The organism is uncultured Roseobacter sp. (assembly GCF_947499265.1).
In the GTDB taxonomy this organism is placed as follows: Bacteria; Pseudomonadota; Alphaproteobacteria; order Rhodobacterales; family Rhodobacteraceae; genus Roseobacter.
The window spans coordinates 454,830-567,601 of record NZ_CANMNK010000003.1; the positions used below are offsets into that span (position 1 = coordinate 454,830).

The 112,772-nt window shown below is 59.9% G+C and carries 108 protein-coding genes (1 of these 108 only partly in view); 45 read left to right on the forward strand and 63 right to left on the reverse strand.

What is annotated here, in order from left to right:
- Window positions 1-25: 25 nt before the first annotated feature.
- Genes Q1A63_RS10225 through Q1A63_RS10240 form a run of 4 tightly spaced genes read right to left on the reverse strand, consistent with a single transcriptional unit; the run spans window position 26 to window position 2,014 of the window.
- Window positions 26-217, reverse strand: coding sequence for a twin-arginine translocation pathway signal protein (locus Q1A63_RS10225; protein ID WP_298970722.1), 192 nt, complete (start codon window positions 215-217; stop codon window positions 26-28).
- Window positions 218-270: 53 nt separating this feature from the next.
- Window positions 271-879 (reverse strand): molecular chaperone TorD family protein, encoded by a 609-nt coding sequence (locus Q1A63_RS10230; RefSeq protein WP_298970721.1) that lies wholly within the window; start codon window positions 877-879, stop codon window positions 271-273.
- Complete coding sequence (locus tag Q1A63_RS10235) at window positions 876-1,478, reverse strand: DUF3306 domain-containing protein (RefSeq protein WP_298970720.1); 603 nt, start codon at window positions 1,476-1,478, stop codon at window positions 876-878. The genes Q1A63_RS10230 and Q1A63_RS10235 overlap by 4 nt, the downstream gene beginning before the upstream one ends.
- On the reverse strand, window positions 1,475-2,014 hold the full coding sequence (locus tag Q1A63_RS10240) for a DUF3305 domain-containing protein (RefSeq protein ID WP_299631429.1): 540 nt from the start codon (window positions 2,012-2,014) through the stop codon (window positions 1,475-1,477). The genes Q1A63_RS10235 and Q1A63_RS10240 overlap by 4 nt, the downstream gene beginning before the upstream one ends.
- 355 nt (window positions 2,015-2,369) lie before the next feature.
- On the opposite strand from Q1A63_RS10240, the gene Q1A63_RS10245 reads away from it, so the two are divergent.
- Entirely contained in the window at window positions 2,370-4,325 is a 1,956-nt protein-coding gene (locus tag Q1A63_RS10245) for a 4Fe-4S binding protein (RefSeq protein WP_299631431.1), read from the forward strand.
- On the opposite strand, the gene Q1A63_RS10250 is transcribed toward Q1A63_RS10245, so the two are convergent.
- Window positions 4,319-5,050 carry a cytochrome c gene (locus tag Q1A63_RS10250; RefSeq protein ID WP_299631433.1) on the reverse strand — a complete coding sequence of 244 codons (732 nt, stop codon included), beginning with the start codon at window positions 5,048-5,050 and terminating at the stop codon, window positions 4,319-4,321. The two genes, Q1A63_RS10245 and Q1A63_RS10250, sit on opposite strands and share 7 nt — an antisense overlap.
- Before the next feature lie 107 nt (window positions 5,051-5,157).
- Here Q1A63_RS10250 and Q1A63_RS10255 point away from each other — a divergent pair, with 107 nt between their 5' ends.
- From Q1A63_RS10255 to Q1A63_RS10270, 4 genes are read left to right on the forward strand one after another with little or no spacing between them, the layout of a single operon-like run.
- Window positions 5,158-5,358: a DUF6494 family protein gene (locus Q1A63_RS10255; protein ID WP_299631435.1), complete on the forward strand. Its 201-nt coding sequence runs from the start codon at window positions 5,158-5,160 to the stop codon at window positions 5,356-5,358.
- A 6-nt stretch (window positions 5,359-5,364) separates the two neighbouring features.
- Window positions 5,365-6,432, forward strand: coding sequence for an Mrp/NBP35 family ATP-binding protein (locus Q1A63_RS10260; protein ID WP_299631437.1), 1,068 nt, complete (start codon window positions 5,365-5,367; stop codon window positions 6,430-6,432).
- Window positions 6,429-7,133, forward strand: a complete 705-nt coding sequence (locus tag Q1A63_RS10265; protein WP_299631439.1) for a biotin/lipoate--protein ligase family protein — start codon at window positions 6,429-6,431, stop codon at window positions 7,131-7,133. The genes Q1A63_RS10260 and Q1A63_RS10265 overlap by 4 nt, the downstream gene beginning before the upstream one ends.
- A gap of 10 nt (window positions 7,134-7,143) precedes the next feature.
- Entirely contained in the window at window positions 7,144-7,638 is a 495-nt protein-coding gene (locus tag Q1A63_RS10270) for a DUF6505 family protein (RefSeq protein ID WP_299631441.1), read from the forward strand.
- Window positions 7,639-8,329: 691 nt separating this feature from the next.
- Here Q1A63_RS10270 and Q1A63_RS10275 read toward each other — a convergent pair.
- From Q1A63_RS10275 to Q1A63_RS10330, 12 genes are all read right to left on the reverse strand, one after another.
- Entirely contained in the window at window positions 8,330-9,136 is an 807-nt protein-coding gene (locus Q1A63_RS10275; RefSeq protein WP_298970709.1) for a substrate-binding domain-containing protein, read from the reverse strand.
- Window positions 9,133-9,849 carry an ATP-binding cassette domain-containing protein gene (locus tag Q1A63_RS10280; protein WP_298971575.1) on the reverse strand — a complete coding sequence of 239 codons (717 nt, stop codon included), beginning with the start codon at window positions 9,847-9,849 and terminating at the stop codon, window positions 9,133-9,135. The genes Q1A63_RS10275 and Q1A63_RS10280 overlap by 4 nt, the downstream gene beginning before the upstream one ends.
- Complete coding sequence (locus Q1A63_RS10285) at window positions 9,843-10,547, reverse strand: ABC transporter permease (RefSeq protein ID WP_298970708.1); 705 nt, start codon at window positions 10,545-10,547, stop codon at window positions 9,843-9,845. The genes Q1A63_RS10280 and Q1A63_RS10285 overlap by 7 nt, the downstream gene beginning before the upstream one ends.
- An 80-nt stretch (window positions 10,548-10,627) precedes the next feature.
- Complete coding sequence (locus tag Q1A63_RS10290) at window positions 10,628-12,607, reverse strand: thiamine pyrophosphate-binding protein (protein ID WP_299631444.1); 1,980 nt, start codon at window positions 12,605-12,607, stop codon at window positions 10,628-10,630.
- Window positions 12,600-12,881, reverse strand: coding sequence for a hypothetical protein (locus Q1A63_RS10295; protein WP_298970706.1), 282 nt, complete (start codon window positions 12,879-12,881; stop codon window positions 12,600-12,602). The genes Q1A63_RS10290 and Q1A63_RS10295 overlap by 8 nt, the downstream gene beginning before the upstream one ends.
- Complete coding sequence (locus Q1A63_RS10300; RefSeq protein WP_299631446.1) at window positions 12,881-13,642, reverse strand: hypothetical protein; 762 nt, start codon at window positions 13,640-13,642, stop codon at window positions 12,881-12,883. Before Q1A63_RS10300 ends, Q1A63_RS10295 begins: the two co-directional genes overlap by 1 nt.
- Complete coding sequence (locus tag Q1A63_RS10305; protein WP_298970704.1) at window positions 13,639-14,700, reverse strand: Rieske 2Fe-2S domain-containing protein; 1,062 nt, start codon at window positions 14,698-14,700, stop codon at window positions 13,639-13,641. Before Q1A63_RS10305 ends, Q1A63_RS10300 begins: the two co-directional genes overlap by 4 nt.
- Window positions 14,697-15,074 carry a hypothetical protein gene (locus tag Q1A63_RS10310; protein WP_298970703.1) on the reverse strand — a complete coding sequence of 126 codons (378 nt, stop codon included), beginning with the start codon at window positions 15,072-15,074 and terminating at the stop codon, window positions 14,697-14,699. Before Q1A63_RS10310 ends, Q1A63_RS10305 begins: the two co-directional genes overlap by 4 nt.
- A complete protein-coding gene (locus tag Q1A63_RS10315; protein WP_299631449.1) occupies window positions 15,071-16,681 on the reverse strand; it encodes a glutamate synthase-related protein in 1,611 nt (536 codons plus the stop codon). Before Q1A63_RS10315 ends, Q1A63_RS10310 begins: the two co-directional genes overlap by 4 nt.
- A gap of 227 nt (window positions 16,682-16,908) precedes the next feature.
- Entirely contained in the window at window positions 16,909-18,423 is a 1,515-nt protein-coding gene (locus Q1A63_RS10320; RefSeq protein WP_298970701.1) for a tripartite tricarboxylate transporter permease, read from the reverse strand.
- A complete protein-coding gene (locus tag Q1A63_RS10325; RefSeq protein WP_298970700.1) occupies window positions 18,420-18,911 on the reverse strand; it encodes a tripartite tricarboxylate transporter TctB family protein in 492 nt (163 codons plus the stop codon). The genes Q1A63_RS10320 and Q1A63_RS10325 overlap by 4 nt, the downstream gene beginning before the upstream one ends.
- 94 nt (window positions 18,912-19,005) lie before the next feature.
- Complete coding sequence (locus Q1A63_RS10330) at window positions 19,006-19,980, reverse strand: tripartite tricarboxylate transporter substrate binding protein (RefSeq protein WP_298970699.1); 975 nt, start codon at window positions 19,978-19,980, stop codon at window positions 19,006-19,008.
- A gap of 149 nt (window positions 19,981-20,129) precedes the next feature.
- Between Q1A63_RS10330 and Q1A63_RS10335 the strand changes: the two genes are divergently transcribed.
- Window positions 20,130-21,038 (forward strand): LysR family transcriptional regulator, encoded by a 909-nt coding sequence (locus tag Q1A63_RS10335; protein WP_298970697.1) that lies wholly within the window; start codon window positions 20,130-20,132, stop codon window positions 21,036-21,038.
- Window positions 21,035-21,778, forward strand: a complete 744-nt coding sequence (locus Q1A63_RS10340) for a sulfite exporter TauE/SafE family protein (protein ID WP_298970695.1) — start codon at window positions 21,035-21,037, stop codon at window positions 21,776-21,778. Before Q1A63_RS10335 ends, Q1A63_RS10340 begins: the two co-directional genes overlap by 4 nt.
- Before the next feature lie 26 nt (window positions 21,779-21,804).
- Here Q1A63_RS10340 and Q1A63_RS10345 read toward each other — a convergent pair whose 3' ends face one another.
- The 6 genes from Q1A63_RS10345 to Q1A63_RS10370 are packed head-to-tail and all read right to left on the reverse strand — an operon-like array spanning window position 21,805 to window position 26,591.
- Window positions 21,805-22,473, reverse strand: a complete 669-nt coding sequence (locus tag Q1A63_RS10345; RefSeq protein WP_298970694.1) for a fumarate hydratase C-terminal domain-containing protein — start codon at window positions 22,471-22,473, stop codon at window positions 21,805-21,807.
- Entirely contained in the window at window positions 22,470-23,426 is a 957-nt protein-coding gene (locus tag Q1A63_RS10350) for a fumarate hydratase (protein ID WP_298970693.1), read from the reverse strand. Before Q1A63_RS10350 ends, Q1A63_RS10345 begins: the two co-directional genes overlap by 4 nt.
- Window positions 23,423-25,180, reverse strand: a complete 1,758-nt coding sequence (locus Q1A63_RS10355; protein ID WP_298970691.1) for an FAD-binding protein — start codon at window positions 25,178-25,180, stop codon at window positions 23,423-23,425. The genes Q1A63_RS10350 and Q1A63_RS10355 overlap by 4 nt, the downstream gene beginning before the upstream one ends.
- Window positions 25,181-25,182: 2 nt before the next feature.
- Window positions 25,183-25,521 carry a succinate dehydrogenase, cytochrome b556 subunit gene (sdhC, locus tag Q1A63_RS10360; protein ID WP_298970689.1) on the reverse strand — a complete coding sequence of 113 codons (339 nt, stop codon included), beginning with the start codon at window positions 25,519-25,521 and terminating at the stop codon, window positions 25,183-25,185.
- Complete coding sequence (locus Q1A63_RS10365) at window positions 25,518-25,859, reverse strand: succinate dehydrogenase (protein WP_298970688.1); 342 nt, start codon at window positions 25,857-25,859, stop codon at window positions 25,518-25,520. Before Q1A63_RS10365 ends, sdhC begins: the two co-directional genes overlap by 4 nt.
- 3 nt (window positions 25,860-25,862) lie before the next feature.
- On the reverse strand, window positions 25,863-26,591 hold the full coding sequence (locus Q1A63_RS10370) for a 2Fe-2S iron-sulfur cluster-binding protein (protein ID WP_299631454.1): 729 nt from the start codon (window positions 26,589-26,591) through the stop codon (window positions 25,863-25,865).
- A 124-nt stretch (window positions 26,592-26,715) separates the two neighbouring features.
- Between Q1A63_RS10370 and Q1A63_RS10375 the strand changes: the two genes are divergently transcribed.
- Window positions 26,716-27,504 (forward strand): nitroreductase family protein, encoded by a 789-nt coding sequence (locus tag Q1A63_RS10375; protein ID WP_298970685.1) that lies wholly within the window; start codon window positions 26,716-26,718, stop codon window positions 27,502-27,504.
- A gap of 5 nt (window positions 27,505-27,509) precedes the next feature.
- Here the strand turns inward: Q1A63_RS10375 and Q1A63_RS10380 are convergent, their stop codons facing one another.
- Window positions 27,510-28,826 carry an aspartate aminotransferase family protein gene (locus tag Q1A63_RS10380; RefSeq protein WP_298970683.1) on the reverse strand — a complete coding sequence of 439 codons (1,317 nt, stop codon included), beginning with the start codon at window positions 28,824-28,826 and terminating at the stop codon, window positions 27,510-27,512.
- A gap of 505 nt (window positions 28,827-29,331) precedes the next feature.
- Between Q1A63_RS10380 and Q1A63_RS10385 the strand changes: the two genes are divergently transcribed.
- The 6 genes from Q1A63_RS10385 to arsJ all read left to right on the forward strand — a co-directional run bounded on the left by Q1A63_RS10385 (window position 29,332) and on the right by arsJ (window position 36,663).
- A complete protein-coding gene (locus Q1A63_RS10385; RefSeq protein WP_298970681.1) occupies window positions 29,332-30,300 on the forward strand; it encodes a TAXI family TRAP transporter solute-binding subunit in 969 nt (322 codons plus the stop codon).
- A gap of 111 nt (window positions 30,301-30,411) precedes the next feature.
- The gene (locus tag Q1A63_RS10390) at window positions 30,412-33,024 is read left to right on the forward strand and encodes a TRAP transporter permease (RefSeq protein WP_298970679.1); all 2,613 of its coding nucleotides are present in this window, start codon (window positions 30,412-30,414) and stop codon (window positions 33,022-33,024) included.
- A complete protein-coding gene (locus Q1A63_RS10395; RefSeq protein ID WP_298970678.1) occupies window positions 33,021-33,452 on the forward strand; it encodes a universal stress protein in 432 nt (143 codons plus the stop codon). The genes Q1A63_RS10390 and Q1A63_RS10395 overlap by 4 nt, the downstream gene beginning before the upstream one ends.
- Window positions 33,453-33,548: 96 nt before the next feature.
- Window positions 33,549-34,394: a helix-turn-helix domain-containing protein gene (locus Q1A63_RS10400; RefSeq protein ID WP_298970676.1), complete on the forward strand. Its 846-nt coding sequence runs from the start codon at window positions 33,549-33,551 to the stop codon at window positions 34,392-34,394.
- Window positions 34,394-35,392 carry an ArsJ-associated glyceraldehyde-3-phosphate dehydrogenase gene (locus Q1A63_RS10405; RefSeq protein ID WP_298970675.1) on the forward strand — a complete coding sequence of 333 codons (999 nt, stop codon included), beginning with the start codon at window positions 34,394-34,396 and terminating at the stop codon, window positions 35,390-35,392. Before Q1A63_RS10400 ends, Q1A63_RS10405 begins: the two co-directional genes overlap by 1 nt.
- Window positions 35,393-35,394: 2 nt before the next feature.
- Window positions 35,395-36,663, forward strand: a complete 1,269-nt coding sequence (gene arsJ, locus Q1A63_RS10410; RefSeq protein ID WP_299631549.1) for an organoarsenical effux MFS transporter ArsJ — start codon at window positions 35,395-35,397, stop codon at window positions 36,661-36,663.
- On the opposite strand, the gene Q1A63_RS10415 is transcribed toward arsJ, so the two are convergent.
- Complete coding sequence (locus Q1A63_RS10415) at window positions 36,660-37,328, reverse strand: DNA-3-methyladenine glycosylase I (protein WP_298970674.1); 669 nt, start codon at window positions 37,326-37,328, stop codon at window positions 36,660-36,662. The two genes, arsJ and Q1A63_RS10415, sit on opposite strands and share 4 nt — an antisense overlap.
- A 160-nt stretch (window positions 37,329-37,488) precedes the next feature.
- On the opposite strand from Q1A63_RS10415, the gene modA reads away from it, so the two are divergent.
- From modA to modC, 3 genes are read left to right on the forward strand one after another with little or no spacing between them, the layout of a single operon-like run.
- The gene (gene modA, locus Q1A63_RS10420) at window positions 37,489-38,358 is read left to right on the forward strand and encodes a molybdate ABC transporter substrate-binding protein (RefSeq protein ID WP_366524322.1); all 870 of its coding nucleotides are present in this window, start codon (window positions 37,489-37,491) and stop codon (window positions 38,356-38,358) included.
- A complete protein-coding gene (gene modB / locus Q1A63_RS10425) occupies window positions 38,355-39,050 on the forward strand; it encodes a molybdate ABC transporter permease subunit (RefSeq protein WP_298970672.1) in 696 nt (231 codons plus the stop codon). The genes modA and modB overlap by 4 nt, the downstream gene beginning before the upstream one ends.
- Complete coding sequence (gene modC, locus Q1A63_RS10430) at window positions 39,047-40,147, forward strand: molybdenum ABC transporter ATP-binding protein (protein WP_298970670.1); 1,101 nt, start codon at window positions 39,047-39,049, stop codon at window positions 40,145-40,147. The genes modB and modC overlap by 4 nt, the downstream gene beginning before the upstream one ends.
- 59 nt (window positions 40,148-40,206) lie before the next feature.
- On the opposite strand, the gene Q1A63_RS10435 is transcribed toward modC, so the two are convergent.
- The 3 genes from Q1A63_RS10435 to Q1A63_RS10445 form a co-directional block, all read right to left on the reverse strand.
- Window positions 40,207-40,806 (reverse strand): GNAT family N-acetyltransferase, encoded by a 600-nt coding sequence (locus tag Q1A63_RS10435; RefSeq protein WP_298970668.1) that lies wholly within the window; start codon window positions 40,804-40,806, stop codon window positions 40,207-40,209.
- Window positions 40,807-40,867: 61 nt separating this feature from the next.
- Window positions 40,868-41,041: a hypothetical protein gene (locus tag Q1A63_RS10440; RefSeq protein WP_298970666.1), complete on the reverse strand. Its 174-nt coding sequence runs from the start codon at window positions 41,039-41,041 to the stop codon at window positions 40,868-40,870.
- A gap of 36 nt (window positions 41,042-41,077) precedes the next feature.
- Window positions 41,078-42,022, reverse strand: coding sequence for a homocysteine S-methyltransferase family protein (locus tag Q1A63_RS10445; RefSeq protein WP_299631460.1), 945 nt, complete (start codon window positions 42,020-42,022; stop codon window positions 41,078-41,080).
- A 186-nt stretch (window positions 42,023-42,208) separates the two neighbouring features.
- Between Q1A63_RS10445 and Q1A63_RS10450 the strand changes: the two genes are divergently transcribed.
- Window positions 42,209-42,817: a TetR/AcrR family transcriptional regulator gene (locus Q1A63_RS10450; protein WP_298970662.1), complete on the forward strand. Its 609-nt coding sequence runs from the start codon at window positions 42,209-42,211 to the stop codon at window positions 42,815-42,817.
- Window positions 42,818-42,828: 11 nt separating this feature from the next.
- On the opposite strand, the gene rbsK is transcribed toward Q1A63_RS10450, so the two are convergent.
- From rbsK to ugpC, 4 genes are read right to left on the reverse strand one after another with little or no spacing between them, the layout of a single operon-like run.
- Window positions 42,829-43,737, reverse strand: coding sequence for a ribokinase (rbsK, locus tag Q1A63_RS10455; protein WP_299405656.1), 909 nt, complete (start codon window positions 43,735-43,737; stop codon window positions 42,829-42,831).
- 3 nt (window positions 43,738-43,740) lie between these two features.
- Entirely contained in the window at window positions 43,741-44,190 is a 450-nt protein-coding gene (locus tag Q1A63_RS10460; protein WP_298970658.1) for an RbsD/FucU domain-containing protein, read from the reverse strand.
- 16 nt (window positions 44,191-44,206) lie between these two features.
- On the reverse strand, window positions 44,207-45,028 hold the full coding sequence (locus Q1A63_RS10465) for a hypothetical protein (protein ID WP_298970656.1): 822 nt from the start codon (window positions 45,026-45,028) through the stop codon (window positions 44,207-44,209).
- A gap of 3 nt (window positions 45,029-45,031) precedes the next feature.
- On the reverse strand, window positions 45,032-46,078 hold the full coding sequence (ugpC, locus tag Q1A63_RS10470; protein WP_298970655.1) for a sn-glycerol-3-phosphate ABC transporter ATP-binding protein UgpC: 1,047 nt from the start codon (window positions 46,076-46,078) through the stop codon (window positions 45,032-45,034).
- Between the two features lie 219 nt (window positions 46,079-46,297).
- Between ugpC and Q1A63_RS10475 the strand changes: the two genes are divergently transcribed.
- From Q1A63_RS10475 to Q1A63_RS10485, 3 genes are all read left to right on the forward strand, one after another.
- On the forward strand, window positions 46,298-47,956 hold the full coding sequence (locus Q1A63_RS10475) for a substrate-binding domain-containing protein (protein ID WP_298970653.1): 1,659 nt from the start codon (window positions 46,298-46,300) through the stop codon (window positions 47,954-47,956).
- Between the two features lie 115 nt (window positions 47,957-48,071).
- Window positions 48,072-49,175 (forward strand): sugar ABC transporter permease, encoded by a 1,104-nt coding sequence (locus tag Q1A63_RS10480; RefSeq protein ID WP_298970652.1) that lies wholly within the window; start codon window positions 48,072-48,074, stop codon window positions 49,173-49,175.
- Window positions 49,172-50,086 (forward strand): carbohydrate ABC transporter permease, encoded by a 915-nt coding sequence (locus tag Q1A63_RS10485; RefSeq protein ID WP_298970650.1) that lies wholly within the window; start codon window positions 49,172-49,174, stop codon window positions 50,084-50,086. Before Q1A63_RS10480 ends, Q1A63_RS10485 begins: the two co-directional genes overlap by 4 nt.
- Here the strand turns inward: Q1A63_RS10485 and Q1A63_RS10490 are convergent.
- Genes Q1A63_RS10490 through Q1A63_RS10500 form a run of 3 tightly spaced genes read right to left on the reverse strand, consistent with a single transcriptional unit; the run spans window position 50,079 to window position 53,457 of the window.
- On the reverse strand, window positions 50,079-51,566 hold the full coding sequence (locus Q1A63_RS10490) for an FGGY-family carbohydrate kinase (protein ID WP_298970648.1): 1,488 nt from the start codon (window positions 51,564-51,566) through the stop codon (window positions 50,079-50,081). The two genes, Q1A63_RS10485 and Q1A63_RS10490, sit on opposite strands and share 8 nt — an antisense overlap.
- On the reverse strand, window positions 51,566-52,660 hold the full coding sequence (locus tag Q1A63_RS10495) for a M20/M25/M40 family metallo-hydrolase (RefSeq protein ID WP_298970646.1): 1,095 nt from the start codon (window positions 52,658-52,660) through the stop codon (window positions 51,566-51,568). Before Q1A63_RS10495 ends, Q1A63_RS10490 begins: the two co-directional genes overlap by 1 nt.
- Window positions 52,657-53,457 (reverse strand): BtpA/SgcQ family protein, encoded by an 801-nt coding sequence (locus Q1A63_RS10500; RefSeq protein WP_298970645.1) that lies wholly within the window; start codon window positions 53,455-53,457, stop codon window positions 52,657-52,659. Before Q1A63_RS10500 ends, Q1A63_RS10495 begins: the two co-directional genes overlap by 4 nt.
- 96 nt (window positions 53,458-53,553) lie before the next feature.
- Here Q1A63_RS10500 and Q1A63_RS10505 point away from each other — a divergent pair, with 96 nt between their 5' ends.
- Window positions 53,554-54,582, forward strand: a complete 1,029-nt coding sequence (locus Q1A63_RS10505) for an aldo/keto reductase (RefSeq protein WP_298970644.1) — start codon at window positions 53,554-53,556, stop codon at window positions 54,580-54,582.
- Window positions 54,579-55,421, forward strand: coding sequence for an amidohydrolase family protein (locus tag Q1A63_RS10510; protein WP_299631466.1), 843 nt, complete (start codon window positions 54,579-54,581; stop codon window positions 55,419-55,421). Before Q1A63_RS10505 ends, Q1A63_RS10510 begins: the two co-directional genes overlap by 4 nt.
- On the opposite strand, the gene Q1A63_RS10515 is transcribed toward Q1A63_RS10510, so the two are convergent.
- The 3 genes from Q1A63_RS10515 to Q1A63_RS10525 all read right to left on the reverse strand — a co-directional run bounded on the left by Q1A63_RS10515 (window position 55,406) and on the right by Q1A63_RS10525 (window position 60,761).
- Window positions 55,406-56,245: a PfkB family carbohydrate kinase gene (locus Q1A63_RS10515; protein ID WP_298970641.1), complete on the reverse strand. Its 840-nt coding sequence runs from the start codon at window positions 56,243-56,245 to the stop codon at window positions 55,406-55,408. The two genes, Q1A63_RS10510 and Q1A63_RS10515, sit on opposite strands and share 16 nt — an antisense overlap.
- Window positions 56,242-57,228, reverse strand: coding sequence for a sugar phosphate isomerase/epimerase family protein (locus Q1A63_RS10520; protein WP_298970639.1), 987 nt, complete (start codon window positions 57,226-57,228; stop codon window positions 56,242-56,244). The genes Q1A63_RS10515 and Q1A63_RS10520 overlap by 4 nt, the downstream gene beginning before the upstream one ends.
- An 80-nt stretch (window positions 57,229-57,308) precedes the next feature.
- On the reverse strand, window positions 57,309-60,761 hold the full coding sequence (locus Q1A63_RS10525) for an indolepyruvate ferredoxin oxidoreductase family protein (RefSeq protein ID WP_298970636.1): 3,453 nt from the start codon (window positions 60,759-60,761) through the stop codon (window positions 57,309-57,311).
- A 139-nt stretch (window positions 60,762-60,900) separates the two neighbouring features.
- On the opposite strand from Q1A63_RS10525, the gene Q1A63_RS10530 reads away from it, so the two are divergent.
- Window positions 60,901-61,362, forward strand: coding sequence for an Lrp/AsnC family transcriptional regulator (locus Q1A63_RS10530; RefSeq protein WP_298970634.1), 462 nt, complete (start codon window positions 60,901-60,903; stop codon window positions 61,360-61,362).
- A 104-nt stretch (window positions 61,363-61,466) separates the two neighbouring features.
- Here the strand turns inward: Q1A63_RS10530 and Q1A63_RS10535 are convergent, their stop codons facing one another.
- Entirely contained in the window at window positions 61,467-62,495 is a 1,029-nt protein-coding gene (locus Q1A63_RS10535) for an extracellular solute-binding protein (RefSeq protein ID WP_298970632.1), read from the reverse strand.
- Between the two features lie 82 nt (window positions 62,496-62,577).
- On the opposite strand from Q1A63_RS10535, the gene Q1A63_RS10540 reads away from it, so the two are divergent.
- The gene (locus Q1A63_RS10540; protein WP_298970631.1) at window positions 62,578-62,733 is read left to right on the forward strand and encodes a hypothetical protein; all 156 of its coding nucleotides are present in this window, start codon (window positions 62,578-62,580) and stop codon (window positions 62,731-62,733) included.
- A 46-nt stretch (window positions 62,734-62,779) separates the two neighbouring features.
- Here Q1A63_RS10540 and Q1A63_RS10545 read toward each other — a convergent pair whose 3' ends face one another.
- Window positions 62,780-63,559 carry a peptidoglycan-binding domain-containing protein gene (locus Q1A63_RS10545; RefSeq protein ID WP_298970630.1) on the reverse strand — a complete coding sequence of 260 codons (780 nt, stop codon included), beginning with the start codon at window positions 63,557-63,559 and terminating at the stop codon, window positions 62,780-62,782.
- Between the two features lie 94 nt (window positions 63,560-63,653).
- On the opposite strand from Q1A63_RS10545, the gene Q1A63_RS10550 reads away from it, so the two are divergent.
- Entirely contained in the window at window positions 63,654-64,058 is a 405-nt protein-coding gene (locus Q1A63_RS10550) for a hypothetical protein (protein ID WP_298970628.1), read from the forward strand.
- Between the two features lie 61 nt (window positions 64,059-64,119).
- On the opposite strand, the gene Q1A63_RS10555 is transcribed toward Q1A63_RS10550, so the two are convergent.
- The 5 genes from Q1A63_RS10555 to Q1A63_RS10575 all read right to left on the reverse strand — a co-directional run bounded on the left by Q1A63_RS10555 (window position 64,120) and on the right by Q1A63_RS10575 (window position 68,189).
- Window positions 64,120-64,461, reverse strand: a complete 342-nt coding sequence (locus Q1A63_RS10555) for a hypothetical protein (RefSeq protein ID WP_298970626.1) — start codon at window positions 64,459-64,461, stop codon at window positions 64,120-64,122.
- Window positions 64,462-64,463: 2 nt separating this feature from the next.
- Window positions 64,464-64,778 carry a hypothetical protein gene (locus tag Q1A63_RS10560; protein ID WP_298970625.1) on the reverse strand — a complete coding sequence of 105 codons (315 nt, stop codon included), beginning with the start codon at window positions 64,776-64,778 and terminating at the stop codon, window positions 64,464-64,466.
- A gap of 491 nt (window positions 64,779-65,269) precedes the next feature.
- Complete coding sequence (locus Q1A63_RS10565; protein WP_298970623.1) at window positions 65,270-66,049, reverse strand: ATP-binding cassette domain-containing protein; 780 nt, start codon at window positions 66,047-66,049, stop codon at window positions 65,270-65,272.
- On the reverse strand, window positions 66,049-67,161 hold the full coding sequence (locus tag Q1A63_RS10570; RefSeq protein WP_298970620.1) for an ABC transporter permease: 1,113 nt from the start codon (window positions 67,159-67,161) through the stop codon (window positions 66,049-66,051). The genes Q1A63_RS10565 and Q1A63_RS10570 overlap by 1 nt, the downstream gene beginning before the upstream one ends.
- 77 nt (window positions 67,162-67,238) lie before the next feature.
- Entirely contained in the window at window positions 67,239-68,189 is a 951-nt protein-coding gene (locus tag Q1A63_RS10575; RefSeq protein ID WP_298970618.1) for a sugar ABC transporter substrate-binding protein, read from the reverse strand.
- Window positions 68,190-68,374: 185 nt separating this feature from the next.
- On the opposite strand from Q1A63_RS10575, the gene Q1A63_RS10580 reads away from it, so the two are divergent.
- Window positions 68,375-69,373, forward strand: a complete 999-nt coding sequence (locus tag Q1A63_RS10580) for a LacI family DNA-binding transcriptional regulator (RefSeq protein WP_298970616.1) — start codon at window positions 68,375-68,377, stop codon at window positions 69,371-69,373.
- A gap of 6 nt (window positions 69,374-69,379) precedes the next feature.
- Here Q1A63_RS10580 and Q1A63_RS10585 read toward each other — a convergent pair whose 3' ends face one another.
- From Q1A63_RS10585 to Q1A63_RS10595, 3 genes are read right to left on the reverse strand one after another with little or no spacing between them, the layout of a single operon-like run.
- Window positions 69,380-70,534, reverse strand: coding sequence for a Gfo/Idh/MocA family oxidoreductase (locus tag Q1A63_RS10585; RefSeq protein ID WP_298970614.1), 1,155 nt, complete (start codon window positions 70,532-70,534; stop codon window positions 69,380-69,382).
- Window positions 70,535-70,546: 12 nt separating this feature from the next.
- Window positions 70,547-71,440: a TIM barrel protein gene (locus Q1A63_RS10590; protein ID WP_298970612.1), complete on the reverse strand. Its 894-nt coding sequence runs from the start codon at window positions 71,438-71,440 to the stop codon at window positions 70,547-70,549.
- Between the two features lie 28 nt (window positions 71,441-71,468).
- Entirely contained in the window at window positions 71,469-72,563 is a 1,095-nt protein-coding gene (locus Q1A63_RS10595) for a Gfo/Idh/MocA family oxidoreductase (protein ID WP_298970610.1), read from the reverse strand.
- 124 nt (window positions 72,564-72,687) lie between these two features.
- On the opposite strand from Q1A63_RS10595, the gene iolD reads away from it, so the two are divergent.
- Genes iolD through iolG form a run of 5 tightly spaced genes read left to right on the forward strand, consistent with a single transcriptional unit; the run spans window position 72,688 to window position 78,205 of the window.
- Window positions 72,688-74,556, forward strand: a complete 1,869-nt coding sequence (gene iolD, locus Q1A63_RS10600) for a 3D-(3,5/4)-trihydroxycyclohexane-1,2-dione acylhydrolase (decyclizing) (RefSeq protein WP_298970609.1) — start codon at window positions 72,688-72,690, stop codon at window positions 74,554-74,556.
- Window positions 74,556-75,533 (forward strand): 5-dehydro-2-deoxygluconokinase, encoded by a 978-nt coding sequence (gene iolC / locus Q1A63_RS10605; RefSeq protein WP_298970607.1) that lies wholly within the window; start codon window positions 74,556-74,558, stop codon window positions 75,531-75,533. Before iolD ends, iolC begins: the two co-directional genes overlap by 1 nt.
- Window positions 75,534-75,544: 11 nt before the next feature.
- Complete coding sequence (locus Q1A63_RS10610) at window positions 75,545-76,387, forward strand: 5-deoxy-glucuronate isomerase (RefSeq protein ID WP_298970606.1); 843 nt, start codon at window positions 75,545-75,547, stop codon at window positions 76,385-76,387.
- Window positions 76,384-77,214 (forward strand): class II fructose-bisphosphate aldolase, encoded by an 831-nt coding sequence (locus Q1A63_RS10615; RefSeq protein ID WP_298970604.1) that lies wholly within the window; start codon window positions 76,384-76,386, stop codon window positions 77,212-77,214. The genes Q1A63_RS10610 and Q1A63_RS10615 overlap by 4 nt, the downstream gene beginning before the upstream one ends.
- A 1-nt stretch (window position 77,215) precedes the next feature.
- Complete coding sequence (iolG, locus tag Q1A63_RS10620; protein WP_298970601.1) at window positions 77,216-78,205, forward strand: inositol 2-dehydrogenase; 990 nt, start codon at window positions 77,216-77,218, stop codon at window positions 78,203-78,205.
- On the opposite strand, the gene Q1A63_RS10625 is transcribed toward iolG, so the two are convergent.
- Entirely contained in the window at window positions 78,206-79,078 is an 873-nt protein-coding gene (locus tag Q1A63_RS10625) for a LysR substrate-binding domain-containing protein (protein WP_298970599.1), read from the reverse strand.
- Window positions 79,079-79,183: 105 nt separating this feature from the next.
- On the opposite strand from Q1A63_RS10625, the gene Q1A63_RS10630 reads away from it, so the two are divergent.
- The 5 genes from Q1A63_RS10630 to Q1A63_RS10650 are packed head-to-tail and all read left to right on the forward strand — an operon-like array spanning window position 79,184 to window position 83,993.
- Window positions 79,184-79,783, forward strand: coding sequence for an amino acid synthesis family protein (locus tag Q1A63_RS10630; protein WP_298970597.1), 600 nt, complete (start codon window positions 79,184-79,186; stop codon window positions 79,781-79,783).
- Window positions 79,755-80,555, forward strand: coding sequence for an alpha/beta hydrolase (locus Q1A63_RS10635; RefSeq protein ID WP_298970596.1), 801 nt, complete (start codon window positions 79,755-79,757; stop codon window positions 80,553-80,555). The genes Q1A63_RS10630 and Q1A63_RS10635 overlap by 29 nt, the downstream gene beginning before the upstream one ends.
- Window positions 80,552-81,457 carry a flavin reductase family protein gene (locus Q1A63_RS10640; protein ID WP_298970594.1) on the forward strand — a complete coding sequence of 302 codons (906 nt, stop codon included), beginning with the start codon at window positions 80,552-80,554 and terminating at the stop codon, window positions 81,455-81,457. Before Q1A63_RS10635 ends, Q1A63_RS10640 begins: the two co-directional genes overlap by 4 nt.
- A 4-nt stretch (window positions 81,458-81,461) precedes the next feature.
- Window positions 81,462-82,496, forward strand: coding sequence for an LLM class flavin-dependent oxidoreductase (locus Q1A63_RS10645; protein ID WP_298970592.1), 1,035 nt, complete (start codon window positions 81,462-81,464; stop codon window positions 82,494-82,496).
- A gap of 15 nt (window positions 82,497-82,511) precedes the next feature.
- Window positions 82,512-83,993 (forward strand): aldehyde dehydrogenase, encoded by a 1,482-nt coding sequence (locus Q1A63_RS10650; RefSeq protein ID WP_299631478.1) that lies wholly within the window; start codon window positions 82,512-82,514, stop codon window positions 83,991-83,993.
- A 69-nt stretch (window positions 83,994-84,062) separates the two neighbouring features.
- Here Q1A63_RS10650 and Q1A63_RS10655 read toward each other — a convergent pair whose 3' ends face one another.
- Both Q1A63_RS10655 and Q1A63_RS10660 read right to left on the reverse strand, forming a co-directional pair.
- Window positions 84,063-85,601 carry an ankyrin repeat domain-containing protein gene (locus Q1A63_RS10655; RefSeq protein ID WP_298970588.1) on the reverse strand — a complete coding sequence of 513 codons (1,539 nt, stop codon included), beginning with the start codon at window positions 85,599-85,601 and terminating at the stop codon, window positions 84,063-84,065.
- Window positions 85,602-85,793: 192 nt separating this feature from the next.
- The gene (locus Q1A63_RS10660; RefSeq protein WP_298970586.1) at window positions 85,794-87,218 is read right to left on the reverse strand and encodes a DUF2235 domain-containing protein; all 1,425 of its coding nucleotides are present in this window, start codon (window positions 87,216-87,218) and stop codon (window positions 85,794-85,796) included.
- A 420-nt stretch (window positions 87,219-87,638) separates the two neighbouring features.
- Here Q1A63_RS10660 and Q1A63_RS10665 point away from each other — a divergent pair, with 420 nt between their 5' ends.
- Window positions 87,639-90,200 carry a methyl-accepting chemotaxis protein gene (locus tag Q1A63_RS10665; protein ID WP_299631482.1) on the forward strand — a complete coding sequence of 854 codons (2,562 nt, stop codon included), beginning with the start codon at window positions 87,639-87,641 and terminating at the stop codon, window positions 90,198-90,200.
- Between the two features lie 236 nt (window positions 90,201-90,436).
- On the opposite strand, the gene Q1A63_RS10670 is transcribed toward Q1A63_RS10665, so the two are convergent.
- From Q1A63_RS10670 to Q1A63_RS10680, 3 genes are read right to left on the reverse strand one after another with little or no spacing between them, the layout of a single operon-like run.
- A complete protein-coding gene (locus Q1A63_RS10670; RefSeq protein ID WP_298970584.1) occupies window positions 90,437-91,486 on the reverse strand; it encodes a substrate-binding domain-containing protein in 1,050 nt (349 codons plus the stop codon).
- Between the two features lie 26 nt (window positions 91,487-91,512).
- Window positions 91,513-92,535: an ABC transporter permease gene (locus tag Q1A63_RS10675; protein WP_298970583.1), complete on the reverse strand. Its 1,023-nt coding sequence runs from the start codon at window positions 92,533-92,535 to the stop codon at window positions 91,513-91,515.
- Window positions 92,522-94,051, reverse strand: coding sequence for a sugar ABC transporter ATP-binding protein (locus tag Q1A63_RS10680; RefSeq protein WP_298970582.1), 1,530 nt, complete (start codon window positions 94,049-94,051; stop codon window positions 92,522-92,524). Before Q1A63_RS10680 ends, Q1A63_RS10675 begins: the two co-directional genes overlap by 14 nt.
- A gap of 142 nt (window positions 94,052-94,193) precedes the next feature.
- Here Q1A63_RS10680 and Q1A63_RS10685 point away from each other — a divergent pair, with 142 nt between their 5' ends.
- The 4 genes from Q1A63_RS10685 (at window position 94,194) to Q1A63_RS10700 (ending at window position 100,091) form a co-directional block, all read left to right on the forward strand.
- On the forward strand, window positions 94,194-95,228 hold the full coding sequence (locus Q1A63_RS10685; protein WP_298970581.1) for a LacI family DNA-binding transcriptional regulator: 1,035 nt from the start codon (window positions 94,194-94,196) through the stop codon (window positions 95,226-95,228).
- A 40-nt stretch (window positions 95,229-95,268) separates the two neighbouring features.
- Window positions 95,269-95,898, forward strand: a complete 630-nt coding sequence (locus Q1A63_RS10690; protein ID WP_298970580.1) for a LysE family translocator — start codon at window positions 95,269-95,271, stop codon at window positions 95,896-95,898.
- Between the two features lie 375 nt (window positions 95,899-96,273).
- Window positions 96,274-98,313, forward strand: a complete 2,040-nt coding sequence (locus tag Q1A63_RS10695; RefSeq protein ID WP_298970579.1) for a hypothetical protein — start codon at window positions 96,274-96,276, stop codon at window positions 98,311-98,313.
- 107 nt (window positions 98,314-98,420) lie between these two features.
- Window positions 98,421-100,091 carry a sulfatase-like hydrolase/transferase gene (locus tag Q1A63_RS10700; protein ID WP_298970577.1) on the forward strand — a complete coding sequence of 557 codons (1,671 nt, stop codon included), beginning with the start codon at window positions 98,421-98,423 and terminating at the stop codon, window positions 100,089-100,091.
- Window positions 100,092-100,158: 67 nt separating this feature from the next.
- Here Q1A63_RS10700 and Q1A63_RS10705 read toward each other — a convergent pair whose 3' ends face one another.
- The 6 genes from Q1A63_RS10705 to Q1A63_RS10730 form a co-directional block, all read right to left on the reverse strand.
- Window positions 100,159-100,356 carry a DUF2783 domain-containing protein gene (locus Q1A63_RS10705; RefSeq protein ID WP_298970576.1) on the reverse strand — a complete coding sequence of 66 codons (198 nt, stop codon included), beginning with the start codon at window positions 100,354-100,356 and terminating at the stop codon, window positions 100,159-100,161.
- Window positions 100,353-101,984, reverse strand: coding sequence for an FAD-dependent oxidoreductase (locus tag Q1A63_RS10710; RefSeq protein ID WP_298970574.1), 1,632 nt, complete (start codon window positions 101,982-101,984; stop codon window positions 100,353-100,355). The genes Q1A63_RS10705 and Q1A63_RS10710 overlap by 4 nt, the downstream gene beginning before the upstream one ends.
- A 22-nt stretch (window positions 101,985-102,006) precedes the next feature.
- Complete coding sequence (locus tag Q1A63_RS10715) at window positions 102,007-102,957, reverse strand: MBL fold metallo-hydrolase (protein ID WP_298970572.1); 951 nt, start codon at window positions 102,955-102,957, stop codon at window positions 102,007-102,009.
- Window positions 102,958-103,061: 104 nt separating this feature from the next.
- Window positions 103,062-104,408: an aminotransferase class III-fold pyridoxal phosphate-dependent enzyme gene (locus Q1A63_RS10720; RefSeq protein WP_298970570.1), complete on the reverse strand. Its 1,347-nt coding sequence runs from the start codon at window positions 104,406-104,408 to the stop codon at window positions 103,062-103,064.
- Window positions 104,409-104,473: 65 nt separating this feature from the next.
- On the reverse strand, window positions 104,474-105,568 hold the full coding sequence (locus tag Q1A63_RS10725) for an alcohol dehydrogenase family protein (RefSeq protein ID WP_298970568.1): 1,095 nt from the start codon (window positions 105,566-105,568) through the stop codon (window positions 104,474-104,476).
- A complete protein-coding gene (locus Q1A63_RS10730) occupies window positions 105,565-108,024 on the reverse strand; it encodes an FAD-dependent oxidoreductase (protein WP_298970567.1) in 2,460 nt (819 codons plus the stop codon). Before Q1A63_RS10730 ends, Q1A63_RS10725 begins: the two co-directional genes overlap by 4 nt.
- A gap of 72 nt (window positions 108,025-108,096) precedes the next feature.
- Here Q1A63_RS10730 and Q1A63_RS10735 point away from each other — a divergent pair, with 72 nt between their 5' ends.
- The 3 genes from Q1A63_RS10735 (at window position 108,097) to Q1A63_RS10745 (ending at window position 110,604) form a co-directional block, all read left to right on the forward strand.
- Window positions 108,097-108,987 carry a MurR/RpiR family transcriptional regulator gene (locus tag Q1A63_RS10735; RefSeq protein WP_299631489.1) on the forward strand — a complete coding sequence of 297 codons (891 nt, stop codon included), beginning with the start codon at window positions 108,097-108,099 and terminating at the stop codon, window positions 108,985-108,987.
- A complete protein-coding gene (locus Q1A63_RS10740) occupies window positions 108,984-110,063 on the forward strand; it encodes an aromatic ring-hydroxylating dioxygenase subunit alpha (RefSeq protein ID WP_299631491.1) in 1,080 nt (359 codons plus the stop codon). The genes Q1A63_RS10735 and Q1A63_RS10740 overlap by 4 nt, the downstream gene beginning before the upstream one ends.
- A gap of 160 nt (window positions 110,064-110,223) precedes the next feature.
- Entirely contained in the window at window positions 110,224-110,604 is a 381-nt protein-coding gene (locus Q1A63_RS10745; RefSeq protein ID WP_298970562.1) for a carboxymuconolactone decarboxylase family protein, read from the forward strand.
- A 72-nt stretch (window positions 110,605-110,676) separates the two neighbouring features.
- On the opposite strand, the gene Q1A63_RS10750 is transcribed toward Q1A63_RS10745, so the two are convergent.
- The 3 genes from Q1A63_RS10750 to Q1A63_RS10760 all read right to left on the reverse strand — a co-directional run.
- Window positions 110,677-111,300, reverse strand: coding sequence for a 3-oxoacid CoA-transferase subunit B (locus Q1A63_RS10750; RefSeq protein WP_299631494.1), 624 nt, complete (start codon window positions 111,298-111,300; stop codon window positions 110,677-110,679).
- A complete protein-coding gene (locus Q1A63_RS10755; protein ID WP_298971567.1) occupies window positions 111,300-112,004 on the reverse strand; it encodes a CoA transferase subunit A in 705 nt (234 codons plus the stop codon). The genes Q1A63_RS10750 and Q1A63_RS10755 overlap by 1 nt, the downstream gene beginning before the upstream one ends.
- 186 nt (window positions 112,005-112,190) lie before the next feature.
- Window positions 112,191-112,772: the 3' portion of an alpha/beta hydrolase gene (locus Q1A63_RS10760; RefSeq protein ID WP_298970558.1), read on the reverse strand. The gene runs 39 nt beyond the window's last position; the window shows 582 of its 621 coding nt (coding positions 40-621); its start codon lies off the right edge, out of view; the stop codon is at window positions 112,191-112,193.

A 112,772-nucleotide genomic window follows, 5' to 3' on the forward strand; every position in this document is an offset into this window, starting at 1 on the left:
GCCCATAGCTGAGACGTGAAAGGCTTCAGAAGCGCGTGCTGTCGAAATACGCTCGCGTATGTGCCGTGTCCTGCATGGTGTCGGCAGAGGGATCCACCTCGGATGCCGCAGCAGCGCTTGAGCCTGCGGCGACCGCCGCAATGGCGGCAGGGGCTGCCGTGCCCGCCAATTTCAGGAAATCCCGGCGGTTGGTATCGCCTTCAGATGTCTTTGCCATATCACTTCTCCCTTTCGTCTTGTCCTGAGCGGCGTCCCGCCCCTTGTGGCAGATCAATCTGCCGTCAGTCTGAATGCTTCTTTCTCGATGGCCATGAATTCGCGCCCGACCGCACCAACAGACGCATAGAGAACCGACGCCTTTGCCGCCTCCAGGTCCGTGTAGAAATGCGTGGCCCATGGGGCGATGTGGTTGTTAAAGAATGTCCGCTGCTGATCGAGTGCCGCGGGTTGGCCGAACCGGCCCACGATCATACCGCCCATCATCTCCATCAGCGCGGCCATGCTGTCTTCGGGCTCAAAGACGTTATCCGCCCGCGCCATCTGATGCGCCACCATGTCCTGGCGCAGTTTGGCCAGAGGCTTTTCGTTCAGGAAACCGGTCAGATAGTAGCTGGCATAGGGCAGCAATTCACCGCGCCCCAGGCCGATAAACAATGCGTTGAACTCACGTTCGGCTGACTTCGGTTTGGTGGCCTTGGCCACGCGCGCCAGACCGTTGATCGCCTGACCGATGGGGCTGTCGTCGCCCGCAAGCCCTGCTGTCTGGTCCAGCAACATCTGATCCGCAGGGCGCGCCAGCAGCAAGCCGAGATAATTGTAGAGATCAGCCCGCAGGCGATCTTCGGGCGCGATATCCAATGTCTCGGCGGTTGCGGTCATGTGGTCGCCTCCTCGAAGCGGAAACGCATCCGGCGCGGCGCGGGTGCCTCATCCATCGCTTCGTCCATCGCGGGTGTCGGTGCCTCTGCAATCGGCTCTGCCGTTGCCACATTTTCTTCGACCAAAGCTTGGGCGTCACTTTCCGGCGTTTCCTCCGCCAGATCAGGCGCTTCAGCCACCTGTTCCGCGGCCTCTTTCTGGCGCGCCATCTCTTCAAGATGCGCCATCATGCCCTTGCCAACCTGATAGGCGGTTTTGATCGGCTCAGCCGCCAGCATGGCCGCGCGGTAATCATCATCATATTCATTCAGACCATCGACACAGGCCAAAACCGGATTACTACGCCACAGCTTGCGCAGCGCCTTATTCTGCAAATGGCGGGGCACATCCCGCGCCATGAAGGCGGCAAAGTCATCGCCCGCCTCCAGACCATCCGGGTCCGGCAGCCCCATTTCCTGAAGCAATGTTTCGTCGTCTTTTTCCGCGTGATCCGCGGCGCGCTCAGCTTCCGCCGCCAGCTCTTGCGCACGCAGTTCAGCCTGCGCCTCAGCCTGCACCGCCGCGCGGCGACGCGCCCAGAATGACGGCTGCCCGCTCATTCTGCAGCCTCCCGTGGCCCGCTGGTTGGCGCGCGGTATACATCCGTGGCCTGTGCGATCCGGGCATCGCCGATGCCGTCATCCTTGCGGTCGACATGCAGCTTGTCACGGCGGCGCTTGATGAATTCTTCCTCGACATGGTGGTCGTCGACGAACGCCCCGACCCATGCATGAACAGCAGCGGGCATCGCCACGCGCTCCACGGTCTCTTCACCGCTGTCGCAATAATCCTGTGCTTCATAGGGCGACACGGTCACGTGCAGAATGCTCAGGGGCATTTCGGCGTTGTCGACCGTCCGCATCACCACGTAAACCGATGGCTGGTCCGCCTGAAGCTCATGCGCATAGGCTTCGGTATCGGAAACATAGAGTGTCAGCTCATGAGTGGAGGCATGGTACTCAGTGGTCTCGCCCTCTTCGCGCAAAAGTTTCCAAGAGGCCTGCGGCGCGCCCGGAATAACCGAGGTTGCGGTCCAAACCCACTTCGCCCAGGCGGTGACACCCGGCGACCGGCGCAACACAACACCAAGCTTCACAGATTGTGAATTTGGATAGACGACTCCCAAAACTTCTCCCCAAGCGCGCTGTACTTGTCCTTACCTTACCAAATCATCCCCGTTATCCTAGAAAAATATGCATGCACCTGTACACATTCCGTTGTTGCCAAGTCGTTGGTGTCTCTTGCATTTTGCCAAAGGCATGAAATCTCTGCCCTTTGTCGATCCTGCATTTGCAACGTCCTGGAATTAAATGGATAATAGCAGGCAGATAATTCATGGCTTGAAACACCTGCGGGGTCGAATCCAGTTTACGAGGCCCTAAATTCCTGAATAGCTATGCATCGGCGCAGCGCGGGACCCCGCAACAGCGCATCGCGTCATTGGGGGAGAGATGACCAAAACCATTATCCTGTGTGACTGCCTCGGCAGCCAGACCGTTGATGCGCAGAGCGTTGCGGAAGCAACCGGGCTGACCTGTTCCAAGATGTTCACCCATGCCTGCGGCGCGCAGATCGAAGAGACGGCAGCACTGATGGCCAAGGGCGAGACGATGGTTGCCTGCCAGCAAGAAGCACCGCTTTTCAGAGAGTTGGCCGAAGAGATTGAGGTCGCTGAGCCTGCGTTTGTCGATCTGCGCGACCGCGCGGGCTGGAGCGATGAGGGATCGCAGGCCGCCCCGAAAATGGCCGCGCTCGCCGCAGAGGCGTTACTGCCAACGCCGAATGAACGCACGGTGGATGTGGTTTCCAACGGGGCCTGCCTGATCATCGGGTCGGGTGACGTTGCACAGCAGGCCGCGCGGGATCTGTCCAAAACGCTGGCGGTGACCTTGCTGACCCCCACGCCGGTGGACACCAGCCCCGGCCTGCCCTTCGATAGTGTCAGCGGGACCCTCGCGCGCGCCACCGGCACGCTTGGGCGGTTCAGCCTGCGCATCGATAAGTTCCAGCAGATCATCGCCGGAGGGCGCGGGGCAGCGGCTTGGACCCCCGCCAGTGACGGTGCGCTCTCGGAATGCGATGTCATTCTGGACCTGAGCGGCGAGACGCCTCTGTTCCCGGCGCCCGAAAAACGTGACGGCTATCTGCGGGCCGATCCCGGCAGTCAGACCGCAGTGGCGCAGGCCGTACTCGACGCCTCGACCATGATCGGCACCTTTGAAAAACCGCTCTATGTCCGGTTGGAGGCATCGCTTTGCGCACATTCGCGGGCGGAACAGGCGGCCTGTTCAAAGTGCCTCAACATCTGTCCCACGGGTGCGATCACTTCCGCCGGGGAGCATGTGGCCATCGATCCGATGATTTGCGCAGGCTGCGGCGCCTGTGCCGCCCTGTGCCCATCGGAGGCCATCACCTATGACGCGCCGCCCGTCTCCAGTCTGTTTGCCCGTCTGAACACACTGGCCAGCACCTACCGCAAAGCGGGCGGAACGAACCCGCGCGTGCTGGTGCATGACGGGGAATTCGGATCGGAATTGATCTCTCTCGCGGCCCGGTATGGCCGGGGTTTGCCGGCGGATGTCATTCCTTTGTCGGTATCGGCGCTTTCCGGGTTTGGTCATGCCGAAATGCTGGCTGCCCAGGCCTGCGGTTTCTGCACTGTTTCGATTGTGCTCGGTCCCCGCAGCGAACGCCCCGTGCTTGAGGATGAAGCCACGCTGGCCCGCGCCATCGCTGGGCGGGATGCCATTGCGCTGATTGATGTCAACGACCCTGATGCGCTCAGCGACACCTTATACGCTGCAGAACCCGGAGCCGCCGTTGAAACGCCGATCCTGCCGCTCGGATCAAGGCGTCAGGTGACGCGCCTGGCCGCACAGGCGCTGCAACCGGAGGCCGAAACCATTCCCCTCCCAGCCGCAGCGCCTTATGGGGCCATTCTGGTGGATCAGGATGCCTGCACCCTGTGCCTGTCCTGCGTATCCCTTTGCCCGGCAGGCGCTTTGGGCGACAATCCGGACAAGCCGCAATTGCGCTTCCAGGAAAGCGCCTGCCTGCAATGCGGATTGTGCAGCAACATCTGTCCGGAAGACGCCATCACCCTGACCCCACAGTTGAACCTGACAGACGCGGCCTTTACCCAGGCGGTAGTGAATGAGGAGGAACCTTTTCCCTGCGTCGAGTGCGGCGCGCTCTTCGGGTCAAAGTCCACGGTCGAGCGGATCATGGAAAAGCTCGCCGGCAAGCATTCCATGTTTGCCAATCCGCAAACCGCGCGCATGATCCAGATGTGCGACAATTGCCGCATTCAGGCGCAATATCATTCGCAAAACAATCCCTTTGCCAGCAAAGAGCGCCCGCGTGTCCGCACCACGGATGACTACCTGAGCAAGCGCAAGGATCACTGAGTTTGCAAAGGCGCACCAAGATCCGCTGGGGTGATCCCGGAGACATAGGCAAGGATCGCCTCAAGATCCTTCTGCGTCATCTCCATTGGCACGATGGGGGGCGGCAGCGTGGGGTCAAAGGGGTCCGTAATGTCTTCGATCTGTGTGAAACTCGGGTGCGGATTGCGCAGATGAAACGTTGCAAACCGATCATCCCAGTCGCTCAGGCCTCGCAACACCGCAAAGGACGGGGTGGCGCCCATACCGTTCATCCGGTTCTTTTCGTTGATCACGTGGCACCGACCACACATGCTGAGCGAAAGGGTTTCACCTGCGATCGGGTCCCCGTCGTAGCGCAAGACCGGCGTGACCGCCACCGCCTTCACCTGCACGGAAAAACGGCTGCCGTCGGGCGCGACAAAGCTCTCAATTGTGCGCTTGCCAATGTCGGACCGCAGCCAGGTCGCAAAGCGTTCAGCCCCCTCCCCGCCATCATGCTCAAAGCCCCACCGCGCACCCAGCCCTTCAAAGAGCGCGCGCCCCTCGGTGGTAAACCGCATCCCCGCGGCCTCGCTCTCGCCCACGCGGGTGATGCGAACGCCGGTTTTCAACACAAACCGCGGCACCACAAATTGGGCGAAACCCGATTGCTCCAGCAGGGTCGGAACCGCGAGCCGCAACTCTTCTTGTGCAGCAACGGGCCGCATCGCACAAATCACCAGCAAAGCCGCCAAGATCCCCCGCACAAACCCTCCCAAATTCAGCTGGTAAGGGGTTCAACGTAGAACCAGCCTCGCCAAACCGTCAAGTTTTCCAAAGCATCCCCTCTCAAAACAGCCAAAAGGAGCCCAGAATGAGCGATGATTTCAACATGTCCATGCGCAAATTCCTCAAGCAGGTCGGTGTGACCTCCCAGCAAGCGATCGAAGAAGCCATGCGCACCGCCGGTGACACCAGCGGCAAGACGTTCAGCGCCAAAGTGGTGCTGACGGTTGAGGGTCTTGATCTCGAACACACAGTGACGGGCCAGATCACTGGCCAGGAAGACGGATAACCCCACATGAGCCTGACGCGCGACGACGTTTTGAACGTTCTGAAGACGGTAACCGATCCGGTGACCGAAACCGATGTCATGGCCGCAGGGCTGGTCAAGGCGCTGACGGTCAGCGACACCTCTGACGTGCGTTTCGTGCTTGAAGTGCCCCCCTCGCAGGCCACGCTTTACGCGGATGTTCAGGCCGCAGCGGAAACCGCTGTGAAGGCGATGCCCGGCGTCGGTACCGTCTCTGTCGTCATGACGGCGCATAGCACGCCCGCCGCCCCACCGGATTTGAAACCGCAAAAATCCACCCCCAGCGGCCCGCAGAAAATCCCCGGTATTGACCGGATCATCGCCATCGCCTCTGGCAAGGGGGGGGTTGGCAAATCCACCGTGGCATCGAACATCGCCTGCGCACTGGCCGCCGAAGGGCGGCGCGTCGGCCTACTGGACGCGGATGTCTACGGGCCCTCGCAACCGCGCATGTTGGGGGTCTCCGGGCGTCCCGCGTCCCCGGATGGCAAGACCATTCTGCCGATGCGCAATTTCGGCGTGACCATGATGTCCATCGGGCTGATGACAAACGATGACCAAGCGGTGGTCTGGCGCGGTCCGATGCTGATGGGCGCATTGCAACAGATGATGACCCAGGTGCAATGGGGCGCGCTGGATGTGCTGATCGTCGATCTGCCGCCCGGCACCGGTGATGTTCAGATGACGCTGACGCAGAAGTTCCAGGTCGATGGCGCGGTGGTCGTCTCAACACCGCAGGATGTGGCGCTGCTGGATGCACGCAAGGGTATCGATATGTTCAACCAGTTGGGCACACCCCTTCTGGGCATGATCGAAAACATGTCGACGCATATCTGTTCCAACTGCGGACACGAAGAGCATGTCTTTGGCCATGGCGGTGTGGCCAGCGAGGCGGCAAAACTCGGCGTGCCGCTGCTGGCGGAAATCCCGTTGCATCTTGATATCCGGATGGCCGCGGATGGCGGTGCCCCGATCGTGGTGTCCAAGCCGGACAGCGCTCAGGCGGATGCGTTTCGCGCGGTCGCCCGCACCCTGATCACCGATGGGACAGCATGAGCGGACCGCAATTCCCACCGCTTTTCCAGGCGCTTGCAACTGCGGGTGCGGATCCGATGGCCGTGGCCTGCGCGGAGGCACGCGCGGGCTGTGACGCGGGTCTCGTTGCCTATGACATCACACTGGACGCCTTGCGCGCGGCCATCGTCTTTGCCCCCGAGGTTCCGTTGCGCGAGGCGATGATCATGCTGCCCATTTGCGGGATCGGTTTTCAGAATGCGCTAGGCGCATTGGCCCCGCCCGAGGTTTCCGTACATCTGGAATGGGGCGGCGGCATCCGGGTGAATGGCGCCAGGTGCGGTGCCCTGCAGGTAATGGCCGCCCCGGAGAACCCGGACATCGAACCCGATTGGCTGGTCGTTGGCCTGACGCTCACCCTCTGGTCGGAGGGGTCAGAAAAGGGCACCAGGCCAGATGAAACCACGCTCTTTGACGAAGGCTGCAGCGAGGTGGATGCCACTGGTTTGCTTGAAGCCTGGGCGCGCCACACGCTGGTCTGGATCAACCGATGGGGTGACGAAGGTGTCAAACCGGTGCATGACGAATGGACTGGCCTGGCCCATGGCATCGGCGAAAGCGCAACGATTAGCACGCAGTCGGGCAGGTTTTTGGGCGTCGATGAAAGCTTCGGAATGCTGTTGCAGGGCGCGGATGAGACAGCGATGATACCGATCACCCAAACCCTGACGCCCGCGACCTGATGGAGGTTTCATGAAACTGGCCCGTGCCATTCACTTCGACGACAGCGACACCCGCGTCTTTCACAGCCCCGCGCGCACCGGCGAGTGGTGCATTTCGGGCGGGTTCGAGTTTTCCAACTGGTCGGACGGCGATCTGACCGGCAAGGCAAAACAGGCCTTCACCAATGGCTGGATGGGGGTCGAAACCTTTGGCCGCGCCAGTTTTGTCGCCGTCACCCAGATCGAGGAAAGCGAGCGCGACGCGATTGCGGCCGCCCTCGCGCAGCATTTCGTCGACATCTATGGCGCGCCTTCTGTCGAGGCCGCAATGGGGGTGGCGATGGAAGAAATCAGCCAGATGGTCGCGCTCTGTGAAAATCAGGAATTCAACACGCTGCTCACCGTCACGCGCGAATTGACCGACGCCGGTGTGAAAGAGAGCTACCGCGTGATCGAACCGCAGGAAGCTGGCATCGAACAATTCGCGATCCATGGGTCGCTGGACGGCGAACCTCATCAGCATTAGAGGCAGCTGAGCCAAAACCCGTTGATGCTGACAAACAACCGAACATCAACAAGCGTCGCGAAGTAGGGGACGGCAAGCGGGACAAAACCGCCGTTTAGCGGCTCATGGTGTTATGGTCTTGGGACTCCAATGCGGAAATACCTGCCTCGCCCGTCTGGCGACGCATCGGAGGTAACATCAATGTTCGGTGGTATGTCCACACCCCAATTCGCTGCATTCTTCGTAACACCTGTTGCGAGTTCGGAAACTGTTTCATCGATGCTTAATTCAGACTTAAAGACCAGAGAACATCCATAGTCGCTGACCTTTATTGATAGATCCGCGAATTTGTGGAAGTAGGTTCCGGTTTTTTGGTCTTGGACAAACGGCTCACCTGCAATTGCTTGCGGGACCTTCTCGAAGTTTGGTGCTGTGGTCAGACAAATCTCTGTGAAGAAGTTACCTGCAAAACTTGGTGGCAGTAGGTCTGAGCCTGGGCGGGCATTTGGGCTTTGTGGAATCCATTGACCCTCCGCACAGCCAGCTAGTACGAGGGAAAACAAAATGACAGTGCATCTTGGGTTGAGCATTCCTTAAGTCCAATAACTTGCAGGCACAGGCTCTCCGGCTACCACGTTCCAACGGGCGCTGATAGATGTCACTTTGGGCTCAAAGCAGTCATTGCGTCTCAGCCACCCTCACCGCGCTGGGATTACTCAGGCGCTGCGTTGAAGGTAAAGAGCGTCTCGCCGTTGATCGTGTAGCTGTTGATCAGCTCTGCGGCGCGCGGGCTGACCAGCCAGTCTTCCAGTTGCACCGCCAGATCATTGCGCACATGTGCGTGCTTTTCGGGGTTCACGGCCAGAAAGGCGTATTGATTGAACAGCGCGGCATCCCCCGCATAAAGCAGATCGAGGTTGGCCTTGTTACCAAAGTTCAGCCAGCTCGCCCGATCGGCCAGAATATAGGCGTCCAGACCCGCCGCCGTGTTCAGGCTTGCGCCCATGCCAGCGCCCACCGCACGATACCAGGCGCCGAAGGTCTCAGGCGCAAGATCGGCAGCCCGCCACAACGCGATTTCCTTTTTGTGGGTGCCGCTGTCATCGCCGCGGCTGACAAAGGCGGGTTTGGTCACACCGATGCGTTTCAGGGCCTCGGCTGCGGATGTCGCCTGGCCAACGCCCGCGGGATCATCTTTGGGGCCGATGAAAACAAAATCGTTGTACATGATCTCGCGGCGGTAGGTGCCATAGCCTTCGGCCACGAATTTTTCCTCCGCCGCACGGGAGTGCACAAGGATCGCGTCCACGTCCCCCGCCTGCCCCAGACGCAGCGCCTGCCCGGTGCCGACGACCAGTAACTGCACATCCAGATCAAGGTCTTCCTTGATGGCTGGCAATAGGACGTCGGCCAGACCTGAGTTCTCAAACGACGTCGTCACCGCCAGTTTGATATCCTCTGCCAGAACGGTGGTGCTCAATGAAAGCGCGGTGAACAATGCAGCGATGCGCGTGATCATGCGATGATGTCTCCTCTGAAAAACGCCTGCAATTCGGCGGTCTGCGGCGCGCTGAAAAAACCCGTTGCGAGACCGGTTTCATGTACGACGCCATGCAACATGAAGATTGCATCACGCGCCAACCGTTTGGCTTGACCTAGATCATGTGTGGTCATGATAATGCGGGTTTTTTCGGAAAGAGCCGTTTGCAGGATGCTTTCAATGTCACGCGTCGAGGCGCCGTCCAGATTGGCGCAGGGTTCATCCAGAAACAGCACATCCGGCTTGCGGATGAGCGCCCGCGCCAGCGCCAGTTTCTGCTTTTCTCCGCCGGAAAGCCGTGTGGCCTGCAGACCCATGCGCTCCTCCAACCCGATGCGCTTGGCCCAACGGGCGATGCGCGTCTCGACTTCCGCGCGTGGCGTAGCGATCAGTTGCAGCGGATATCGCAGGTTATCAGCAACGGTCCGGCGCAGCATGATCGGCGTCTGAAAGACGTAGGATTGGCGGTGGCGTGCTTCCTCCTCGGCGACCGCCCATGTCGCCGAGCCGCTGCTGAGCCGTTCGACACCGTGCATCACCCGCAGCAGCGTGGTTTTGCCGCTGCCATTTGGGCCGACAATCATGGTCAGGCCCTCGGATTTCAGCGTCAGATCAACCGGCCCCAGCAGGCGTTTGCCGCGCCGTCGCACGGCCACATCCTTGAGGATTAGGGGAAGGATCGTGCTCACCAGCGCCCCTCCCGTTCCGTGCGGGACAGCCAGTGGATGCAGATGTTGATGCCAATGGCCAAGGCAATCAGCACAAAGCCCAGAGCCAGCGCCAGGGCAAAATCGCCCTTGCCCGTCTCCAGCGCGATGGCCGTGGTCAGCACGCGGGTGGCATTATCGATATTGCCGCCGACGATCATGATCGCCCCCACCTCACCAATCGCCCGCCCGAAACCCGCCAGTGAGGCGGTCAGCAGGTTGCGCCGCCCGTCCCAGATCAGCGTCTTGATCCGCTGCCAGGGGCTGGTGTTGAGCGAGATCAGCAGATCGTGGTATTCCGCCCAAAGCTCGCGCATCGCCTGATGGGTGATGGAGGCAATGAGCGGCGTGATGATGATCACCTGCGCGATGATCATCGCCGTGGGCGTGAAGAGCAGGCCGAGCACACCAAAGGGCCCGGAGCGCGACAGCAGGATATAGACAATCAGCCCGACAACGACCGGCGGCAGCCCCATCAAGGCGTTCAGCAATGAAATGACCAGCCGCCGGAACCGGAACCGCCGGATCGCCAGAAATGTGCCAAGCGGCAGAGCAATGGCCGATGCGATGAGCAGTGCCGAGAGGCTCACCTGCAGCGAGCGCAGGCTGATCTGCATCAGGTCGGAATCGAGGGTCACAACCAGCCAGAACGCGGCGACCAGCCCTTCATAGATATCGTTCATGTCTCAGGCCGGGTCATCTGCAACGCGTTCAAAAATCAGTTGCACAGTCCTATGACATGCCCGCCTGCTGCGCAATCGGATCAGACCAAATCCGCGTCTGTCATGATCTCCACCAACGCCGGGCCGACATGCTCCAGCGCTTCCTTGATCGCGCTTTCGATGTCCGCCGCATCCGTGACTTTCACCCCGTAGCCACCACAGAGGCGGGCAAAGGCGGCAAAGCCGGGGTTCTGCAGGTCGGTTTCCCAGACCGGCCATTCACCGGAGCGCTGTTCCTTGGAGATCTTGCCCAATTCGCCGTTGTGCAGCAGGATATGGGTGATATCCATGCCGTATTTGACGGCGGTGGTGAACTCCATCGGGTACTGGCCAAAGCCGCCATCGCCCGAGATGGACACGACCTTGCATCCCTTCAGATCATCCTTGTCCTGCGTTGCCGCCCAGGCCCCCATGGCGGCGGGCAAACCGAAGCCGATGGAGCCCAGATAGCCGGACATCAGCACCCTTTGTGTGCCCTTTGTCTCCAGATAGCGGCCAAAGGAATAGGTGTTGTTGCCCACATCCACCGCAAAGATCGTGTTATCGGGCACCAGCCGGCCCAGAGCCTCGAAGATGGCGAAGGAATGGATACCTTTGCCCAGATCTTCAGCCAACCGCTGCTGTTTCTCGCGCCGCCAGATGTCCCAACGGTCGGCCAGTTCGGCGATCTGGTCCGTCGCCCCTGGATTTTTGCAATCGGCGCGGGTGATCGCATCACAAAAGGCGCCGACATCGCCCCAGATGGGCAGCGCCACGGGATGGAATTTACCCAGTTGCATGCGCTCATGGTCAACCTGAATGATCTCCTTGCTGCGCTCAATCCCGGTGTGATTGGAGAAGCTGGTGCCAAGCGCGATGATCAGATCGGCCTCATTCATGAACCAGCTGGCAATCGGCGTGCCGGAGCGCCCCAACACACCGCCCGCACAGGCGTGGCTGTCGGGCAAGAGCCCCTTGGCCTTGAAAGTGGTCAGCACCGGCGCGCCCAGTGTTTCGGCCAGACCGGCGATATCGTCGCGCACCGGATATGCGCCATGACCCACGATGATGATCGGCCGTTTGGCGGCCTTGATCATCGCGGCGGCCTTGTCGATCTCGCTTTGCGCAGGCGTCACCGGGGCGGCGGTCACACGGCCTTGCGGCGCACTTGCAGCCTGATCGGAAGGGTTGGTCTGCACGTCATCGGGAAAGATCAGATGCGCGACATTCTGCTCCACAATTGCCGTCTTGCAGGCCAGTGATGCCAGCTCCGCATGGTTGGAGCTGCCCAAAACCGGTTGCGAAAAGCTGGTGACCGCCTGGAACGCCGACAAGAGGTCGATGTCCTGAAACGCCCCCGGCCCCATCACCTGCGTCTGTACCTGCCCGGTCAACGCCAGCACCGGCGCGCGGTCCACCTTGGCATCCCAGAGGCCGGTCAACAGGTTTGTGGCCCCCGGACCCGCGATGGTCAGACAGGCCGCAGGCGTGCCCGTGAGCTTACCATAGGCCGAAGCCGCAAAGGCTGCTGCCCCCTCATGACGGATCCCGAAGTAGCGCAGTTTGCCATCACCCACCGCCAGACGGATCGCATCCGACAGACCAAGATTGGAATGCCCCACCATGCCAAAGACCGATTGCACACCCCAGTTGGTCAGCGTCTCCACCATGACATCGGTGACCGTGCGCTCATGCGGTGGTTCGGGTGCGATACCAACGAAAATCTCACCGTCACGGATATCGACGGGGTACATCTGTTGGCCGGTGTCCTCGTGCCCACCGGGTGGCTTGCCGGTCAGCGGGTCGAAATCCCAGCCATGCCAGGGGCAGCGGATCCAACATTTGTCGTCGATACCCTTCTCGATGGAGCCTTCGCCCAACGGACCGCGCTGGTGCGGGCAATGGTTGTTCATCGCCGCCCATCGCCCGTCGAAATGCACAAGGCAGATGGACGTGGTGCGCGCCGTGACGGTTTTCACCCGGCCCTCCGGCAGATCATCAATCTGGCCCACACTGATCCAGTCGAGGGTTTCATCACTCATGGGGCTCTCCTGCATCGGTTGGCGTGGTGAAAAAGTCATAGATTTTTTGGACAATGCTCAGCACCGCAAAGCAACCCAGCGCCCAGATCAGTAGCTCGAACGGGGCGGCATTGGTGCCGCGCACCCATTGCGCGACCAGACCGCCCTGTGGGCGCAACTCTTCCAACCCGAAGAGGCCCGGACGGTCCCAAAGCGACAGATACCAGAAGCGCGAAAGGTAGAAGAAAATCGCGGCCAGAACGGCGGCAATGAGCAGCATAACAACGCGGCGCATCAGTCCAGCACCTCCAGCGTATCGGGATCCATCCGCAAGACAAGGAGATCTCCGCGCCGCTCGACATCCCCCTCCAGAGAGATGAATTGCGCCACGTAATGGTATGCTTTTTCGGGTAAATGCTCTCCGTTCGGGCCCGTCACCAGCAGGAATTCGGAGCCGTCCACGGGTTGGGTCGAGACAAAGACGGGTGGTACCTTGCCCAACAAGCACAGGTTCGCGCAGGCCTTATGCGCCAACCCGCGCCCCGGGCGCATGGCCCCGGCAAGACATTTGCCGTCACAAATCTCGCCCGCGAGCTTCCAGCGGCCCAACGGAACGGTCTCAATCTGCGGCACCTCACCCTCTGCCGCACTGATCCCATTGGCACCGCCGCGCAGTTGCAGCATATCGAGCGCACCCCGCTGCAGCATGGTGCCCGAAACCTGTGCGAGCTGCCCTTCCAGCGGGATCGCCCGGCTCTCGACGTTGGTCTTGCCACCGCCCGCAAGCATCAACGTGTGGCCCGCCGGGATACGCTCATTGCCTTCGGTCACGCGCAGCAGCGGATAAGGCGTGAGCTCCACCACACCGGTCACCGTTTGACGGCCGTAATCGAACCGAAATGCGCCATCGCCGGGATCATCCTGCGCCACCCCGAGCGCCAGGCCAAACCCGGAGAGCCCGCTGATGAAGAGCACACAGACCGCCAGCAACAGACCGCGCAGGGCCTTGGGTGTCGGCAGGTATCCGACGAAGAAAGGCTTGTCGTTATCGCTCATGATATCCCCTCCTGGCCCGGCGCGGGCACGGGTTCGACATAGGTGCCCGGCGGGTTTGCCTTGACGTCCACCAGGACGGCGGTGCCCTCGGTCTTCAGATTATAGGTCGGTACCTTCTCGGTGAAGGGAGCGGGCGACCGGCCGGAAGCCACGTCATATTGGAAACCGTGCCAGGGACAGGTCACCAGACAATCGATGATCTTCCCCTCACCCAAAGGCCCGTTCTGATGCGCACAGGCGTTGGAAATGGCGCTGAGCTTGCCAGCGTTGAGATACACGGCGACACGGTCGCCGCCCGCCAGCAACTTGATCTTGGCAAACCCGTCTTTCATCTCCGAAACATCACAGACATGCACCCATTCGGTTGTCGGCGCCAGGAGCGCCTGATCCGCGCGCCGCTCCTGCAGCGCCGCCATCAGATGCAGCCCGCCGACCAAGACCGCGCCACCCATGAAAATCCCCGTGAAAACATGGTTCTGCTGGTCTTGCAGGATGCCGAAAGACACATGCGCGACAACCGACAGATAGGCGGGGTAGATCAGGTAATGGATGCGTTTCCACAGCGGCGGGCTGAGGAATTTCATCCAGAAATCATGACTCGTGGCCGCCAGCACGATCAGAATGAAGAGCGCAAAGATCCCGAAGGCCTCAAACGGAAACCCGGCGAGTTGGCTGTAGCTGGTATTGGCAAAGAGCAGCGCCTCGTATTTGTTCGACGACGAAAAGGCAAAATACCAATCCACGATATAGCCCGCGTGGGTGATCGCCACGAAGGTGGTCATCACACCGAAATGCCGCCGGTTGTAGAGCAGCGGCAGGAACCGCGGATCGAGCCGCGCCAGAGGTCCGATGCACAAGATCACCGTCAGCATGACAAAGGCGCAGGCCCCGAAGGCGCGGGCATTGTGCACCTGGCTGTTGATCGGGCGCTCATGGCTCAGAATGTCCGGCGCGGCGTAGAGGAAGACATAAAGAAAGAGCGCGACCCCCAGCAGCATCACCGCGTCATAGATATACTTGTTCGTGTTCCACTGAACGGGAATGTACTTGACGCTCATTGGCTGACCTCCGCTGGCGCGGACAGGCGCACCGGGGCAATCTCCACCGGCCAGGTCTGGCGCAGGGTGAGCCCGGTCACAATGATCACGCAGATGCCAATGGGCAGGATCCATCCAACGGCATAATGCGATTTGCGCGGCGGATCATAGCGCCGGGTCCAGAGCTCCCGGCCCGTCTCGTAGAGATACCACCGCCACAAAACCAGCGGCCAGATGACCAGAATGCCAGGAATGAGCAGCGGCCTGAAAATATAGGCCTCGCGTGCATCCTCATCGATCCGGTCCATGCCGATGGTCAGAAAAATCGCGGCCACCACCGCCCCGATGCTGCCCCAGATCCGCAGCCCCATCAGGATCGCCTCTGCCTGGTTCATGCAACGCCTCCGAAAGTCACGCCTGAGATCTCCGACATCTCCTTTTTCCACGTGGTCAGGTCATCATGATTGAACTGCGACAGGTGACTGTGACCACAGGCCCGGGCCATCACCTGCATCAATTCGACCGATGCCTCAAAGAAGTTTGCCAACTGGCGCGCGGATTTCTCGACAACGATACGGTTGACCAGATGCGGCTTTTGCGTGGCAATGCCCACGGGGCAATTGTTGGTATGACAAGCGCGCATGGCCAGACAGCCGATGGCCTGCATCGCCGAATTCGAAATGGCAATCGCATCCGCGCCAAGCGCCATGGCCTTGATGAAATCCGCGGGTTTGCGCAGGCCGCCGGTGATGACCAGCGTCACGTCGCCCCGCTCCAACCGGTCCAGATGCGCCCGCGCACGGGCCAGCGCGGGGATGGTCGGCACCGAGATATTGTCGCGGAAAATCACCGGGGCGGCCCCTGTGCCGCCGCCGCGCCCGTCCAGAATGATATAATCCACCCCGACAGCGAGGGCCGCGTCGATGTCTTTCTCGATATGCTGGGCGCTGAGCTTGTAGCCGACGGGAATGCCGCCCGTGCGGTCGCGCACCTCATCGGCGAAATCCTTGATCTGCGCGGGATCGGTCCAATCGGGAAACCGCGGCGGCGAGATCGCGTCCTGCCCTTCATCCAGGCTGCGGACTTCGGCGATCTTGCCCTGGACCTTGGCACCCGGCAGATGCCCGCCGGTGCCCGTCTTGGCGCCCTGCCCGCCCTTGAAGTGAAAGGCCTGCACCTTGTCGAGCTTGTCCCAGCTGAAACCAAAACGCGCGGACGCGAGTTCGTAGAAATACCGCGCATTGGCCTCCTGCTCTTCGGGCAGCATGCCGCCTTCGCCGGAACAGATGCCCGTGCCCGCAATCTCAGCGCCGCGCGCCAGGGCAATCTTGGCAGGCTCAGAGAGCGCGCCAAACGACATGTCAGACACGAACAGCGGAATATCCAGCCGCAGCGGTTTTTGCGCATTCGGGCCGATCACCACCTCGGTGCCCACCGGCGTGTCCTCCAACAGCGGCGGTTTCGCCAGTTGCGCGGTCAGCAGCTGGATGTCATCCCAATCCGGCAATTCCGCGCGCAGCACCCCCATGGCATCGACAACGCCGTGATGCCCGGTCTTGCTGAGCCCGTCGCGAGCATATTGCTGGATCAAACCGGTGTAGGGCTCGCCTGTGTCGCCATGGCTCGGGTCTGCATATAGGCCCAGATAAGCATCGCGGTTGTAGGGCTGCGGATTGTCAAAACCCCATTGGTTGATCTCATCGGCATCAACCATGATCCGGTCGTCTTCGATCCAGGATTTGAACTTCGGCAGCGCTTCGTCATTGGCATAGGACGACACACCGCTGTCCAGCCGGTAATCCCAATCGTGCACGCCACAGATCAGATCCTTGCCACGCACATGGCCATCCGCCATCAGCGCACCCCGGTGCAGACAGCGCCCGTAGAACACCGAAACCTCATCGTCGAACCGCACCACCACCAGATCAACCTCGCCCACCAACGCATATTGAGGATCACGGTCCGGCAAGGTGGAAAGGGTTGCAACGAGCGTCGGTATCATAGTCAAAATCCTTGTCATACCTGGGGTCTTGGCCGCACCGCTGCGGGCACATATGCCTGAGTTTTCCCAAGATGCTATGCAATCTGTCGCCATGCCAAATCACAATTTCTGCCTGCAGGGTATTTTTGGCGCTATTGCGCCTGTTGTTGTTTTTCCGCGTCAGTGCGGTGGTGCTGGAGGGTAAGGTGCTCGCGTGGCAACCAGACGCCGATTGACTACCCCCCGCGTTACGGACCTGATCGGCCAGACAACAGCGGATTGTTTTTGACCGCCCGCACCCCTGCGCGCGCAATCGCGACGATTGTCAAAAGGGTCAGTGTCCAGAAAAACCAGGTGATCGGACCGCGCACCAGGATCGTCGGATCGCTCCCCGACATCAGCATGGATTGGCGGAAGTTATCCTCCAGCAAGGGCCCCAGAATGAAAGCAATCAGAAAGGGCGCCGCCGGGATGTGATAACGCACCATCAGATATCCGACCCAGCCCATCGCGAACATCACGCCCACGTCGAAGATGTTGTTGTTCACCGCAAAGACGCCGTAGATGCACAGCACCAGCACCGCCGGGATCAGGATGCGTTTGGGGATGTCGGCCACATATTTGAACCCGCGAATGGCCACGGAGCCGATCATGAAGAGGAAGACGGAACTGACGATCAACCCGATAAAGAGGCCATAGATGATGTCCACATTCAGGATGAACATCATCGGGCCGGGCTGCAGACCGTGGATCATGAAAGCCCCGATGATGATTGCGGTGATGACGTCGCCCGGCACCCCAAGGGCCAGCAGCGGGATCAGGGTGGCACCCGCGACACCGTTGTTGCCCGCCTCGGAAGCCGCGACGCCTTCGATTTCGCCCTTGCCGAAGTTTTCCTTGTTTTTCGAGGTGCGGCGCGCCTCCGAATAGCTGAGGAAAGCCGATGGGGCGGCACCGATGCCCGGGATGGACCCCAGAAAGACGCCGATGAAACTACCGCGCACGATGGATTTGAAGCTGCGTCGGTAGTCGGCGAAAGAAACCCAGTTCTTGCCCAGCGAACGGGTCTTGCCGACATGCGCCGTGGGATGCCAGACCATCGCCAGAATTTCGGGGATCGCGAAAAGCCCGATCAGGACAGCGATGAAATTGAGGCCCCCCATCATGTTCGGATCACCGAAGGTGAAGCGGTTGGTGCCATAGACCAGATCAAGCCCGATGGTGGCCAGCAAGAGCCCCAGGAGCGCCGATAGCGCGCCACGCAACAGGCTTTCCCCCGACACGCCCGCGATGATGGTCAGGGAAAACAGGATCAGCGTGAAAAATTCCGGCGGCCCAAAGCTGAGCGCGAAAGACGCCAGCCAGCCCGCAAAGAGAATGAGCGCGAGGTTGGAGATCACATCTGCCGTGCAGGACGCCCAGAGCGCCATGCCCAGCGCCCGGCCCGCCTCGCCCTTTTCCGCCATGGGGTAGCCGTCGAGGATCGTGGCCGAAGAGGCCGGTGTGCCCGGTGTCTTGATCAGGATTGCCGGGATCGACCCGCCAAAAATGCCGCCCTTGTAGACGCCGAGCAGCAGCAGAATGCCGGTGATCGGCTGCATGGCAAAGGTGAAGGGCAGCGTTAGCGCCACGGCCATGGTGGCAGACATGCCGGGGATCGCCCCGCCGACCACGCCGATGGCGACACCGACAAAAAGCGCAAGGAACGCTTCGATGTTGCCGACAAGGCTCAGACCCGCCGCGATGCTGTCGAGAAAACTCATGGCAGCCTCAGAAACTCACCCTGCGGGATGGCGACCCCCGCCACATGGGCAAAAAATGCATAAAGCACCAGCGGCACAATTACCGCGCAGACAATGGCGGTGATCGGGTGGCGCGTGCGGACCAGAAACGCAGAGGCGACAAACACCAGCATGGAGGTCAGTACCATACCGAGCCTGGGCAGCAGGAACATCGTCAGCCCCATGAGCACGGCCATGGCCGCAAGTCTGAGCCAGGCCGCGCCGGTATCCTCGATCGGGTCATTGACCGGTTCATCCGTACCTTGCATCTGCAAACCGGAAAAGATCAGACCAAGCCCCGTCAAGCCGGTGAACCCCGCGAGCGCGTAGGGCCAAAAGAGCGGCGACAGGACGATATTGCCCACATTGCTGGGCGAGGAAACCCATTGCGGAATGGCGAAAAGGGCAAGGAACGCAGCCACGATCAGGGCACCGCCCCCCAGACGCAACTGCACCTGTCGTTGTGTCATCTACACCCCTCCCATCCGGAGTCCGCACCATAAAAAACGCCGGACCATCGCGCGGTCCGGCGTTTCAGCGTCGTGGATCGGCAAGGCCGCCCGCCTAGCCTTCAATCCTCATGCCCAAATCGTCAACAAGTTTCCGGAAGGTGTCGTATTGCGCCCGGATGAATTCGTTTGCCTCCTCGGGCGACATGACCCGAATGATCGACCCGCGCGCCTCCATGGAGCTGACGAACTCCTCATCCGCAGCGGCGGCTGTCATCCACTCGCCCCATTTGTCGGCAACCTCATCCGGCAACCCTGCAGGCCCGGCGATGCCCGTCCAGCCGACCATCTGCTCCAGCTCCGGATGCCCCAGCGATGTCGCCGTCGGCGCATCAAAACCCTCGACGGGCTCGGCGGTGGTGACCATCAGCGCCCGCATCTGGCCATTGGCCACAAAGCTCGCCAGCGCCGAGCTGTTGGTGCAGAGGAAATCCGCCGTCCCATTCAGAACAGCTGTGGCCGCAGCCCCGCCGCCCTGCTGCGGAATATGCGTCGCAGCATTGGCCGCATCTTCCAGCCCGAAGGCATTTAGGACCATCGCCGCCGCCAGATGCGGCCCCGAGCCGACACCGGAAGACGAAAAGCTCAGACCATCGCCCTTGGCCGCCGCCAGCACGTCCTCCATCGACATCAGGTCGGAGGTCGCAGAGACCACGCAGGCAAAGGGGTTGATCTCGTAAACGGTGACAAAGCGGAAATCGTCGAGCGTATAGGGCAGCGTCGCTTTCATCGCCGGGTTCACCGAATGCGATCCCACGCGCGCAAAGAGCATCGTGTAGCCATCCTCCTTGGCGTTTTGCACGGCAACCGATCCTGTCGCCCCCCCCGCGCCCGTCACATTCGCCATGACCAGAGGCTTGCCCACCGCCGCCCCCAGCGGCTCTGCAATTGTCCGCGCGGAGATATCGGTGGCACCGCCCGCACCGTAGGGAATAACCATATTAATGGGCCGTTCAGGATACTCCGCAAGCGCCGCGCCAGCGATCCCAAGGCTCAAAGCGCAGACCGCGCCGAGTGTTCTAAAAGACATCGTATTCCTCCCAGTATGACCGGCCATTCGGACCCCCCGGGCGAAGCCGATGGCGCCCTTGACAATTGGTAACGTTAAGACATGCTTTATAGAAGTAATAATAAATTACAAAATCCGTTAGCCAAGCTAACACAAAAGGCACATATCCCATGTCCATTCGCACCTTGCGAACGCTTATCGCCGTGCATGATCACAAAACCTTCAGCGCGGCGGCGGATGCCGTCTACGTGACCCATGCCGCGGTCAGCCAGCAGATGCGCGGTCTGGAAGAAAGCTGGGGCGTGCAGCTTTTTGATCGATCGAAACGCACGCCGGAACTGACGCCATTGGGCCGTGCATTGGTGGCCAAAGCGCGCGATGTGGTTCGGGACTATGATCAGATGCTGCCTTCCGTGCTGGGCGAAAGCAGCGTCAGCGGCGAGGTCAAACTGGGCGCGCTGCCGACCACACTGACGACGCTGGTGCCCTCTGCCATATCGATGCTGGTGAAAACCTACCCCCAAGTGCATGTCCGGCTCTTTCCCGGTCTGACGAACCAATTGATGTCGCAGCTGGAACGCGGGGCGCTGGATGCCGCCCTTGTAACCCGTCCCCAATTGATGCCGCCGGGGTTTGAATTCCGCGAGATTGCAGAGGAGCCCCTGCAACTGCTGGCCTCTCTGGACACTGGCAGCGATGATCCGTTTGAGCTGCTCGCGAAACACCCCTTTATCCGCTTTAACCGCGAGGCCGTGGTGGGCCATATGATCGAAAGCTGGCTGCAACGAAAAAACATCCGCGTGAACGAGGCGATGGAACTGGACAGTCTGGAAGCGATTTCAAGCATGGTCTACGCCAATCTTGGCGTCGCAATCGCGCCCAGACGCGCGGTGCAGCCAAACAACCCCCTGCCGCTCAAGCGTTTACCCCTTGGCGAAGACGCGCCCATCCGGCGTCTGGGCCTCGCCTACCCGCAGGATACCGCGCGCGGTCGGGTTCTGAGCGAATTGCACAGCATCTGCCTGCGCTCGGTCACCATCGGTGCCTTCGGCCCCTCCCCTCTGGCCACCGCTGAATGACATCCCAGGAAATGACATTTCTGATCATTGGCGGTCTCGCGGGCGGCTTCATCAACGGGCTTGCCGGATTTGGCACGTCCCTTTTTGCGCTGGGGTTTTTCCTGACGGTGGTACCCGCCGTTGAAGCGGTTGCGATCACGGTTGCCATTTCAGTGGTCAGCGGATTGCAGGGGTTGTGGATCGTGCGCCATTCGCTGACACAGAACCCGCGGCGCCTTGCGCGCTTCCTCTTCCCGGCCATCCTTGGCATCCCGCTGGGCGTCGCCTCGCTGAAGCAAATCGATGTCTCCGTGCTGAAATACCTCATCGCCTTCTTTCTTATTCTCTACGGCGGTTTTTTCACTTTCCGGCGCACCTTGCCCAAAATCGACCGGCCCACGCCGTTCATCGATTGCACGATTGGGTTCTGCGCCGGAATCCTGGGCGGTGCGGCATCGCTGTCGGGCGCGTTGCCCACCATGTGGTGTTCCATGCGCGCCTGGCCCAAATATGAAACACGCGCTGTGTTGCAGCCCTTTAACGTGACCGTGCTGGCCCTGACGGCCCTCGTACTGGCCTGGGGTGGCGCCTATCATCAGCGCACATTATTGCAACTCTGTATCGCAGTACCTTCCGCGATCCTGGCGGCACAGGTCGGGATCATCGTCTTTCGCAGGCTGACGGACGACGTCTTTCGCAGATTGCTGATCGCGATCTGCCTGATCTCAGGCACCGTCTTGCTCTTGCGTGAGCTTCTTTAACGCCAAAGCCCCCGCACCAAGCGCCGTTAGCCGATAACCTCGTCGGAACGATCATCGGTTTCGCCATAGCGCTTCAACACCGCAGGTTTCGTGCCTTCATAAACCCGGTCAAGATTTTGCACAATCTTGGCGTTTTCACGCTCAAACAAACACTCACCGGCCATGTTCGACGCCACGATGAACGGCCCCATGCGGCGCGCCCGGATCACCCACATCGCCTGCGCGATGCCCAGTTCTTCATGCCAATGCACGGCCTCCACGGTCTCCACCCCGCGCCCCAGCAGCGCACCGGTGCCGTAGCCGACCGTGGACAGATAGACCGCGCCATTCGGCACGAAATATTCTTTGTAGTCCTTGGACGACATGCCGCCCTTGCCGATGATCAGCCGGGCGCCGGTCTTGGCCATCCATTCGGGCAACCACTTGGCAAAACGGAAGCTCGCCGTGGCCGTCACCGCCCCCAGATCAAAGGAGCCATCCTCGCGGATCACCGCCGCAGGGGAGCAATGGAAGTTCGCAGCACTTTGCGAGGGCAGTTCCATCGGGATGTTGGCCTTGTCCTCCAGCGCGCGCATGTAAACGCCTTCGCGCGCGGTGTAGATCAACCCATCAAGGTAGACGATATCCCCCAACCGCAGATCGGCAATCGCTTCGGCGGTGGGGGTGGCGGAAAGGGTGACTTCGCGGATTTTCATTCTGCCGCCTCCCGCACCGGATCCCAATCAATGGTTTCGCGGCGCTGATAATCGGTGAACCAATCCGGATCCGTGCGATGTTCGACCCGCCCATCGGGGAAGACACGCGCCACTGCCCGCCGGGAGGAGAGGCAAAACGCATGCACCGACATCTGCATGCCGCCGGTGTGGCAGTAGCCCACTTCAATATTGCAGTCTATCACCATGTTTTTGCCAACAAATCCCATGGCACCCATACCGATTGAGTTACCCAGCTCTTTGAATTCATCCTCCATCTCCGCAATCCTTGGGTCCGAATTCCGGCTGCCCACCGTCCGCAAAACAGAGGCCCGTTTGCCCAGCACCATGCAGGTGTCTTTCGATCCCCCCAGCCCGATGCCGATAATCGCGGGCTGACACGCGAGGCCGCGCTTGCCAAACGCCACGAGGCTGTCGAGATAGAACCGTTTGATCCCCTGAATGCCGTCCGACGGGAAGAGCATCCGGTAGTCGGTGCCAAATAGCCCGCCTTTGTGCACCGTGATCAGGTCAATCCACTCCCCCTCCGGCTCAAAGCCATATTCAATCTCCGGCGCGCCGATGCCGACGTTGTTGTTGTGATCCGTGCGCCAGAGCGGATGCACCCGGTTGGGGCGCAGCGGCACGCCGGTGGTGGCATTGGCCGTGGCCCGCCGCAGCGCCGCTTCCAAGGCAATCGGGCCGCCTTCGATGCGGGCATCATTGCCCATTTTCACAAACCAGCGCGGCACGCCCGTGTCGCCACACATCGCGCGGCGGTCTTCCTTGGCGGCCTCGTAATTCTCCAGCATGGCCTGCAAGACAAATGACGACAGATCACCGTCTTCGGTTTTTGCTGCCGCGCGCAGCCCGTCCAGATAGTCTTGCGGAATTTCGATGGCCGCCTTGTCCATCAGGGTTTCCGCGGTCGTTTGAATGAGGTCAATTGAGATCATTGTGCCGCCACCAGGGTTTCTGGCTCGCCTTCGGGCAGGATCGTCTCGCCCGGGCGAACAATCGAAAAATCAACGTCTTGGCGCGTGACATTCACCTTGTCACCAGCGCGTTCCGCAACTGTGAAATAGGACGCGGCCATATCCCCGGCTTCGGGGAAATCTTCGCGGTAGTGCGCACCGCGCGAGTTTTCCCGTGCCAGCCCCGCCAGAGCGATCACTTCGGAGACATCGCAGAGGCTCGCCATGTTCAACCAGTCATGCCACGTCAGATTGAACGCCAGCGTGTCCGATGCCACACCGACATCCATGAGGTCGCGGCGAATGGCCCGCACCCGGCTCAAACCGCGCGTCATCCCGGCCGCGTCCCGCATCACGCCCACATCTTCCCACATCGCCTCCTGCAGGCGATTGCGCAGTGGCTGTACCAAATCAGGGGGCCGGGAAAGCGGGTGGCGCGCGCGTTCATATTCTGCCATCAGCAGGCTTTCATCAGGATCACGCAGCCTCGGCATTTTGCGGATGTCCGCACCCATCGTGTCACCCGCGATCCCGCCATAGACGGTGGAATTGGCAACACCGTTGCCGCCCAGCCTGTTGGAGCCATGCGCGCCGCCCGCATCCTCACCCGCGACATAAAGGCCATGAAGCCCCGTGCGCGTATCCGTGTCCACCACCACGCCGCCCATGAAGTAATGCGCGGTTGGCACCACTTCGACCAGACCACCCGCAAGGTCAAACCCGCTGTCCTCGCAGCGCTTCACCATACCCTTGAACCTGGCGCGCACGTTGTCGGGGCCGAGGTGGGACATGGAGATAAACATGCCTACCTGATCGGGATCATTGCTCTTGCGCATTTCCGCATAGATGCCGCGGCTGACCACATCGCGCGTTGCGCGTTCGCCTTTGCCGTCATAATCGAACATGAAGCGCTGCCCCGCCGCGTTCAGCAACTGCCCGCCGGCGCCGCGCAGCCCCTCCTCCAGCACCGTGCCGGTCATGCGACTGTGCGCACCCGCCAGAAGCCCGGTGGGGTGGAATTGCACCATCTCCATATCCCGCAGTGGCAGCCCGACGCGCAGCGCCATGGCCAGCCCATCCATCGTCTTGTCGCCACTGGGGGTGTGGTATTTGTACATGGTCGGGCCGCCGCCCGTGGCCATCAACACGGTCTTGGCCCGCACAAAGCGGAACCTGCCGGTGCGCATATCAATCATCAATACCCCTGCCAGCGCACTGCCATCTTTGGTCGGGATCAGGCCAACCGCGCGATGCTCCTGCAGCTTTTCGACCGGGCGGCTTAGCACCTGTTCCATCAGCCGGTTGATGATCTCGATGCCCGTCAGATCACCCTTGTGCACCGTGCGGTCCGCCGTCTGCCCGGCAAAGGCTTTCTGATGCAAGGTGCCATCGGCATTGCGGTCAAAGAAGCAGCCAATCTCGTTTTCCAGCTCGCGGATGCGCACAACCGCCTGTTCGCACAGCCGCCAGGCCATGTCCTGATTGGGCAGCCATTTACCACCCTCAATCGTGTCCATGAAATGCCGCTCGACCGTGTCGCCGCCGCCCAGGGCCACGTTATAGCCGCCCTGCACCATCCGCGTGCACCCGCATTTGCCGATCAGACCTTTGACAGCAATCGTGATCTTGGTGCCTTCAGGGGCGGCTTGCTGCGTATGTAGCGCCGCAAAGAGCCCCGCGCCCCCAGTGCCGAGGATCAGAATATCCGTGTCGTGGCGGTCGATGTCTCTGCTCATATTCACACCACCTGCAAAAAGAAGGTGCCGGAGATCAGCACAGCGACCCCGATAGCGCCCGCTGCCAGTGTCTTTTGCGGCGCAGACCACGGCAACCATTCCATCGCCATCAGCCGCAGCCCGCCAAATACATGCACGGCGAGCAGAAAGATCAACCCAAACTCTGCTATTTTAACAATAGGTTGCTCGGCAAAGCTCAGAAACTGGTTCAGCTTTTGCGGTTGCGTCAGCGCCCAGGACAGCACCCAGAAATGCAGCGGCAGAAAGAGTGCAAGCGCCAGCCCGGACACCCGGTGCAGCACAAAGGCCAGCCATAGGGGATGCGCGCGCGCGGGTCTCATACGCCCCCCGGCCATGTCACAGCGACCAGCGCCTGTGTGCCCAGGCCCAGCAACAGCAGACCAATGCTCCAGGTCAAACCAACCAACGTCGTGCCCCTCAGCCCGAAGGTTTCATACACGATCACCCGCAGCCCGATGGCCGCATGCAGCGAGACCGCAAGGACAAAGGAACCGTAGAACAGGAACCAAAAAAGGGACCCCTGCGTCCGGCCTAAAATTTCCTCCGCCGTCAGCCCACCCTGCACCGCGTAGATCATCACCGCGATATGGCCGAGCGTCAGCGGCACCATGATCAGCGCGGAGAGGCGTTGCAGCATATAGAGCCTGAGATCAAGCATCAGCTACTTGCGCCTCCCGAAAAACGACCTGGTGGTTTCGCGTTTGAGACCGGCGATGGCGGACATGGGATCAAGGTCATTGGGGCAAAACACCGTACAGCTGCCCATGGAATGGCAATTGTGGCACCCGCCCGTTCCGGACACCGCATCTAGGATGGCGCTCCGGCCCTCGTGTTTGGCGTCCTTCAACAGGGTCCACGCCCGCTGCAGCGCCGCGGGTCCGAGGTAATCGGGATTGCCCGCCACCGTGTCGCAGGCCGCATAGCAAATGGAGCAGTTGATGCATTCGATACCGGCGCTGGCCTCAACCCGCGCGCCGTCTGCGGGGTCAATGCCCGGGATCGGATCGTCACGACTGGCGCTTGGCCTATGGGCACCGCCCGCAGCGATCCACTTGTCAAAAAATGGATCCATATCCGCCGCCAAGTCCTTGATCACAGGCAGGTTTCGCAGCGGCGCAATTTCAACGTGACGGTCCCTCAACACCTTTTTGACATGGGTGCGGCAGGTCCAGCGCGGTTGCCCGTTCACCATCATCGCGCAGGAGCCGCACATGCCGACACGGCAGGCAAAACGGTAGGTCAGGGTCGCATCTGCGTATTGTTGGATCCACGACACCACATCGAGAATGGTCTGATTTTCAAGCGCAGGCACCTCAAACTGCTGAAAACTGCCACCCTCTGCGTCGCCGCGCCAAACGGAGACTTCCAAAGGGGCTGTATCTGCATCCACCACGCGTTCCTGACTTGTGACTGTTCACATTGCGATTATGATATAACCGCCAGAAATGCTAACGAGAAGGAATATGTTCTTATGTTTTTTGTAAGAAATACTTACAATAAAGGATCACTTCTGCATGGCTGACGCTCCGCTCAGAAGCCTGTTCCAACAGCGTTTCGGAGAAGCCCCGGACCTACCGGAAATTCTGGCAACAAACCCGGAGATCACCCGCCTGGCCGCGCGCGGGTCCTGCCGCCATTTCACACCCGATCAAATCGATCCGGCCATATTGGAAACACTTTGCGCCGCGGCACTCTGCGCCCCGTCCAAGAGCGATCTACAACAACGCGATATCCTGATCGTGACCGATCCTGGGCTGTTGCGGGACCTCAAATCCCTGCTCGACGCGCAGGAATGGATTGCCGATGTGCCCGCAATGGCTGTCTTTCTGGCGAACAACCGTCGCCAGCGACAGCTGCAGGCCTGGCACGCGCAGCCCTTTCCCAACGATCATTTGGACGCCTTCTTCAACGCCAGCGTGGACGCGGGCATCGCGCTTGCATTCTTCATGGTTGCGGCAGAGGCGGCAGGTCTGGGGTGCTGTCCGATCAGCACCATCCGCAATCACCTCAAAGAGGTAAGAGGCCTGCTCAATCTGCCGGATCATGTCTTCCCTGTTGCGGGAATGGCGGTGGGACACCCCCTTCAAACGCCAGAGATCAGCGCGCGCTTGCCGTTGGCAAAAACAGTACACCACAACCAGTTCGTTGATATCACCAAAGAGGAAGTGTCGGCTTACGACACGCGGCGGCTTGCAGGCGCCGATGGTTCGGGCTGGTCTGCAGCCAAGGCGAAAATGTATGCGTCCCCGCAACGTACGGATTTCGCCGATTTCATCCGCGAGATCGGCTTCAAACTCGACTGAGCACCTTAAAGCACTGTATCAAAAGTCTTTTTCAACTTCGACACGATTTCATCCACGTGGCAGTCTTCCATGATAAAGGGCGGTGCCAGCAGCACATGGTCGCCGTTCTGCCCGTCCACGGTGCCCCCCATCGGATAGCAGGCCAAGCCGTTTTCCATCGCGACCTGCTTGATCTTTTTGTTGATCCCTTTTTCCGGGGCAAAGGGGCGTTTGCTGGCCCGATCCTCGACAATCTCCAGCCCCTGAAACAGGCCACGCCCGCGAATGTCACCGATATGTGGGTGCTGACCAAACGCGCCCTGCAATGCATCATGCAATTTCGCCCCCATCTCCGCAGAACGATCCACCAACCCGCCGGTCAGTTTTTTCAGAACCGCATTGCCCGCCGCACAGGCGGTCGGGTGGCCGATGTAGGTGTGGCCATGTTGAAAGAAACCGGATCCATCCGCGATGGCCTGATGGATTTGCGCGGTACACATCATCGCGCCGATGGGCTGATACCCGGCCCCGAGGCCCTTGGCGATGGTCACGATATCGGCCGTGATCCCCTCCTGCTCATGGGCAAAGAGGCTGCCGGTCCGACCCATGCCACACATGACCTCGTCAAGGATCAGCAAAATGCCGTATTGATCGCAAATCTCGCGGACGCGTTTGAAATAGCCCTCCACCGGAGGGACGGCCCCAAGCGTCGCCCCAACGACGGGTTCGGCGACAAAACCGATGACCGTCTCAGGCCCAAGGCGCTGCAGTTCCGCCTCCAGCTCATTGGCGACTCGCTGACCGTAATCAAAGGCACTCTCTCCTTCCTGCTGACCGCGATAGGCATAACAGGGCGAGATCAGCGCGGTGTCCACCATGATCGGCGCAAAGGCCTGTTTGCGCCAGACGTTGCCACCGGTTGCCAGCGCGCCAAGCGTATTGCCGTGATAGCTCTGCCGCCGGGCGATGAAGTGACGCCGGGCGGGTTGCCCGATTTCCACAAAATACTGTCGCGCCAGTTTCAGCGCGGCTTCGACGGCTTCAGAACCACCGGAGACGAAGTAGACCTTATCCAGATCACCGGGGGCTGCAGCGACCAGACGGTCGGCAAGCTCTTCGGCGGGGTCGGAGGTAAAAAAGCTCGTATGCGCATAGGCCAGTTGTGCGACCTGTTCCTGAATGGCGGCAATGACATCCGCATCGCCGTGGCCGAGGCAAGACACCGCCGCCCCACCTGATCCATCAAAATATTCTTTACCATCAGCATCATAGAGGTACGCGCCTTTACCTATAGACGCGCGTCGAAGATTGGCCTTAGAGTGACGGGCGAATACATGTGACATTCGAAACCTCCCTAGTTTAGCTGCCTTTTGTGAAACATACGGGGCCTGCGTTGACAATGCACTGAAACAAATGAGTCCTCGCCATGGGACTCATTGTGGCTGGGGAGCGTGCATGGCGCAGCCGCTTGATATCAGGATGCCTGAGAACGAAGCCTTACCGGGTGCCCCGAGGTATTCGTTGTGATATCACCGACACCTTTTTCAGCCCTCCACGCACGCGACCCTGAACCGGCGCGCACAAGTCGCAGCTCTGGTGTGACAATCGCAGACGGCCCCGCGCTCAACCGCGCCGCTGCAGGCTTGATCGCCCCCTCAAGAACGCCGCTTTTCTTTTCCTTTTACGCAGCCGCGCGTTTCTTTCTGGAAACGCTGAAGGGCATGCTTGCCCAAATCAAAGGCGAAGTCTTTTGCACAGGTCCTGCAGAGGCCGAACTGTGTAACCGCCGTTTACAACAAGTTCTGGACGGCTAAGCTACAACCAATAATCCACATAAGGGAGACAACAATGTTCAATGGATTAAAAATGACGGTCGCAGGTGCGGCACTGGCGATGATGGCAGCGCCTGCCGCCATGGCCGAAGAGTTCATCACCATCGGTACGGGCGGTGTTACAGGGGTTTACTACCCTACAGGTGGCGCCATCTGCCGTCTGGTGAACAAGGGCCGCAAGGAGCATGGCATCCGCTGTTCCGTCGAATCAACCGGGGGTTCGGTCTACAACATCAACACCATCCGCGAAGGCGAGCTGGAATTCGGTGTGGCGCAGTCCGACTGGCAGTACCATGCGTATAACGGCACATCGAAGTTCGAAGATCAGGGCGCGTTCGAAGACCTGCGCGCTGTTTTCTCGGTGCACCCTGAACCCTTCACCGTCGTGGCACGCGCGGATTCGGGCATCAAAACCTTCGCCGATCTGAAGGGCAAACGCGTGAATATCGGCAACCCCGGCTCCGGCCAACGCGGCACGATGGAAGTTGTGCTCGACAAAATGGGGTGGTCGACGGGCGATCTGGCACTGGCCTCCGAATTGAAGGCGGCGGAACAATCGGCAGCACTTTGCGACAACCAGATCGATGCAATGGTCTACACCGTGGGTCACCCCTCCGGCTCCATTCAGGAAGCGACAACGGCCTGCGATTCCGTGATTGTTGAAGTTTCCGGCGCGGAAATCGAGGCGCTGATCGGTGAAAACTCCTACTACCGCTCCGCAACCATTCCGGGCGGCATGTATCGCGGGTCCGATGCGGACACCACCACCTTTGGTGTGGGCGCAACCTTCGTGACATCGGCAAGTGTTTCCGAAGATGCCGTTTATGCCGTTGTTGCTGCAGTCTTTGACAACTTCGAAGACTTCAAGAAACTGCACCCTGCATTCGCAAACCTGAAAGCAGAGGAAATGGCGACAGCGGGTCTGTCTGCGCCGCTGCACCCAGGCGCAGCGAAGTACTACAAGGAAAAAGGCTGGATTGAATAATCCACCGCAACGATCCCACAGAGGGCGGACAGCCGCCCTCTGAAGCCCCGCCAAGAGGGCCCATTCTCAGAACAAAAGCCGTAAACAGCGGCATCCCAGGGAGACAGTCAAATGGCAGATAAGTCCAGCGGCGGCCGTGCGCTGACCGAAGAAGAACTTCAGGAGCTCGTATCCTCGTCGGATGCCGGTGCCCGTGACCCCGCCGGTGCGGTGGGGACCTTTCTGGCTATCGTGGCCATTGTCTGGTCGCTGTTTCAGGTCATGCTGGCATCGCCCCTGTCCAATCAGCTGTTGCCCGGTTCGGTGATCAACAACTCGCGCCAGATCCACCTGGCGTTTTCGATATTCCTGGCCTTCATGGCCTACCCGATGCTCAAATCGAGCCCGCGTCATTACATCCCCATCCACGATTGGGTGCTGGCTATCGGCGGCGCGTTCATCGCGATGTATGGCTATATCTTCTACGACAAGATCGTGAATTCCGGCGGCCTCGCCGATCATACGGATAAGTGGTTCGCGCTTGCCGGTCTGCTCATCCTGTTTGAGGGCGCGCGCCGCGCGTTGGGCCCGGCCATGGCGATCATCGCCACGATCTTCCTGCTCTATGTCTTCTTTGGCTCGTCCACGGCGGTGCCAGATGTCATCCGCTGGAAAGGCGCCTCGTTGCAAAAAGCCATGAGCCATATGTGGATCACCTCCGAGGGGGTCTTCGGGATCGCCCTAGGCGTGTCGACCAAATTCGTCTTCCTCTTCGTGCTTTTCGGCGCCCTGCTCGATAAGGCGGGGGCAGGGAATTACTTCATCAAAATGGCATTCGGGGCGCTGGGTCACCTCAAGGGGGGGCCCGCCAAGGCCGCTGTTGTGGGCTCTGCCGCGACCGGCCTGATTTCCGGTTCCTCCATCGCCAACGTGGTGACCACCGGCACTTTCACCATCCCGCTGATGAAGCGCGTAGGCTTTTCCGCCGAAAAAGGCGGCGCGGTCGAGGTGGCCTCTTCCGTGAACGGCCAGATCATGCCCCCCGTGATGGGCGCTGCGGCCTTCCTGATGGTGGAATATGTGGGCATCTCCTACGTCGAGGTGATCACCCACGCCTTCCTGCCCGCGACGATTTCCTACATCGCGCTGGTCTATATTGTGCATCTGGAAGCGGTGAAGAACAACATGCCTACGCTGGGCAACCGTGTGGTGTCGATGGGCAAAACCATCGGCGGCATGGCGGCCTTCTTCGTGGGCTTCGCGGCGCTTTGCTACGGCGTGCAATACCCGGTGAAATGGATCACCTCGCTGCTGCCAAACTCCGGCTTGCTGCTGTCGGCGCTGGTCTTCCTGTCCTATGTGTTTTTGCTGTTCTTTGCGGCAAAGGTCCCGGACCTGCAGCCCGATGATCCAAACGCCGAAGAGATCGAATTGCCGGTTGTGGGCGAGATCTACAAGGCCGGTCTCTACTTCCTGCTGCCGATCATCGTGCTGGTCTACTTCCTGATGATCGAGCAGAAATCGCCCGGCCTCTCCGCCTTCTGGGCGACCTCGCTCTTGTTCGTGATCCTGCTCACTCAGAAACCGCTCAAGGCGATGTTCCGCGGTGAAAGCGCGATGGCAAATGCCTTCAAGGACGGCGTGGCCGACCTGCTGCAGGGCCTCATCGACGGCGCGCGCAACATGATCGGCATCGGCTTGGCCACGGCCACAGCCGGTGTGATCGTGGGCACCGTGACGCTGACTGGTGTAGGTCAGGTCATGGCCGATCTGGTGGAATTCCTGTCTGGCGGCAACCTGATTCTGATGCTGATCATGGTGGGGCTTTTAAGCCTCATCCTCGGCATGGGTCTGCCCACCACGGCGAACTACATCGTGGTCTCCTCGCTGATGGCGGGGGTTGTCGTCGAACTGGGCGCGCAATCCGGGCTGATCGTGCCACTCATCGCCGTGCACCTCTTCGTCTTCTACTTCGGGATTATGGCGGATGTGACGCCACCCGTGGGGCTGGCAAGTTTCGCGGCGGCAGCGGTTTCCGGTGGGGACGCAATCCGCACCGGCTTCGTGGCCTTCTTCTATAGCTTGCGGACTGTGGCTCTGCCCTTTGTCTTCATCTTCAACACCGATCTGTTGCTGATCGATGTCGGATGGGCGCAGGGGATCTTGGTGTTCGTCACCGCCACCATTGCCATTCTGGTCTTTACCGCCGGCACCATGGGCTATTTCCTGACCAAGAACCGCATCTATGAAAGCGTCGCGCTGGTGTTCATCGCCTTCATGCTGTTCCGTCCGGATTTCTTCATGGACCGCATCTCGCCACCCTTCCAGGACGTGGCCCCTGCGGCCTTTGCCGAACGGGTCGAGGCGGCGCCCGTTGGCCGCGAATTCAGGGTCGTTGTCAGCGGTCCGGACTTCGACACGGGCGAGATCAAGGAAACCACATTGCTGGTGCCCATCGGGGACGAACCTGAAGGCACGCGGATGGAAGCTTACGGGCTGCTGACCCTCGAGGAAGGGGACCAGATCGCCCTGGAGGAGCCGCTCTTTGGCACGCCCTTCGCGGAAACCTTCCAGAGCTATGACTTCTACGGCGAGGAATTTGTCACCATCAAAGCGGTCAAAGCCCCGGCGGACCAGATGCCCAAGGAGCTGATGTTCCTGCCCGCATTGTTGCTGCTGGGTCTTATTGTCCTGCTGCAGCGCGGTCGGGCCGGGAAAGAAGAAACAGAAGGAGTGACCGCATGAGCCGTCCCGTTCTATGCGCCGTCGATGTCAGCCACAAAGGCAGGGATGCTGAAGTTCTCAAGATTGCGAAGCGCCTTGCCGATCTGGATGGCGCCTCTCTGGACGTTGTGACCGTTGTTCCGGATTTCGGGCAGAGCATTGTCAGCACCTACTTCGAAGCGGATCACCATGAAAAGGCCGTTGCCGAAGCGCGACAATTGCTGAGCGATGAAATCACCGCAAGCCTTGGGGCGGACGCGGACGCGATGGTGCGCCATATCGTGGCCACCGGAAACGCCTATGAGGAAATTCTGCATGTTGCCGCAGAAACCGGCTGCGGGCTGATTGTGATCGGGGCGCATAAGCCCGATTTCAAGGACTATCTGCTGGGGCCCAATGCGGCCCGGGTGGTGCGCCATTCCACCTGCAGCGTGCACGTCGTCCGCTAAGACCCCTGTTTCTATAGACCGTAACGCGCCCGACATCGGGCGCGTTTTTTCGTACGAATCTCTTGAATTCTGCTTTATTTCTAATATTCATGAAATATGGAAATAGAATCCCTTGATCGCCTTTCTGCCCTCAGCCATCCGCACCGGCTTGCAGTCTTTCGCCTGTTGATGCGCCGCTACCCCGATGAGGTGCCCGCCGGCGAAATCGCCGAGGCGCTTGCCCTAAAACCCTCGACAACATCTGTTTACCTGTCATCGCTGGGCGATGCGAAACTCATCACACAACACCGGCTGGGCACCTCCTTGCGCTACCGCGCCCGGACCCAGGCTGCGGGCGAGCTGATCGATTTCCTCTTCAACGAATGCTGCCGCGGTCGCCCCGAGCTTTGTCCCCCTGTCCCCTCTTCCCCCCCAAAAGGAGCGCTGACGATGACTGACACCAGCTACAACGTTCTCTTTATCTGCACCGGCAATTCCGCACGATCCATCTTTGCAGAGGCGATCTTGCATGACCTGGAAGGATCCCGGTTCAAGGCCTATTCCGCAGGCACAAACCCAGGATCAGAACTCAACCCCCTCGCCGTGGAAATGCTGGCGTCCAAGGGGCATGACACATCCCTGTTACGCGCCAAGCATATCTCCGAATTTCAGACCCCGGAGGCGCCAAAGATGGATTTTGTGTTTACCGTTTGCAATCGCGCCGCCAACGAAGACTGCCCCGCCTGGGAGGGTCAGCCGATCAGCGGGCATTGGGGTCTGCCCGATCCAGTAAAGGCCGAGGGCAGCCTCGCTGAACGCAGGCTTGCATTTCAGCAGACCTATGGCGCGCTGAACAACCGTATCAAGGCCTTCGCCTCCCTGCCCATCGAGACACATAATCGCATATCGCTGCAAGCCGCCGTCGATGAGATCGGCGCGGTTGACCTGGAAGGAACCCATTAATGACCGTTTACGCCCTCAATGGACTGGGCCGCATTGGCAAGCTTGCCCTGCGGCCCCTGCTTGAACGCGGGGCGCAGATCGCCTGGATCAACGATGCGGTGGGCGATGCGGCCATGCATGCCCATCTGCTGGAGTTTGACACGGTCCACGGGCGCTGGCCCGCGGCCTTCAGCGCGGATGCAAACAGCATCACCGTGGATGGCACCCGGCTTGCCGTTCACAACGAGACTGAACTCGACAGGTTACCGCTTGAGGGCGTCGATGTGGTGATCGACTGCACCGGCGTTTTCAAGACCGAGGCGACGCTCGCCCCCTATTTCACCGCCGGTGTGAAAAAGGTCGTGGTCTCCGCGCCTGTGAAGGACGGACCCACCGCAAACATCGTCTACGGCGTGAACAATGACATCTATGACCCGAGCGTGCATGACATTGTCACCGCGGCCAGCTGCACCACCAATTGCATCGCGTCCGTGGTCAAGGTCGTGCACGAAAACCTTGGCATCAAGCACGGCTCAATCACCACGATCCATGACGTGACCAATACCCAAACCATCGTCGATCGTCCCGCCAAGGACCTGCGCCGGGCCCGCTCTGCCCTGAATTCGCTGATCCCGACCACCACGGGCAGCGCCACCGCAATCACGTTGATCTACCCGGAACTGACGGGGCGGTTGAACGGTCATGCGGTGCGCGTGCCGCTGCTCAATGCGTCGCTGACCGATTGCGTGTTTGAGCTTGAGCGCGCCACCACGGTGGAGGCGGTAAACGGCCTCTTTGAAGCCGCCGCCAATGGCCCGTTAAAGGGCATTCTGGGTTATGAAACCCGCCCACTGGTCAGCACGGATTACACCAACGACCCGCGTTCCGGCATCGTCGATGCCCCCTCGACCATGGTCGTGAATGGAACCCAGCTCAAGGTCTACGTCTGGTATGACAATGAATGGGGCTATGCCAACCGGCTCGTCGATGTGGCCTTCATGGTGGGCGGATCCTTGTGAGCATGGAACGCGCCGGGGCTGCTTACGTCGCCGTCACGGCGGCCTATTGGGCGTTCATGCTCACGGATGGGGCGCTGCGTATGCTGGTGCTGCTGCACTTTCACACGCTGGGCTTTTCGCCGGTGCAACTGGCCTATCTCTTTGTGCTTTATGAGGTCGCGGGCGTGGTTACCAACCTGAGTGCGGGATGGATTGCCGCGCGCTTTGGGCTGACCTCGACGCTTTATGCAGGGTTGGCCTTGCAGGTCGCGGCCTTGGTGGCGCTGGCGCAGTTGGACCCGTCGTGGACGGTTGCCGCCTCTGTGGTCTTCGTGATGGCCGTGCAGGGCGCGTCGGGCGTGGCCAAAGACCTTGCGAAGATGAGCGCCAAATCCGCCGTGAAGCTCCTGGCCCCGGCTGAACAAGGCGGTCTCTTTCGCTGGGTCGCGCTGCTGACCGGATCGAAAAATGCGGTCAAGGGCTTCGGCTTTCTGATCGGTGCGGTGCTGCTGGGGCTGGTCGGGCTGAAAACTGCTGTGCTGGGCATGGCTGCCATCCTGGCGCTGATCCTTGTGGCCATCGTCGCAAAAATGCCCGGCGGCCTGCCCGTTGGGCGCAAGGACGCGAAGTTCCGCGAAGTATTCTCCAAGAACGCCAACGTCAACTGGCTGAGCTTTGCTCGGGTGTTCCTCTTTGCCGCCCGAGATGTCTGGTTCGTGGTCGGCATCCCGATCTATTTCTACGCGGTGCTCTTCGATGGGTCAGAGGCCGGAAACCGCGCGGCGTTTTTCACCATTGGCAGTTTTATGGCGCTGTGGATCATCCTCTACGGTGCGGTGCAGGCCGCAGCCCCCCGGCTCCTCAAAGCGCGCGCGCGAGACGAGGCGGAGATCATCAAAAGCGCCCGACATTGGGGCGCGAGCCTGATTGCGATCCCCGCGCTGCTTGCCGCCCTGGTCTATGTCACGCCTGAACCTGCGGGGTGGCTGACGCTGACCATCATCGCCGGGTTGCTGGTGTTTGGCGGGCTCTTTGCCATCAACTCAGCCCTGCACTCCTATCTGATCCTGGCGTTCAGTTCGGGCGAGCGGGTCACGATGGATGTGGGGTTTTACTATATGGCGAACGCGGCGGGGCGCCTGCTGGGGACGGTGCTCTCTGGCCTAAGCTATCAGATCGGCGGGCTGCCCCTATGCCTTGGTACCGCCGCTCTGCTCTTGATCCTCAGCACGCTGGGCGCCGCGCGCCTGCAGCACGTCGCACCCACGTCCCTCACACCAGAACGCGGCTAACCCGTGCTGGTGGCTAAAATCCGGCTGATCTCCTTCAAAGATCGACCGGAGGTCTGATGCCAGTCGGTAAACGCCGCCTGCACCGCTTTCATCGCGCCTTTTGACGTGGGCGGTTTGTCGATCACACCCTCGGCAATCAACCTGGCAACCACATCGCGCGACAGGATATACCCGTCCACCCCCATGAACCGCAGAAAATACTGCCCCGTGGTGCCCCCGAGCCGCGTGCCATTGGTTTTCAGATGTGCGAGCAGACCCGCGAAATCCTCAACCGGCCAATTGCCGATGAAAGCGCCAAAACTGCCGTGAGCCTCCGCCTCTGCTCGGACGAACACAGCATTTTCCTGCACTGCCCGGATTTTCGGCCCGTGGCGCACGATATCCGTGTTAGTGATCAAGGCGTCAAACCACACATCATCCATCATCGAGCAGGGGCCAGGCTCAAACCCCTTGAAGGCCGTCTCAAACCCCGGCCACATCGCATCGACAACCTTCCAGTTGAAACCAGCATTGAAGATCGCGCGCGTCATCGCCGCCAGCCAGCGATCATCTGGCGTGGCCTGCAGTTCAGCGCCCGATTTTGCGGGCGTAAACCCGTCAAATATGGCTTCGACGGACCCTTTGCGCCCGACACTGATTACCAGAATATCGTCCAATGTCCGCATCCTCACCTCCTTTGGTTCAGGTCACGAGTTTACCCCGGCCCGCGCTTGCGAAACAGAATGATTGTGTCACAACCGGTTGTGCGAAAATCGCACCTCCTTTTCAACGGCTTGAGCGGGCAAAGCCTTGAAACATCGCGGCGCGTGCAAGAGGGTGTCAGGTATGAGTTTCGAATTCGGGTTCACAACGGTGAGGGATCACCGCCTGCGGTTGCGCCAGCAGAAAACAGACGGCGCGTCTGTGGTGCCGGGCTGGGCAGACGTGCTGCGTGGTATCAGTCTGGCGATGATCGTTGGCTTTGGAGGGGTCGCTGCAACCACTGCATCGGCAGGGGATGTCACGGTCTTTGCCGCCGCCAGCCTGAAAACCGCGCTGGATGAGGTGGCGCAAGGGTTTGAACGTGAGACCGGACATGAAGTTGCCATGTCTTATGCGGGCACGCCGGTGCTCGCGCGGCAGATATCGCTGGGCGCGCCTGCGGATGTCTTCATTTCTGCCAGTGCGGATTGGATGGACTGGTTGCAAGAGGCGCAAGCCATCGACAATGACAGCCGCTTTGACCTTCTGGGCAATCAGCTTGTCCTGATCGCCCATGGCAACACATCACCGCCGGTTGACCTGCAGGCGACCGCCCTGATGCCGCGGCTTCAGCAAGATCGCATTGCCATGGCGCTGGTCGAGGCCGTGCCCGCCGGGATCTACGGCAAGGCGGCCCTGGAACACCTCGGGGTTTGGGAGGTCCTCTCCGCACAGATTGCGCAGACGGATAATGCGCGCGCGGCGCTGGCGCTGGTGGCCACCGGCGAGGCGCCTTTTGGCATCGTCTACGCAACGGACGCAAAGGCCGAACCACGGGTCAGCGTGATTGCAAGCTTCCCCGCCGCGAGCCACCCCGATATCCGCTACCCGGTTGCCGCTGTGGCGGGCCGCGGGTCTGCCCCGGCCGATCAGTTTATTGAGCATCTGCGCAGCGAAGCCGCTATTTCCGCTTTCGAAACCCAGGGGTTCGTGGTTCTGGAGCCGCCCGCGTGACGGATTGGCTGGGTCCTGAGGAATGGCGCGCGGTTGCGCTCTCGCTCAAAGTGTCATTCTGGGCGACCTTGCTGAGCTTGCCGCTCGGGCTCTGGGTTGCCTACCTGCTTGCACGCCGCGAGTTTCCCGGCAAACAGATCGTCAACGGTCTGGTGCATCTGCCCCTGATCCTGCCGCCGGTGGTCACCGGCTATCTGCTGCTCACCACCTTCGGCACCCAAGGGCCCATCGGCGGTTTTCTGGAAAGCTTTGGCGTGGTCTTTGCCTTTCGCTGGACCGGCGCTGCGCTGGCGGCGGCCGTCATGGCCTTTCCATTGATGGTGCGCGCGATACGCTTGTCCATCGAAGCGGTAGATCCGAAACTGGAACAGGCCGCGGGCACGCTGGGGGCGTCGCGCGTGTGGGTGTTCCTGACGATCACCCTGCCCCTGATCCTGCCCGGCATCATCGCCGGCGCGATCCTCGCCTTTGCCAAGGCCATGGGTGAGTTTGGCGCCACCATCACCTTTGTATCCAACATTCCCGGGCAAACCCAGACCGTGCCTTCGGCGATCTATGCCTTCCTGCAGGTGCCGGGCGGCGAAGCCTCCGCCTGGCGGCTGGTCATTGTCTCCGTCGTGGTCGCGATGAGCGCGCTGTTGCTCTCGGAATGGCTGGCCCGACGCGCCGCTGCCAAGGTGGGGGGCATATGACGCTTTCCGTTGCCTTTGCCCATGACTTCGACGGGTTTGATGTGGATGTGGCGTTTGAGGCCCCTGCCGGGATCACCGTGCTTTTCGGGCGATCCGGGGCCGGAAAATCAACCATTGTAGACGCCGTGGCGGGCCTCTTGAGACCGCGAGAGGGCCGGATTGCCTCCCAAGACTGGGTGCTTTTTGACAGCGCCGAAGGGCAATGGACGCCTCCCCACAAACGCAGGCTGGGCTATATCTTTCAGGACGCGCGGCTCTTTCCGCATCTCAGCGTGCGCCAGAACCTCGCCTATGGTCAGTGGTTCGCCCCCAAATCTGCGCCGCGAGAGGACATGGACCGGATTGTCGAGATGTTGGGGATCGGGCACCTGCTGCGCCGCAGACCTGCCGCGCTCTCGGGCGGAGAGAAGCAGCGCGTTGCTATTGGCCGCGCCCTTTTGGCCGGCCCGAAACTGATTTTGGCAGACGAACCGCTGGCCGCGCTGGATGAGCAGCGCAAGGCGGAAATCCTGCCCTATTTCGAGCGCATGCGCGATGAGGTATCGGTGCCGATCCTCTATGTCAGCCACGCTGCGGCCGAGGTTGCCCGGATCGCAACAACGATTGTCGCGCTTGACGGGGGGCGCGTGACGCGCCAGGGGCCCGCCGCGGACGTGCTGAGCGATCCCGCCGTCACCCCGCTTGGGGTGCGTTCCGCGGGCGCTATGGTAGAGGCGCGCGTCAAAGAGCATCACAACGATGGTCTGTCGACGCTGGAGGCCGAGGGCGCATCGCTTTTGTTGCCACGGGTAAGCCAAGCCCCCGGCACGCCGCTGCGCGTCTGGATCGAAGCGCAGGACGTGATGCTGGCGACGGAACGCCCGCAAGGGATTTCCGCGCTCAATATATTAGAGGTGACCGTGCGGGAGCTGCGTTTGGGCGCAGGTCCCGGCGCGATGGTTCAACTGTCCTTTGGCAATGCGCTTATTCTGGCGCGGGTCACCCGACGGTCCGCGCAGGCCCTGGCGCTGGCACCGGGGCGCCAGGTCTTTGCCGTGCTCAAAGCGGTATCGGTTGCACGCGATGCCATCGGAGAGCTGCCGCGAAAGCCAGTGTAATCCTGCACCGCCATGCCTTCAGGGCACCGCCACGGCGCCCTGAAAGCAAGGATGGCGCCTCAGACAGCTCTAAGGTCCTTGACGTAGAGCAGCCAGTTTTCACCTGCATAGTCCCATCCCTCTTTGACGATGCTTTCCTGCGCCGCCACTCGAAATCCGAAGCTTTCATACAGGGATCGCGCGGGGTTGATGTCCCCCGTGATCAGGCTCAGGTGCTGGTATCCGCGCGCACGGGCCCTGGTCTCGGCGGCACTCAAAAGCGCCGTGCCTGCCCCCCTGCGCCGCGCCGCCTTGACCGTCGCCAGAACATTCACATACCAGCTCGGCACCACAAGATTTTCCAGTTTTACCAGAGGCTTGAAGAGCTCTGGCACTGTTGCCAGATCCGTTTGGGATGTCTTTTCGGTCAGAGGATAGGAGACAAGCGCCGAGATCACCTCGCCCTCATCGCGGATGACATCCGCATTGCGGAAGGAAAACCCACCTGTCTCCCGTGCCGCGCGCGCCGCGCCAATATCCATCAGGCTTTCATCCCCCTGGCGCATGCCCTCCCACACCACGAGCGGCAGGCCGTCGCCCGCGATGACGATCAATTCGGCCAGACGCGCCGCGTCATCCTGGGTCGCGGGTTCCGGGGTTTGGGTCAGATTGTCCAACATGGTTTACTCCTTAAATACCGCACGCGACCCGACCGGGGCCGCGTGCGTAAATGTGCCTCATTCAGTCTTCGAAATAGTCAGCGCTGTCGCGTACCGTCGCGATGTCCGCATCATTGGCCTGCAGCGCCTGACCAGCAGGCGCATGTCTGTCGACACAGGGTTTGTCACCCCCCGCCACGGTCGTGCTGGCGTAGGCGATGAATGCAATTGCGGTGAGAATGTTGATCTTTAACATGGTCTTTCCTTTTAAAAAAACAGTCGTTGAACGCGTTCAGGCCGCGCTCATTTTCCGGTGTTGTGCAGCGATGCAGCCGACGTGTCTGTGATCTGTGCCACAGCACCCCCCGATAACTTTGAGGTTGGGCAGAATGCTGAGCAGCTCACCATTCAGCGCGCCCAATTCTTCGGGATCACCCGCATCCAGGGTCTCGCTGGCATCAAGCTCCGCGTGGCTCATCCGGGAGGCATTGGCGCGCACGCCGCCAATCCGCGCCGCCCAATCCGCTGTGCCATCCATCGCATCGCGGAAATGATCCGGATGAGCGCAGTTGATCATATAGTAAAGCGGCCCCGCATGTGTGATCGCGTCCACTTCGGCAATGGCGTCGGGCAAGGGCTGACCGGACGGCAGATGTCCGTCCGTTTCCAGGGTGAAGGAAATGACGACCGGCACGCTATTGTCGCGCGCTGCCAGGGCAATACCTGCGGCCTCGCCCGCATGGGTCAGGGTCATCGCACTGATCATATCCACGCCCGCGTCAGCCAGCGCAGTTATCTGGGTGCTGTGCAGCTCCCGCGCGTCTTCCGCCTGAAACTGGGTTTCGGTGGTATAGGCATCGCCCCCCGGCCCCACGACGCCGTTTAGAAGGATCGGCAGGCGAGAGGTTTCATGCCGGTCCCGGATCACCCGCATGAAATCAACCGCGCGCGCATTGAGGGCGATGACCTCATCAAGGCTCATCCCCAGCGCATCGGCCCAGGCCGCACCCGCCCGCCATGTGGGCGTATCGAGCACAAAACCACGCCCGGTTTCGCGCGCCAGCGTTATGTACCGCTTGGCGTAGGCGGTCAGTTCCGCGCGTCCCCGCGCATCGTCGAGCAGGCTTGCCGCCGAGAAGCACGGCAGGTCGAACCCTTTCTCAAAAATCATATACGTCTCCAACCCGCCGTCAGACAGATAGAACCGGGACGTGTTTGCAAATTTTTCCAATCGCATTTTCAAACTCCATTTTTTGCAATACGACTGATGTAGCCGAGCGGGTTGCATCATGGACAGTGAACGCGTGGTGCATCGCGGCAGAATTTTTTTATGAATAAAACACAATCGGTTAGCGTAACTGAATCATGGGTTTCACCGGATAAGCGATGTCAACTGGACTCGCGGTACACTTAGGAGGGTGACATGAGCGCAAAGCAGGAAACAAAATCCCTCATCCTCGACATCGCGGAAAGCGCTGTCTTGGCGAAAGGGTTTGAGGCCACGTCGATTGAGGAGATTGCAGCAGCGGCAGAGATTTCCCGGAGCGGATTTTTCTACCACTTCAAGGACAAGAACGAACTCGCCCGCGCGATGATCGAACGCTACATCGAAAACGAGGATAAGCTTTATAACGACCTTTTCGACCGGGCGCGCCAGCTGCATGATGATCCACTGCACGCGATGCTGATCGGTCTCAAACTGTTGGCGGAGTTGCTGGATGATATGCCGAACGGGCACCCCGGCTGTGTGATCGCGTCGACCACCTATCAGGACCGTCTGTTTGATGCAGGCGTCCGGGAGTTGAACCGCCAGGCCATTCTGGGTTGGCGCAAAAGATTTCGCGGCATGTTCGAAGAAATTGCCGAGGCTCACCCGCTCCGTGTTGAGGTGAACATGGATGCGCTTGGCGACATGGTGTCGAGTGTCGTCGAAGGCGGGCTGGTGCTGGAACGCGCCCTGGGCGAGCCGCGCACGGTGTCGTCACAGATCATGCATCTGCGCACCTATATTCGCCTGTTGTTTCTGGGATAGCTGCGCCGCGATCAGGATTTGAGCAGCGCGTCGACCTCCGCCCGATCCGGCATCGAGGGTGCCGTGCCCGCGCGCGTCACCGAAATCCCGGCTGTGGCACATCCGATCCTGACCGCGTCGAGTGCGGATTGTCCTTCGGCCAGCGCCGCCGCAAAGCCGCCGTTGAAGGCGTCCCCGGCGCCGGTTGTTTCAACCACCGCGCCCGCCTTGATGGCCGGGACCAACCCGTGCCCGTCCAGAAACGCCCCCTTTTCACCCATCGTGATGATGGGTTTCGCAACGCCAAGGTCGCGCAAGGCTTTGGCGGCGCGGGCAGCATCCTCTTCGGTCTCCACCATGATCCCGGTCAGGGCTTCGCACTCGGTCTCGTTTGGCGTGACGTAATCGCATAGCGCCAGCATCCCATCGGGCAAGGGGGCCGCCGGGGCCGGGTTCAAAATCGTTGTGACACCTGCCGCCTTGGCAATTTCAAGGGCGCGTAGGGCAGCGACCATCGGTTGCTCCAATTGGGTTACGAAAACATCCGCCCACCGGATCAGATCGGCCTGCGCATCGATATCCTCTGCACTGATCAGCGCCGCCGCGCCCGGCGCGATGATGATCGCATTGTCCCCTGTGCTCTCTTCGATGAAGATATAGGCCGCGCCCGTATAGCTGTCGCTGACCTGTTCCACATGCGGCACAACGCCCGCGCCCGCCCAGGTGTCGAGCGCCAGCTTGGCAAAATCATCCTGGCCCAGTTTCGATATCATATGCGTGTCCGCGCCGATCCGCGCACAGGCCACCGCCTGATTGGATCCCTTGCCCCCGGGCCCCAGCGCAAAGCTATTGCCCAGGATCGTTTCGCCCATGCGAGGCATGCGGTCCGCGCGGTAGGCGGTATCTGCGACGAAGACGCCGAGAATGACAACCTTTCCCATCAATCAGCTCTCCGCATCCGGGGGCACGACGCCTTTGCGTAGGGCAAAACAGCCATAAAACCGCCGCTCGCCGGTCTGAATGACGGCATAGGCCTGTTTGGCGCGGTCATAAAAAGCAAACCGCTCGATGCCCAGCATCGTGGGACCCTCAACTGCGCTGACTTCGGCCTGCACTTCCTCCATCACCGGCAGGATGGTGTCCGGCTCGCCGACCACTTCCATCCGAGCCGCCGCGTCATCGACGAAGGTATCGACCGGATAGACAGACAGCACCGCCCGCACCACCTCTGCCGCCGGACGGTCAATGCGCAGCACCTCCCCCAGCACCGTCTCGCGTGCCACGCTGTCGGATGGGAAGTTGGTGTCTGCGATGATCAAATCGTCGCCATGCCCCATCGCCCGCAGCGCATAAAGCACATCCGCATTCAAGATCGGGTCTATTCCTTTGAGCATGTGGCGTCCTTTCAAATCATGTGACGGGTGCGTCGTCCGGTCGGATGATTTGCGCCGAGGACAGCCCGTTCAGATAGTCATTGAGCACAGGGCGCACATGGGTGTCAAACCAGCTCGCGGCAAAAAAGACCGCAACCCAGGCCACCACGAAAAGGGGGGCTTTGGTCAAGGGGGCGGCGGCCAGAACCATCAAGGTAAAGAGCGCGAAGAAGAAGGAGGCAAGCGTGCTCCAACTGTAGAGGTTGATCATGTTGGCAATGGGCCCCTTGATCCATCCGGGCAGTCCGCTGTTCAGCACCACATCGGCCAGGCTGGCATCCAGAAACCAGAAAACGATCAGGATCACGCCAAAGATGAAGGAGAGAAACTGGTTCACCACAAACATGCCCATGAGACCGAAGCACGCCAGCCAGATGAGGTTCACCGGCAGGTAGAGCACAAAGATTGTGAGCACGGTCAGAAGGATCAGCCCGAAGGCCTGATAGATCCCTGCAAAGAACCCCCAAGCCTCATATCCGGTGACCACCAGTGCGACGGCTGCAAGCCCCGCGAAGTAGTAGTACCAGTCCTTGGCCGCGTATTCATAAATCAGCTTGCCGCGACAAGCTTCAAAGATCACGGGCACGATCAGCAGCGTATAGGTCGACAGGATATTGGGGTCATAATCGATGCGAAACGGTACGACCCAAAAGACCAGCACCCAGAAATCCGCGCTGACTTTCTGAAATTGCAGCGCAAGCTGTTCGAAGACCTGCAGAACGCCGAAACGTTCCATCAGAAACCCGGTCAGCAGCATGGCCCCTGGCAGCGACGTCGCAAACTGGACGAAGCCGCGCATGGCTCAAATCCTTTGGCCGGTGGTCGCGTCAAAGCAATGCAGGTGATCGGGATCGGGCGCCAGATGAACAACCTGGCCCGGCGCAAAAGCATGACGTTCGCGGAAGACGGCGGTGATGTCCTGCCCCTCGAACCGCAGGAAAACCATGGTCTCCGATCCGGTGGGTTCCACCACCTTCACCTCCATCGGAATGCCCGCGCCCTCCTGCACCAGATTGAGGTGTTCGGGGCGCACGCCAAGGCGCACCGCACCCTTGTGAGAGATCCCCGCGAGCGGCACCTTGTGGCCGGACAAATCCACCGACGCGCCGTCAAACGTAGCGTTCAGCAGGTTCATCGAGGGCGCCCCGATGAAGGTGGCGACAAATTCATTGGCCGGGTTGTCATATAGCTCCAGCGGGGTGCCGATCTGCTCGATGACGCCCGCCTGCATGACCACGATGCGATCTGCCAGCGTCATGGCTTCGATCTGATCGTGGGTCACAAAAACCGTGGTGGTTTTCAGACGCTGGTGCAATTCCTTGATCTCGGTGCGCATCTGAATGCGCAGCTTGGCGTCAAGGTTCGAGAGCGGCTCGTCAAACAGAAACACCTGCGGGTCGCGCACGATGGCCCGCCCCATCGCAACGCGCTGACGCTGCCCGCCCGACAGATGCCGGGGTTTGCGGTCGAGATATTCCGTCAGGCTCAGGATCTCCGCCGCCTCCTGCACACGTCTTGCGATTTCGGCGCGATCCGCCTTTGCGACCTTCAGCGCAAACCCCATGTTTTCGGCCACGGATTTATGCGGGTAAAGCGCATAGGTCTGGAACACCATCGCGATGTCACGCTGGGCGGGCGGCAGGTTGTTCACCACCCGCTCGCCAATGGCGATGGTCCCGCCGTTGATCGGCTCCAGCCCGGCAATCATCCGCAGCAAGGTGGATTTCCCGCACCCCGATGGCCCCACCAGAGCAACGAATTCACCATCCGCAATATCGACGTTCACACCGTGAATGACTTCGGTCGCCCCATAGGATTTTCGGATATCCTGAATTTTGACGCCGGCCATTCGCAACACTCCCCCCGAGTTCGAATTTCGATGCTAGAGAAAGGAATTTGCCTTGTCCACGCCCGGCTTACAGCTTTGTTGACTTAACGTAATTCTCGACCATAGTGATGGCTCTAAGGGGGGGATCATGCGGCGCGACAATCAAAAACACACCGACATAATTGCGCCCGGCCATCACCCCAAGGACGAAATGTATCACCAAGTCCCGGGAGGATGGAAATGAAAGTAGACCTTTATAATTATATAAAAGCGGCGCAGAAAATAAACCGTCGCCAGATGTTGAAAGGCACCGCGGCGGTGGGGGCCGTTGCGATGATGCCCAAGGCTGCGGCTTATGCGGACGGGCACGGCAATGTGCGCGCCGAAATCCTGAAAATCCCCGGTGTTGGCGCCGGTTCGCCCACCGACAGCGATTGGCAAAAAGTGGGTGAGATGTGCCTCGGCGCGACCAAAGAGAACGTCGCGGAAGGTGAGTTTGCCGGGGTTGAGCTGACCTTCATGGGGCTCAACAACCAGAACCTGCACAACTTCCTATTTCGCGGATTCCTGAAGCCCTGGGAGGCCTACACGGGGGCCAAGATCAACTGGATCGATCTGGCACAGGCCGACTATAACGCGCGGCTGCAGCAATCGATTGCCACCGGCACCGTCGATTTTGACATCATCGAGATGGGCGCACCTTTTGAGGGTGACGTGCTGGGGCGCGGCATGGCTTCCGAAATGCCCGATTGGGTCAAAGATCAGATCGACATGGATGACTATGTTGATTACCTCAAGGCGCCGGTGGGCACTTGGGACGGCAAGACCTATCGCGTCTCCATCGACGGCGACACCCATACGTTTGCGTATCGTAAGGACTACTACGAAAACGAGGAATTCGCGCAGGCTTGGGCCGATGCGGGCAACACCACGCCCTGGGCACAGCCGACCACTTGGGAAGAGGTCAACGCGCAGTCCAAATTCCTCGTGGGCAAGACCGATCCGCTGACCGGACTGGATGCCCACGGTTATCTTGATCCGCTCAAAGGTTGGGGCGGCTTTGGTTTCTATTTCCTCGAAAACCGCGCAGCCCCCTATGCCAAGCACCCGGATGATCCGGCGTGGCTGTTCGATCCCGACACGATGAAACCGCGTGTGAACAACCCAGCCTTTGTGCAGGCCATTCAGGATGTGATGGACCTGATCGCAGCCGATGCCTACCCCGCCGATCAGATCAACGCCGACCCCGGCACCACCGCCTTCCAGCAGTTCCTGGCGGGTACCGGCGGCATGCTGAACTGGTGGGGCGATGTGGGCTCCTCGGCACGCACATCTGATACTTCGGTGGTCGGTGATGTGGTCGGGTTCGACATCAACCCCGGCTCGGCGAAGGTGTGGAATTCGCAGACCGGTGCCTGGGAAGAAACGCCCAACGTATCGCCCAACAACGCCTACATCGGCTGGGGCATCTATGTCATGGCCACGGTGGACGGCGACGAGAAAAAGAAGAAGGCTGCCTGGTCAGCAGCGGCCCATCTGGGTGGCAAGGACCTGTCGCTCTGGGCCTCGGCCTATCCCTCCGGGTTCCAGCCCTATCGCAACTCTCACTTCCAATATGACGAGTGGGAAGAGGCGGGCTATGACCGTGCCTTCGTGGAGGATTACCTATCCTCGAACGCCGACAGCTACAACCACCCGAATGCGGCGATTGAACCCCGTATTCCGGGCATCTTCCAATACTATTCCGTTGCCGAAGATGAGTTGGCCAAGGGGTACGCCGGTCAATACGGTTCGGCTCAGGAAACCGCGGATGCCATTGCCGCGGCCTGGGAGAAGATCACCGACCAGATCGGCCGGGACAGCCAGATTGCGCTCTATAAGGCGTCGCTCGGGCTGTAACATCCTCAATCTAAATCAGGGCGCGGCATGGAAGTGTCGCGCCCTTTGCATTTTACGGTTTTCGCATTGAAATTTCAGGGTTAACAGCCTCCATCTGGCTCGCTACAGTCATGTGATGAGCACCGAAGGCGACCTCCTGCACACCGTCACAGCGGACACGATCACCGACACCCGCAGGCGCGTCGGCCGGGCGATGGTCTGGGGCGCAGGCATGCTCTTTTGCGTCATGACCGCGATGCAGTTCATGTATGACACCGACCGGTCCATTGTTGGTTTCAACACCTGGCGACCGGTGCTTTTTGCCTACCTGCTCTGGGCCACGGCGCTTTGTGCGGCCCAGGTGATCGTGAATGGCGAAAAGGGCAAGCGCACGCTTTTCGTACTGCCCGCTGCACTCTTTGTGATCAGCCTGGTCGTCTTCCCACTGCTCTTTGCGCTCTATGTGTCGTTCACTGACTGGAACCTCGCTTCCCTAAACGGGCCCCAGCCCAACGGCTGGGACAACATGCGCCAGATGTGGGGTGATGCCTTCTACTGGAACGCGCTGAAAAACATGGTGTATTACGTGCTCGCCGTCAGCGTGGAATATGTGATCGCCTTTGGCCTCGCCCTGCTGCTCAATGCGCAGATCCGGGCGCGCAAGTTCTTCCGCGTGGTGTTTCTGCTGCCGTTGATGCTCAGCCCTGTGGCCGTGAGCTGGATGGTCGGTAAGTCCATGTTGGAGGTGCGCTTTGGGCCAGTGTCACGGCTGGTGCGCGAGTTGGGGTTTGAGCCAAGCTTCTTTGGCACGCCCGAAATGGCGCGTTTCATGATCATGGCCATGGATGCCTGGACGTTCATCCCCTTCATGATGATCATGCTGCTGGCCGGGTTGCAGGCCCTGCCCCGCGAAGTGATCGAGGCCAGCAAGGTCGATGGCGCCACCGGCTGGCAGAGCTTTAAGGAAGTCATTTTCCCGCTGATGCTGCCCGTTTCCGTCACCGCCATCGTGATCCGGATCATCTTCAAACTGAAGCTGGCGGACATCATCATCAACGTCACCTCCGGCGGCCCGGGCGGGGCCACCGATAGTGTGACCAGCTTCATTTTCCGCGAATACCGCGACCGCTCCAACGTGGGCTACGGCACATTGCTGGCGATGGTCTATCTGGTGCTGATCGTCATCTTCATCACGGCCCTGCTGAAACTCGTCAGCCGCTGGATGGAGCGTCCGGCATGAGTGCCGTATTCAAAGACCACGAGGCCGACCGCAAGGTGCAGGTCAAATGGTGGACCAGCCGCATTGCTATCTATGCGGCACTCATAACCTGGGCGGTCATTTGCCTCTTTCCGATCTTCTGGACAATCACCACATCATTCAAACTGGCCCCCGACGTGATGCGCGGTAATATGATCCCCTGGTGGGATTTCACGCCGAAATGGAAGGGTTGGGAAAGCCTCGGCCTCTCCCCGCGCCTCATCGGCGAGGTCTCCACCGTGCGCGAGGAATTCCTCAAACGTTTCTGGAATTCCGCCATCGTCGCGGTCTCCGCGTCGATGCTCGCGGTGATCCTCGGATCGCTTGCCGCCTACGGGCTGTCGCGGTTCAATTACCGTTTCGGCTTCATGCGCAATTCCGATATCTCGTTCTTCTTTCTTAGCCAGATGATCCTGCCGCCTGTGGTCTTAGCTCTGCCGTTCCTCGTGCTTTACAAATCCCTCGATCTGCTCGACAGCCGGATCGGTCTGATCCTGCTCTACACACTCATGGTCCTACCCATCGTCATCTGGATCATGCGCGATCAGTTTCAGGGCATCCCCGTAGAGTTGGAAGAGGCGGCTTTGGTCGACGGGCTCGGTATCTGGGGGGCCTTTGTCCAGATCGTGCTGCCCATCGCCCTGCCCGGCATGGTCGCGGCTTTTATCCTGAGCCTCGTGCTCTGCTGGAACGAGTATTTCTTCGCCGCCCTGCTGACCTCCACGGACGCCAAAACCCTGCCCGTCATGGTCGCCTCTCAAACCGGCTCCCAAGGCATCAACTGGTGGTCCATGGCGGCGCTGTCCTCCGCGGCCATCCTGCCGCTGGTTGTCGTGGCCATCTTTCTCGAAAAATACATCATCAAGGGCATGGCCGCAGGCGCGGTCAAGTAAGTGCTGCTGCGATGTCCTTGGTCTGCTCATAAAGGCGCCGGAACAGGGCGAAGTTCTTTTCGTAGGCGGCACCAGTTCGCGCCTCGATGACCTCAGATACCGGGTTCCAGCCTGCGATATCTTCGCGCGTCACCGCGCCAATCGCCAGCGCCGCCATGAAGGCATCGCCGTAGCTCGCCCCGATGGTTTTGTCGCACACCACCTGATCAATCCCGGTGATGTCCGAGGTGGCCTGCAGCCAGAGCCGGTTTTTCGTGCCGCCCCCAACGGCCAACAAACGGGTCGGCTCCTGCCCCAGTTCGGCAAAGGTGTCCGTCACATGACGTGTGCCATAGGCGATCCCCTCAATCAGCGCCCGGTACATATCGCCGCGCGTATGCGTGAGGTTCAGGCCAAAAAGGGCGCCTTTCGCATCCATGTCATGGATTGGTGTTCGCTCGCCTGAGAAATAGGGCAGCAAAAGCAGCCCATTGGCGCCCGGCGGGGATGAAGCCGCCTCCTCGGCCAAAGCCGGAAAAGCCTCAGCGGCATCGAGATCGCGCGCCATGTGATCGCGGAACCAATGGGTCAGCGTGCCCGAGGTCGCCAGCCCGGCCATGGACGCGTGCTCGCCTGCAAAAAGCCAGGGCGCATACCAGATGCGCGGATCGCTGACCGGGTTGGCCGCGCGCAGGATGATGAAGATCGTGGAGCCATACATCATCATCATATCGCCAGGCTGATCCACCCCCACCGAAAACGCCTCGGCGGCTGCGTCGATGGTGCCTGCGGTCACCGGGGTGCCGACAGCCAATCCGGTCTCCTCCGCCGCGGCGGTGGTAATATGACCCGCGATTTCATCGGACCATAACAGCCGGGGCAGTTTATCCAGGGGCAGGATGTCATCCGCCAGATCATCCACCCAGCGTTGCGTCGCCACATCATAAAGCGGCGAGAAATTGGCGGCCGTATAGTGGTCGATCACCACCTCACCGGTCAGCCGCTGCACCAGAAAGCTGGTGGAGGTCAGGATATGCGCCGTTTTGGCATAGATCTTAGGCCGGTGCCGTTTGAGCCAAAGGATTTTTGGCCCCACCGATTGCGAGGTCAGCGCATTGCCGCAGCGCGCAATGATTGTCTCTGCGCCAATGCGGTCCGTCAGCTCCTGCACTTCCGCCGCCGCCCGACCATCCACGCCGTAGAGAACCCCGTTCATCAGCGGCCTACCGCTGCTGTCCACCGGCAACATGCAGGGGCCGACGGCGCTGCAGGCAACAGCCTTGATCTGCGCCGCCGCCACGCCGCTTTCCTTTAAAATCGCTCGGCAGACAAAGACGAAATCGCCCCACCAGTCTTCTTCGGGTTGGTGCTCCGCCCAACCTGCCTGAGGCACCAGCATCTTGTGACCCCGTGCGGCCTGTGCAACGACGCGCCCGTCGTGATCGACCAGAACCCCCTTGGTTTCATAGGTGCCGATGTCGATGCCCAATGTGTAGCTCATCAGGTTACCTCATCCCGGTTCAATGAAAAATCCGGGCCAATACGGGCAAGCGCCGTGGTCAGCAGGCTGGTCAGCCCCTCCAGGTCATTGAGGTCACACAGCTCGCGGGCGGAATGCGAATAGCGCATGGGAAAACCCAGATCGATGGCGGCCACGCCCTTGCCCACCAATTGCACATAGGACAGATCCGTCAGCACGCCCCCCTGCGCGCTGCGTTGCAGGGTCAGATCGGCGGCCTCTGCCGCTTCCTCGATCAGTCGAACCATCGCCGGATGCGGGATCACGCCATTGAGCGTGCCGCGCCCGTGAAAGGAATAGAGGCTCATCCCCGGCCCGCCGCCCAGGACCATGTCACCCCGCGCCGCCATATCGGGGGTGTCGCTTGCGAGCATCAGGTCGATCTGGATGGCGATATCGGGCTGCAATTGCTGCGCCAGAGGTTGCGCACCGCGCAGGTTGAATTCCTCCTGTACGGTAAACGCCAGGTGCACCGGTGGGCCATTTTTTCGGCGGCGCAGACTGCGCGCGACCTCCAGAAGCGCAGCGCAGCCTGCGCGATCATCGACGCTTGTGCCGCAGATCCTGTCTGATCCCATGGCCAGCGCGCGCGGCGCATAGACAACGGGGGTGCCGATCCGAATACCCGCCGCCTCGACGTCCGCTCGCGCGGTAAAACCGGCATCAACGAAGACTTCGGCATAGGGCAGAACCTTATATTTTTCATCCGGTGTCGTGGCGTGGTGGCTCTTGTTGGCAATGATGCCCGGCACATCGCGCCCCTCGCCGACGCAGATCAATAGCTCTTGCGCTGCGAGCGCGCGTTCCGGTACCCCGCCGAGGCGTTCCAACCGGATCAAGCCGTCGGCCTCGATCCGCCGCACGACGAACCCCAATTGGTCCATATGCGTAAACAGCATGACCGACGGGCCCGTCCCCTCGAATGTGGTCACCAGATTGCCCAGCACATCGGTTTCGCTGGCGATGCCGATGTCATCCAAGCTTGCGCGAATGGAACGGCGCACGCGGTCCTCGTGCCCGGAAAGACCCGGCACCTGCATCAAGGTCAGAAGATCCTGTCTGATGCGCTCTTTCATCCGCGCGCCGCCCGGACCCGCGCCATGAAATCCACCGCCCGGTCCGGATCGACCGCGTTCCAGGTATCTCCGTCGACCTTGAGCGAAGATCCCACGATACAGCCATCTGCGATGCGCAGAACATCCGCAACCGTATCGTGTTTGACACCGGTATTGGCCATCACCGGCGTGCCCGGCAGCGCCGCCTTGACGGCCTCCAGATCACCGAGCGTCGCAGCCTCGCCGGTGATCTGACCCGACACCAGCACCGCGTCGGGGATGGATGAGAAAACCGCTGAGCGGGCACGATCCGGCAAAGGACGTGCATCAAGCGAATGCGCAAACTCGGCGGACACGTTGAAGAGCATCGCCATGTCGGACCGCCCCAACCGGGCGCGGTAGCGCATGGCTTGCCCGGCATCCGGCGACCAGACCCCCATATCGGAGGCATAGGTGCCGGTAAAAATCTCCCGCACGAATGCAGCACCGGTCGCCGCGCCCACCGCCACGCTGGCCATCGGATCCCAGAGCATGTTGACGCCGAAAGGTACCGTGATGTCATCGCGCAGCTGACCGATGACATAGGCCATCATCGCCGTCGACGCGGCATCAACCTCGAATTCGTAAGGCCGATCATTTTCATTGCCAAACATCACCGCGTCGAACCCTGCGGCCTGCAGACTGCGCAGATCGGCCCGCGCGGCGGCCACCAGATCAACCGATGGGTCATAGAGCGGCGCCCCCGGCAAAGCCCCCAGATGCACCATCCCGATCACCGGCTTTTTCTGGGCAAATACCGCCCTGAACCGTGCTGTCATTCCCGCTCCCCTTTTCCTGTTTCAGCTTAGATTTTGTGACCTGTTCACGCAAAGGGAAACTGGGTTAGGGTGGCGCTAACAGAACGGGAGGCCGGCATGGCATTGAAAACGCGACATTGGGACCGGATTGGCAATGGCGGTTTGACATTTACCGAACTGGGCTTTGGCACGGCCCCGCTTGGCAACCTCTACAAGGCCATTTCCGATGAGGATGCACGGGCCACGCTGGATGCGGCCTGGGCGGGCGGTGTGCGCTATTTCGATACGGCACCGCTATACGGCCTGGGGCTGTCGGAGACACGTCTGAACCCGTTTCTGCGGGGCAAACCGCGCGATGAATACGTGCTCTCGACCAAGGTCGGTCGCCTGATCCAGCATTGCGCGCCCGAGCATCGCGCAGGCGTGGGGAAATGGTTCGAGGTGCCGCAGCGGCGCGAACACTATGACTATACCTATGACGGCGTCATGCGCTCGGTGGAGCATTCATTTTCGCGGCTGGGGGTGGACCGGATCGACATTCTTTATGTGCATGATCTATGCATCTTCAGCCACGGCTCGAAAGAAATCTCCGACATGCGGATCGAGGAATTCTTTGGTGGCCGAGGCTATGACGCGATGATCAGCCTGCGCGATCAGGGGATGATTCAGGCCATTGGTGGCGGCATCAATGAATGGGAGGTCTGCCAGACCCTTGCCGAACGCGGGGATTTCGATCTGTTCCTGCTCGCCGGGCGCTATACGCTGCTGGAGCAGGAGGCATTGAACAGTTTCCTGCCGCTCTGCGAAAAACGCGGCATCGGGATTGTCACCGGTGGGCCCTATAACTCCGGCATTCTGGCCACGGGTGCGAAACCGGGCGCCTACTACAACTATGATCCGGCGCCGCAGGCGATCATCGACCGGGTGAATGCCATCGAAGCGGTCTGCACAGATCACGGGGTGCGCATGGTGGATGCAGCCTTCCAGTTTCCGCTGCTGCACCCGGCCCATGTGGCGGTCATCCCCGGCGGTCAGGGGGTGTCGGAGATGCAGGGCAACCTCGCGGCGGCCCAGGCCGACATCCCATCGGCGCTTTGGGAGGACCTGAAAGCCAAAGGTCTGATGCGTGAGGATGCGCCGACGTGAAGATCGACGCGCACCAACACTACTGGCAGCCCGCGCGGGGCGATTACGACTGGATGCCGCAGGACAACGGCACCCTGAACCGGCCCTATTGGCCCGCAGATCTTGCACCCTCACTCGCACGTCATGACATTGACGGCACGGTGCTGGTACAAGCGGCTGCCACGGTGGAGGAGACCGAATACATGCTGGGCCTGGCCGACGCGACCCCGAGTGTCAAAGGCGTCGTTGGCTGGATCGACTTTGATGATACCTATCACCTCGCGTCCCTGAAACGGTTGGCCAGACATCCAAAGTTTCTCGGCGTACGACCGATGATCCAGGACATTCCCGAAGTCGACTGGATGCTGCGTGATGAAATCCAATGGGCCTATCGGACAATCGTCGATCTGGACCTGACCTTCGACGCGTTGGGGTTCCCGCAACATATTGCTAATTTCCAGACGCTTCTGGCGCGCTATCCGTCGATGCGCGTGGTAGTCGATCACGTGATGAAACCGCAGATCCGCGAGGCAATGGCGGGCCGGGAAGCCTTCTCTGACTGGGCTGCGGGAATGACACGGCTCGCCGAAGATACGGATGCGTATTGCAAGCTCTCCGGCATGGTGACCGAAGCGGCAGATGGCTGGACCATCGAGGACCTGCGCCCCTTCGCAGAACATGTTATCGACGCTTTTGGACCGGCACGGGTGATGTGGGGGTCAGACTGGCCGGTCTGCAGGCTACAGGCGGAATATGATGTCTGGCATGACACGGCGCAGGCGCTGACGGCGCATCTCAGCGCGACGGAGCGGGCCGATATATTTGGGGGCAGCGCTGCGCGGTTTTACCGGCTGCGTTGAGCCGCCAGAAAATCTTCGACCTTTCGGGCGGTGATGTCTGCGCGCGCGTGCAAAGGCATGGAAATATGCAGCGCGGCCGCGGCCTGCGCAAAGGAAATCGCCCCGGCGACATCTGCACCCGACACGACGCGGGAGGCCAGGGCACCCACAAACATGTCCCCTGCCCCATGGGTGGATACCACCTCAACCGAATGCCCAGGGTAGAATTGCTGATCATAACGCACGCCATCCGCGCCCAGGGTCTCCAGCAAGGGCATACTCGGCGACGGATATGCTGCGGCCTCAACCCGGTTCACGATGATCAAATCGATCAGGCAGACAAAGGCATCTGGCAAGGCGCGCACAGGCGCTGCGTTCAACCAGACCTGCACGCCGAGCGCCTTGGCTTTTTGCGCAATCGCCGTGTTGACCGCCTGCGGGATTTCATTCTGCAGCACCACAAGCTGCGTGCCTTCCGGCACGACAATGGCATCCGCATCGATGTTCAGATTTGCCGCCGATACGATCACTGCGCCGTACTCGCCCTGATCGTCCACGATGGCCGCACTCATGCCGCTTGGTCCTGCGTCGCTTTGCAACTGGCGGTGATCGAGGCCTGCGTTTTTCAGCTCCGCGCGGATCATATCGCCAAAACTGTCAGCCCCCGCCCGACCGGCAAAACTGACCTCTGCACCCAATCGCGCGGCGGCAACCGCCTGATTGCCTCCCTTGCCACCAAACACATAGTCAACCGACCTGCCGGTTACCGTTTCATCCAGCACTGGCAGATGCGGCGCACGCAGCACGACATCAAGGTGCAATGCCCCGACGACGAAGAGGCTCACGCCAGCATCGCGTTTTGCACAATCCGCATAGCCGCCGGCGCATTCTGACGTGAAATCGCGTCCTGCAATTCTGCGTTTCCGACCAGACCCGCGGCAATGCCCCGCAGCTTCTGCACCACCTCGATATTGGTGCGCGCCTCTTCGACCGGATCAAGGCCGGAATGATCGGGGAAGGTGTCAAAATAGAGCGCGCCATCATAGCCGGACCGCGCAAGCTCCACCAAAAGTTCAATCGTTTGAATGGGATGTACGGCCCCCACCATCAGGCCATTGTCCCATTTGCCGTAGCCATCATTGAGGTGCACGCCCAATATGCGCGCATGCCGTGCCACCAGCGCTGCGGCAAATGCCGGCATTTCATCCGCGTAAAGCACATGGGCAAAATCAAGCGTCACACCGGTGTTGGACCGCCCGATGTCTTTGAGCGAGAGCAAGGTTGTTGCGGCATCCGGCATCAGGGCGAATGCGCGCGGCTCATTGGGTTTGTATTCCAGCGCAATGTCTATGCCGGGATTGTGGTCGGCCACTTCGGCCATCGCGGCCAGCGTATGGTCCCACGCCTGCGCGTAGTGCATCTGGAACGAGTAATCAAAACCGTCCTGCCCCATCCAAAGGGTCATCAGACGGCCCCCCATCTCGGCCAGAACATCAAGGCCGCGTTTGGTCTCATCGATCGCCGCCCGGCGCACCGCCGCATCGGGATGGGTAAACGCCCCCAGCTTGTACCCGGGATCGGTGTAGTAGCGCATGGCCATCCCGTTCAGCACCATACCGTTGTCGTCGAGGGCAATTTTCAGGTCCACCGGTCGGTCATTTACAAAGTGATCGGGATAATTGAGATCGGCCGCGTTCAGGCCAGCCGTGGCCGCCCGCGCCAGCAAGTCCGCCGTTGTGACCGTGTTTTTGCCTGGCCAATAGGCATCTGCACCGATTTTGAAGGCATTCAGGCGGGCGGCGAAACGGGGCGTATCATGTGCAGTCATGCGCCGAGACTACGCACAACACGCAGCGGGTGGCAATTTGCATTTCGCGCGCTGGTCCAGGGTCATAGGGGTGATGCAAATCAAGGCCCTGCGCTGACCTTTCCATATCCCTGCAAGGCGGTGGACAGCGCCGCACGCATCCTGTGCACAGCCTCTTCCTTGACGGGTCCAAAGCCACGCACATCCATGATCAGCCCAGCGATCCGCACCGCGTCTTCGTGGTTTTCGCGCGTCAGCCCGGTTTTCAATTGCGCCAGCACCTCTCGATATTCACCGATCAACGCCCGCTCCATTTTGCGCTCACTCGTCTTGCCAAAGAGATCCCAGCGCGTGCCCCGCAAGCCTTTCATTTTCGCCAATACTCTAAAGCCCCCGTGCACCCAGGGGCCAAAAGACCGTTTGCGCGGACGCCCCCGTGCGTCTTTACCGGCAGGGATCAGCGGGGGGGCCAGATGATGATAGACTTTGAAATCGCCCTCAAACCGTTGGTTTAAAACTTCGATGAAACCCGTTTCGCTGTGCAACCGGGCCACCTCATATTCATCCTTGTACGACATGGTTTTGAAAAGTCCCTTTGCCGCCGCTTGGGTCAACGCTCCCGGCGCGCCCAGCACTCGTGTTTCCGCCTGTTTTATGCCGTCAATCGCATCCAGATACCGTGCCGCCCAATCGTCGTTTTGATAGGCCGTCAAAAAGGCCGCGCGGCGCGCGATCAATTCCTCGATGGTTTCGGCGCTTTTCAAAGGCAGGTCGGCTGCTTTCTCCACTTCATCCGGTGCATGAACAGCGATCCGCCCCCAGATAAAAGCTTGCTTGTTCTGCTCCGGCTTGACCCCGTTCAGATCGAGCGCACGCATCAAAGCCGCCTCGCTCAAGGGTACCAGCCCTGCCTGCCAGGCCGCGCCCAGCATCATGACGTTGGCAAATACGCTGTCCCCCAACAGCGCCTCGGACAACGCATTTGCATCCAGCGCGGCCAGATCCGCATCCAGAACCTGCGCAATCTGCTGCAACCGCGTGGCGGCGTTCAAATCGGCATCGCGGTTCTGCACCAGATCACCGGTCGGCATGAGCGCCGTGTTGACGACCCCGCGCGTCTTACCAGCGCGATAGGTCATTGACGCTTTGGGCGAGGAACTGACCACCAGATCACATCCGATCAATGCATCGGCGGAACCGGGCTCGATCTTTGCCTGATGCACCCCCTCCGGTGTGTTCGACATGCGGATATAGCTGAGAACCGGGCCAAATTTCTGGGCAAACCCCATGAAATCAAGAACGGTTGTGCCCTTCCCTTCCAGATTGGCCGCCATCGCAATCACCTGCCCGACGGTCACCACACCGGTGCCCCCCACTCCGGTCACGAGAATGTCCCAGGGCGTTTGCAGCGTCGGCATCTCTGGCGCCGGAAGATCACGTTTCAGCTGATCAAATGCATCCCCAGCGGAGGCCCTGCCGCGTTTGCGCAGCGTGCCACCTTCGACCGTCACGAAACTGGGGCAGAACCCGTTGAGACAGGTGAAATCCTTATTGCAGGAATTGAGATTGATCTGCCGCTTGCGGCCAAATTCGGTCTCCAATGGCTCGACACTCAGGCAATTGCTTTCGACCGAACAATCACCGCAGCCTTCGCAGACCAGCGGATTGATGACGGCAAACCGTTTTGGGTCCTCCAGTTTTCCACGTTTCCGCAAGCGCCGTTTTTCGGTGGCGCAGGTCTGCTGGTAAATCAGAACGGTCGTGCCCGGTATCTCCCGCAATTCTCGTTGTACACGGTCCAGATCGCGGCGGTGTTCGATCCGCACACCTGCCGGAAAATCCGCGCGTCGGAAGGTTTCGGGGTAATCGGAAACAACCACGACCTTTCGCGCGCCTTCTGCAATCAGACTGGCCGCGATGCCCTGCACCGAAATGGGCCCGTCGACGCCCTGCCCACCGGTCATCGCCACCGCGTCGTTGAACAGGATCTTATAAGTAATATTAGTGCCCGCCGCGATGGCCTGGCGCACCGCGAGTGATCCGGAATGGTAATAGGTTCCCTCACCGAGGTTTTGGAAAATATGCTTGTTTCCGTTGAACTTGGACCGGGCGACCCAATTCACCCCCTCACCCCCCATCTGGATCAGCGACGTGGTTTTGCGGTTCATCCAACTGGCCATGAAATGGCAGCCGATGCCCGCCAATGCCTCGCTGCCTTCTGGCACTTTAGTGGAGGTATTATGCGGACAGCCCGAACAGAAATAAGGCGTGCGCGCGGCACCGGGGATGTCGATCAGCTTTGGCGTCGGGACCGCTTTTGCCGCCAATTGCGACAGTTTCAAACCGGGGGTGTTCTGATCAAGCCGCCTGGCGATGATCTCGGCCAGCATCACGGCACCCAATTCATGCGTCCAGGGCACAAGCCGCTCGCCTTTCTCGTCCCGTTTGCCCACCATGCGTTGCGGTTTCTGGCCCGGAAAGTCGTAAAAGTGCTCCTTGAGCTGACTTTCGATGATCCCGCGCTTTTCCTCGATCACCAGCAATTCCTGCTTGCCTTGTGCGAAGTCCAGCGCCCGTGTCGGTTCCAGCGGCCAGACCATGCCGACCTTGTAGATATCAAGCCCCAGATCTGCCGCCATCTCCTTGTCGATCCCCAACAATCGCAGCGCCTCCAGCACGTCGAGGTGCGATTTCCCGGTGGTCACAATACCAAACCGGGCATGTGCGTGGCCCCATTCGACGCGGTCGATGGGATTGGCGCGGGCAAAGGCCAAGGTTGCCGCTTTCTTGGCCTCCATGCGCTCTTCGATCTGGGGGCCCGGCAGATCGGGCCAGCGGTAATGCAGCCCTGTGTCCGGTATCGCGTGATCCGGCGTCAGGAAATCCCGATCCGCGGGCAATTCAAAGGACATGCCCGACTCGACGGTCTCAGAGATCGCCTTGAACCCGACCCACATGCCGGAATATCGCGACAGGGCATATCCCCATTCGGCGAAGGGCAGGAATTCAGCCACATTCGCCGGATTCACCGTCGGCATGAAGAAGTTCATGAAAGCGACGTCCGACTGATGCGGCATGGACGAGGAAACACAGCCGTGATCGTCGCCAGCCACCACCAGCACACCGCCATGTGGGGACGACCCATAAGCATTGCCATGTTTGAGCGCATCCGATGCCCGATCCACCCCCGGCCCCTTGCCGTACCAGAGCCCGAAGACGCCCAGACAGTCCTTGTCCGGATCGGTTTCCACCTGCTGCGTGCCGATCATCTGGGTCGCGCCAAACTCTTCGTTGATGGCAGGTAGAAAGGTGATCCCGGCCTCTGCAACGACATCCTTGTTGCGCGCAATCTCAAGATCAACACCGCCCACTGGCGACCCGCGGTAGCCCGACACATAGCCGCGGGTGTCCAGACCGCGCGCCCGGTCCCGCCGGGCCTGATCCAGCGCAATCCTGATGATTGCCTGCGTGCCGGTCAGGAAAACCCGGCCTTTGGTGCGTGTGTAGCGCTCCTCCAGCTCGTAATGCTCAAGAATGGTGGTCTGATCGGTCATCCGCAATCCGCTTCCTGTTTCAGGTGGCATTATTGCGCGCAATTCTAACGCGGCATGGTAGAAGCAACCTCTCAAAATTTGTCAAGTTATGCGGAATAGTGATAGTTATATTTCAGATATTAAACATAAAGTGAAACAAATGAAGCTACTGAACGCTCTTGAGACCCGCCTACTCACCCTGCTGCAACGCGACGCCTCCGGCAGCGTGGCAGAGCTTGCAAAAGCAACCAACAGCTCGCCCGCGACCTGTTGGCGGCGGTTGCGCAATCTGGAAGACCGGGGGATCTTAGGAGCAACGGTTCGACTGGTCGACCCAGCGGCTGTGGGCCGCGGTATGGACGTGTTCTGCCAGGTGCGCATGACGTCCCAAAGCACCAAATCCCGCCAGGATTTCCAGCGCGCCATGGCGCTTGAGCCCACAATTGTCGAGGTCTATTCGATCTCCGGCGATTGGGATTATCTGCTGCACCTGCTGGTGCGGGACATGGCGGATTTCGAAACCATCCTGATGAGCCGCGTGTTAGAGCATAAATGCGTCGCCAGCACATCGACGCTCTTCGCGCTGCGCCGGATCAAACACACCACGGAAGTGCCGGTTTAGGTGTCGTCGTCTCCCCAGCGACGGCCGAAACAGGCAGGCTTCAGACACCGAAAAAGGAGCGCACCAATGGCACGCTCCTTTTTATAGATTGTGAAATCGGTGGATTACTTCCAGCCCACTTCATTGAAAATCTTCTGCGCGGCAGGCACGTTTTTCGCGACCTTGGAGAGGTCGACCGCGTCAGGCTTGAACTCACCCAGTTTGGACACGCTTTCACTCAACGCCACGTCCGGCACAGCGGGGAATTCATCGTTACCCGCAGAGAAATACTGCTGCGCCTGATCGGAGGCGAGGTATTCCATGAATTTGATCGCATTTTCCAGGTTCGGTGCATTCGCTGCAACGCCACCCCCCGACAGGTTCATATGCGCGCCTTCCGCGTCCTGAGCCGGGAAAACCCACCCGATCTTGTCGACATCAGCGGTCACGCCAGAGACGTCTTTGCGCAGCGCCCGTGCGAAATAGTAGGTGTTGGAAATCGAGATATCACATTGACCGGAGACCAGACCGCGCAATTGATCGGTATCGCCACCTTCGGGTTCGCGCGCAAAATTATCGACCACACCCTGTGCCCAGGCCTTCGCCGCCTCTTCCCCGTGGTTTTCGATCACGGCGGCCAGCAGGGTCTGGCTGTAGACATTCGACGATGACCGGTGGCAGACCATGCCCTTGTACTTCGGATCCGCGAGCGAGACATAGTCAACCGGTGGCTCGGTCACATCCGCCTTGTCGTAAAAGACGATCCGGGCACGTTGTGAAAAGCCGAACCACTGATTATCGCTGTCCTGCAGATTGGCGGGGATGCGCTCTTCGAGCACGGCGCTCTCAATCGATTGCAAAACACCGGCATCTTTCGCCCGCTCCAGGCGGGAGGTGTCCACCGTCAGCAGCACATCGGCGGGTGAATTCGCGCCCTCAGCCTCCATGCGCGCAATCAGTTCGTCCGCCTTGCCTTCGATGCGGTTGATGGTGATGCCGGTCATTTCGGTGAAATCGGAATAAAGCCGTTCGTCGGTGTCATAATGGCGCGACGAATAGAGGTTCACCTCACCTTCGGCATATGCAACGGAGGCGGCGCCTCCGAGTGCCATTGCAGTAAGCGCGGTGAGTGAGATTGTGGATCTTGCCGACATTGAGAACTCCCATGGGTTAAACCTTATTAATTTACTCAATTACTGATTCCTTGGGGGAAATCAATATTGTTGATAAAAATACTTGGATAAATGGGTGCTTTCTGATTATTTTAATCAGATATTGCAATATCGGCAAAAGCAGCGTTCACAAACGCCAACTTTTGCGATCCGGTCAGGTGGTACCGATCTGGCGTTAAAAAATACACGCGCGCATGCTGCAGCGATGAATGCTACATGATGCGCGCGCGATATGTCCGGTTCTGTTAGATCAGCCAATCGGCGGATCAGAAAACGACAAAGTCCTTCTTGCCATAGCCCCGGCGGCGGGCGCAGACCTCGTAGCCCTCGCGGTCGCCGTCATCGTTGGTATTGCCCTCAAGGGTCTGAAACGAGGAGGCTTCCGCCTTGGTGACCAACCCGACATGTGTCCAATCCGTTGAGGTGCGGCGCACCAGAAAGAGCGAACCCGCTGGCACGGTGCTGGCGGTCGCATCCCGCTCGCGCAAGAACAATCCGGCACTCTTGGCCTGTGCTGCAAGCGAGTCGCAGGAGAAGGAGCCCTTGATCGGCATGGGGAGATTGAGCATTTCACAGGCCTGTTGCATGCAGAATGTCGTGAACCCGGCGCACCATGCCCAGGGCTTGCCCTCGTTCCCTTTCATATACATGCGCACCCAGGGCCCGCGATTGGCCCCGCCAACCTCCAGAGGATGTTCCTTCAAATGCGCCTTGGCGAAGGCGACAACCGTGTCAGAATAACTCATGTTCTTCTTGATCTTGGGGCTGAGCGTGCGGAGCATCGGGGCGACAAATTTGTTGTGGGTCGCTTCATCAACCACCCCGGTGACCGGCAGACGGCTTGCAGATTGGAAATCCTGAACCGCGTCCTTCGTCACGCCGCCGAAATCGGCGTCAATCGATACCTGATGGTTGTGCAGGCAAAGCCATTCCTGAACGCGCCGCGCCGCGGTGCCACGCTTGCCGGATGCAATATTGCCGGGAAAGGCGACTTCTTTCTCGATCCAATTGGCCAGTTGAGAAATGTCGTTGTCAAAAGTATACATCGTTGGACCTCATATTTTTGAATTGAATTGGATTTGGTTCTTGAATAGAGGTCAAAAATTGCGACCTCCTCACTCAACCGAACGTTCTTATGCTATGGCGACATCTCGAAAATTCCTGATTTTGCTCATTGGCGTGGGCGTGCTGGGCGCTGCGGTCTGGTGGATGCGTCCGGACCCTGTCACGGTCGAAGCGCTGATTTCGGAGGCTGCGTCGCGCCAGATTGACCGCCCCGTGGCCGTCAAGATTGAGATGCAGAACCAGTCCGACGATTGGGCTTTTGTCTGCGGCACGGTGACCGAAGCGGATGGGACGGTTTTGGAAATCGGTACCGGCGCTTCAGAGGCAGCGTATGAAAGCGATGCGTTCTGCGCGCTGGCGAAAATCAGTGACATGACTGAACTCTCCGAATTTGACTTTGGCTCGACGGACATGCCCGCGATGGACTGGCTGGAAAAATACAACCTCGACCCCGCAATCCTCTCTTCCGACACCCAATAATTGCGGTGTGATCACCTGGCCGGTCACGTCTGCGCGACCCGGGCACGGATGGGACGGCGCGCTAGAGCCCGACCGCGCCAACGGCTGCGTTGACCACAAGGCTGATCAGCCCGACACGAAACTGTTCGAGCTTCTGTTTCGCAAGGCCTTTTGCTTTCAACGCATTCAATTCAGCCAAGCCCTCGAGGCTTCGGATCAGCAGGTTGAATTCGCTTTTGGTCAGGTGACCCTGCGCCAGCGCCTTTGTCCATTTTGGCAGTTTTTCCCGCGTCATCTCGATAAACTCAGACGCGTCTTCTTTGGCCGGGTCTTTCCATTCCTGAAACAGGTTCTGCGCCAGTTCGCCAGCACCATCCTTTACCGAATTCGAAAAAGTATCCCACACATCGTCAAGATTAGGCATTATCAGCCCTCCACATTACCCGCTGCCTTGCGTCCCGTTTCAAGTTCGATGATCCGATCGAACTGGAGCGCCAGCACGGATGAAAATTCTTCAACAAAAAACTTACTCATCTTGCCACCCGGCGCCTTACGCCACTGATTGACAAAATCCGCCAGCGACCCGCCATCAGGATCCACAATGATGGCCCATTGCTTGGCCGCAGATTGCGCTGCCTCCTTGCCGCGGCCCTTGGCGAATTCATGAGCAGACGCCGCGTCAATTAAAAGCAGGTCAGCGGTCTGTTCGTGTTTTGAATAGCTTTCCGTGCCCTTGGCCACGAGCGCAAGGCTGCGCGCTTTCAGCGAAGTTGCTTGTTTGTAGGCCTCAGCGGAATAGGGATCTGCCAGTCGGTCGCACCCAATCAATAGTGCGAAAACCAGCCCAAACAGTGCAATCAAGCGAATTGGGACTCGCCTCAAATTCATCGCGTAAACCCCCTAAAATGTGTTCCGCCGAAATAAAAAATGGGCGGATATGATAAAAATACTGTCCCAGAAAAAAAGCTTGGGATGCTACCTAAAAGAGAACATGAAGCTGGACCTGTCAAGACTGGCGTTTTTTGTCAGTCACATGGCGTTGCTCTTTTGGCAAAGTCAGAAGGGGCAGGAAATAACCTCAAACATCTGATAAAGAACAATTTTCACAATACACTATCGTTCAAGTCGCGCCGATGCAGCGGGATTGAAATCGCACAGCGAAAAGCATGGGAACTGCAAAAACAAAACACCGCCACGGGGTGCGTGACGGTGTTTTTGTGCAGATCGAAAACTCAGACGGTACCGCCGAGGCTCCCCTCAAGCTCGACCATCTCCTGCCCCCCGGCCATCATGTCCTGCAACTCCTCAGGCGTGATGTCGCCACGCTCTGCCGTGCCCAGTGTTTGCCCACGATTGAGGACGGTGAAACGGTCCCCCACCGCCATCGCGTGGCGGACGTTATGCGTGATGAAGACGACCGCGATGCCCTGTTTGCGCACCTTGTCGATGGTCGCCAACACGTTCGCCGTTTGCCGCACCCCCAGCGCGCTGGTGGGCTCATCCAGGATCAGAACCTTGGCACCGAAATGCACGGCGCGGGCAATGGCCACGGTCTGGCGTTCGCCGCCAGAGAGGGTGCCCACCGCCTGATCCGGCCCGCGCAGGTTGATCCCCATCTTGCGCATCTCTTCCATGGTAACGCGGTTGGCGTAGTCGTGATCGAAAAAGTCGATGGGACCGATTTTCTTTACGGGTTCGTTGCCCATGAAGAAATTCCGGCTGACCGACATCAGCGGGATCATCGATAGGTGCTGGTGTACCGTCGCGATACCCGCTGCCATCGCATCCCGCGGATCGGCGAAATCAAGCGGCTTGCCTTCGAAGATGATCTCCCCGGCCGTGGGCTTATGCACCCCGGACATGGTCTTGATGAAGGTCGATTTGCCCGCGCCATTGTCGCCCAGCAAGCAATGGCATTCACCGGCGAAGACATCGACCGACACGCCCGCCAGGGCAATCACGCTGCCAAAGTGCTTTTCGATGTCCTTCATCTGGATGATTGGATCAGCCATCAGCGTTCTCCCGTTATGATGCGGCGAATGTAGGTGTTCAGGATCACCGCAAAGAGCAGGATGACACCTAGGAACACTCTGAACAGGCTCGACTCAACGCCCGCAAAAAACAGTCCCTGCTGGACGACGCCGAAGATCAGCGCGCCAAGCGCGGCCCCGATCACCGAGCCATAGCCCCCCGTCAGCAGCGCGCCACCGATGACCACGGCAATGATCGCCTCGAACTCCTTCAGCAGGCCACGATCCGCCCCGGCTGAGCCAAATTCCATCACCTGGCATACCGCGAAAACGGTCGCACAGAAGGCGGTGAACATGAACATGAGGACTTTTACCTTGTTGACCGGCACGCCGGAATTTCGGGCCGCTTCGGCGTCCCCCCCGGCAGCGAAAATCCAGTTGCCGAACCGTGTGCGCGTCAACAGAATGTGGCCAAAGATGATCAGAATGATTGCCCAGATAATCAGCATGGGGATGCCATCGACAACCGGCTGGCCGGCCCGGCTACCGCGTTCAAAGACGCCGATGATACCCATATCGCCGAGCCACTGGAAAACCGGTTGGCCAATTTTACCACCGAAGATCGGCGCCAGCCAATCGCCTTCGGCTGCGTCACGAATGCCACCGATGATGGTTTTGCGCTCAATGGTTTGTGGGATGTAGATGGTGAAGCCCCGCAGGATAAACAGGAAGGCCAGCGTCACGATGAAGCTGGGCAGGCCCGTACGCACCACGATCCAGCCGTTGAGCGCCCCAAGCGCACAGCAGATCACGAAAGTGATGATGATCGCGATCCACATCGGCCAGGCCAACACAACGCCGAACACGGCGATCATCATACCGGCGAAACCGATCATCGACCCGACGCTGAGATCGAACTCGCCGGAAATCATCAGCAGGCAGGCGCCGACAGCAATGATCATGAATTGCGCCGAAACAATCGACCAGTTCATCACGCCCTGGCTGTTAAACATCCCGCTGTCGAATGCAAAAAGTGCAAAGAGTGTGAAGACGGCAAAGGTTCCGACAATGCCACCCAGCTCCGGACGGATCAGGGCGCGGCGCAGCGGGGATATCTCCTTGATCCGCTCGTCTGTTTGCGTGGTCTCTGCCATAGCGTGTCCCTCAGCTTGCAGAATTGGAAAAAGGCGGCCCTCCGGACAGGAAGGCCGCCTGTGGTTTTGGGATCAGATCACCGGAATTCGCCGGCAAACTCTTCCACTTTGGCCAATGCGTCCTTGGTGACGAAACCCGGGCCGGAGTTGATGTTATTGCCGGGCAGCACGCCATAGCGATCCCAGTTCGCCAGGATGACAACCGGCATATAGGCCTGCAGGAAAGGCTGTTGGTCGATGCCCCAGTTGATGGTGCCGTCCTTGATGCCTTTGACGATTTCCTCGCCCAGATCGAAGGTGCCGAAATGGATGTCACCGGCCATGCCGTTTTCCTGCAGCGCGGCAATGGTCGGATCCGCAGAGACAGGACCAAGCGTCAGGATGCCGTCCACATCAGGATTTGCCGAGAGATAGGCCAGGACCTTGTTCTTGATCTCGGACGGGTCGGTGCCGCTGTCCATCATCGAACTGCCAAGATCAATGCCCAGGCCATCCGCATAACCCCGGCAGCGTTCGCCCACCGTGGGCTGCTGGATCGCGTGATTCACGCAGAGGAAATTGGTCACCCCCTCATCCTTGGCCCGCTGACCAGCAGCAAAGCCCGCGTCATATTCAGGCTGACCCACATACATCAGCGCACCGATTTCCCGGGCCTGTTCCGGTGTGCCGGTGTTCATGATGATCACGTCGATCCCCTGATCGACAGCGGCCGTGATCGGCCCTTTGAGCACATCGAAATCCGCCAGCGTCGTGATGATCCCATCCGGGCCAGATGCGGTGGCCTGCTCGATGATGCGTGCCATATCGGCAATGTCACCTGTCGGCGGGTTACGGTACTCGACCTCGGCGCCCACTTGCTCACCGGCCAGTGCGATGCCGTTCTTGATCGTGTTCCACCAGGTGTCGCTGTCCGGCGCGTGGCTGACCAGAATGTATTTCTCACCTTCTGCCGCGGCTGTCTGCGCGGTCATGAAGGGGGCCGCAACAATTGCTGTCGCCAACACCAGTTTCTTCATCAATGAAGTCATATTGTCCTCCCAAGGATCACCGTTCTCATGGCAAAAGAGCGACCTGCGCCGCCTCTCCGACTCAAGCTAAGCACACCCTCCGTTTTTTTGCAACCGGTTGCAAAAATACTCTTTGAATTTCATACTACCGCAAGCGTATGGCTGCGCGGCAGACGCAGAACGCCAAAGGGAACGGACAAGAGACGATGGCCATTACATTGAAAGAGGTTGCAGAACGCGCCGGGGTTTCCCGGTCCGCGGTGTCGCGCGCTTTCACCGATGGGGCGTCGGTCTCCGAGAAAATGCGCCGCAAGGTTGAGAAAGCCGCGCGTGAATTGGGGTACAGCCCGAATGCGCTCGCCTCCTCCCTGACCACCGGGCGCACCAAGCTGATCGGGCTTGTATCAAACAACTTTCACAACCCGATTTTCCTGCAGGTTTTCGACCTTTTCACCCGCGGACTGCAGGATCGGGGGTTGCGCCCCCTGCTGGTCAACCTGTCTGACGAGACCGATCCCGAAGCCTCCGTTCGGATGCTGCGGCAGTATTCCGTAGACGGTGCGGTCGTTGCCTCCTCCACCTTGCCGCCCGGCTTTGCGCGCGCCTTTCGGGACGCAGGTGTGCCGGTTGTGCACAGCTTCGGGCGCTCTTCGAGCACACCTCAGGTGCATGTTGTCGGCATCGACAACGTGGAATGCGGGCGCATGGCCGCCCGGACGTTGATTGCGCGGGGGTATCGCAGGCTGGCCTTTCTGGGTGGTCCGCAAAGCGCCACCTCGACCCAGGATCGGTACACCGGGTTTTTCGACGTGCTGAACGCGCACCCCGAGGTCGAAACAAGCCATTCCTTTGCGGATGCCTATTCGTTTGACGCCGGGCGGCGCGAAATGCTGCGCCTGCTGGAAACCACCCCTGCGGAAGCATATTTTTGCGGGGATGATGTGCTGTCGATTGGCGTTCTATCCGCGATTACCGAAAGCGGGCTGAAAGTGCCCGATGATATCGGCATCATCGGGTTGAACGACATGGAAATGGCGCGCTGGCAAAACATCGACCTGACCACGATCCACCAGCCCATAAGGCAAATCGTGACCTCCTCCATTGAACTGATGGTGGCGATGCTGGACGAGCCTGACCGCTACCCGGAGGCGCGCATCTTCCCCTGTTCCGTCATCGAACGAGGGACCCTGCGGCCCCTCCCCTGAACGACTTTACCTGAAAATCGGCGGGCGGGCATCCAGCCAGGCCCCGTCCTGCTTACCCGATGCCGCCACCGCATAAACCGCCGCCATCGACCGCAAACCATCCTCCGCACGTGGATAGAGATTTGCCGCTGGATCCATCGGGCGGCCTTCCTTCTGCGCCCGGATCGCTTCGGCCAGATCGCTGTAGATATTGGCAAAGGCGAGCGGCATGCCCTCGGCGTGCCCGACCGTCACGCGACTGGTGCGATCCGCTTCGGGGGAGAGGTTGCCCTCACCCCTCTCAATCACCTGCAATCGTCCGTTCAGCGGCATATGATACAGCTGGTTCGGATGCTCCTGCGCCCACCGCAAGCCGCCGGTCTCGCCAAACACCTGCAGCGTCAAACCATGCTGACGTCCCAGCGCGATGGACGAGGTCCAGAGCCGCCCCACGGCCCCGCCCTCCATGCGAAAATTGACCATTGCGTCATCTTCGAGCACGCGCACATCGATGCAGGACACCGTATCGGCGCTCAGCCGCGTCACCTCCTGACCACAGACAAACGATGCCATATGCATCGCGTGAATGCCGCAATCGGCAAATTGCGCCGACACACCCGCTTGCGCCGGATCATAGCGCCAGCGCACCCGCGGGTTGTCCGCATCTGCGGCATCCGCGTGATGGCCGTGGGCGAATTCAGCCTTGACCAGACGCACCTTGCCGATGTCGCCCCGCGCCACCATCGCCTTCATGTGACGCACCAGCGAATAGCCCGAATAGCCGTAGTTCACCGCACAGATATTTCCGGTCGCGGCGGCGATCTTCACGATCTCCTCGCCTTCCTCGACGGTCATGGTCATTGGCTTTTCGCAGAGCACATGAAAGCCGCTTTCCAGAAAAGATTTGGTGATCTCGAAATGCGTGGCATTGGGCGTGGCGACCGTCACCAGATCGACCCGATCTTCCCGCGCGCGTTCGCCTTCCAACATGTCCTGCCAGCTGCCATAGGCGCGATCCCCAAGCCCCATGCGACGGCCATAGTCGATGCCCGCGTCGGGCCGGTGATCCAATGCACCCGCAGCAAATTCAAAGGCCCCGTCCAGACCCGCACCCAGACGATGCGCCGGCCCGATCTGGCTGCCTTCACCGCCGCCGATCATACCCCATTTCAACTTTGCCATGGTTCGATTTCCTTATTTAAAACCAATGGTTTCAAGATATTCACGATTTGCGCGGGCATCCCCGATGGGATCGGGATCCAATGTCGGATCACAGTCCTGTTCCACCGTGCACCACCCTTCAAACCCGGCTTCCACCAGCACCTGCCGGACAGCGGGAAAATCAACATCGCCCTGCCCCAGATTGCAGAAGATGCCCTGCCCGCAGGCGTCATAGAACCCGGTGCGTTTGCGGATCACATCGGCTTTGACCGCTGGATCGATATCCTTGAAATGCATATAGGAAATACGGTCGATATGCCGCTTCATGAAGGCCACCGGATCGAAGCCAGCATAGGAATGATGACCGGTGTCAAAGCAGATCTTGAGGATGGTCTCGTCCACTTCCTCCAGCAACCGCTCCAGCTCCGGCTCGAAGTCCATAAAGCCCGCGGCGTGGGCATGGATGCCCACTATCAACCCGTAGTCTTCGGCCCCCATGCGCGCAATGGTTGCGATGCGGTCGCGGTAGGCCGACCACTCGGTCGCGTCCATTTGCTCCGCCTCCGCCACACGCCCGGCGGTGGGCGCGCGCCGGGGCGAAATGGAATCGATCAGGACCAGATGTTCAGCGCCATGGGCGGTCAATGCCTTGCAGGTCCGCACAGCACCATCGAGCACATCATCCCAAGCAGCCGGATCGTGGAACGGGCGGAAAACAACGCCGCCGATCAACTCAAGATCATGTTCGGACAGAGCGTCCGCCAGGACCGCCGGGTCCTCGGGCATGAACCCGACAGGCCCCAATTCAATGCCTTTGTAGCCTGCTGCCGCGCAGTCCTTAAGCACCGATTGCCACGTCGGATTGCGCGCATCATCCGCAAACTCAACCCCCCAGGAACAGGGCGCATTGCCAATTCTGATGTTCATGTACAAGCCTCTCCCATGCTCAGGTTGTTCACACGTCTTGCCATTTTTCAGACCGTGCCGAGCGCAATGCCGCGTCGATCACGACATTCACGTCATGACCATCCGCGAAACTCGGCCAGACGTTTTCACCGGTCTCGATCGCGTGCAGAAAATCGCGCGCCTCGATGATGATCTGGTCCTGATACCCCGTGCCATGTCCCGGTCCCTGGCAAAACGGCAGGTAGTCCGGATGCACGGGACCGGTCAGGATCTTGGTGAAACCGCGCTCCGCTTCCGGGCCCTCCATCCGGTAGAGCCAGATCGCGTTCTGGTCTTCCTGATCAAAGCGAATGGCACCCTTTGTACCTGATATTTCATAGGCATAGCCCATCTTGCGACCCGTCGCGATGCGGCTGAAATACATCTGCCCCATCGCGCCATTGGCAAAGCGGCACATCATTTGCGCATGATCATCGTTGGTGACCGTGCCGCCCGGGCGCGTGACATGCACGGTCTCGACCTCGGCCATCACCCGCGTGATCGGTCCCATCAGGGCCAGCGCCGCATTCACCATGTGCGGGGCCAGATCCCCCATCGTGCCGTTGGCTTGCCCGGTCGTGCGCCAGGTCGCGGGCGCGTGCGGATCCGCGTAAAAATCTTCTGTGTGCTCGCCCCGAAACCAGGTGATCTCGCCGATCTCACCCGCGGCAATCAACTGGCGGGCAAACTGGCTGGCGGGCGTGCGGATATAGTTGAACCCCACCATATTTGGCACACCCGCAGCCTGCGCCGCGGCGACCATCGCATGGCTATCTTCCAGCGATGCGCCAAGGGGTTTTTCACAGAACACCGGCTTGCCAAGCGCAAAAGCCGCCTCGGCAACCGCGCGGTGCGTTTCTTGGGGAGAGGCGATGACGATGGCCTCCACTTTCGGGTCATTGACCAGAATGCGCCACTCATCGGTTGCGCGTTCGAACCCGTAAGCGACCCGGTATTTCTCGGCGCTCTCACCGCTTGAGGCGCAGACCATTTCCAGCTTTGGCCGCAGGGTGGTGTTGAAAACCGCGCCAACCGCCGACATGGCGACCGCATGCGCCTTGCCCATGTAGCCACCGCCAAGGATACCAATTCCGATCTGTGGCATCGCAGGGTTCTCCCAATTTCGAAATTCAATTTGCAACCGGTTGCAAAATCAGTATCGTGGGAATCGACATCCCGCAAGTCGCATTCGGCAACGCACTGAATTTTCCTGAAGGGTTCATGGGACCATGACAGCCATATCCGACACCATCCGGCTCACCACGGCGCAGGCTATTATTCGCTGGCTTTCCAATCAGTTCATCGAGATTGACGGCACTGAAATGCGCGCCTGTGGCGGCGGTTTCGGCATTTTTGGCCATGGCAATGTCACCTGCCTTGGCGAAGCGCTGTACGGGGTGCAGGACGCCCTGCCGCTCTACCGGGGACAGAATGAACAGAGCATGGGATTTGCCGCTGCCGGCTATACCAAGCAATGGCTGCGTCAGCGTTTCATGTTCTGCACGGCGAGCGCCGGACCCGGGACATCAAACCTGCTGACAGCGGCGGCTCTGGCCCATGCCAACCGGCTGCCGATGCTGATGCTTTGCGGCGACACGTTTCTGACCCGCCTGCCCGATCCGGTGTTGCAGCAGATGGAAAACTTCGACGATCCGACGTTCGGTGTGAACGATGCATTCAAACCCGTGTCGCGCTATTGGGATCGGATCACCCATCCGGCGCAGGTGATCCAGTCGCTGCCCGCCGCACTGGCCACCCTGCTGGACCCTGGCGATTGCGGGCCCGCGTTTCTGGGTCTGCCGCAGGATGTACAAGGGTGGACCTATGACTATCCAACGGTGTTTTTCGAGAAGAAAATTCACCGCATTCGGCGCATTTCGCCGGATGCCGCTGAAGTTGCCGATGCGATTGCACTGCTAAGGGCTGCTGAGCGCCCAATGATCATCGCGGGCGGCGGTGTCCAATATGCCCGCGCAACCACGGAGCTCACCGGTTTTGCGGAGGCGCATCAGATCCCCGTTGTCGAAACCATTGCCGGACGGGCAAACCTGCTGAACGATCACCCCCTGAACATCGGCCCCATCGGTGTGACCGGCTCCGACAGCGCCAATGCCATTGCCGAGGCCGCAGATGTGATCCTGGCGGTGGGCACGCGGTTGCAGGATTTCACCACCGGCTCCTGGACCGCCTTTGCCAAGGACGCACGGATCATTTCCGTCAACGCCGCGCGCCACGACGCGGGCAAACACCGCTCCCTGCCGGTTGTGGGTGACGCCAAGATGGCGCTCACCGCGCTGGCGGGCGCGCTCGACTACCAAACCCCTGCGACATGGGTGGATTTCGCGCAGTCCGAGCGCAGCAAGTGGAACGCCTATGTCGCGGAGAACGTGGCTTACGGAAACCGCCCCAATTCTTACGCGCAGGCGATTGGGGTGGTGAATGCGCTTTGTGATCCGCGCGACCGGGTGGTCGCCGCCGCCGGGGGCCTGCCTGCGGAAGTCACCGCCAATTGGCGCACACTGAGGCTGGGCACGGTCGACGTAGAATTCGGATTTTCCTGCATGGGGTACGAGATCTCAGGCGCCTGGGGCGCGCGGATCGCGCAGGTCGAGCGGGAAGCAGACAAGGACACCATCGTCTTTATCGGCGATGGCTCCTACATGATGTTGAATTCCGATATCTATTCCTCGGTGCTGAGCCAGAAAAAGCTGATCATCCTAGTACTCGACAATGGCGGCTTTGCGGTGATCAACAAGCTGCAAAACAACACCGGGAACGAAAGCTTCAACAACCTGATCGCCGATTGTCCGACCATCCCCGAACCCTTTGGCGTTGATTTCGAAGCCCATGCCGCAGCACAGGGCGCGATCTCGGAGACGGTTTCAAACCCTGCTGAACTGGGCGAGGCGTTCATGCGCGCCAAAGCCAGCGACCGCACCCATGTGATCGTGATGAAGGTGGATGCCTATGAGGGCTGGACGACGGAAGGTCACACCTGGTGGGAAGTCGGCACGCCACATGTGAGCGCCAGCGCCAAGGTCACGGCGGCGCATGAAGACTGGGAAGCCAGCCGAGCCAAGCAGCGGAAGGGCGTCTGATGGCGCTGGAAGGCATCGCAGAGCGCAATTTTCTGGTGGTCGGGCGGGTCGGTATGGATCTGTGTCCCGATCCACCCGGCACATCAACGCCGGATGCAACGACAATGGTCGTCGGCATGGGCGGCAGCAGCGCCAATATCGCCGCGGGGCTGGTGAAGCTGGGGTGCAAGGCGGCATTGGTGACCTCAGTCTCCGATGATGCGGTGGGGTGGTATTGCGAGGGTCAGTTGGACCGCTACGGCGTCGAACGCACCTATGTGTCACGTATTCGCGGCGAGGAACGCACCTCGCTCGCGGTCTATGAAACGCGTGTCGAAGACCATCAAAGCGTCATCTACCGCAACAACGCCGCCGACTTTCAGATGACCGTCGCGGATGTCGAAGCCGTCGACTACAGCCAGTTCGGCGCGCTGATTACCGCAGGCACCGTCTTTGCTGCCGAGCCCTCGCGCAGTGCGGCCTTTCGCGCTTTCGACCTGGCGCGTGCCGCCGGCTTGCCGATCATCTTTGACGTGGATTACCGCCCCTATAGCTGGCCCTCGCCGGAGGTTGCCGAAGACGTTTTGTCCCGCGCAGGCGCGCTCTCGGATGTGATTGTCGGCAATGACGAGGAGTTCGGTTTCATGGCGGGTGATATCGGCAAGGGTCTCGCCAAGGCACGTGATCTCGCTCAAGGCGCGGCCTCGATTGTCGTCTATAAGATGGGTCATGAGGGCGCGATCACCTTTGCCGACGGCGCGGAATTCCGAACCGGGATTTACCCGGTAGAGGCCGTCAAACCCACCGGGGCCGGAGACAGTTTCATGGCCGGGTTCCTGGCCGGTCTGTCTGAAGGCCGCCCGATGAAAGAGGCGGTCCTGCGCGGCTCTGCCTGCGCCTCCATCGTCGTTGCCCGACCGGGCTGCGCCCCCGCGATGCCCGACACAAACGGGCTCGAGGATTTTCTGGCCGCGCATCCCGGCCCCACAGAGTGCTGAAAGGAAACGCCATGCATATTGCGCCCTATGACAACCAGAACAAACCGATTGTGGACACGGATCACGATCTGGTGCCGCTGAACTACTTCAACATCGTCAAGCTGAAGCAGGGCGAGGTCTTTGAATATGCCGTACCGGGGTATGAGACCTGCATTGTCCCGGCCACCGGCACCGTGGATGTGGATGTCGAGGGGGCGGCGTTTGCAAAACTGGGCAACCGCACGGTGGATGTCTGGGACGGCGAACCTGAAGGGGTCTATGTGCCGGTGGGCGCCAAAGTGCGCATCACCTGCCTGACGGAGGCGACCGAAACATTCATTGCGGGTGCGAAATACGACAAGGTGCTGGAGCCGTTCGACGTGCGCGCAGACGGGCTGGACAAGGTGCAATACGGCTCCGATGACACCAAGACCCACCGCAAGATCAAACATATCCTCGGCGCCAGCCACCATGACAAGGTGGGCCGCCTGTTGGTCAGCGAGCTTTACACCGTGGGGCAAGGCGGCTGGTCGGGCTTCCCGTCGCACAAACATGATACCGACCGCCTACCGGAAGAGACCCGCCACGACGAGACCTATAATTTCCGTTTCAAGCCCAATTACGGCTCCGGCGTGCAGATGCTGCAACGTGAAGAGAACAAGGCGGGTGATGCCTATCACATTGTCGATGGCTCCACGATCATGATCGACAAGGGCTATCACCCCTGCGCGGTCCTGCCGGGGTATGAGATGTATTACTTCACCATTCTGGGCGGTCTCTCGCAGCGCAGTCTGAAGCAGTATTTCCAACCCACCCATGCGGAACAGCTGCACACCATCCCCGGCATCATGGATATGGTGGCGAAGTTCAAATGACGCTGGCGACCCTGTCAGAGGTGCTGCAACCGGCCTTGAAAGAGGGCCATGCCGTTGCGGGGCTGGTCACGCTCGGCTGGGAGGACATGCGCGCCTATGTGGCCGCAGCCGAGGCCGAAGATGTGCCCGTGATCCTGCAGGCGGGGCCGTCGTGTCGCGAACACACGCCGCTGCCGGTCCTGGGCAAGATGTTCCGGCATCTGGCGGAAGCGGCACATGTGCCGGTCGTAGCACACCTCGATCACGGGTATACCGCTGAGGAGTGCAGGATCGCCATCGACAGCGGATTTACCTCTGTCATGTACGACGGATCGCGCGGTCCGTTGGCAAAAAACATTGCCGACACGGCAGCCATTGCCGATATGGCGCATGCCGCGGGTTTGTCCTGCGAGGGAGAGATCGGGTTTGTCGGCTATGCGGGCGGCGAGAACTCCGCAGGCACCGACCCCGATGAAGCCGCGCAGTTTGCACGTGAAACGGGCGTCGATGCCATGGCCATTTCTGTGGGCAATGTGCATCTGCAGCAAGACAAGTCAGGCGGCCTTGATCTGGCACGCATTCGGGCAATTGAGGCGGTCACCAACATCCCGCTGGTCATCCATGGCGGCTCCGGTGTGCCGATGGATCAGCGGCGCAGCCTCTCTCGCGGCTCGGCTGTCTGTAAATTCAACATCGGGACAGAATTGCGCATGGCCTTCGGGGCGGCCCTGCGCGCAGCCGTAGACAGTGACCCGGACCGGTTTGATCGCGTGAGCATCCTCAGGGATACGCATGATCCCATCGTCGCCGCCACCCGCAGCGTGCTGAAGGGGTTCAAGGGGGCATGACATGCTGAAAATTGGATTGTTGGGCTGTGGTCGGATCGGACAGGTGCACGCACGATCAATCAGCCGGATTGATGGCGCGGTGGTGACGGCGGTGGCGGACGCCTTTGCCGAGCCTGCACAGGCGCTGGCCAGCCGCACCGGGGCGCAGGTGCTGGCCCCCGATGCGCTGATTGACAGCGCGGATGTCGACGCGGTTGTCATCGGCACGCCGACCGATACGCATTTCGATCTGATCCATGCCGCAGCCCGCGCGGGCAAAGCCATCTTCTGCGAAAAGCCGGTGGACATGTCCGCAGATCGCATCCGCACCTGCCAGTCGGCGGTGGAAAGCGCGGGCGTGCCCTTCATGACCGCGTTCAACCGGCGGTTCGACCCGAGTTTTGCGAACCTTCAGGCGCGGATTGCCCAGGGCGAGATTGGCGCGGTCGAGATTGTGACGATCCTGTCCCGCGACCCCTCCCCGCCGCCAGTGAGCTACATCCAAAGCTCTGGCGGGATTTTCCGCGATATGATGATCCATGATCTGGACATGGCGCGCTTTCTTCTGGGCGAGGAGCCGGTCACCGTCTACGCGGTGGGCGCGGCGCTGGTGGATCCCGAAATCGGGGCAGCCGGAGATGTGGATACGGCGGCGGTCACCCTGACCACCGCGTCGGGCAAAATCTGCCAGATCTCCAATTCGCGCCGCGCAGCCTATGGCTATGACCAACGGATCGAAGTGCATGGTGCAAAGGGGATGTTGCGCGCCGAAAACATGCTGGAAACCTCGGTCGAAGTCGCCACCGAAACCGGATTTCGCAGAGCGCCCGCGCAGCATTTCTTTCTGGAGCGCTACGAGGCGGCCTATCACGCGGAGATGGCGCATTTCGTACAGAACGCGGGCTCAGGTGATGCCATGACCCCTGGCATCGTGGATGGTCTGCGCGCCCAGATGCTTGCAGATGCCGCCGCCCGGTCCCATGCGGAGAAGACCCCTGTCATCCTCGCGTGATCACGCAGCTGCTTGCGCGAAAATCCAACTGGCGAGGCTGTCTTGCAGCTTCGGATGCTGGCTGGGGTTTCGGGCAAGGTAATACCCTTCCCGCGCGGGAATGTGGGGCAGCGGCACTTCGATCAACCGGCCGTCTGCGAGGGCCTCCCGGGTCACCAGCGCATGAGTCAGCGCGACCCCTGCCCCGCTCAGCGCCATGTCGACCGCCAGCCCATGCGTGTCGACGTAGAAATGCGCCTCTAGCGGGACCAGCGTGGCACCGATCGCTGACCAGGTCGCGGAAATCCCGACCGGCTGGATCAGCGGCAGATGGGCCAGATGCTCCCAGATTGTGGCCGTGGTCAGATCTCGTGCCAACTGCGGTGCCGCAACAGCATGCAGATAGGTCGGCCCCAACAGGTCAGCGTTTTGCCCAACAACCTCCTGCGCACCGAACCGGATTTCGATATCGGAGTTCACGGCTGTAAAATCATCAGGCCAGACCGTCGTGACAATCTGCAATGCGATGTCCGGGTGCAGCTGGGCGAACGCCGACAGTTTCGGAGCCAAGAGGTATTGCGCGATGCTGGTGCTGGTCGCAATTGTCAGTTTCGGTTTGGAGACGACGGGCAAAAACCGCTCCGTTGCCTGGCCCAGCCGCGCCATGGCGGCAGCCACATCCGGCACCAGCAACCGCCCGGCATCGGTAAGTTGCAGCGCCCGATGCCGACGGACGAACAAGGGGCTGCCCAACCGTTCTTCCAAAGCGCGCACATGTTGGCTGATGGCGGATTGGGTGAAGCCCAATTCATCAGCCGCAAGGGTAAAGCTCAGATGGCGCGCGGCGGCTTCAAAGGCCCGAAACCACGTCAACGGGGGAAGGGATTTGGCCATAAGGGCTCCATCGAATTAGTAAATCTAATGTATTCATATCATTTTCTATCGTTTGTCACAGCCTGCACGCACCGATAAATTCCGGAGTAATGTGGAGTGGACGGAATGCGACCAGAAATTAGAAAAATCGTGACCTATCAGGAAGATGTGCTGATCGAAGGGTTCAAACCGGCAGCGCATCCCTGGTCCATGTGCGCGGCGGCAGCGGTCATCACCAACCCCTGGGCCGGGAAATTCGTCGAAGATCTCAAACCCGAGATACAGGCCTATGGGCCGGAACTGGGCGCCTTGCTGACCCAACGCATCACCGACATGGCGGGGGGCGGCAACCGCATCGAGGCTTTTGGCAAGGCGGCTGTTGTGGGCCTGGATGGTGAGATTGAACATGCCTCAGGCCTGATCCACACCCTGCGCTTCGGCAATCATTTCCGCGAGGCTGTCGGCGCAAAATCCTATCTGGCCTTCACGAACATCCGTGGCGGGGCCAATGCCTCGATCCAGATTCCGCTGATGGACAAGAACGACGCCGGGCGCCGGTCACATTACCTGACCATTCAATTTGCGATTGCGGATGCCCCGCGCGCTGATGAGGTCGTGGTCGCCTTGGGCGCGGCCCTGAATGGCCGTCCGCACCACCGCATCGGCGATCGGTATCAGGATCTGAAGGATTTGGGACATGATCTGGACAACCCGGCCGCGGTCTGACGGCGCCAGCAGCCTGGCCTATTGGACGCAAGGCGGCGGACCGGCGCTTATCCTGATCCACGGGGTCGGCCTGCGCGCCGAAGCCTGGGCCGCGATGATGCCCGCGCTGGCGGGGCATTTCACGGTCTACGCGCTGGATATGCCGGGGCATGGGTTTTCGCCGCGCGCAGGCGAAACCAGTCTGGAGGACTACACGGCGCGCGCAGGCGCATTTATTGACGCATTACAGGAACCCGTCTGCCTTGCCGGGCATTCCATGGGCGCGATGATTGCGCTGGCACTGGGTGCGGAAAACCCTCGGCAAATCTCTGGTATTGCTGCGATAAATGCCGTTTACAGGCGATCACCGGATGCAGCCCAGGCCGTTCAGGCGCGCACCAAAGCCTTGCAGCAGGCCGACGCCCCCGATCCAACCGCGACCCTGGAGCGATGGTTTGGAAACGCCCCGCAGAGCGATCAAAAACAGGCCGCTGAGGCGTGCCGCGCCTGGCTGAGCGACGCAGACCCTGCAGGCTATGCCGCTGCATATTCTGTTTTCGCGCATCACGATGGCCCCTGCGATGATGACCTGCGCAACTTGACCTGCCCGACGCTTTTCCTGACGGGTGGGCAGGATCCAAATTCCACGGCGCAGATGTCGGAAGAGATGGCCGCACGCTGCCCGCGGGGACGCTGCGTGGTGCTTGAAGATGCCGCGCATATGCTGCCGATGACGCACCCTGACGCCGCCGCGGATGCGATCCTGTCAACCTTCAACCCGGGAGCAGCATGAGCATGGTCACTGACGCCAAAGCCCTGCGATCCGCGTTCAGCCGCTTTGTCACCGGTGTCACGGTTGTGACGACGCGGGGGGTCGATGGCGCGCCCGTTGGGTTCACGGCCAATTCCTTCACCTCCGTCTCGCTTGACCCACCGCTCGTTCTGGTCTGCCCGGGCAATCACCTGTCCACATTCGAGGTCTTTCGAAACGCCAGCCGGTTCGGGATCAGTGTTCTTGCCGAAGGGCAGCAGCATGTCTCAAACCTCTTTGCATCCCGACGGGAGGACCGGTTCAGCACTTGTGACTGGCAGCCTCATGCAACGGGCGTTCCCCTGATCTCAGGCCGGGCGGCCGGGTTTGTCTGTGACAGGTTTCACGCCCTTGATGCGGGCGATCATGCGGTGCTGATCGGGCAGGTGATTGATTTCGATGATGCCTGCCTGCCAGGACTGGGCTACGGACCAAACGGCTATTTCGAACAGACCCAGGAGCGCGAGGCCCAAGCCCCGCCGGTGCAATCCACCCGCGCCAGCGTGTTGCTGGACGACGGTCGGCACCTCTATTTGACAGCAGATCAGGATCTGCCCACCGCATCCGTGCCCGCTGGTACCAGCCCTCTGCGGGCGCTCACCGCCAGGCTGGAAGCCGCGAAGATCAGGTTCAATCTCAACGTTGTCTACGCCATCTACGACGAAGGCCCGCATGCCCGACGCATCGTTTTTCGCGGCCAGACCAAAGGCCCACAACCCGGCCTGAGCAAGATCCCGACCCAAAACCTGCCCGAGCTCAGCATCCGGGACGAGGCCCTGAAGGCGTTGCTGACACGGTTCGCGCAGGAGCACAGCACCCAGAATTTCGGGTTTTACATCGGCGACGCGTATGACGGCGACGTGTTGCCCGCCAGCGAGAGGTAGCAGTATGGAATTTTCTCTCTTCGCACATATGGAACGGCTGACGGCGGATCAGTCCCATGAGGTGCTTTATTCCGATTTCATCGCGCTTTGCAAAATGGCGGATGACGGCGGGATGCGGGCGATCTGGACGGGCGAGCATCATGGGATGGAATTCACCATTGCCCCCAACCCCTTCACCACGCTTGTCGACCTTGCGCATCACACCAAAAATGTCCGGCTGGGCACGGGCACGGTGATTGTGCCGTTTTGGCATCCGATCCGGTTGGCCGGGGAGGCTGCGATGACCGATCTGATCACGGGGGGCCGGTTGGAGATTGGCGCGGCACGCGGGGCCTACTCCTATGAATACGAACGGGTGATGCCCGGGCTGGATGCCTGGGATGCCGGTCAACGCATGCGCGAGACACTGCCGCTTGTGCGCCAGCTCTGGGCCGGGGATTGCACGCATGACGGCACATTTTACAGCTTTCCCAGCACCACCTCGGCCCCCAAACCCGTCCAGCGGGATGGGCCACCGATCTGGGTCGCCGCCCGAGACCCCAACAGCCATGAATTTGCCGTGCAAAACGGGTTCAACGTGCAGGTCACGCCGCTTTGGCAGGGTGAGGCCGAAATTGAAAACCTGATGAGCACTTTTGAGGGTGCTTGCGCCGCCTATGCCGGACCACGCCCCAAGATCATGCTACTGCACCACACCTATGTCGCCTCGGATGCAGCGGACGCGGATTTGGCCGCACGAGAGCTCAGCCGATTTTACAATTACTTCGGCGCATGGTTTCAGAACAAACGCCCGGTGGAGCAAGGTTTGATGGAAGAATTGAGCGCGGCGGATATGGCCGCAAACAGAATGATGGCCGCTGAGAACATGCGGCGCGATTTGACAATCGGCACCGCCGGGGATGTGATTGACCGCATCAAACGCTACGAGGATCTGGGCTATGATGAGTTTTCGTTCTGGATCGACAGCGGCATGAGTGCGGAGCGCAAACGCGCCTCGCTCGCCCGGTTCATCGACGACGTCATGCCAGCATTTACCTGAAGGACGGAAGCCACCATGAGCGATATGCCGCATTATCAGCTTTTCATCGCCGGGGACTGGCAAGCCGGATCGGGCGGGCAGGTTTTGGAGACGATCAACCCGGCCACTGGCAAGGCCTGGGCCACCTTCGATTGCGCAGCACCGGCGGATGTGGATCAGGCCATCCGTGCCGCAAAAGCCGTGTTGGACGTGCCCGAATGGCGGGAGATGACGCAAACCGCGCGCGGTAAACTGCTCTACCGCCTTGCTGATCTGATCGCGGAAAACGCCGAACACCTGGGGCGGATCGAGACCACAGACAGCGGCAAGCTGGCGACCGAGACGATGGCGCAAACCGGCTATGTATCTGATTATTATCGCTATTACGCCGGTCTTGCGGATAAGATCGAAGGGGCAGTGCTGCCCATCGACAAGTCGGACATGCATGCCTACACGCAAGTGCTGCCCATTGGCGTCGTAGCCGCGATCGTACCCTGGAATGCGCAGATGTTCCTGACTGCCACCAAACTTGCCCCGGCACTGGCGGCGGGGTGTTCTGTGGTGATCAAAGCCTCGGAAGTGGCCCCTGCCCCGATGTTCGCGTTTGCCCGGCTGATCGCCGAAGCCGGATTTCCCGCGGGCGTAGTCTCGGTCATCACAGGGGATGCAGAGAATTGCGCCATTCCGCTGACGCGCCACAAGGATGTGGACCGGATTGCCTTTACCGGCGGACCCGAAACCGCCCGTCATGTCGTGCGCAATTCGGCTGAGAACTTCGCCGTGACGACGCTGGAACTGGGTGGCAAATCTCCGATCATCGTGTTTGATGATGCGGATATCGATTCAGCCGCCAATGGGTTGATCGCGGGGAATTTCGGCGCCTCGGGTCAATCCTGCGTTGCGGGGTCGCGCGGGCTTGTGCACCGACCTGTTTATGAGGCCCTGACAGCGGCGATTGCAGAAAAGTGCAAGGATCTGGTGGTGGGCGATCCGCATGATACAGCGACGCACCTGGGGCCCCTGTGCACAGTGGCACAGATCACCCGGATCAAAGAGACGCTTGCGAGAGCAAAACAGCAAGGTGCCCGGGTGGTCTTCGGCGGTGCCACCGCCGATGCCGGGAGCGATCACTATTTTCAGCCCACGCTTGTCTTGTGCAATACGCCGGAGGTGGCGACGCTGAAGGTGGAGATGTTTGGCCCGGTGATGTCCCTGCTGGTCTTTGACACCGAAGAGGAAGCGATAGCTTTGGCTAACGACAGTGACTTTGGGCTGGGGTCGGGAGTTTTCACGCAAAACGTGGCGCGCGCGCATCGCGTGTCAAAACGCATCCGGTCCGGGATCACCTGGGTGAACACCTATCGCGCCATTTCGCCCATCGCGCCCTTTGGCGGCTTCAACCAGTCCGGATACGGCAGAGAGGCCGGGAAAGAAGCGATACTGGACTACACGCGCACCAAAACGACCTGGATCAACATTTCCGATGCGCCCATGGCGAACCCCTTTGTGATGCGCTGACCCTTTACCGTAAAAGGTATGGCGCGCGGGGCCGCTCAAAGGTTCAGACCCGCGCGCCATGGTCCGTGTTTAAATCGCACCGCCCTCAACGACCTGCTCGGGATGGGCCTCGCACCAATCGGCAAGGATCTCGGCAAGCTCCGGCACCCCCGCCAGATCGGGCGCGCGTCTTGGCACCGGAACGCCCGCCTCCAGGGCTAACAGCAGACATCCGGCATGATCACGCGTCTCCGCACCTGGCGCATTTTCCGACCCGTGCAGGATGGTTGACAGCAGGCTGCCGCCATAGCCGTTCTGATGCATCAGGTCAGGCCCCAGGCTCAGCAGATAGGCCATCACATCGGGCAGACCCTCCCAACCGGCCACTTGCACCGGTGTCAGCCCTTCCGTGTCCGGCACGTCGAATTCGACCCCCAATGCGACCAGCCGCCGGATGTGATCAAGCTTTCCCGGCAGATGCAGGATGGTGCGGATGATCGTGCGATAGGCTTTCGGCAGCGCCTCCGGATCGACCTGCGCATCGCCGGTATCTTCCCCATCCGCAGCCCTCGCCAGAAGCCGCTCCGCGTCGGTCAGGTCAGGGGTATGCCCGCGCGCCTCAATGGCCTTCGCAAGGGTCGTGTTGCCGAACACACGCGCGTAGCCATAGGCCGTATTCCCTTCAAAAACACGGGTTGGATCGGCGCCCGCGTCCAGCAGAATGTTGATCATCCGCGCATCGGACATCCGCCGCGCCGCCTGATGCAGGGCAGGCACAACCCAGGGCGCTTCTCCACCGACATGGGTCCCGTCAAAGTCATCCGCCCGCGCCCCGGCGGCCAGCAGCATTTCAACCGCTTTGTGATCGTTGAAATCCATCGCCCGCAACAGCGCATTGGTGCCTTTCGGGTCGGCGCCGTGCTCCAGCAGCATCTTCAGCGCTTCAGGGTGACCCAGTTCTGTTGCGTGATAGAGCGATTCACCGTCGTTGGGGTTCGCACCCTGCTCCAGCAGCCATTTCGCAAGCGGCATGTTGTTGGCGTGACCGATGGCACCATAAAGCGCTGACAGCGGGTGGTCATTGTCCGGCGCCACAGGGATGGAGGCGTTGACATCCGCGCCCAAGGCCACAAGCCGGTCGGCGATGGCGAGCATATCGTCCTCTGAGCTGGCGGTCATATGGATGGCTTTGGAGAAGGCCAAATGACAGATCGGCGCGCGCCCGTTGAGGACACGTGTCGCGGCCTCCGGGTCAGCATCCAGCGCGCGAAACACGGCGTCCTTTCGGTAAAACGCGATTTCCAGTGCAAGATCCCCCGCTGCCGGATCCGGGTCCTGCCCCAATATCCGCGCCGCCACATGCGCCTGACCGTTGAAAACTGCGATCCTGAGCCGTTGTCGCCACGCCGCCAGATCCAGGCCATCCACTTCCACGGCGGCCTTTAGAGCTGGCCAGCTGACAAAGGAATTTTCCCGCGCGATCACATGCAGGTAGTCTGCATGCTTCAGCGAGGTATCTTCGGATCGGGGCGGATGGTTGGCGATGCGTTGCCGGGCATGGATATCGCCCGCTTCATGCGCTTTGCGCAAGGTCTTGGCATCGCGGCGCAGTTGATCAAGAGACTTCATTTGGTTTCCTCCAATGCGTGCCCGCCGGTTCGCTGATCCGGGCAAGAGAAATACCAAAAGAGGTTTTCATCGACTGTGTGAGGGGCGCTGATGACTGCTTTCCGCGAACCTGGATGCCGCCCCTTGCGGCGAGGCTAGATTAGCGGTTTTCAACCAGCTTGGCCATAGGGCGGCGCTGAGGCACCGCACCTGTCATTCATAATACGCCTTGGCCTGAGGATGCTCTTTGAGTTGTAGCGGTCGGTAGGGTTTCATCTCCCCCAGATGCGACACCTGCTCTGCCTTCAAACGCTCTGCCACCGAGGGATGCAGCGGAAAGATCCCATCCACGACCCGGGGCTGTGCGACCCATTTCTTTTTGAAAGGTCCGATCTCGATCATATAGGTTTCCTCATGCTGCATACCCAGCGGATCAGGCGTGACAAAAAGCTTATCTTCATTGATCTGCACATCCGGCACACAGTCTTTCAACTCCTCCAGCATCCAGTGCAGCGCGATGTCGCTCAGGCGCGATTCCGGCTCCGGATAGCTGCCGCCAACATCGCTGTGACATCCCGGGAACCAGACCTGCTTCAACCACGCGGGTTTGCGACCGGCGGTCTTTTGCGCCTCCGCACGCATGGCCCATTTCACCCGCGGGAAATCCCGGCGATGCTCATCAATCGCCAAGGCATGGCGGGCATGCTGCACATCGGAATCGAGCCATTTGTCGTAGTTTTTGCGGTTCCAGACCGCGTGGTGCCCGTATTTCCAGATCGAGGGCCAATCGCGGATGTTTGTCACTTTCAGCGGATTGTCCTCATCGGGCGAGAAATACTTGAACTGGGACCAACGCAGTTTGGCATATTGAAACAGGATCACGCCCAAAACGATCGCCAGCAGGCTACACCACGCCCAATGAACCGACGTCAATATCATCAAGACCAGCGACACCGCCAAAGCGGCAATAGCCGCCAGAGCCACAAATAGCACCACGCCGTTCCCTAGGGCGGCCACGGTATCAAAAACCCCTATGAAATGAGGCTGCACATTGCCTTGGACGTCGTGCTCGGCATCCGGCACGAAACTGCTGTATTTGCGACGAAACCTGCGCCCCAGTTCCTCGCGGCGGGTGTAGTAAGGCTCCTGCCCGCGCGCATATCCGTTACCGTGATTGTAGACATAGTTCACCGCATCACTGGCGATCTTGCGCAACCTTGGCCCATGGCGCGGGACCGGCGATCCATCAGGCATTTGCGTCGGGATACCGCAGAGGTTCATCACATTGGCGACCGCCCGTACCGTATAGGCCCCCCGCGAAAAGCCAAAGAGCAGCACCTTATCGCCCGGTTCGTAATAGGAGATGATCTTCTCATAGCAATCGATCACGTTTTCATCGATGCCGGTCCCGATGGCAGCGGATATGACATTCCGCATCCGTTCGACAGTGAACCGCCCGACCTCGCCCGCACCAAGCCCGGGATCGTAGTAACAGACCTGCTCAAACGGGCTGATCGCGGAGGACGGCCCCGGGCGCATGGCGCGGTACATCTTATAAATATTGGACAGGCGCTGATCCGGGCGAAGCCCCCCCACCTGCCCCGTACCATCTGAGAAAATAAGGATATTTTTTGGCATCATGGTCTCAAAGCGGATTAAATAGGGTGACTATTCACGCAGAGCGTGTCGGGGTCAAACGAACAATTTTTTACGAACGGCCCGCAGCCGGCACCATAGGTGCTTTCGTGCATATCTACGGCTTCACTGGGCATTCAGGGATTTGTCCTGCGGGCGCGAACTGAAGCCCTGTCTTTCATCACTTGAGGGCAGCAAGGATAACGGCGAACCATGCCCGGCTTGCAAGGTTTGCATGCAGCCCATGTCGCAATCACGAAGATTGTAGGAAGTTCCTGTTTCAGCGCAGATGGGCTTTCAGAGTTTGGTAACGCGTCAGTGATAGCCCGGCGGAGATCAAATCCGCACCGAAGGGTCGCCAAGTCCGCAGAAAATACCCCGAACTTCGCCCGGTATTTCTGACCAGTTTTAAGGAATATCACCATGAAAAAGACGTTCGATGGCATGAAACTGGGGGTGAAGCTACCTGTCATAATGACCATGCTGGTCGCCATTACGATCCTGGTGATGGCAATCGCAAACGCATCCGTGACCCGGAACATCCTGTCAAAAAATGCCGTTGAAACGCTCGAAAGCATCGCCCTGATCAAGGCCAGTCGTGTTAATACGCTGATGCAGAATATCGATCGCGACATCCGGCTGCGCGCGGGCATGCCGGCCACCAGCCAAGCGCTGATTGCCCTCGCGGACGGATACGATTCACTGGAGAACGCGCAAGATACCCTCCAACGGGTTTACATCACGGAAAATGAACACGCGCCGGAGCAAAAGGACCAATTGGTCAAGGCGGACACGGGTTCCAGTTATGGTTTCATCCACGCAATCTACCATCCGACATTCGATCAGTTGCAAAATGAGATGGAGTACTACGACATCTCTCTCTTCGATACCGAAGGCAATCTTGTCTACAGCGTGTTCAAAGAGAGTGACTTCGCCACAAATATGCTGACGGGTGAGTGGCGCGATTCCGGGCTTGCGCAAGCCTATCGTGGGGCAATGGAGATCGGTCCCACAGATCCATCTGTATTCGTGGATTTCTCCCCATATGGTCCGAGCAATGACACGCCCGCCGCTTTCATTGCGCGGCCCGTCTTCAATGAGCAGGGTACTTTGCTGGGCGTTTTGGCGTATCAAATGCCGATCGGTCAACTCAACGCAACCGCCGGTGCGCTGGAGGGCCTGGGATCAACCACGGACGGTTTCATCGTGGGCGACGATGGTCTCATGCGGACGGATTCCATACAATCCGAAGTTGTTGACATCCTGGTCACATCTGTCGAGCACGAAGCGATCACCGATGGTCTGGAAGGCGGTTCCGGCCTGTTCCAATCCGTGGGGCACACGGGCGGTCAGGTGATGGGATACTATGCCCCGATTGAGTTCAACGGCACCCGTTGGGTTTCGGTCGTGCAGCAAGACACGGCTGAGCTTTTCTCGGACATGAATTGGTTCCTGAAGCTGGCAGCCCTTATGGCCGCGGTGATATTCTTGGTTGTTTTGGTCATCTCCATCTTCTTTTCCCGCAGCATCTCAAAGCCGGTTCAAAAGCTGACCGCCTGCGTGAACGAGGTCGCCAATGGCAATCTCTCGACAAATGTGCCGGAAACGGATCGCGGCGATGAAATTGGCGAATTGGCGCGCGCAACAGAAGTCTTCCGCCAGAACGCCCTTCAAATGGAAGAAATGAATGAGCAACAGCAAGCCGCAAACGAAAAGATGGCTGAGTTGAGTGCTGAGCGCGAAAAAGCCGCCGAGCGCGAGATCGAGCTGGCCCGCGAAAAAGAAGAAGCGGATCGTGCTGCTGCTGCGGAGCGCGATGAGATGATGCGCAGTCTCGGCAGTTCCTTCGGCCAGGTGGTCGATGACGCGCTTGCGGGCAGGTTTTCTAGCCGTGTCGCTTCCGATTTCAACGACGAAACCCTGATCGAATTGGCAAAAAACATCAATCTGCTCATGGAATCCGTTGATAATGGGCTTGCCCAAACCGGCGCGCTCCTGGGCCGGGTTGCGACGGGCAATCTGACCGAACGGATGGAAGGAGAGTTCCATGGCGCCTTTGCTGACCTGCAGCGCAATGTGAATGAAATGATCGACTCGCTGACCTCTCTTGTCGGCGAGATTTCCGAAAGCGGCGTGACACTGACGAGCTCATCCACCGAGCTGCAACAGACAGCAGACGCCTTGTCACATCAGGCCGAGCAAAATGCCGCTTCGATTGAAGAGACCTCCGCCGCACTGGAGGAGCTGTCTGCGAGCATCAAACAGGTCAACGGCAATATCGCAGATGTCAGCACCAATGCAAAGGAAGCGAGAAATACCGCTTCCTCAAGCGAGCGCATTGCGGCGGAGGCCGCCACATCCATGGACCGCATCGCAGAAGGTTCCAAAGAGATCGCACGCGTGATCAGCGTGATCAATGACATCGCATTTCAGATCAATTTGCTGGCGCTCAACGCCGGGGTCGAGGCTGCGCGCGCCGGCGAAGCAGGCCGTGGATTCTCGGTCGTGGCCTCTGAAGTACGCCAACTCGCGCAGAGATCCAGCGATGCCGCGAAGGAGATCGCGGATGTGATAACACAAAGTGATGCCGCCGTTGCCGAAGGCGTGGTCAATGTCGCCAGCGCAAAAGACTCGCTGGAGGATATCGCGAAAACAGTGATCAATATTTCCGAGAGCGTCGACGTTGTGAAGACGGCTATTTCGGAGCAAGCAGCTGGCATCAATGAAATAAACTCCGCAGTAACACAAATCGATGGTAATACGCAGAAACAGGCGGCCGCTTTTGAAGAGGTCACCGCGTCAAGCCATGTGCTTGCAAAAGAAGCGCAGGAACTTCGCGCGGCGACAACACGGTTTCAGGTAGCGGGTGTTAAAAACATTGTGGCGATGCGGGAAGAGCCGAAAATAGCGGTTCCCGAGAAATCAAAGCCCCAGGTTCAAAAAGCGGTTGGCGCCGAAGATTTTGATGGTTGGGACGAGTTTTGATCCGCTGCTTTTTCCAAAATAGGTCTGGTTGTGACCTCATCCGCTTATCGCCAAATATCAATGCACCGATTGTAAGAGATACCTTCGCAGAAGCGTCTGGCTTGGTCTAAAGATGCTCGACAGGCTCCGCTTCGTTGCCAAAACAGGCTAGGCCTCAGCGGTGGGATAAGTTGGCAAAGGGGAGGTAGGCCGCACCGAATTGACAGGCCGGTTTCCCGGCCTGTCGTTATAGGAAATTACTTTCCCCAGATTTTTGAATAGGCATCACGATACGGACTGTCGGGATCAAATGAGTTGCTGTCCCCCAGTTTTGCCAACCCCTCTTCCGTTACCAAAGCCGGCGAAGTGACGTAGCCGGAACACGGCTCATCTTGAATGGCCCGGTTCAACTCATCTACCAGCTGCCACCCTTGCAAATTCAAAGGCTCGGCAACTGTGATGGTCTGATACTGGCCACCGCGAATGCGCTGAAAGGCCGCCTCGGACCCATCGCCCGCGGACCCGGCTTTCGGCGATCCATCACCTGGGATACCCGCGGCCGCAAGAGCCGGACCCATGAAGTCAAAATATAGGTCATTGATGGCCAAAGCATGCGTCCAACTTGCACCATGTTTTTGCAAGAGGCTTGTTGTCAGGGGGCCCATGCGTGTCGACGTATCCGCAATCGGTGTGTCGACATATTCAAGAACCGTGCCCCCCATCGCCTCGATGGTCTCCTTGATACGATCCGCTTTATCGATGGCGATCTGGTAGGTTGAATCGGTGAAAATCACCGCCCCGACGCCGTCGCCGCCATCTTCCATCGCCCATTTCGCGGCCACTTCGGACACGGTCATCGCATCGGTGGATACATTTGCGAAAATCCCACCCGGCGCATCACAGCCAATTTTGGGTCCGGAATGCCAGGCCACCATTGGGATGCTAGCCGCGACAACGCCCTCAAGGGCCGCCTGTTGTTCAACCGCATCGAAGCCATTGATCACAATACCATCAGGCTGCAATGCAAGCGCCTGACCAATCGCGGCGGTGCGCCCTTGAACCGAGCCCGCGCCATCAAGCACGCGCACGTCCCATCCAATCTTTCCCGCTGCCTCTTCAACGCCATTTGTGACGCCAAGAATTCCGCCGTTTTTCAAATCACCCGCAAGCACCACAATGGTCTTGCCCTCCGCCGCCTGCGGACCGGTGGTTGGCCCGTCAAAGGCCGTTTCCGACAGCGCGGGGAATGACAGTGTTGCAAGCATGGTACTCGCAAGTAGTGTGTTCAGAAATGTTCTTTTTTGCATGGTTTCCTCCCAGTTTTGAAATCTTTTCAACGTTTTGCAGCACCCTTGCGCCGCTGCGCGTATCCGGCGATGCCAATGGCAATGAGCAGGGTCACCCCGTTGAACAGCGGCTCGACCCAGAACGACCCACCAAATTGTTGAATGCCGGAAATGCCGACCGCCAGAATGGCAACACCGACAATTGTGCCCCAGACGTTCACCCGTCCGGGTTTGATTGTGGTGGAGCCCAGAAAGGCGCCGACAAGTGCAGGCAACAGGAATTCCAATCCAACCGACGCCTGACCAATGCGCAGTTTTGCCGCCAAGAGCACACCCGCAAGCGCCGTCATTGTGCCTGATGCCACAAATGCCCCGATTACGTATTTCCGTGTCGGGATGCCATTGAGCTGTGCCGCGCGCTGATTGGCGCCGATGGCGTAGAGATAACGACCAACCGGCGTGTATTCCAAAACCACCCACATCACGAATGTGATCGCGATCAGATAATATCCGGTGATCGGCAGTCCAAAGACAAAAGTGGTGTTGAGCGCATAAAAACCATCTGGCAAAACGCCGACCATCTGGCGGCCCCCGGTGTGCCAAAGTGCCAGCGCATAGAGGACTGTGCCCGTCCCAAGTGTCGCGATGAAGCTGTCGATCTTTGCGACTTCAACAAGCAATCCGTTCAGAAAACCGGCGACTGCGCCAAGGACCAGCACGACCGCAACGGCAATCGGCCAGGGCAGGCCCAGCATGGTCTGCAGGCTGATGGCCAGAATGTGCCACAACACGATGCCGTACCCGACCGTCAAGTCAATCCGCCCCGCAGCCATCGGGATCATCGCCCCAAGCGACAGCAGCGCAATGATGGCTTTGTCCGAAATGATCGCCCGCAGGTTCAGCATTGTCGGGAAGGTGTTCGGCAGCAGGATGGAAAAGAGCACGATGAGAAGCACCGTCAGGATCACAAGACCATAGACCGGCAACAGGCGCAGCAGCCGCTTGGTCCGGCTGAGGTCCTTCATTTCGGCGCGGGTGGGCTCGAGCGCGCTGGATTCAAGCGATTGCATTCGGGTGCTCCTTTTCCGAAGCGATATTTCCGGCTGATGCCGATTGAATAAGGTTTTCCGTGGTCAGCCGGGTGCCAGTCAGTTCTTCGACCAGTTTACCCTGACTGAAAACGATGGCGCGGTGGCAAATCGTTGCGATCTCTTCAAAATCGGTGGACACGATGAGAATGCCCACACCCTTGGCCAGCGCCCGGTTGAGCAACGCGTAAATCTCTGATTTCGCGCCGACATCGACACCCGCGGTCGGATCCTCGCAGATTAACAGTTTCCGTTCCGTCGCAAGCCAGCGCCCGATAACGACTTTTTGTTGATTACCGCCGGAAAGCGCTTCGATCGCCAGCGTCGGGTCATTTGGGGAAAGGCCCAGGTCCGCACCGATTTTTGCCGCATCATCTGCTTCTTTTCCCGCCGACAGCAGGTTCATCAATCCGCGCCCGATGGCAGCCGGGTTGAGGAAGGTATTCTCCCGAATTGTCAGGTTCATTGCCACGGATTCCTCGGTGCGGTCCCTGGCCACCAACCCAATACCGGATTGCAACGCCGATTGCGGGGAGCTCAGATCGGGCACCTCTCCCAAGAGGCGCACCTGACCGCTATGCTCCGTCAGCCCAAAGAGCGCCCGCGAAATCACTTCGTGCCCTGCTCCGCGCAACCCGACCAGACCGATGATTTCATTGTGCTTCAGAGTGATTGTGAGCGGACCAACCGCCCCAACCGTCACGTCCTGAAGGTGCAGAATATCATCACCGGGCGCATCCTGTGCCTTCATCGTGGCGCGCGTCTTTCGGCCAACAATCTTCTGGACCAGCTCTTCCGGCGTTGTGTGCTCGATGCGCCGCACGCCAACCATGATCCCATCGCGCAACACGGCGACGCGGTCGGCAATCCGGAAAATCTCATCCAGGCGGTGGCTGACATAGATCATGCCAACGCCCCGCTCGCGCAAGGGGCGCAGGGCTTTGAACAGTCTTTCGACCTCGTCCGCGGGCAAAGACGCTGTCGGTTCATCGAGCACCAGAAATTCGCTATCAACCGCCAGCGCGCGGGCGATGGCCACCAGCGATTTTTCCGTGCGGGTCAGGTCTTCAACTCGAGTGGTCGGATCAAATTCGCAATCGACCCTTTTCAACGCGTCGACGGCAAAGGCTTCGACATCATGCCAGCGGATCAACCCGCTGCGGCGTGAATACCCCAAAGCCAGGGCAATGTTTTCCGCCACTGTCATCCATTCAATCAGCCCCAGATCCTGGTGAATAAAGGCAACTTTCTGACGTTCGCCAAACCCGGCGGGCCTGTGCTGATAGGCCTCTCCGTCAATCAGGACACGGCCTGCATCCGGTTGATGAATACCGCCCAGAACCTTGATCAAGGTGGACTTGCCCGCGCCGTTTTCCCCCAAAAGGGCGACGATCTCTCCGCGTCCGACAGACAGCGACACATCCTTCAGCGCATAGGTGCCGCCAAAGTGCTTGTCGATCCCATCAAAGAAGAGACCCTGGTGCAGGTTGTCTGTCATTCTTCCTCCCGAAACGCACATTGGCGCCGACGTCCGCGTAAATGCTCACATCCGTTGAGTTACCCGTAACGTTGTGCCATGGTCATCGCCAAAGGCCAAAACTGTCAAGCGAAAAGTTACCGGTAACGTAAAATCACCTGATATGGACGATAAACAGAATAAAAACAGTAAGATAAACCTTTCTGAGGTCGCCAAAGCGGCGGGTGTTTCAAAGATGACGGCCAGCCGTGTGTTACGGGGTGAAGGCGGATATTCCAAGAAAACCGAAGCCAAGGTCATGGCGAAAGTGGATCAGCTCGGCTATCTGCCCAATCGCCTGGCGAGTGTTTTCGCGGGAGATCAGAATTCGACATTCATCGGCGTGTCGATCCCGGATCTGGGCAATGAGGTCTTTGCCCAGGTGCTGGAAGGCATTGACCGAAAGCTGGGCGCATTTGGTCATCAGACCGTTTTGGGCCTCACGCAACATGCCGCGGAAGAAGAGGAGAAATGGATCCGCACTGTGCTGTCCTGGCAACCTGCGGGGCTGATCCTGACCGGCAGATCTCATTCGCCACGGTCTTATGACATGCTGCGCAACGCGGGCATTCCCGTCGTGGAAATCTGGGATCTGAATTCCAGCCCGCTCGACATGAGCGTGGGGATCAACCATTTCGATTGCGGTTTTGATGTGGGCAGGTTTGTCATCAGTTGCGGATACAAATCAGTTGGTTTTGTCGGAACCTCGCACGACACAGCAAATGCGGCAACCGCGCGCCTTGAAGGGTTTACGAAATCGATTGAAGACGGGGGTGGCAAAGTCACAAAACAGTTGTGTCTGCATGACACTGCGAGTTTTTACCCAGGTTTCTACGGCACCGAACAGCTGCTGGCATCTGATCGCAACGTCGAGTGCATCTTTTACCAAAACGACTCGATGGCCTTTGGCGGTTTGCAGTATTGCGAGCAAAACGGGCTGGATGTGCCCAGCGATATTGGCATTGTCGGTTGGGGCGATCTAGCCGTTGCGTCCGTGCTGAAACGTCGGCTGACCTCCGTGCATGTGTCCCACCTGAAACTCGGGCACGCGGCCGCTGAAATGATGATCGCGCGGCTTTCCGGGGAACCGGTACCTGCCTGCAGGGACATCGGCTTTCACTTGATCCCAGGTGCCACTGTGCGACAAAGCGTCTTGTAGTGCAGCCCAGTCGGCGGGCGGACAAGGAGAGGCGGACATCATGCCAATGGAAACCTATCTGATCTATCTGGCGGCGGTGGCGGTGTTCTTCGCCACCCCACCCGACACCAGCCAACTGTTGATCGTTTCAAACAGCATTCAACACGGGCTGCGAAAGAGCGTGTACACCATCGCCGGTGACCTGACTGCGAACTGTCTGCAGATGACCGGCGCCGCCTTTGGCCTGGCCGCGATCATCGCCACATCAGCAACCGCATTCATCTGGATCAAATGGCTCGGTGTGGCCTATCTGGTGTGGATCGGGGTGCAATTGATGCGATCACAGGAGCAACCCTCCGATGTCCGCGCCAATGCCTCACCTGCACGGTTGCGGCTTTACCGACAGGGGTTTGTGACCTCGATGGCCAATCCATTTGCCGTGGTTTTCTTTGGCGCATTGTTCCCCCAATTCATCGACCCAACGCTGGCGGTACTGCCACAACTCTTTATCCTCGGGCTCACCTATATCGTCATTGATGGCGCTATTTTAGTGCTCTGGGGATGGCTCGGCATCCGGTCGGCAACGGTGCTGAGACGCTTTGCTTCAGGATTGGTGAACAAGCTGTGTGGCGGCCTTATGATTGCCGCGGCGGCGTTACTGGCCTCCAAGGATTTCCAGCCGCAGCGGTGAGGCGGATGCCTCGCTGCGACCAAAATGAGGGGGGCGACTCATAAGCGTCACCCGCCCGCAAGCGTCCCTTCAAACCCCGGGTAAAACGCGGGTTTTCGATATGAGAGTGCAACTGCTTTGACCCTTCGTGGTGCGTGACAGCGTGCGCTTTGCCCACCGTTCCCACAAAATCCAAACGGACCAGTAAGGCATTGATTTCTAGACTTATCGAGCATTCCGCACAGCCTGGGCAGCACTTCCGTCTCGCAGGCACTAGTCGGCACCCCGACCGCTGACTGCCCTAAGCAGCCCCAACCCCAGATTGAAAAAACGGCCATTCTGTGCTATGTAATGATCACTTTTTAGCAAAGTTATTTTTTGTTCGGAGTTATAGTTATGCTTTTATTTTCATGGCGTTTTGCGCCAACAACTTTGTTGTGCCTATCGTTCTTCCTCAGCAATGCCAGCCTGTCTTATGCCCAAGGCGCCGGGTGCGAAGGGTTGCTTTTGTCAACATCCGAAGACTTCACCATGCAGCAGTCGGAGGGACCGGACGGCAACCCGATTGTCTCCGATGGCGACCTGCTGGCCTTTAACGGTGGCACCACCACCATCTGCCGTCGCAACCGCGATCTGCTGCAACGGTTCGACATTCCGCGCGTCGATTTTGGGCTGGATGCCGTAGCGGCACTGGACCGCGAGCGCGAGATTTTAGCCTTCTCCACCGAACTTGACGATCCAAACGAGCAGTTCGGGGCGGGTGATCTGATTTTCACAACCGGTCTGGTGATCCCAAACTCTGCGCTCACGCAGCGATTTGATCTGCGACATGACATCGGGCTAGACGCGGTCAGCCTGCTCGGGCGTCCGGCTGGGTGGCGCGAATTCATCGAAAAAATGGGCAATGTGTCACGCCGCGAGTTGCAGGCGCAGCCGCAGATCGTGATCGAACTGCTGGAAGCTTTTGAGCTCGACATTCTGTTTTCCACAGAAGGCACGGCCCCAACAGTAACAGCGCCCGCCTTCATCGATGGCGATCTGTTGTCTGTTCGCTCGGGCACGATATTCCGGTCAAATCAGACACTGCTGCCGTCGCTTCCTGCGGGCATCCCTTCAAAAGGCGTGGATTTCGGGCTGGATGCCTACACCTTTGGCGTTGACCCGGAAACCGGCGGACCGTCCGAGTTGATGTCGTCCGAGATCGATATGCGCGCCGAAGGTCTTTATACCGATGGTGACGCGTTGCAGCCCGGTCCAACCTTGCGGTTTCGCAATGAGGTCCTGTTGAAATCGCTTCTCCCCGCGAGCTTTGATCTGGGGCTGGACGCCCTGCATCTGACCGCAGGGGAAATTGCCTGCGGCGCCCCCTCCATCACGCGGATCAGTGGCGTCGATATTACCGACATCATCGGCGGTGTCGCGCAAACACCCGGGTTGTCGGACCGGCCATTTGGCGGATCGCTGCGGATCCAGGGCGCGATGCCCACATGGCTGGAATGTCCGATCCTGCCGCAATACGAGTTCCGTATCGAATTGAACGATGGCTCCGGTTTTCCGGCCATCGGCGATCCCAATACGCTGGCCGTGCCCACAAACTGGCGTCGGCAACTGGATGGCAACCCGTCCCCGATCATTGATTGCGCACCCTCGGCAAGCAATCCGCGCCAGCTTTATCAGCCGGATGGCAACGGGTGGTTCAACCTCGCCGACTACCGGCGCTTTGATGAATGCGGCGAGGACGCAAGCCTCGCGGTCTGGAACTCCAGCGCCTTTGCCGCCAGCGTCGAAGCAGGCGATCCACCGGTCACGGTGCAGTTTCGTCTGGTGATGCGCGAGGTTGGCAGCGCGGTGCCCTTCTCCGTCTCCGCGGTTGAAACGGTACGGTTGGACAACAACACCTATGCCTTGCCCGCCAGCAAGGATATGCCTCTGACGGGTGACGTCTCCATGACGCTGGGCGTTGCATCGGGATCGGACGCCCAGGTCAGCGATTGTGATGTCACCGCAGGATCAAGCGACGTCATCCTCGATCTGCTTGGACGCGCCCGGGATCAGCACTTCTGGCGCTATACCCTGCGCTGGACCGGTGGGAATGTGGTGGGCTGGCAATCCATTGCGCCCAATGACCGCGACGGTGGTGGCGTTGTGCAGCCTCTGGATGCCGTCTTTGACAACGACGGGTCGGACAGACCGCAAATCAGCCTGGGGGGCACGGTGCCCGGCAACGCCACAAACGTGCTGCTGTCCGAGTTCAACATCACGCAGGCCCATATCGCGGCGACCGGTGGTCAACCGCCCATCGAATGCGGCTACGCTGCGGAAGTCACGGCATGGGACCGCACGATTGTCGGCAGCTTCAACGCGCCCAACAACATTTTCGGCACAACCACGCGGCGCGTGTCCTATCCATTGGCGTTCTGCTTTCAGCCCGGATAGCCCTTGATCCGGAACACAAGATCACGCCCTGGCACCCGCCGGGGCGTTTTCGTTTTGAATTGAAGCTTGGCCGCGATCTTGGCACTGATGGACCGGGGAGATGATTTATGTCCAAGAACCCGAAGGCGCCCGCGCTCAACATCCTGTTCGTCATGTATGACCAGCTGCGTTTTGACTATCTGTCCTGCGCCGGGCATCCACATCTGCATACCCCCAATTTCGACCGCGTTGCGAAGATGGGTGTCCGTTTCACCAATGCCTATGTGCAATCTCCGATCTGTGGCGCGTCACGGATGAGCTTTTATACCGGGCGCTATGTCTCTTCGCACGGCGCGCAGTTCAACGGCTTTCCCCTGCGCGTGGGCGAGCACACGATGGGCGATCACTTGCGGCGCGCTGGCATGTCCTGTGCCCTGATCGGCAAAACCCATATGAAAGCTGACGACGCGGGCATGGCCCGTCTGGGGATCGACAAGGACAGCATCATCGGCGTGCGCCAGTCGGAATGCGGGTTCGATCCTTGGGTCCGCGATGACGGGCTTTGGGGCGCCGGACCCGATGGGCTCTATGATCAGAAGAGATCGCCCTATAACGAGTATCTCAAATCAAGGGGCTACCCGTCAGAGAACCCCTGGGCCGATTTTGCCAATGCGGGCATTGATGCATCAGGTAACAAGGCGACGGGGTGGATGTTTGCCAATGCCGATCAGCCCGCCAATATCCGCGAGGAAGACAGCGAAACCCCCTGGCTGACGCGCGAGGCCATTGAATTCATCAAACAGGCCGGGGACGGCTGGTGCGCCCACGTCAGCTACATCAAACCGCACTGGCCCTACATCGTGCCCGCGCCCTATCATGACATGTTTGGCCCGGACCATGTGCCAAAACCGGCGCGGCACGCCATGGAAAAGAACGACCCACATCCGATCTATGACGTCTACATGCGCAGCAAGGTCTCACAGGCGTTTCAGCGCGACGACGTGCGCGACAAGGTCATTCCGACCTACATGGGCCTGATCAAACAATGCGATGACCAGCTTGGCGTCCTGCTTGATTTCCTCGATGACACCGGACGGATGGACAACACGATGATCGTGCTGACCTCCGATCACGGCGACTATCTGGGGGATCACTGGCTGGGGGAAAAGGAACTGTTCCACGATCCCAGCGCCAAGATCCCGATGATCCTCTATGATCCGCGCCCTGCGGCCGACGCGACACGCGGCACCACCTGCGACGCGCTGGTCGAGGCGATTGATCTGGCGCCAACCTTCGTGGAGACAGCAGGTGGTGAGGTCGCGGATCATATTCTTGAGGGCCGCTCGCTGCTGCCGTGGCTGCGGGGCGAGACCCCGGAGTGGCGCGATTTCGTGATCAGCGAATTCGACTACTCCCCCACCGCGCAATGCGCGCAGCTGGGCCTCGCACCCCGTGATGCCAGGCTCTTCATGGTCTTTGACGGGCGCTACAAGCTGATGCATGCCGAAGGGGGGTTCCGCCCCATGCTCTTTGATCTGCAAAAAGACCCTCAGGAATTTGACGATCTTGGAAAATCCGACCGACATCAGGAGGAGGTTGATCGCCTTTATGGGTATTTGGCGCAATGGGGTCGGCGATTGTCGCAACGCACCACCAGGTCTGATGCCGACATCGAAGCCTCTCGCGGGGCGTCCTTGCGCAAGGGGATCCTGCCATTTCTGGTGGATGGCACAGAAGTGCCCGAGGAGCTGACCGCCCTATATCGCGGCAAGGCCGGCAAGTCATTTATCGAGGACTGATCCACCTAGCGGTGAACGCGGGTTGGCATGATGCGGACATTACACGTCCCCCAAGGGCGACGTAAACTCAGTCGCGCGCCCTTGCCCTGGCGGTTTGAAGTGCCTCAAACAGCGTTTCCCGGTCGCCAATGTGGTTGGCGAGCACAAGGATCAGCCGCGCGTTGAGCGCATCGCTTTGCGCCTTGTCCAATCCTTCATGTGCCGCCAGCAAGGCGTCGTAAAAGTCATCCGGATCGGCAATGTTTGGTGTCAGCTTCAGCGTCATCCCCCTGCTCCCCGTGTCAAAGCCAGATCAACGGCGGATCGGATCGCCTCGGCATCGCACTGCGCCCACCGGGCCGCCACATGTTGATCGGGGCGGATCAGATAGACCGCCGCGCCGCAAGCTCCCAGATACCGCTGCGCCAGCGCGCCTGTCGGATCGTCCTGATCTGTCATCAATGACACTGTGCCTATGCTAACCCCGCCGACATCAGATATCTCCGGGGCCTCTGTGTTCAACGCCAGGACCGTGAATTGACCCGGCAGACGGTCCAGCAAATGCCCCTGTCGCAAAGGCGCATCGACACATGGTGCGCCCGGGCGGGTCATCTCGGGCCCTGCCAGCCCATCCGTTCCGTTCAGCGGCATATCATCGTAAACGCAGGGCACCGACAAACGCCCGGAATTCACCAGCGGCCGTGCAAAAGCGTGATCGCGGGCAAGATCCAGCACCGCATTGCGGAAAATCGCGCTGATCTCCGTTTTGGGCGTCAGGAAATCCGTCGCGCGGGTCGAGTTGAGGATGTTCTCATCCGCGCCATGCACCCGTTCCGCCGAATAGCTGTCGAGCAACCCATCAGGCGCCAATCCTTTCACCACCAGATCGAGTTTCCACCCAAGATTGTCGATATCCTGGATGCCGGAATTCGCGCCCCGCGCCCCAAAGGGCGAGACCTGGTGCGCGCTATCGCCTGCAAAGAGCACATTGCCATGGCGAAACTTCTTCATGCGGCGACACTGGAAGGTGTAGATGGACGTCCATTCCAACGCGTACTCGGCGCCTTCGCCGAGCATGGCATCGACCCGCGCGCGGATTTTCACCGGGTCCAGTTCGGCCTGCCTGTCAATGTCCCACCCCAGCTGGAAATCAATCCGCCAGATGTCATCCGGCTGCTTATGCAAGAGTGCGGATTGCCCGCTGTCCTTGAATGGCGGCTCGAACCAGAACCAGCGCTCGGTAGGAAACTCGGCGGTCATTTTGACGTCCGCGATCAGGAAGTTATCCTCAAACACCCGCCCCTCAAAGCTGAGGCCCATCATGTCCCGGACCGGGGACCGCGCACCGTCACAGGCCACCAGCCAATCGGCCTCAACCTGATAGCGCCCATCGGGCGTGTCGACGTCCAGCGCCACGTGATCCGCGTGCTGCGTCAGCCCGGTAACCGCATTGCGCCCGCGAATTTCAATCGGCGCGCCCTGTTCTTGGGCCGCGCGGATGGCCTCGACCAGAAATTTTTCAAAATAGGGTTGCTGCAGGTTGATGAAGGCTGGCCGTTTGTGCCCGGGTTCCGGTTGCAGGTTGAACTCGAACACCTTGTCGTCGCCGTGAAACACTTTGCCGACGTTCCAGACAACGCCCTTGTCCACCATGGGCTGGCCTGCCCCCAAACGATCCGCAATCTCCAAGGTGCGTTTTGCAAAACAGATGGCGCGGCTGCCCTGCCCGACCCCTTCATGGTCATCCAGCACCAAAACTGGCGTGCCCTTTTGCCCAAGATCCAGCGCAAGCGCCATGCCGATGGGCCCGCCGCCGACGATCACTACCGGATGACGAACCGCCGCCGCGTCTTGCGCCGGCACGCGGGTGTAGGGGTAGAGTTTGAAGGCAATATCATATCTGACATCCACCACGGCTGGCCTCCCTTGCCTGCGATCAGCCCTGCAGGGCGGCCCACATTTCCAGATCGCGTTCGGCGGTCCAGATGCGCGGGGTATCGATGCCGCGCGCCTCATCATAGGCGCGGGACACATTGAACGGCAGGCAGTGCTCGTAGATCGCGTAGTCCTTGAACTTCGGATCGCAGGCGGCCCGCACGGCGTCCCATGCGTCTTTCAGCGCGCCGCCACCCGCGGCGACACGTGCTGCGGGCCGGTAGGTGCTGTCGACAAAATCGCGGGTCGAAGCAATGGCCCGCGCCACCGCGTCGCGCCCCACCAGCGCATCCCCGCGGCCTGGTGCAATCGCGTCCACATCATAGGCCTGGATCGCATCCAGTGTGGTACCCCAATCGCTAAAATGTCCGTCTCCACAATAACATGCGGAGTGATCTTCAACGATATCCCCGGTGAACATCACGTTCTGATCCGGCACATGGATGACCGCATCGCCGGCTGTGTGCGCGCGGCCCAGATGCTTGATGTCCACCCGTCTTTTGCCAAGGTAGACCGTCATACTGTCACTGAAGGTCGTTGTCGGATAAGTCAGACCGGGGATGCTTTCGTGCCCTTCAAAGAGACGCGGGAAGCGCTGGAATTCGCTGTCCCAATCCTCCTGCCCGCGCTCGACCACCATCGACCGTGCCGCATCCGACATGATGATCTGATCGGCGCCATAGGCCGAGGCGCCCAGCACGCGCACAGCATGATAATGGGTCAACACCACATGGCTGATCGGTTTGTCGGTGATCCCGCGCAGCTTCTCGATGACCTTGCCAGCCAGGCGCGGGGTCGCCTGTGCTTCCACGATCATCACGGACGTGTCGCCGATGATCACGCCGGAATTGGGGTCTCCTTCGGCGGTGAACGCCCAAAGGCCCTCGCCGATTTCATCAAAGGTGATTTTCTTCTCTGACAGGTCCCCTTGGGACGCGAAGGCCTTGCTCATCTATGTCTCCCTGATCTGGTGCGCGGGCCAGATCTCATTGTAATTCCGGTTCAGGATCTGACATATTTGATGGGCGCGCCCGATCCAGAAGGTCTCAGATTGCTTTAATTGTCGCTTTTGTAACCAACAAGGCCTCGCGCACCGTGGGACGTCAAATCAGCGAGAAAGCCTGCCCAGGCCGCCGAGAGGGCGGCGACCGCTTTCTCAACGGCGCGCTGTGTCACGGCAAGATCGTCGTCCGTGACCGCGAGCGAAGGGTAGAGTTTTCCGGGAGATTTAAAGACACCATTGTCGCGCAGGACCTTGTTATAGGTGGCGTTTATGTCAGCGTCGGAATGCTTTGCGCTGCGATAATCCAGACAATCATGCGCCGTGAAATAGATATCAAAGAGTGTCGGGTCGCCGCAGATCTGATGCGCGATACCGGCCTTCTGCAGGGCCTCCGACTGCATGGTCTGCAGGCTTTCCCCGGTGTTGCGGAGGTGATCATACATGCCGTCACGGCGCAGCACCTCCATCGTTTTCAGCCCGGCAGCGGCGGCAACCGGATTGCCCGACAGTGTCCCAAGCTGCATCAACCACCCGTCGGCCCCTACTGCCGCCTTGTCGAAATGTCGCATGATTTCGGCACTGGCGCCCAAAGCTGCCAGAGGAAACCCGCCCCCGATCACCTTTCCCAAGGTACAGATGTCGGGCACAACGCCATAGCGCTCCTGCGCACCGCCATAGGCCAGACGAAACCCGGTGACGATTTCATCAAAGATCAGCAGCACATGATGCCGGTCACAAAGCGCCCGCAGGCCCTGCAAAAATCCGGGCTGTGGCGGGATGATACGCTGCAACGGTTCCACGATGATGGCGGCAATGTCGGCGTATTCGGCCAGCAGAGACGCCACTGCGTCTAGATCGTTGAAGGGCGCGATAACCATTTGATCGGCGACACCCTGCGGGATGCCGGCGCTGTCGGGCACCGCTTGGGGGAAATTGACCTGGACATTGGGCGCGAGGCTCATCTGGGCTTCGGCGCTCATGCCATGATACCCGCCTTCAAACTTCAGGATCTTGTCACGCCCGGTGACCGCTCGCGCCAGACGGATTGCATACATATCCGCCTCGCCGCCCGAGGTGACAAACCGCACCTGTTCGCAACAGGGCACGGCCGCGCAAATCGCCTCGCCCAGTTCGATCCCTTTGGCATTATTGGCAAAAAATGTCATCCCCTTTGGCAATTGTTCCAGCACGGCTTCCATGACCTCCGGATGCCCATGGCCCAACAGCATGGGTCCCGATCCGATCAGATAATCGACATATTCCGTGCCGTTTTCATCCCACACCCGGCTGCCCTCACCGCGTGCGATGATGATGCCCGGATCGAAATTGCCAAAGCCACCTGCGGGCAAAACCTCTCTTGCCCGGGTGATCCATTCATCTTGTGTCTTGACCTTGAGCATTGCAAACTCCGTCCTTTGGGACCGCGCTAGGGTGTTTCGTCACGCCCTACCGCCCCCTCCGCGCCTCAGGGGATCACCGCGATATTGCCGGTGTGTTTCTTTTCAACAAATGCGGCCTGCGCCGCGTTGAGTTCCGCCAATGGGTAGGTTGCTGCCAGCATCGGGCGCACTTCACCCCGCTCGATGTACCCGACCAGATCGGCAAAGACATGCGGCGGCAGGACGGTGGAACCGGTGAAGGTCAGATCCCGCAGGTAGAATGTCCGCAGATCCAGCGCGACAATCGGACCGGCAATCGCGCCCGAACAGGTGTAGCGCCCGCCCCGTTCCAAAACATCGATGACGGTGCCAAAGTAATCGCCGCCAACGATGTCTGCCACAACGCTGACAGTATCCTGACCAATGGCGTCACGCAGCGCGGCTCGCAGGTTCGAGGGCGCACGCGGCAGCATCGCTGTCGGATGGAGCGCGGCGATATCGGTATGCTTTGCCTCGCTCGCCAAGCAGACCGTACGTGCCCCGCGCCGATGGGCCAACTGGATCAAAGCAGAGCCGACGCCGCCAGAGGCGCCTGTGATCAGCACCGTGTCGCCTTTGGTGACACTGGCCCGGGTCAACATGCCTTCTGCGGTCGAATAGGAGCATGAGAACGTGGCAAGTTCCGCATCACTCAGATCGCTTGTCACCGCGCGGACATTGCGATGATCGACCACAGTGTATTGGGCAAAACCGCCATCGCATTCCGACCCGAAATACCCCGTTTTATCCTTGTTCAATGGGTCGTCCCAATCACGCAGCCAGCAATCGACCATGACACGCCGCCCCATGAGAGAGGGGTCAGCCTGCGCCCCCACCGCCACAACCTCGCCGACCGCATCCGCCCCCTGGATCCGCGGAAAGGTGATCGGCGCCCCACCCCATGAGGGATCCTCTTCCGCGACCTCCTGATAGGCATCACCCGTTGTCGCCTCGGTCACAGTCTTGGAATACCATCCGGATCGCGTGTTCACATCGGTGTTGTTCATCCCGCAAGCGCCCACTTTGATCAGGACATCGAAAGGGCCCGGTTCGGGCGTGGGCCAGTCGGTGTGGTATTCCAAGGCCTCGGGCCCGCCGTGCCGTGTCAGCACATAGGCTTGCATGGTGGTTGGGATGGTCATTCAATGAGCTCCGCTAGGGTATCTGTTCGAGGGTTCAGGCTGTCGGGATCATACGCGGGCGCGCCAAGCACTTTGGCCGCACGCGGCTGTCCGGCGATGAGCACATCAAGATGCGTGCCAGACACCGCCGCTTCCGGTTTGAGGTAGGAGAAGGCAAGGATTTTGCGCACGGTGTGCCCATAGACGATTGAGGTTATCGATCCGGCAAGCTCACCGTTCAACAGGACCGCCTCGCCGCCATGACCATCATTCACCCCGTCCGGTTCGATTTCCAGATAGCTGCACAGCCGACGCAACTCGGTGGTTTCCGCGAGTGATTGCGCCTTGCCAAGGAACGCCTTGTCCAGAGCCACAAACCGCATCACATCCGCCTCTGCCAGGGTGACTTCGTTGGTGAGTTCTGCCACGCCTTTGAACCCTTTCTCCATCCGCATCACATTCATCGCGAAGGAGCCGTAATCTGCCAGTCCAAACGCCTGTCCCGCCGAGCAAAGGGCATTGTAGACCTCAAGGCAGGCCGCATTGGGCATGTGAAATTCCCACCCCAACTCTCCCGCATAAGACATGCGCAAGGCCCAGACATCATGGCCCGCAATTGATATTTGCTGAGCCGACAACCAGCGGAACCGGTGATTGTCGAGCGGGGCATCGGTACATCCGGCAAGCACGTCGCGGGCGCGGGGCCCGTTCAAAGACAGCGCCGACCACTCAGAGGACAGCGACTTTACGGTCACGTCTTCCTCCTCTCGGTGCTGCGCCAGATGATCCCGCAACCGTTGTTCGAAAAAGGCGGCGCAGACGAGGTAATAAACCCCCTCGCCCATTTTCAGGATTGTCGTCTCCAGCTCGATACGGCCCCGACGGTTGAGCATATGCGTCAGCGTGATGGCACCTGCCTTTTGCGGCATGCGGTTGGCCGTCAGGCGGTCGAGGAGCGCATGCGCCCCTGCCCCTTCGACCCGCAGTTTGGTGAAGGCCGTGACATCCATAATGCCCGCACGCTCCCGCACCGCCTTGACTTCCTCGCCGACAATCTCATGCACCTCATTGCGCCGGAAGGAGTAATGATCTTGCTGCGCAAGGCCATGTTTTGCGAACCATCGCGGACGCTCGAAACCACAGACCTCTTCATGCACCGCACCCTTGCCTTTCAGCAGCTCATAAAGCGGCGATGGCTTGATCGGGCGGCCCGCCAGCCGGTTGAAATGCGGAAAGGGTACTTCGTGGCGCAGGCAGTAATCCTCTTTTGCCTTGATCACCTGCCACGGTTTCTGCGCGTAGCTGCCAAACCGCCGCGGGTCATGGTCCCGCATCGAAATGTCTGCTGCACCATGCACCATCCACCGCGCCAGTTCGCGGGTGAGCCCCGGGCCCCAGCCGATCCCGATCTGCGTACCGCAACAGCACCAGTAATTGCGCAGGCCCGGTGCCGGCCCGATCAACGGGTTACCATCGGGGGGATGCGAGATGGCCCCGTGGACTTCGCGGGCGATGCCCAAATCGGCAAGGATCGGCATGCGGTTCAGACTTTCCGCAAGCCACGGCATGACCCGGTCGTAATCAGGGTCAAAGAGCTCATTTTCCGCTGCCCACGGACAGTGATCCTCCCACACCGTGTTCGGGTTTTCCTTCTCATAGATGCCGATCAGGCCGCGTTTCTGCTCCATCCGGATGTAACCCGACACCTTCTTGTCGTCCCGAATGACCGGAAGTTCCCGGTCCAGGTTTTCAAACTCGGGGACCGGCTCTGTGACAAAATAATGGTGCGTCATCGAGGTCATCGGCAGTTGCAAGCCGGACCATTCCCCCATCTGGCGTGCATAGGTCCCGCCGGCATTGACCACATGCTCACACCGAATGGTGCCCTGCTCGGTATCCACCCGCCATGCGCCACCCGGATCTTGCGTGATGTTTGTCGCCCGACACCGACGGATGATCCGCACCCCCAATTGCCGTGCGCCCGCTGCCAGCGCCATGGTTACATTGGTCGGGTCGACGTGGCCGTCATCCGGCGTGTGCAGCGCGCCCAGTACACCTTCGAGATTGTAGAAAGGATGCAGGGCAGCGACGCGATCGCGCCCGACAAGCTCAATGTTGAAACCCAATGACCGCCCGACGGACAGCGTGTGGCGCAGCCAGTCCATTTCATCTTCGGTATAAGCCAGCCGGAAGGAGCCGCAGCCATGCCATGTGACCGCCTGCCCGGCCTCACGCTCCAGCTCGCCCGAATACAACCCGATGTTGTAGTCGACGCATTTGCCCAGCCCGAAGGAACTGGTGGACTGGGTGATCTGCCCGGCTGCGTGCCATGTCGAGCCCGAGGTCAGCTCCGCTTTTTCCAACAGTACAACATCGCGCCAGCCTTCGTGTGCAAGATGATAGGCTAGCCCACAACCCATTACCCCGCCGCCGACGATCACCACCCGGGCGTGGCTTGGAAGGGCATTTTCCGGCATCGCTGCGTCCTTTTCGAGGGCGGTCCTGAAACTACTCGACAGGCTAAGTATACATATGTACCATTGTCAATCATGAATGAAACAAATGTATCAAGACACGTCTTGCACCAGCTCAGCGCCGTCTGGGACGCGCTGACGCCGGAGGCGCGCAAAGCCGCACGCTACGTGCTGGAAAACCCGAACGATGTCGGCGTCTCGACGGTGCGCGAGATCGCGGAAGCAGCCAATGTCAAACCCAATACCTTTGTCCGGATGGCCCGTCAGGTTGGTTTTGAAGGCTACGAGGATTTCCGCGCGCCCTTTCGCGCGGCCATTCGGGCAGGATCAGCGGATTTTCCGGAGCGTGCACGCTGGCTGCAGGACATCCGTAAATCCGGCGATCTGGGCGGTCTCTATGCGGATATGGTGCAGGACGCGCTGCGCAATATCGAGGAGACCTTCGCGCAGATCACAGCCGAGCAGCTCAAGACCGCCGCCGAGGCGATCTGGAATTCGCGCAATGTCTATGCCCTCGGGGTTGGCGTCAACAACGCCAATGCTCGGAATTTCACCTACCTGGCCTCCACCGGCATGACGCAGTTTCATGCTATTCCCCGGCCCGGATCAACGGCAGTGGATGATCTTGCCTGGGCGGATGATCAGGATGTCTTGATTGCCATGACCTGCAAGCCCTACAGAACCGAGGTCATCGAGGCCATTGCAATTGCGCAGGAACAGGGCCTGACGGTGATTGGCCTATCGGACAGCCCGGCCAGCCCGGTCATTCTGGCGGCGGATCACGGGTTTGTTGTCGCCGTCGACACACCGCAGTTCTTTCCCTCCTCCGTCAGCACCATCGCCCTGCTGGAAACGCTGCTCTCCTTTGTCATCGCCGTTGCAAGCGACGAAATCGTGGACCGCGTCACCGCCTTTCACAAGCGCCGCCATGAACTGCAGATCTACCATGAGGCTGCCGACCGATGACCGAAGCGTTGCGGACGCTTGAGGCGCGGTATTACACGGACCCGCAGATTTTCGAGATCGAGCGCAGCGGCCTGCTTGGGCGGACCTGGCAATTTGGCTGCCATACCAGCCTGCTGACCACGCCCGGGGATTACACGACCTTCGAGATTGCGGGCGAAAGCCTCTTTGCCATCCGCGGGCGCGACGATCAGATCCGCGTTTTCTACAACGTATGCCAGCATCGGGCGCATCAACTGGTCTCTGGCACCGGCAGCACCCGCGTGGTGGCCTGCCCCTACCATGCCTGGACGTATGAGCTGACCGGTCAGTTGCGCGCCGGGCCGAACATCGATGCCGTCGCCGGGCTGGATAAATCAGATATCTGCCTGACCGAGGTGCGCGCGGAAAACTTCCTGGGCTTTCTCTTTGTCAATCTGGATCCCGATGCCCGGCCGATGGAAGACTGGTTTCCCAACACGCGCGCCCAGCTGGAGGAATGGGTGCCGCATTGGGCGCGGCTGCAGCCATTGGAGTGGGTCGATATCTCGGAGCGTTGCAACTGGAAAGTCTCCATCGAGAATTATTCCGAATGCTATCACTGCGCGTTAAACCATCCGACCTTTGCCACGGGCGTGGTGAAACCTTCGACCTACGACATCCAGCCGCAGGGCAAGTGCCTGCGCCACACCACCGAATGCCAGAACCTTGAGGCGATGCGCTACGACATCCATTCCGGCCACGCCCATTACGACGCCTATTCCAGCTGGTTTTTGTGGCCCATGTTCAGCTTTCAGGTCTACCCCGGCAACGTGTTGAACACCTACCACTGGCGTGAGATCGACGCGGATCATGTGGTGGTCTGGCGCGGCTGGTACGCCATCGACGGACAGGAGGACGCCACCGTGCGGCAACTGGCGGCACAGGACCGCGAAACCACTGTCGAGGAGGATATTCACCTGGTGGAATCGGTTCAGCGCGGGCTGAAGTCGCGCGGCTACAGGCCCGGCCCGCTGGTGGTTGATCCCGCTTCCGGCGTGAATTCCGAACATTCCCTCATGCACCTGCAGCAATGGATGCGGGAAGCGCTTGATGGGTGAGGTCAACCCCGGCACAGGCGAGAAACGGGCAGGTTTTGGTGAGTGAACGGTCCGTTGGCGGTGTTCAAACACCCGTTGGCGGCTAAAGCGGATCGGGATATGGCCGGTAAAAGGGCACGAGGCGCTGTGGACCTTCGCCATCAAATTGAAAGGATGAGACATGAGCAGTTTTGACGAGGATCTTTTTCTGAAAGGGCTGGAGCAGCGCAAGGCGACCCTTGGTGCGGAATACGTTGAGGCAAACCTCGCTGCAGCGGATGATTTCACCCGCCCCTTTCAGGAGGCGATGACGGCCTGGTGCTGGGGCTTTGGCTGGGGCGATGACGTGATCGACGCCAAGACCCGTTCGATGATGAACCTCGCGATGATCGGCGCGTTGGGTAAGATGTCAGAGTGGGAAATCCATTGCCGGGGCGCGCTCACCAACGGGGTGAGCAAGGAAGAAATCCGCGCCATCATTCATGTCGTCGCGATTTATTGTGGCGTGCCGCAGGCGTTGGAGTGTTTTCGGGTGGCCCGACGGGTGCTGGAAGAGACCTGACTGCATTTGTCTTGGAAAATCACGCACGCAGGGGATGATACCCCGCGCGCGCATGAGAGTTTCGACAGGGGGCTAGACGATTTTTGCCTGTGTTGCGGCGCGCATTTCTTCCTCTGACACGCCCTCCGCGGTCTCGACGATCTTCAGTCCACCTTCGACCACATCCAGCACGCCCAGATTCGTGATGATCCGGTCCACAACGCCTTTGCCCGTCAGCGGCAGGGTGCATTCTTTCAGCACCTTGCTGTCGCCATGCTTGTTGGTGTGATCCATCACAACGATTACCCGTCCGACGCCTGCGACCAGATCCATGGCGCCGCCCATCCCCTTAACCAGCTTGCCCGGGATCATCCAGTTCGCCAGATCGCCGTTTTCTGCCACCTCCATGGCCCCCAGAATGGCCGCTGCGATCTTGCCGCCGCGGATCATGCCAAAGCTCTGGGCTGAATCGAAATAGGAGGTCCGGCGCAACTCTGTGATGGTCTGCTTGCCTGCGTTGATCAGGTCCGGGTCCTCTTCCCCCTCAAAAGGAAAGGGGCCCATGCCCAGCATGCCGTTTTCCGACTGCAGGGTGATGTCCTTTTCGCCAACGTAGTTTGCCACCAGGGTCGGAATGCCGATGCCAAGGTTGACATACATGCCGTCTTCGAGTTCTTCGGCGGCGCGCGCCGCCATCTGATTGCGATCCCAAGGCATTATGCGCCCTCCTTCTGGCGAACGGTGCGTTGTTCGATTCGTTTTTCGTGGGTGCCCTGGATCAGGCGGTGCACGTAGATGCCCGGCAGGTGGATGGTGTCCGGGTCAAGCGAGCCCAGCGGCACGATCTCCTCGACCTCCGCCACGCAGATGCGGCCACACATCGCCGCAGGTGGGTTGAAGTTGCGCGCGGTCTTGCGGAACACCAGGTTGCCCGTCTCATCGGCTTTCCACGCCTTCACGATCGACAGATCCGCAACGATCCCGCGCTCCATGATGTAGGTCTCGCCGTCAAATTCCTTGTGCTCCTTGCCCTCGGCAATCACCGTGCCGACGCCGGTTTTCGTATAAAAGCCAGGGATGCCGCAGCCGCCCGCGCGCATCCGTTCGGCGAGGGTTCCTTGCGGGTTGAACTCCAGCTCCAGCTCGCCCGAGAGGTACTGGCGCATGAATTCCGCGTTCTCGCCGACGTAGGAGGAGATCATTTTGCGCACCTGGCGCGTCTGCAACAGGATGCCGATGCCGAAGTCATCCACACCCGCATTGTTGGAGGCAAAGGTCAGGTTCTTGGTACCCGCATCCTTGATCGCCTGCAGCAGCAGTTCTGGGATGCCGCAAAGCCCGAAACCGCCGGCTGCGATTAGCATCCCGTCCTGCAACACCCCATCCAGCGCCTCAGACGCAGAGCTATAGACTTTCTTCATCGTGCGCGTTCCTTTACGTTCAAGAAGTGACACGCTCTGGTCGAGCGCGGGCCGTATGCGTGACCCGAATCTTTGCCCGGACATTCTTCCGCGCAGGGCGATCATGCAACCACTTTGATGCAAAACACTGCTTTTCAGGTGCGCGATACGTGCGGATTGATGACCCACGCCGCTTCGGGATGCATATCAATCCTTTCCCGGGTCCGTGCTGAGAAAATCCTGAACGGCGCTAAGTTCGGATTGCGCGATCTCATGGCCGCCTGCGTGCCAGTGGATCCGTACGTCCGATCCCTGCGCCGACAGATATCGTTGCAAGGCCCGGGTTTGTTCGGGTGGGCAAATCGGGTCACGCTCCCCTGCGGAAATCAACACGCGCGTCTTGCGAAGCCCCGGTTGCGGTGCCGGTTGCCACGGGATCAACGGGTGCAAAAGAACCGCCTCCTGCACCAGATCAGGCTGCGCCAGCATGACCGAGGCCAGAATATTGGCACCGTTTGAATACCCCAGCCCGATCACCCGCGATGGCGCCAACCGCGCAACATGCGCTCTCATGAAATGCGCCATGGCATCGGTACGCGCGGCCAAATCAGCCATATCGTAAACACCCTCGCCCGTGCGGCGAAAGAACCGGGCGGCGCCCTGCTCTGATACGTCGCCACGCGGGGAGATTACATGCGCACCGGGCAGCAGATGGGTTGCCAGATCATGGAACTGCGCCTCATTGCCCCCGGTGCCGTGAAAGGTGAAGACAAGGGGTGCATCCCCTTG

Excerpts from the sequence above, each read along its gene's own strand:
- Q1A63_RS10720 (WP_298970570.1), bottom strand. The coding sequence starts at position 104,408 with ATGCTCAAGGTCAAGACACAAGATGAATGGATCACCCGGGCAAGAGAG.
- Q1A63_RS10390 (WP_298970679.1), top strand. The coding sequence starts at position 30,412 with ATGGCAGATAAGTCCAGCGGCGGCCGTGCGCTGACCGAAGAAGAACTT.
- Q1A63_RS10460 (WP_298970658.1), bottom strand. The coding sequence starts at position 44,190 with ATGCTCAAAGGAATAGACCCGATCTTGAATGCGGATGTGCTTTATGCG.
- Q1A63_RS10685 (WP_298970581.1), top strand. The coding sequence starts at position 94,194 with ATGGACGATAAACAGAATAAAAACAGTAAGATAAACCTTTCTGAGGTC.
- Q1A63_RS10295 (WP_298970706.1), bottom strand. The coding sequence starts at position 12,881 with ATGCGCCGCGTTGTTATGCTGCTCATTGCCGCCGTTCTGGCCGCGATT.
- Q1A63_RS10245 (WP_299631431.1), top strand. The coding sequence starts at position 2,370 with ATGACCAAAACCATTATCCTGTGTGACTGCCTCGGCAGCCAGACCGTT.
- Q1A63_RS10290 (WP_299631444.1), bottom strand. The coding sequence starts at position 12,607 with ATGAGTGATGAAACCCTCGACTGGATCAGTGTGGGCCAGATTGATGAT.
- Q1A63_RS10445 (WP_299631460.1), bottom strand. The coding sequence starts at position 42,022 with ATGCGATTGGAAAAATTTGCAAACACGTCCCGGTTCTATCTGTCTGAC.
- Q1A63_RS10255 (WP_299631435.1), top strand. The coding sequence starts at position 5,158 with ATGAGCGATGATTTCAACATGTCCATGCGCAAATTCCTCAAGCAGGTC.
- Q1A63_RS10405 (WP_298970675.1), top strand. The coding sequence starts at position 34,394 with ATGACCGTTTACGCCCTCAATGGACTGGGCCGCATTGGCAAGCTTGCC.
- Q1A63_RS10570 (WP_298970620.1), bottom strand. The coding sequence starts at position 67,161 with ATGGCAGAGACCACGCAAACAGACGAGCGGATCAAGGAGATATCCCCG.
- Q1A63_RS10465 (WP_298970656.1), bottom strand. The coding sequence starts at position 45,028 with ATGCGCGGCTTCGTCCAGTTTGCGACGTCGCTGCCAGGGGCCATGCTG.
- Q1A63_RS10715 (WP_298970572.1), bottom strand. The coding sequence starts at position 102,957 with ATGAGCAAGGCCTTCGCGTCCCAAGGGGACCTGTCAGAGAAGAAAATC.
- Q1A63_RS10610 (WP_298970606.1), top strand. The coding sequence starts at position 75,545 with ATGCATATTGCGCCCTATGACAACCAGAACAAACCGATTGTGGACACG.
- Q1A63_RS10625 (WP_298970599.1), bottom strand. The coding sequence starts at position 79,078 with ATGGCCAAATCCCTTCCCCCGTTGACGTGGTTTCGGGCCTTTGAAGCC.
- Q1A63_RS10530 (WP_298970634.1), top strand. The coding sequence starts at position 60,901 with ATGAAGCTACTGAACGCTCTTGAGACCCGCCTACTCACCCTGCTGCAA.
- modC (WP_298970670.1), top strand. The coding sequence starts at position 39,047 with ATGACGCTTTCCGTTGCCTTTGCCCATGACTTCGACGGGTTTGATGTG.
- Q1A63_RS10330 (WP_298970699.1), bottom strand. The coding sequence starts at position 19,980 with ATGTCTTTTAGAACACTCGGCGCGGTCTGCGCTTTGAGCCTTGGGATC.
- Q1A63_RS10565 (WP_298970623.1), bottom strand. The coding sequence starts at position 66,049 with ATGGCTGATCCAATCATCCAGATGAAGGACATCGAAAAGCACTTTGGC.
- Q1A63_RS10730 (WP_298970567.1), bottom strand. The coding sequence starts at position 108,024 with ATGCCGGAAAATGCCCTTCCAAGCCACGCCCGGGTGGTGATCGTCGGC.
- Q1A63_RS10615 (WP_298970604.1), top strand. The coding sequence starts at position 76,384 with ATGACGCTGGCGACCCTGTCAGAGGTGCTGCAACCGGCCTTGAAAGAG.
- Q1A63_RS10320 (WP_298970701.1), bottom strand. The coding sequence starts at position 18,423 with ATGAGTTTTCTCGACAGCATCGCGGCGGGTCTGAGCCTTGTCGGCAAC.
- Q1A63_RS10230 (WP_298970721.1), bottom strand. The coding sequence starts at position 879 with ATGACCGCAACCGCCGAGACATTGGATATCGCGCCCGAAGATCGCCTG.
- Q1A63_RS10750 (WP_299631494.1), bottom strand. The coding sequence starts at position 111,300 with ATGCCTTGGGATCGCAATCAGATGGCGGCGCGCGCCGCCGAAGAACTC.
- Q1A63_RS10580 (WP_298970616.1), top strand. The coding sequence starts at position 68,375 with ATGGCCATTACATTGAAAGAGGTTGCAGAACGCGCCGGGGTTTCCCGG.
- arsJ (WP_299631549.1), top strand. The coding sequence starts at position 35,395 with ATGGAACGCGCCGGGGCTGCTTACGTCGCCGTCACGGCGGCCTATTGG.
- Q1A63_RS10695 (WP_298970579.1), top strand. The coding sequence starts at position 96,274 with ATGCTTTTATTTTCATGGCGTTTTGCGCCAACAACTTTGTTGTGCCTA.
- Q1A63_RS10690 (WP_298970580.1), top strand. The coding sequence starts at position 95,269 with ATGCCAATGGAAACCTATCTGATCTATCTGGCGGCGGTGGCGGTGTTC.
- Q1A63_RS10670 (WP_298970584.1), bottom strand. The coding sequence starts at position 91,486 with ATGCAAAAAAGAACATTTCTGAACACACTACTTGCGAGTACCATGCTT.
- Q1A63_RS10480 (WP_298970652.1), top strand. The coding sequence starts at position 48,072 with ATGAGCACCGAAGGCGACCTCCTGCACACCGTCACAGCGGACACGATC.
- Q1A63_RS10275 (WP_298970709.1), bottom strand. The coding sequence starts at position 9,136 with ATGATCACGCGCATCGCTGCATTGTTCACCGCGCTTTCATTGAGCACC.
- Q1A63_RS10265 (WP_299631439.1), top strand. The coding sequence starts at position 6,429 with ATGAGCGGACCGCAATTCCCACCGCTTTTCCAGGCGCTTGCAACTGCG.
- Q1A63_RS10435 (WP_298970668.1), bottom strand. The coding sequence starts at position 40,806 with ATGTTGGACAATCTGACCCAAACCCCGGAACCCGCGACCCAGGATGAC.
- Q1A63_RS10700 (WP_298970577.1), top strand. The coding sequence starts at position 98,421 with ATGTCCAAGAACCCGAAGGCGCCCGCGCTCAACATCCTGTTCGTCATG.
- Q1A63_RS10500 (WP_298970645.1), bottom strand. The coding sequence starts at position 53,457 with ATGACAGCACGGTTCAGGGCGGTATTTGCCCAGAAAAAGCCGGTGATC.
- Q1A63_RS10665 (WP_299631482.1), top strand. The coding sequence starts at position 87,639 with ATGAAAAAGACGTTCGATGGCATGAAACTGGGGGTGAAGCTACCTGTC.
- Q1A63_RS10705 (WP_298970576.1), bottom strand. The coding sequence starts at position 100,356 with ATGACGCTGAAGCTGACACCAAACATTGCCGATCCGGATGACTTTTAC.
- Q1A63_RS10545 (WP_298970630.1), bottom strand. The coding sequence starts at position 63,559 with ATGTATACTTTTGACAACGACATTTCTCAACTGGCCAATTGGATCGAG.
- Q1A63_RS10350 (WP_298970693.1), bottom strand. The coding sequence starts at position 23,426 with ATGATCTCAATTGACCTCATTCAAACGACCGCGGAAACCCTGATGGAC.
- Q1A63_RS10590 (WP_298970612.1), bottom strand. The coding sequence starts at position 71,440 with ATGAACATCAGAATTGGCAATGCGCCCTGTTCCTGGGGGGTTGAGTTT.
- Q1A63_RS10495 (WP_298970646.1), bottom strand. The coding sequence starts at position 52,660 with ATGAAAGAGCGCATCAGACAGGATCTTCTGACCTTGATGCAGGTGCCG.
- Q1A63_RS10490 (WP_298970648.1), bottom strand. The coding sequence starts at position 51,566 with ATGAGCTACACATTGGGCATCGACATCGGCACCTATGAAACCAAGGGG.
- Q1A63_RS10335 (WP_298970697.1), top strand. The coding sequence starts at position 20,130 with ATGTCCATTCGCACCTTGCGAACGCTTATCGCCGTGCATGATCACAAA.
- iolD (WP_298970609.1), top strand. The coding sequence starts at position 72,688 with ATGACAGCCATATCCGACACCATCCGGCTCACCACGGCGCAGGCTATT.
- Q1A63_RS10450 (WP_298970662.1), top strand. The coding sequence starts at position 42,209 with ATGAGCGCAAAGCAGGAAACAAAATCCCTCATCCTCGACATCGCGGAA.
- Q1A63_RS10555 (WP_298970626.1), bottom strand. The coding sequence starts at position 64,461 with ATGCCTAATCTTGACGATGTGTGGGATACTTTTTCGAATTCGGTAAAG.
- Q1A63_RS10550 (WP_298970628.1), top strand. The coding sequence starts at position 63,654 with ATGGCGACATCTCGAAAATTCCTGATTTTGCTCATTGGCGTGGGCGTG.
- modA (WP_366524322.1), top strand. The coding sequence starts at position 37,489 with ATGAGTTTCGAATTCGGGTTCACAACGGTGAGGGATCACCGCCTGCGG.
- Q1A63_RS10635 (WP_298970596.1), top strand. The coding sequence starts at position 79,755 with ATGATCTGGACAACCCGGCCGCGGTCTGACGGCGCCAGCAGCCTGGCC.
- Q1A63_RS10655 (WP_298970588.1), bottom strand. The coding sequence starts at position 85,601 with ATGAAGTCTCTTGATCAACTGCGCCGCGATGCCAAGACCTTGCGCAAA.
- Q1A63_RS10325 (WP_298970700.1), bottom strand. The coding sequence starts at position 18,911 with ATGACACAACGACAGGTGCAGTTGCGTCTGGGGGGCGGTGCCCTGATC.
- Q1A63_RS10340 (WP_298970695.1), top strand. The coding sequence starts at position 21,035 with ATGACATCCCAGGAAATGACATTTCTGATCATTGGCGGTCTCGCGGGC.
- Q1A63_RS10305 (WP_298970704.1), bottom strand. The coding sequence starts at position 14,700 with ATGAGCGTCAAGTACATTCCCGTTCAGTGGAACACGAACAAGTATATC.
- Q1A63_RS10660 (WP_298970586.1), bottom strand. The coding sequence starts at position 87,218 with ATGCCAAAAAATATCCTTATTTTCTCAGATGGTACGGGGCAGGTGGGG.
- Q1A63_RS10395 (WP_298970678.1), top strand. The coding sequence starts at position 33,021 with ATGAGCCGTCCCGTTCTATGCGCCGTCGATGTCAGCCACAAAGGCAGG.
- Q1A63_RS10300 (WP_299631446.1), bottom strand. The coding sequence starts at position 13,642 with ATGAGCGATAACGACAAGCCTTTCTTCGTCGGATACCTGCCGACACCC.
- Q1A63_RS10440 (WP_298970666.1), bottom strand. The coding sequence starts at position 41,041 with ATGTTAAAGATCAACATTCTCACCGCAATTGCATTCATCGCCTACGCC.
- Q1A63_RS10675 (WP_298970583.1), bottom strand. The coding sequence starts at position 92,535 with ATGCAATCGCTTGAATCCAGCGCGCTCGAGCCCACCCGCGCCGAAATG.
- Q1A63_RS10575 (WP_298970618.1), bottom strand. The coding sequence starts at position 68,189 with ATGACTTCATTGATGAAGAAACTGGTGTTGGCGACAGCAATTGTTGCG.
- Q1A63_RS10310 (WP_298970703.1), bottom strand. The coding sequence starts at position 15,074 with ATGAACCAGGCAGAGGCGATCCTGATGGGGCTGCGGATCTGGGGCAGC.
- Q1A63_RS10270 (WP_299631441.1), top strand. The coding sequence starts at position 7,144 with ATGAAACTGGCCCGTGCCATTCACTTCGACGACAGCGACACCCGCGTC.
- ugpC (WP_298970655.1), bottom strand. The coding sequence starts at position 46,078 with ATGGCCGGCGTCAAAATTCAGGATATCCGAAAATCCTATGGGGCGACC.
- Q1A63_RS10585 (WP_298970614.1), bottom strand. The coding sequence starts at position 70,534 with ATGGCAAAGTTGAAATGGGGTATGATCGGCGGCGGTGAAGGCAGCCAG.
- Q1A63_RS10485 (WP_298970650.1), top strand. The coding sequence starts at position 49,172 with ATGAGTGCCGTATTCAAAGACCACGAGGCCGACCGCAAGGTGCAGGTC.
- Q1A63_RS10475 (WP_298970653.1), top strand. The coding sequence starts at position 46,298 with ATGAAAGTAGACCTTTATAATTATATAAAAGCGGCGCAGAAAATAAAC.
- Q1A63_RS10505 (WP_298970644.1), top strand. The coding sequence starts at position 53,554 with ATGGCATTGAAAACGCGACATTGGGACCGGATTGGCAATGGCGGTTTG.
- Q1A63_RS10680 (WP_298970582.1), bottom strand. The coding sequence starts at position 94,051 with ATGACAGACAACCTGCACCAGGGTCTCTTCTTTGATGGGATCGACAAG.
- iolG (WP_298970601.1), top strand. The coding sequence starts at position 77,216 with ATGCTGAAAATTGGATTGTTGGGCTGTGGTCGGATCGGACAGGTGCAC.
- Q1A63_RS10525 (WP_298970636.1), bottom strand. The coding sequence starts at position 60,761 with ATGACCGATCAGACCACCATTCTTGAGCATTACGAGCTGGAGGAGCGC.
- Q1A63_RS10595 (WP_298970610.1), bottom strand. The coding sequence starts at position 72,563 with ATGCCACAGATCGGAATTGGTATCCTTGGCGGTGGCTACATGGGCAAG.
- Q1A63_RS10630 (WP_298970597.1), top strand. The coding sequence starts at position 79,184 with ATGCGACCAGAAATTAGAAAAATCGTGACCTATCAGGAAGATGTGCTG.
- Q1A63_RS10640 (WP_298970594.1), top strand. The coding sequence starts at position 80,552 with ATGAGCATGGTCACTGACGCCAAAGCCCTGCGATCCGCGTTCAGCCGC.
- Q1A63_RS10745 (WP_298970562.1), top strand. The coding sequence starts at position 110,224 with ATGAGCAGTTTTGACGAGGATCTTTTTCTGAAAGGGCTGGAGCAGCGC.
- Q1A63_RS10650 (WP_299631478.1), top strand. The coding sequence starts at position 82,512 with ATGAGCGATATGCCGCATTATCAGCTTTTCATCGCCGGGGACTGGCAA.
- Q1A63_RS10315 (WP_299631449.1), bottom strand. The coding sequence starts at position 16,681 with ATGATACCGACGCTCGTTGCAACCCTTTCCACCTTGCCGGACCGTGAT.
- Q1A63_RS10740 (WP_299631491.1), top strand. The coding sequence starts at position 108,984 with ATGACCGAAGCGTTGCGGACGCTTGAGGCGCGGTATTACACGGACCCG.
- Q1A63_RS10225 (WP_298970722.1), bottom strand. The coding sequence starts at position 217 with ATGGCAAAGACATCTGAAGGCGATACCAACCGCCGGGATTTCCTGAAA.
- iolC (WP_298970607.1), top strand. The coding sequence starts at position 74,556 with ATGGCGCTGGAAGGCATCGCAGAGCGCAATTTTCTGGTGGTCGGGCGG.
- Q1A63_RS10380 (WP_298970683.1), bottom strand. The coding sequence starts at position 28,826 with ATGTCACATGTATTCGCCCGTCACTCTAAGGCCAATCTTCGACGCGCG.
- Q1A63_RS10260 (WP_299631437.1), top strand. The coding sequence starts at position 5,365 with ATGAGCCTGACGCGCGACGACGTTTTGAACGTTCTGAAGACGGTAACC.
- Q1A63_RS10725 (WP_298970568.1), bottom strand. The coding sequence starts at position 105,568 with ATGACCATCCCAACCACCATGCAAGCCTATGTGCTGACACGGCACGGC.
- Q1A63_RS10755 (WP_298971567.1), bottom strand. The coding sequence starts at position 112,004 with ATGAAGAAAGTCTATAGCTCTGCGTCTGAGGCGCTGGATGGGGTGTTG.
- Q1A63_RS10355 (WP_298970691.1), bottom strand. The coding sequence starts at position 25,180 with ATGAGCAGAGACATCGACCGCCACGACACGGATATTCTGATCCTCGGC.
- Q1A63_RS10645 (WP_298970592.1), top strand. The coding sequence starts at position 81,462 with ATGGAATTTTCTCTCTTCGCACATATGGAACGGCTGACGGCGGATCAG.
- rbsK (WP_299405656.1), bottom strand. The coding sequence starts at position 43,737 with ATGGGAAAGGTTGTCATTCTCGGCGTCTTCGTCGCAGATACCGCCTAC.
- sdhC (WP_298970689.1), bottom strand. The coding sequence starts at position 25,521 with ATGAGACCCGCGCGCGCGCATCCCCTATGGCTGGCCTTTGTGCTGCAC.
- Q1A63_RS10415 (WP_298970674.1), bottom strand. The coding sequence starts at position 37,328 with ATGCGGACATTGGACGATATTCTGGTAATCAGTGTCGGGCGCAAAGGG.
- Q1A63_RS10385 (WP_298970681.1), top strand. The coding sequence starts at position 29,332 with ATGTTCAATGGATTAAAAATGACGGTCGCAGGTGCGGCACTGGCGATG.
- Q1A63_RS10375 (WP_298970685.1), top strand. The coding sequence starts at position 26,716 with ATGGCTGACGCTCCGCTCAGAAGCCTGTTCCAACAGCGTTTCGGAGAA.
- Q1A63_RS10365 (WP_298970688.1), bottom strand. The coding sequence starts at position 25,859 with ATGCTTGATCTCAGGCTCTATATGCTGCAACGCCTCTCCGCGCTGATC.
- Q1A63_RS10235 (WP_298970720.1), bottom strand. The coding sequence starts at position 1,478 with ATGAGCGGGCAGCCGTCATTCTGGGCGCGTCGCCGCGCGGCGGTGCAG.
- Q1A63_RS10285 (WP_298970708.1), bottom strand. The coding sequence starts at position 10,547 with ATGAACGATATCTATGAAGGGCTGGTCGCCGCGTTCTGGCTGGTTGTG.
- Q1A63_RS10735 (WP_299631489.1), top strand. The coding sequence starts at position 108,097 with ATGAATGAAACAAATGTATCAAGACACGTCTTGCACCAGCTCAGCGCC.
- Q1A63_RS10535 (WP_298970632.1), bottom strand. The coding sequence starts at position 62,495 with ATGTCGGCAAGATCCACAATCTCACTCACCGCGCTTACTGCAATGGCA.
- Q1A63_RS10400 (WP_298970676.1), top strand. The coding sequence starts at position 33,549 with ATGGAAATAGAATCCCTTGATCGCCTTTCTGCCCTCAGCCATCCGCAC.
- Q1A63_RS10520 (WP_298970639.1), bottom strand. The coding sequence starts at position 57,228 with ATGACTGCACATGATACGCCCCGTTTCGCCGCCCGCCTGAATGCCTTC.
- Q1A63_RS10345 (WP_298970694.1), bottom strand. The coding sequence starts at position 22,473 with ATGAAAATCCGCGAAGTCACCCTTTCCGCCACCCCCACCGCCGAAGCG.